This window comes from Planomonospora sp. ID91781 (genome assembly GCF_015711595.1).
Lineage (GTDB): Bacteria > Actinomycetota > Actinomycetes > Streptosporangiales > Streptosporangiaceae > Planomonospora > Planomonospora parontospora.
In genome coordinates this window covers 170,217-279,733 of sequence record NZ_JABTEY010000001.1, presented here as the reverse complement: position 1 = coordinate 279,733, position 109,517 = coordinate 170,217, and the positions used below count along the sequence as shown (strand labels likewise).

Below are 109,517 nucleotides of genomic sequence, written 5' to 3'. Positions count from 1 at the left end.
TTCCTGATCGGCCTGGCTAAGTGCCTTGATGATGGCTTCACCCATGGCCCTAGCCACTGGTGGCGGGAAGGCGTTGCCGACTTGTCGGTAGGCCGCGGTCTTTCTTCCTGCGAACTCCCAGTGCTCTGGGAAGCCTTGGATAATGGCGGCCTGCCTGACGGTCAGCTTGATACCGCGCGGGCCGAACAGGTCGCGGTCCTTATTCACGACTTCGTCGTCGGCAACACCGTGGGCATCGATACCTAGAGCTTCCCACGCCTGCTTCGCCCGGGAGGGGCCGAGGTCCGCGCCGCCATGCTTCTTGGAGCCGCCGACGAGTGTCGGGGCAACCCCTCCCCGCGCAACGCGTTCACGCCACCACTCGAGGCGTTCTTTGCCTTCAGGCCCGAACGGATCGAGCCGCTCCTGCATCGATTTGTCGAGCGCAGCGGCTACTGTATTGAACTTTGCGGGGTCTCCGTCCCCGTGCGGGATTCTCCCGGGGAAATACGGCCTGTACTTTCGCTGCAGAGCGATGAGGATAGCCCGGGGGCGAAGTTGTGGAACGCCGAAGTTGCGGGCTTCGACGAGATCCCATTCGACAGTCTCGTATTCCAGTTCTTTCAGTCGTTTGATGATAGACAGCCGGTAGTCGAAGAACTTTTCACTGAGCAGCCCGCGAACGTTCTCGATCATGACGGCTCTCGGCTTGATGGCTTCGACCATGTCGAGCATCACCGGGAAGAGATCGCGTTCGTCGTCCTGTCCGAGCTGCTTGCCCGCCAGAGAGAAGGGCGGGCAGGGCACCCCGCCGGCGAGCAGGTCGATCTGCTCGCCGTCTATCCCGAGACTTGAGAGATTGAACTGGTCTGGCTGCCGCTCGCTGCTCTGGGTGAACTTCTTCAGATCTTCCTTGAAGACCTTGCATTCACCGCGCCCGCGAAGCTCGTTGAGATTCTGCTCGAGGGTCATGCAGGCGTGCGTGTCAACTTCGATGAGTGCCCTGTGACGGAACCCGGCCTGGTGGAGGCCGAGGGCTTGGCCTCCTGCGCCGGCGCAGATCTCGACCGATGTGTATTCCCGGTCCTGCCCCGGCATCCAGGCCTCCTCTGTCATGCCTGGCAGTACGGCCAGGCACCGCAGCGGCACGGTCGCGTCCCCCGAGCCGATCGAACAAGTGAACGGTCACTATACCGACGACTCTAGGGGGTTTCACCCGGAAAGTCTTGGTTCCCAGGGAGCCCTCAGTGTCGTGAGTGACACAGTACAGATCGTCTGCTGCGAGGATCGCGACTCGGGGAATCTGTGTTCGCGGAGTCCGGGACCTGCGGCCGACCGCGTGGAGGTGCCGGTGCCGCATGGTTCTCTCTTCACCAGGGTGCGGCACCGGCGAGGAGCGGTCAGCCTACGGGAATGCTGCCGCCGAGGTGCCCTAGCAGGGCCTGGATGTCAGCCATATCCATCCCTCCTGCGATCGAAGGCTCCTCTTCGAGGTCAGCCAGCTGCTGGACATCAGGGTCGTCCAGGATCCGGCCCATGAACTGGAGCTTCTCCTCCAGCCTGAGAGCCACCACCTCGTCGAGGGTGCGGCGTGTGGCCAGGACCGTGACCCGGGTCTCGGTCTCCGGGGGAAGGCCGAGGCGATGGATCCGGTCGAGGCTCTGCAGGAAACGGCCGGCCATGAAGTCCCGGTCGATGTAGACCGCGTCATGGCAGACCTGGTGGAGGCTGATGCCCTCGCCGAGGGTGGCCGGGTTGGAGAGCAGGACCATGCAGTCCGGATCCTCTCGGAACCGGTGGATCTGCTCTTCCCGGTCCGGGGTGCCGCCGTGCACGGTTGCTGGCCGGTACGGCGCGAGCATCCGCTCCATGGTCGTGAGACTGCGTACGAAGGTCGACCAGACCAGGGTCTTGCGGCCCGCCGCCGCGTTCTCGGCGACGATGCCCAGCGCCTCCTGGTACTTCGGCGACATCTCGTAGCTCGGCAGGTTCCGGAACAGGTCGTATAGCGAGTCCTCCGGCGTCATCTCCAGAGGCGGCACCTGGTAGACCAGAGGCTCGTAGCGGCTGCTGCCCTCCACCAGCAGGGCCGGACTGATCGCTGCCATCAGCATCCGGAGCATGGCCCGGCCGAGGCCGTCGAGGTCGTCGCGTGATGCTTCAGCCCGTGCCGAGTAGTTGCCCTTGAGGGCCTCGTAGATCTCCTCGTGCACGGGTGGCAGGTCCACATACCGGATCCGGGGCTCGAACGGAGGAAGCCCCAGCTCCTGCTTGGTGGTGCGGGTGAACAGCGGACGCAGTACAGCGCTGGCGTGGGCGAGGTTCCCCCCGCCCACGGCCTCTGTCACGACACGGCGCCCGTGGCCGGGCCATACGAAAGAGAGGAGGTTCTCCAGGTCGCGTGCTCCGTTCGGAGCCGGCGTCCCGGTCAGGATCAGCCGACGCTTGGCGAGCGGCCCCAGCGCCAGGCACGCGGAACCGTAGATGCCCCGGGCTCCCAGCTTCATCCGGTGGGCTTCATCCAAGATGATCATTGAAGGAGCTGCCCTGAGCCAGGAGGCAAGTCCTGCAAGAGACCGATCCAGCCGCTCGTAGTTGACGATCAGCAGCTCGACACCCTGTGCCGGCGTCTTCTTCATAACCTGTGCCCGGAGCGGTTCCTTAAAGCACACGGCGTTCTCGTACTGCCAGGACTCGTAAGCCGATTTGGGACTCACCACGAGCACACGCTGCACTTCGCCGCGCTCACGCATAGCAGCGAACACAGCTAGGGCCACTCGGGTCTTCCCAGCTCCGGGCACGCTGAAGTTCGCACCGTGCTGCAGGGAGAGAAGCCGCGCGATGTCCCGGCGCTGGAAAGAGGTCAGATCTGCAGTCCAATCTGTGCCGAGGAGGGAGACGACTTCGCCCGGCTGGACTGCCTGTATCCCGGAGGCTTCGCGATCATGGATGCGCTGCTCGGCAACCTCGGAGTCGTCCAGGACACCGCGGACGAGCTCAGCGAGCGTTTCCTCCCATTCCACGCTGTCCTGTACCGGCCACGTGCTGAGTTCCCCGATACCGACTAGGAAGTCATCCAGATCGATCTCAGCAGCGAGGAGTCCGAGCTGGCGGCCCGCAGGGAAGCGGGTCGCCAGCCGAGCCAAAGCAGCCTGGTACTCAGGCAGCGTCCGCAGGACAGCCTTGGTCCGCGTTACGTCGAATTCGATAGTCAGAGACGACTGCCCCGCACTCATTACGCCTCCAGCCCGACAGCGTCGAGCAGCCAGGACACGCCGTCCCCGCGGACCTTGATACTGCGCGCCGATTCCACCGCCAGCCTGCTGAGTGTCTCTCGAAGTTTGATTACAGCCTCGTCGAACGCTTCTTCATCCAAGCTGCTGGAGGCCCGGGCCATCACCACGTCGATGACGCACTGCTCGAGGTCTTCGCATGCGTTGTTGATCCGATCGGGAGCCGCCTGCTTGCGCTTGCGCAACCGTCCGTCATTGCCCGCAGGCTTCAATGCTTCATCGAATGCTTTTTTCGCTGCAGCGATTGTCTGGCGAGCTTCCTTGGAAGCAGAGTTGGAGAAGTTATCCCTGGACGTCTCTACAGCTTTTGCTCTCAGGAGCAGGTCGGTGAGCGCACGGGCTTCCGCTACCTGTGAGCTGCCCGGCTTGACGCTCCGGTTCAGCCCAGGGATCACCGTCGATGCGGGAGCTGTGGAGACCTGAGGATTCAGTGCATCCGGTAGGCGAGAGGTGAGGTATCGGGAACGGAACTCCGGCTCGATGTAGCGGACGTCGGTCTTGGAGAACCCCAAGACGATCGCGGCTAGTCGGCTCTCCTTCAGAAGGTCCGCGTTCTCCTTGCTGGCTGCACTCTCCTTGACATACCGACGGTGCAGCTCGCGGAGCTTTTCCTGGTGCTCCTCGAAGTCCATAAGCCGCAGACGCACCTCCCCTTTGCTGCTGCGGGTGATCAGGTCGCGCAAAGTGTTGAGGATCCAGATGTCCTGATCGCAGGTCGCCGTTCTGACTCGGAACTCACGAGCGATCTCAGCGACAGGGCGCCCCATAGCCAGCTGCTCTTCGATCGCCAGGAGGCGGTTGATGTAGGAATATTCACGCCGGTGATCCCTGCGAAGCTGCAGGGCCAGCTCCACGGCGTTCACATCATCCCAGGTGCATGATTCGGGGAGAACGCCTACGCGGATGTGCCCGACGCCGAGCTCCTTGAGTGCTGCGCGTCTCGTGTTGGCGTTGACGAGAACGCCTTCGCGGGTGATGAGGCCGGGTTCGTTCTGCTTGAACTCCCGCAGACTCTCCTTGAGGGCGTCGAAGTCGGGATCGCGCTTGGAAGGGTCGGCCGGCAGGTGCTTCAGCAGGTAGTCGAGGTAGTCCTGACTGATGTCACTCCACGGGGCCTCGTTCAGTATCCGGTCGCGGTCCGGGTCGAAGCTGCGCTGGGCGCGGATCCGGTGCGTGCCGGGGTTGTAATAGGTCGAGTCGACCGGCATGTCGATGACTTCGACGTTCAAGGGCTGGCCGCGCCACTCGATCGTCAGTGTCTCGCGGACGCCGACGGCCTCCTGGGCTTCCTTGAGCCGCTGCTCGATGAGTGTCCTGTTCTCTTCCGCGCGAGGGGGAAGGCCGAAGTCCACCCGCATGATGTCTCCTCAGAATTGTGTGGATGTGCTGGAATCAGGGCTTCTCGGTCTATGGGCATACATGCGGCGCTTGGCCGGCCAGGCCGAACGGGGGGCTGCCGGTCTGGCCGACCAAGCGCCGCAGAGGATTCAGCCAAGAGCCTCCTGGACCGCGGTACGCGACTCCGAAGGCAGAGTGCGATAAACCGCCCACAGGGTTTCCACCTCGCTGAACGGTCGCTTGTCCGTACCGACCCAGTCCTTCAGGATCTGGCGCTCGAAGGCGGGAAGGCGCCGGACCCGGTTCAAGATCTCGCCGAGGTCCACGGAGAGTTCCCGGCCGCCGACGCGGCAGCGGTTGCACTCGGTTACCCACTGGACGACGACCTCGCCGTCAGGCCGGCGGACCTTGCGGCGTGCGACTTCGAGCTGAGCAACCTCGTAGGTGCCTTCGAAAGGTTGTCCGGCGGCGATGCCGCACGATCGGCACATGTAGTCGTCCCTGGCCAGCAGCTCACGGCGCTGCGCTGCCGTGATAGAGGCCGAGGCCTTCTTCGTGGCCTTGCCGGGCTCCCAGACCGGCTCGCCCATGGCCACGAAGCGCTGCTCGTTCGCCTCAAGGGTCAGGTCTTCGCGGCTAGTGTTGATCTTCCAGCCGAAGTCTCGCAGGTCACGGGTGCGGCGGTCGATCTGGGTCACACCGGGGAACGCCTCTCTGAGCTGCTCTTTCGTAAAGCTGTTCCCCACCCCGATGACTTGGACCAGCCACAGGGCCGCTCGCTTCATCGTCCCCAGGCGGGGGTCCTCCCACGACGGAAGCTGCATGTGAACACGATTCCTCTCTGAACGCGTGGTCTCCGCATGCCACGACTGAAGCCTGATGGAGCTTGATGGGCGACCGGCGAGGCAAGGTGCACCCAATTAAACCCCAAACGGTCCTTTGGTGAAGAAGGAGCCGGTCTTTGCAATAGGTGCAAATATTTGCACGAGTGCAAAGATCTATCGTTTCAATGGCTCCTTGCCGATTTGTAGCTATAGTTACGCTTCACCCGTTCTGCGGGCTATCGGGTGCGGCACTACCTTGTCTCTTGGTGTCTGCTTTGTGTCTTTATGTCTACTGTGGTAGGAGATCAACATTGGGCGCACGAGCACGGGAACCAAGGCGGCTTGTCTCCGGCAAGACCCCTGAGCAGTACCGACTGGCGGGGATGCTGGACGAACTGTGCGCATTGCTCATGCCGATGACTGGCGCGAGGATCGCAGGGCGGATAGGCGTGAAGCCGCCCAGTCTTACCTGCTACCTCACAGCCCGTCGTGTACCCAGCGAACTGAAGGTCCTAGTGGATCTCTACGGACTCGCACGAGGCGGAGGGAAAGGCGGTGATGCGCCCATGCCTTTCAGCTGGGAAGAGCTTGCGACTGCATATCGGGAGGCCAAGGGCGAGAGGGTCCGCACATGCCCGATATGCGGCTCCCCCGTCCCTCCGGAAGGAGGAGTGAACGGAGGATCGGGGCAGCCGACTCCTCAGAAGCCGGCTGCCTCGGATGCGCCGCATGTGGATCAGGAGGAGCCGAAAGGAAAAGCTGTAGCGGGGCCGGATTCCCCTGCCGTTGACGCTGGAATGCAAACCGGGGTGCCGGTCCCCTCTGGGGAGGGGGACCGGCACCCCGGCTCGGAAGCCGAGTCGGCCGTCGCCGATGTCCTTGCCCGTCACCTCCAGGGAGAGCGGATTGCCGACGCGCATGTGATCATTCGTCACGCCGGCCGTACGTCGAAGGTCGAGGAGGTGGCAGTGATCATCGACTCCTGCAGGGCTGTCGGCCTCGATGAGGCCGCCGAGGCCGTTCTCCACCATGCTGGAATGCGCCCGCTAAGAGACGTGATAGGCCTTGTGCGCCTGCTGGTCGAGACCGGGCGGTATGTCGACGCTAATGCAGTGCTTCGGGCCGCTGCCGCTGATTGATGGAAGCTCTCCGTTCCTAGGCCTCGAGCAACAGCAAGTTCCTAGGCCTCGGGCAACAGCAAGCTAATGCAACCTTCAATCGTCCGAGTTTGGCGTGATTATGTGGGCAGTTGTCCGGAATTCATTAATGATCAGGCGCAGCAGGTCGGCTTCGTCCTGCGGGCGGACATCCGTCAGTTTCCGCAGGTAGCGGGCGAGCCGCTGATGCTCGTCGGGTGGTTGCCGGGCGCTGTCGTTCCCCGTTCATGCCGTGGCTCCTTCGGACCATGGTCGGTGGTGCCCTCCTCGTCACGGGAGCCGGTCGGCGCCGTCTGCTACCGGACCCGGTTGCGTGCTTACGCGGTTCACGGCTGCGAGGCGAGGGTACGGCGGTGCTTCCAGGCGAGTTCGAGGACGGCCGCGCCGGCCGCCTGCATCGGCTCGTGGTGGACGTACCGGCTTACTGAGTCGTCGTCGAACGGGATGCCCTTCGCGCCGATGACGCGTCCCTCCTCGTTCGACGCGGTGACGTCGCCGAAGACCGTGTCGAAGGTCTCCGCCTCGATCACGGTCACCGCGAGGAGGTGAAGGTGAGGGGGCCCACACCCATCCCGAGCACCAGCGCCGCAGCCGGCCGTCCTCGCGCGCCTCCGTCAGCTCCTGGTAGAGCGGCCAGGCCCCGTAGTCGAAGGCGTCGCCGTACACCTCCGGTCGGCCGAGGAACTCCTCGGCGTACTCCCGGACCACGCACTTCCACAGGTCGAAGTCGGCCGCCTCCTCGGCGGGCTGGAACACTCCCACGGGCATGACCTGGTAGAGCCCTCCTCCGTGCGCGACCCGGGCCGGGTCGCGCCAGTGGAGCACGAAGGTCATCGCGCCGGTACAGCTGTCGCGCCGCAACGTCAGCATGGAGATCGCCGGGAGTGCGACCCGGGGGCGCAGGTCGGTGGGGTCGGCGACGAGCCGGCGGAGGGGAAGGTCCGCCTCTGCGAGCAGCCTGGCCGCCGCGAACTCGTGGGCGGCGGCCTCGCCGACGTCGACCCCGTCGAAGTAGCGGCCACGGGCGAAGCCCAGCTCCGGCCAGTCCACGTCGAGCAGCCGGTAGCACGTACGGTCCTCGAACAGCCGGGGCTTGTCGAGGGCCTCCATCGCCTGGGAGTAGGACGGCAGGCCCGGCGGGAGCGTGGATCCGGCTTCCGCCTCGCGACCGGTCACCGCCGGAGCGGGCGGCCGGTCGTCCCAGCGCAGGGCGATCCGGTGGAGGTCGACGGGCCGGGTCGGCGTCCACGTCTCCCTGGTGAGCAGGTGCGTCGATCCGACCCTGGGCAGGTCCGGGTAGAGCCGGTCGGCGGCCCGCGCAAGCTCGTGGCGGTGCTCGTTGAGATGGCGGCGCACCTCGCGCCAGGTCGCGTGGGATCCGTGCGGCCGCGCTCCCGCGCCCATCGACACCTCCGGAGTCGAAGCGTGAGGTTTTCGTCTGAACCCTACGATGAGGACGCCTGAACGCTACGACGAGAGCAGAGCGCCCCGGTGCCTCCGCGGACGGTGTCGTACTACGGGCGGAAGCTGCCGACGGGGCTCCCCGGGCGGCGCGGAGGCCGTGGTGGCGGAGTCCGGCGGGCATCATGGACTCCACACCGGACAGCCCGTCGGCGCAGGATCCCCCGGCAGGAAGCGGCGCTCCCGGCCAGGCGAACGGTGCTCCGGCAGCCGAGGAAGACACTTCGTGACCGACATCGTCCAGCTGCGCAGGAACGTGCGCTTTCAGCTGCTCTGGCTCGGCAGCGCCGTCTCCCATCTGGGGTCGGAGCTCACCCGGCTCGCCATGCCGCTGCTGGTGCTGGCGCTCACCGGTTCGCCGGGGCTGGCGGGCGTCGTCGCCGGGGCCCGCACCGTCGCCTTCGTCCTGGTCCAGATGCCCGCCGGCGTCTGGGTGGACCGGTGGGACCGCCGCCGCACGCTGGTCACCGCTCAGGGGCTCCAAGCGGTCGTCTCGGCGCTGCTGGCGGCGCTGATCCTCACCGGCCGGGCGCAGGCCTGGCACTTCGTCGCGCTGGCGGTGCTCGACGGGCTGTGCGCCGCGTTCATCGGTCCCGTCCAGGACACGGCGATCCGCGGGATCGTCCCGCCGGGCCAGCTGCACGCCGCCTACGCGCAGGAGGAGGCCCGCACCCACGCCGCCGGGCTGATCGGCCCCCCGCTCGGCGGCCTGCTGTACGGCCTCGGGCGGGCGGTGCCCTTCGTCGTCGACGCCGTCACCTTCCTCGCCGCCACGCTCTGCTACGTCCTGGCGAAGGTGCCGCGCCGCCCGGCGGACCGGCCGGGCGCATCCTCCCGGCCGGACGGCGGGGTACGGCCGGAGGCCGGGGAATGGCCGGACGGCGAGGCACGTGAGGACGGCGGAGGGCGGCGGCCGGCCCGGCGGGGCATGCGCCGGGAGGCGGGTGAGGCCGTCGCCTGGCTGTGGCGCCGGAAGGGCCTGCGGGAGGTCACCGCGGCGGTGATGGTCCTCAACCTGCTGGGCGGGGCGTTCCTGATCCCGTTGATCGTGCTCGTCGGCGAGCGCGGCGGCGACGCGTTCACCACCGGCGCGGTCCTGGCCGGTCTCGGCGTCGGCGGCCTGGTCGGGTCGCTGCTGTCGGGCCGGATCAGCAGGCTCCTGCCGCCCGGCAGACTGCTGCCGGCCGTCGTGGCGGTCTTCGGCGCCGCGCTGGCGGCCACGGCGCTGCCGTGGGGGGCGTGGTGGCCGATGGTCCCGCTGGTGTTCGTCACCCTGTCGACGCCCTCGCTCAACGTGGTGATGAACGTGGCGGTCGCGCGGATGGTGCCCGAGGAGATGCTCGGCCGGATGGGCGCCGTCCTGAGCACGGGCGGGATGGCGCTCAAGCCGCTCGGGCCGGTCCTCGGCGGGGCGCTGGCGGCGGCGCTGGGCGGCGCGGCGGCGCTCGTCGTGCTGGGCGGGCTGCTCGGGCTGACGGCCGCCGCGGCCGTGCTCAGCCCGGAGCTGCGCGGCTTCACCGGGGAGGCCCCCGACGGGTGAGGGCGGCACCGCACCGGCCGGGGTCAGGCGGTGGTGGTGAGGTAGGTGCTGACGCGGCGGAGCCAGGCGGTGTAGCCCGCGGTGACCAGCCTGTCGGGGAGCAGCCGCATCAGGGCCGGCGGCCGGTATCTGTCGGTCTGCTCGGTAGCCGCCAGATCGGCGGCCCGGGCGGCGTGGCGGGAGCGGATCCGCTCGTAGCGGCGCAGCCGTTCGGTCACCGGGCCGGCGCCGTCCAGCTCGCGGGCCAGCGTCCAGCCGTCCTCCAGGGCCTGGTTCGCGCCCTGGGCCATCGTCGGGGGCATGGAGTGCGCGGCGTCCCCGGCGAGCGTCGCGCGGCCGCGGCCCCAGACCTTCGGCACGCGGTGGCGGTGGTGGGTGAAGCGGTCGATCCCGTCGATCGCGGAGAGCACCTCGGGGACGGGCGCGGCCCAGCTCCCGAAGCGCTCGGCCAGCGCCTCGGCGGGGGAGGCGGGCGGCGGCTCGCGGTGGTCGACCCGGTGGTCGAACCACCACAGCAGCAGCCCCTCGCCCGCCGGGATCAGGCCGCAGAGCCCCTCCCGGCCGACGATCATGATGGCCCGGTGGGACGAGACGAGGTCGAGCGGGCGCCTGATGAAGCCCTGCCAGGTGACCCACTCGGTGAGCCGGGCGGGGTCGGCGCCCCACAGGTGGTCGCGCACCGCCGAGGAGCGCCCGTCCGCGCCGACGACGACGTCGCCGCGCGCCGTACCACCGTCGGCGAGGACGAGCCCGCCCCGCTCGGGGTCCACCCGCGTGCAGGCGGAGCCGAAGCGCAGCGTGCCCTCGGGCAGGCCGTCGGCGAGGCGCTCGACCAGCCGCTGCCGGGGCAGGTGCACGTTCGGCGTGCCGTAGCGGCGGGCCACCGCGGCGATGTCGACGGTGACCAGCGGCCGCCCGCCGGACGACCACGACTCCATCGTGTCGATGCGCCGCCCGACACCGGTCAGGTCGACCCCGAGGTCGCGCAGGATCCCGGTGCTCCCGCTCCAGAGCGTCACCGACCCGCCCACCGTGCGCAGCGCGGGCGCCCGCTCGTGCACCTCGACCTCGTGTCCCGCCCTGACCAGGCCGCGCGCGGCGGCGAGTCCGGCGACGCCCGCACCGGCTACCAGTACTCTCATCACGCCACCTCAATCTTGATACTCAAAGTATCTGATATCGAAAGTATCATATATGTCGACATCCCCGTCCCCCCGAGGCCGCCGGCCGGACCCGGCCGTCGACGCGAAGATCCGCGCCGCCGTACTGGAACTGCTGCTCCAGCGCGGACTGGAGATGACGATGGACGAGGTGGCCGCGCACGCCGGGGTGGGCCGCGCCAGCGTGTTCCGCCGTTACCCGACCAAGCGCGACCTGCTGCTGGACGCGCTGACCCAGGTGCTCGACGTGCAGGTCGCCATCCCCGACACCGGTTCGCTCGCCGGTGACCTGCGGCAGGTGGTCGCCGACACGCTGGCCGTCTGGCGGGACGACCGGCTCGCCGCGCTGAGCCGCCAGGTCCTGGGTGAGACCGGCCGCGACCCGGTGGTGGCCGACCTGGTCCGCACGAGCATGCGCGACCGGATGGCCCGGTCCTGGGTGGTCTACGAGCGGGCGATCGAGCGCGGCGAACTCCGCCCCGACGGCGACCTGTGGCTGCTGACCGACCTGTTCGCCGGGCTCGTCGCCTACCGGGGCCTGCTCGGCCTCGACCTCCCCGACCCCGACGAGGTGGTCCGGTCCCTGCTGCACGGCTTCGCGACGACGGGCTGAAGCCGCCGCCGTACGGCACGCGGCCGGTCGGGCCGCCGTTCCCCGCCGGCGGTGACAGCGCGGACGTTCTGGGCGATAGTGGCTCTGGTGAAGGCACCGAGGCAGGCGGCAGTGCTCGTGCCGCTCACGCTGCTCGTTCTGCTCGCGCCGACCGTGACGGCCTGCGACGCTCCGCCGCCGCGGGATCCGGCCGCTCCACCGGCTCCGTCTCCGTCGGCCTCGGCGTCCCCGGCGGCGTTGACGCCCCGGCCGCTCCGGATCCCGCGCATCCCGGCGGGGGGCGGATGCCCTGTCACCGTCCCGCGCCCGTGGTCCGGCCCCGGCGTGGCGACGGCGGTGCTCGGCGACGGGCCGGTGTACCCGGTCGCCGACTACTTCAGGGACGGCACCGTCCTGGAACTGCGTCCCGAGGACCGCGGGCCTGACGGCTCCTACGTGAAGAAGGTCCGCTGGATCAGCGCGGGATACATCGGGCCGGTCCTCGTCCGGGCTGCCCGGATCGACGGGAAGGGCACCGCGAGCAGCAGGTTCTCCTACACCGGTGAGGAGCGCCACGGCGGCCACCATGCCGAGCTCACCTCTCCGACGAGCGATCTGCCGGGGACGACGACGGTCGGCGGGCCCGGTTGCTACGTGCTGCAGGTCGACGGCACGACGTTCACCACGACCGTCGTGTTCCGCGCCGCCTGAGCCTCCGGGACGTCCTCAGCGTCCTCACAGCCGCGCTCAGCGTCCTCACAGCGAAGCCCGGCGATGATCGGCCCACGCCGCGGAGGGACGGGCCGCGGATGTCGTCGAGACGGTCCCGGCCCCGCTCGCGGGAGAGGGCCGTGGCGCGGAGAGGAGGAACCGTGCGGATTCCGCATGCGCCGGATGGAGCGGCGACCGGTGAGGCAGGGCCGCGGTGGACGAGGACGCGGAGCGTCGCGGCGTACGGCGCGGCCCTTGCGATGCTGCCGTACTTCGTCATCAAGGTCTTCTGGACGGTGGACGGCCTGCGCGGCGGGGGTCTCCAGGACGGTGCCTGGAGCACGCTGGACTGGGCGGCGGTCAACGCCATGACCGTCGGCATGGCGGGTGCGGCGATCCTGCTGGGCCTGGCGCTGGGCCAGCGGTGGGGCATGCGGATCCCCGCGTGGCTGCTGCTGTCGCCCGCGTGGATCGGCATGGGCTTCCTGGTCTCGATGATCCCCCTGCTTCCCGTCATGCTGCTGCTGGCGAGGGAGGACTGGGACGCGGCGGGGAGCGCGTCACTGCCGTCGTGGGAGCTGCCCCTGATCGGCCTGTCCTTCGCCGGGTTCGCACTCGGGCTGGCGGTCGCGGCCCCCCTCTACGCCGGGCAGAGGTGGCCCGAGGCGTTCGCCGGACGGGTGGACGCGGAGGGGACCCCGGCGGGTGCGAGCGGACCGCTGCAGGTGACGGCGGCCCGGATCGCGATGGCCGTCTGCGCCGTGATCGGCCTGCCGCAGCTCTACTGGGGCGCGGGCGGCACCCTCGGTCTCGAGCGGCCCGGCACCGGGGACCTCCGGTGGCACCTCCTCACCGCGAACGACGGCCTGTGGGCCCTGATCGCCGCCTGGGGGGTGTGGACGCTGACCCGCCGGCGCAGCGGCATGCGGTTCCGGGTCCCCGTGCTGCTGACCTGGGTGGCCTCCGGGTCCCTGTTCGCCTGGGGCTCGTGGCGGGCGCTCTTCATGTTCGCGGCCACGTCCGCGTATCCGTCCCCCGAGCCCCGCTGGGCGCTGACGCTGGAGCACCACTTCGGCGCGCTCGCCGGGCTGCTGATCCTCCTGGTGCTCCTGCTGCTGATCGGCGACCGCGGGCACGCGTCACGCGGTGAGCCCTCCCGTCCTCGGTGATTCCGGGTGGTGTGCGTGGTGCGGGCGGTGGTGCCGGGCGGTGACGCGGGATCGGGACCGGTGGGCGGAGGCCCGGTCCGAGGCGGCCGGGAACGGCATCGGTGAGATCATCGGTGAAACGCCGCGACCCTCCCGAAGGCGGACCATTGATCATCTCCCGGCGCGTCCTCAACCGCACCCTCCTCGACCGGCAGTTCCTGCTGGGCCGTACCTCCCGCGCGCCCCTGGACGTGCTCCGGCACCTGGTCGCCGTCCAGGGGCAGGAACCCAACTGGCCGTACGTCGGGCTGTGGACGCGCGTCGACAGCTTCCGGCACGAGCAGCTGGAGGTGCTGATCCACGACCGCGCCGTGGTGCGCTCGACGGCGATCCGCAGGACCGTGCACCTGGTGTGCGCCCACGACTTCGCCTGGCTGCGGCCCGCGGTCGAGCCCGTCATCGGCGCCGCCCTGCGGCACTCCTACTACGCGCAGGAGATCGAGGGAGTCGATCTCGACGAGCTGGCGCGGGCCGGCCGGGAGGTCCTCGGCGGCCGGACGCTGACGCGGGGCGAACTGGGCCGGTCGCTCGGCGAGCGGTTCCCCGGACGCCACGCGCGCCGGCTCGCCGACGCGGTGGAGCTGCTGGAGCCGCTCGTCCACGGCCCGTCGGCCGGTGTCTGGGGAGCGTGGCGGAACCGCTCCTCGATCGAGGTGACCCGCGCGGAGGAGTGGACGGGCGTCCCCATGGCCCCGGAGCGGCGGCTCGAGACGATGGTCGTGCGCTATCTGACGGCGTTCGGGCCGGCGAGCGTCATGGACGTGCAGGCCTGGTCCGGGGTGACCCGCCTGCGCGAGGTGGTGGAGGGGCTCAGGCCGCGCCTGCGCGTCCACCGGGCCGAGGACGGCGGAGAGCTGTTCGACGTGCCGGAGGCGACGCTCGCGGACGCCGACCTGCCGGCCCCGGTACGGTTCCTGCCCGCGTTCGACAACGTCCTGCTCGGGCACCGGGACCGCACGCGGGTGATCAGTGAGGAGGACCGCAGGCGCATTGCTCCGGCGGCCTCGGGCGGCGTCCCGACGTTCCTCGTGGACGGCTTCGTCGAAGGCACGTGGACGCTGGAGGACGGGGCCGTGCTCGTCTCGCCGTTCCGGCCGCTCGCCGACCCCGGAGCGGTGCTCGCGGAGGCGGAACGCCTGCTGCCCTTCATCGGGGCGCGCACCGCCCGGATCGTGTGAACTCCTCCGTCCTCCCGGCTCGGGGCGTGGGATCGCCGGTGCCGCGCCGCGGGGACGCCGGCGCGGACGTTCCCGGCCGCCGGCCGACAGGCCGTCCCGGAGCTCCGACCTTTGCTCGACCGGCCGTTCCGGAGCTCCGGCCGTCGCCCGACCGGCCGTCCCGGAGCCACCCCGAGGCCGGGTTCCGGCGCCGCTCGGGTAGCGTCGATGCCGATCTTCGAAGGCGACCAGGAGGCCGTTCCAGCATGAACCCGCCCGCCCGCACCCCGGAGCAGCGCAAGCAGGACACCCTCGACCGGCTCGAACGCGACGTCGACGCTTGGGTGGCCACGGCGGACGGGGAGAGCGGAAGCCCCTGCATGGTGCCGCTCTCCTTCCTTTGGGACGGCGAGACCCTGCTGCTGTCCACGTCGAGCTCCACCCCGACCGGCCGGAACCTGCTGACCGGCGGCACGGTCCGCCTCGGCATCGGGCAGACCCGGGACGTCGTCCTGATCGAGGGGACCGTGCAGGTGCTGGAGATCTCCGAGATCCCGGACGAGGTGGGCGACGCCTTCTCCGTCAAGACCGGCTTCGACCCGAGGAAGAGCGGCGACGCCTACCGCTACTTCCGCGTCCGCCCCCGGTGGATCCAGGCCTGGCGCGAGGTGAACGAGCTCGAAGGACGCGACCTCATGCGCGACGGGCGGTGGCTCGTCCCCTGACCGGGGCGGCCGGGGGCGGCGGGACCGTCAGCGGGCGGCGAGTTCGGCGAGCAGGTCCATGCCGACGCGGTCGGGCGACCGCGCGTCGGCGCCGAGCACGACGACCGCGGCCCGGCGCTCGGGGGAGACCGCCAGCAGGGAGCGGTAGCCGCCGGTGCCGCCGTTGTGGAACAGGGTCCGGTGCTCGCCCCGGCCGGGAGGCTGCCGCAGCTCGATCCAGCCGGGGCGGACCGTCGCGCCGCCGGTGATGCGGTGGCCGGTGGCGTGGGTGAGGGCCACGGCCTCGGCGAGCCCGTCCGGCGCGTCACCGAACTGGGTGCGCGCCAGCCGGAGCAGGTCGGGCACGGTGGAGTGCAGGCCGCCCGCTCCGGCGAGCGCGGCCAGGTTCCAGCGGGGGCGGGGCCTGCCCAGGCGGGAGTGGCCGGGTGCCAGCCGGGCGGTGCGGTCTGCGTCGAGGGCCACCCCGGTGTCGGCCATGCCGAGCGGCCGGCAGATCTCCGCCTGGACGAGCTCGTCGTAGTCGGTGCCGGAGCCCGTACCGCCGGCGGCGCGGCGGGCCAGGGCCAGGCCGAGCAGGCCGGCGCCGAGGTTGGAGTAGCGGAAGCGGCGCCCCGGCGCCGAGCGCAGCCGGGTACGGCCCAGCCCCTCCAGCAGCATCCCGGGCGTGCAGCCGGCGTAGGGGTCGGAGCTGAACAGCCCGCGCGGCAGCAGCCCTCTGGGCAGTTTGGGCAGTCCCGAGGTGTGGCAGGCCAGGTGGACCAGCTCGATCTCCCCGCCGTCGCGGCGCGGTACGGCGGTGCCCTCGGGCAGCAGGTCGCGCAGCGGCTGGTCGAGGGCGGCCTCGCCGCGTACGACCAGCCGGGCCAGGGCCAGGGAGGTGAAGGTCTTGCTGATCGAGCCGATCTCGAACAGGGTGCCCGGGTCGGCGCCGTGCATCGCGGTCTCCTCGCCGAGGATTGCGCCGACTGCGACGGCGCCGCGCCGCTTGGCGGCGAGCCGGTCCGCGGCCCGGCGCACGAGGCCGTCCAGGGAGGTCGTGGTGGTCATAACGGTTGTTCCTCCGTGGGTCCGGCCGGTCCGGGGGCGGACGAGTGGTCGATTCCGGCCATGGCGTCAATGCTGGTTGACGCGGATCGTTTGTGTCAACTGAGGTTGACCGCAGAAGCGGATACTGAGGCAGACCACAGGGTCCGCCGGGCTCCGCCGCACGCGTCCCGCTCGCCTGCGCGTCCCGTTCACCCGTTCGGCTCGCCCTGCCTCTCCGCCCCGTCCGGCCGGTGTCCGCCGGGAACGCCGAGCCGCCCGGTCCGGCCCGCGTGCATTGAGTACACCGGTCATCGCTGGGCAGGGGATCACCGTAAGGGCGGTGGCACGGGCCGTCGCCTTTCCACCCGACTGCCGAGGGACATGCCGTATGACGTTCACCACGCCCCCTTCTTCAGCCGCCCGGCATCTCACGCCGGTCCCGTCCACGGCCCCGGTGCCCACGACCGCAGGGCCCGCGGCCGCAGAGTCCACGGTGGCGGAGGGGCACCGCACGACGCGTGCCGGTGATGTGCGGGCGTTCGTGGGCGCCGCCGTGCAGCGGCCCTCCACCATCGGCGCCATGGCGCCCACCGGCGCGCGCGTGGCCCGCCTGCTGGCCACGATCGCGCCCAGCACGCGCGAGGCCGTCGTGGTCGAGCTCGGCGCCGGGACGGGCCCGGTCAGCGACGCCGTCCAGGACCGGCTCCGGCCCGGGAGCCGCCATCTCGCCGTCGAACTCGACCGGGACCTGGCCGAGCACCTGCGGGCCACCCGGCCCCGGATCGACGTCGTCCAGGGCGACGCGGCCGACCTGCGGAGGCTGCTCGACGCGGCGGGCGTCGGCGCCGGGGAGGTGGACGCGGTGGTCAGCGCGCTGCCGTGGACCCTGTTCGACGGGTCCCAGCAGGAGCGGATCCTGGACCAGATCTGCGCCGTGATGCGGCCGGAGGCGGCGTTCGCCACCATCTCCGCGCATCCGTCGAGCTTCTTCCCGGCGGCCAGGGAGTTCCGTCACCGCCTGCACGAGCGGTTCGACGAGATCGTCGTGAGCCGTACGGTGTGGCGGAACGTGCCGCCCGCCCGCGTGCTGGTCTGCCGCCGCCCCCGGCTCCGGGTCCTGCCCTGAACGATCCTCCCGAGCCGGGCGGGACGGCCGGGGGATCAGGCGGGTCCCTGATCCGGACCCGGACCCGGCCCCGGGAGGGCGAGCCTGCGGAGGCGGTCCTCCGCGCCCAGGATCCGCAGCGCCCGGACGAGGGGCTCGCGGTGGATCTCCTTCTCCGCCCTGTCGTACATCAGCGTGAGCGCGTCACGCAGCTTGGCGGCCTCCGCCGCCAGCGCCTGCGCGGCGGTGACCCCGGCGTAGGTGTACTCGGCGGAGGCCGGGTTGATCCGGCCCAGGAGTTCGAGGATCCGCAGGTAGTGATCGAGGAAGTCCTGCTCGGCCCGGGTCAGGGCCGGAAGCGGGCGATCGGGCTGCATCGTCGTCACTCGGAGCCGCGGTCGTGGCGCCAGGTGAGCAGGGAGACGGTGCCGTCGCCGCGGTCCCGGACGACGGGCTCGTCGTCGGTGAGGCGGAAACCCGCGGAGCGCGCGACCGCGGCGCTGGCCTCGTTGTCCGGGGCGATGCGCAGCAGCACGCGGTCCGTCGCCAGGGTGTCGTAGGCGTAGCCGGTCATCAGCCGGACCGCCCGGGTCGCCAGGCCCCGCCGCCGGTGCGCGGCGCCGATCGCGTAGCCGAGCTCCGCGTCGCGCTCGTCCGGGGAGGCGCGGAAGAGCAGCACCTCGCCCAGCGGGGCCCCGCCGTCCTCGGTGACCGCCAGCTGGAGGCGGAGACCGGCGGCACGGCCCTCCCGGGCCCGCGCGAGGTAGGCCCGCGCGGTCTCCAGGGTGAACGGCGAGCGGAGCGGGGTCCACCGGTCCACCTGCGGCTCGTCGAAGAGCGCGGCCATCGCCGGCAGGTCCTCGTCGGTCCAGTCGCGTAGCCGGAGACCGAGCCCCGAGACGCTGACGGAGGGGGCGAACGCGGCGTGGGGGAGGTCGGAGGTCGTCATCTGCCTGATTCTGCTACCGCGGGCCGACCGTGTCAGCACGCCGACGATCACCGCTCCTCCCCTCGGGAGCCGGGGGAACCGATGACCGGGGCAGGGTGAGGTGGACGCACACGCCCTCGTGCAGCTCTTTCTCCATCCGGGCGGTGCCGCCGTGCATCTCCATGATCTTCTCGACGATGGACAGGCCGATCCCGGTGCCCTCGGCGGCCTCCTCCTCGGCCTGCGGGGTGCGGTAGAACTCCTCGAAGACGCGCCGCAGGTCGTCCGACTCCACCCCGATGCCGGTGTCGTGGACCTCCACCCCGGGCGCGGGGTCGGAGACGACGACCACGTCGACGGCGCCACCGTGGTGGGTGAACTTGATCGCGTTGTCCAGGACCTGCAGCAGCGCGCTGCACAGCTGCTCGACGTCGGCCCAGACCTCCACCCGCTCGGGGGCGTGCAGGTTCAGCGCCAGGTGCTTGAACTCGGCGGCCGGGGCGGACCGCCCGACCGCCTGACGGGCCAGCTCGGAGAGGTCGACGCGGGCCGGGCTGAAGGTGGCGGTCTGCGCCTTCAGGCTGGCCATCAGGAGCAATGTGTTGACCAGGTGCAGCATGCGGTCGCTGTTGCGTTCGACGCCCCGCAGGAAGCGCCGCCCGGTCGCTTCGTCCAGGCCGCCTTCCTGGACCAGTTCCAGGTAGCTGCGGATCGCGGTGAGCGGGGTGCGCAGCTCGTGGTTGATACTGCTCAGGAACTGGTTCTTCAGCTGCTCCAGGGCGTGCAGCCGCCGGACGACCTCGTCGGCGTGGTGGGCCCGGCCGTGCAGCTCGATCAGGGTGACGGCGTGGGTGGCCAGGGTGTGCAGGGTCTGGCGCTGGGCGTCGTCCAGCCGGTCCGGGCGGCGGTCCATCACGCAGACCGTGCCCAGGGCGTTGCCCTGGCGGCTGATCATCGGGGCGCCCGCGTAGAAGCGCACCCGCGGAGGGTCGGTCACGATCGGGTCGTCGCGGAAACGCGGGTCGGCGTGGGCGTCGGGGATCTCCAGCAGCTCCCGTCCGGCGATGGTGTGATCGCAGAAGGGGACCGGCGGGTTCACGCCGGTCAGATCGGTGCCGGCGCGGCCCTTGACGTACTGGCGGTTCTCGGCGACCAGATTGACCAGTGCGATCGGCGCCCGGCAGACGTGCGCGGCGGAGATGGCGATGGCCTGGAAGTCCGGCTCCAGCAGACTCTCCAGCGCGTTCAGCTCGTCGAGCTCCCGCACGCGCCCGGTCTCGTCGGCCGCCACCGGTTTCCTGGTCATCTCCGATCTCCCCGCCCGTCCGCCCGTCGTCGGGTCCCCACCGGTAAGCCCTACCCGGTTCCGGCCGCCGGGTGCGCGCCGCACCCCGGCGGGCCGGTAAAGACCGGGTCAGATCGGTCCATGCGGGTGGAAGGCGGCACGTACCGCGACCGCCGTGACCGGGCTCGCCGGCACGGCCGGGAGGCGACCCTGGTCCGGCCGCGTTTCCTGCCCGGCCGCGTTTCCCGCCCGCTCGCGCTCAGCCGCGCGCCGGGGCGAGCGGGGCGAGCGTGTCGCGCAGGGCCCGTACGGCGGCGCGGACCGCCGGGATCTGGTCGGCCTCGCGGGGGTGGACCAGGTGCAGGGTCCGGGGGAGCAGCCCGGCGGCCGGGCGGACGGCGACGCCGGGGGCGGTGAAGGCCTCCAGGGCGAGCCGGGGCAGCAGCCCGATGCCCAGACCGCGGGCGATCAGCGCCTGGGTGACCACGTAGTCGTCGGTGCCGTGCCGTACGTCGGGGGTGAACCCGGCCTCCCGGCAGGTCCGCAGCAGACTCGCCGCGCACCGCTCGCAGCCCGCGATCCACTTCTCCGCCGCCAGGGTCCGCAGGTCCACCGGCTCGTCGCCGCCCGCGGCGTGCGGGTGGGAGCGCGGCAGGACCAGCCGGACCGGGTCCTCGCCGACGGCCGTCCGGACCAGGCCGGGCTGCTCGTCCGGCTCCTGCCCGGCGTGCGCGAACGTCACGGCCAGGTCGGCCTCCCCGGCGGCGAGCAGGGCGAGCGCCTCCGGGGGCTCGGCCTCGCGGAGCCGTACGTCCACCCCGGGGTGGCGGCGGCCCAGCAGGCTCATCGCGGCCGGGACGACCGTGGCGCTCGCCGAGGGGAAGGCGGCCAGCCGTACGGTGCCCTCCCGCAGCTGGACCAGGGCGGCGAGGTCGTCGGCGGCGGCGTGCAGCCGGACGGCGATGGCGTCGGCGTGGCGGAGCAGAACCTCGCCCGCCTCGGTGAGCCGCACGCCGCGCGGACGGCGCAGCACCAGGGCGGTCCCGGCCTGCCGCTCCAGGTGGCGCAGGTGCTGGCTGACGGCGGGCTGGGTCCAGCCGAGGGCGCGGGCCGCACCCGCGACGGACCCGGCGCGGGCGATCTCCCGGAAGACGAGGAGGCGGTGGACGTCCATTCCCTGGGCCATACGTATAAGTATTCCTTTGGGCTCGGCCAACGAGGACACGTCTACCTATGGGGTCGCGCTCCGGTCAGGATGGCGTGCATGACGGAGACCATGAGAACGATCGGCCTGATCGGCGGCATGAGCTGGGAGTCCTCGGCGGAGTACTACCGCCTGCTCAACGAGGAGGTCCGCCGCCGCCTGGGCGGCCACCACTGCGCCCGGAGCCTGCTGCTGACGGTGGACTTCGCCGAGGTCGAGGCGATGCAGCGGGCGGGCGACTGGGAGGCGGCCGGGCGGCTGCTCGCCGGAGCGGCCGCGACCCTGCAGGACGGCGGGGCCGAGCTGGTCCTGCTCTGCACCAACACCATGCACCGGGTCGCGGCGGAGGTGGAGGCCGCGCTCACCGTGCCGTTCGTGCACCTCGTCGACGCGACGGCCGAGCGGATCACCGCCGCCGGGCTCACCACCGTGGGCCTGCTCGGCACCCGGTTCACCATGGAGATGGCGTTCTACCGCGACCGGATGCGCGGGCACGGGATCGAGGTCCTGGTCCCGGACGAGCCCGGCCGTACGGTGGTGCACGACGTCATCTATGGGGAGCTCACCCGGGGGCGGGTGGAGGACGCCTCCCGCGAGGCCTACCGGCGGGTCATCGCGGACCTGGCCGCCCGCGGGGCCGAGGGGGTCATCCTCGGCTGCACCGAGATCACCCTGCTCATCGGCCGGCGGGACAGCCCGGTGCCGGTGTTCGACTCCACCCGCATCCACGTCGAGCGCGCCGTGGACCTGGCCCTGGCCGCGCCGGTCCCGGAGTCCGCCGGACCGCGCCGGTGAGACCGGTCTCGGCGGTGCGGGGCGGCGGGACCGGGTGGCCTGTGGGCGGGGATCAGTGGGTGGGGTCGATGACGCAGAAGCGGTTGCCCTCGGGGTCGGCGAGGACGACGAAGTCGGGGTCCTCGGGGTAGAGGTCCCAGTCGACCCGCTCGGCTCCCAGGGAGACCAGCCGCTCGACCTCGGCGGCCTGGTCGGCGGTGTCGCGGGCGTAGAGGTCGAGGTGCACGCGCGGGTGCTCCTGCACGGGCGTCGCGCTGACGTCGAGCGCCACCGCGACCCCGTGGCCGCCGCCGGCCGGGACGAGCACCGTCCAGTCGTCGCGCGCCTCGCCCTCGCGGGGCACGTAGCCCAGCGCCCGGGTCCAGAACTCCACCGCGCGCCGCATGTCGCCGACGCCCATCACGACCGTACGGATCTCCAGCATGCCGCCGATTCTGGCAGAACCGTCCGAGGCTGTGCGGCCCTGCGGGGCGGTCAACGTCTGCGTACCGTCTCGGGCGGATGGATGGAGTAGTCGCACTCGCTGAGGTAGAGCACTGCTGTCTCCGTGTCGTTGCGGATCGCCGCCCGGAGCTGGCTCTGCATGAACTTCTTGCGGCCCGGCTTCAGGGCGTCTCGCCAGGTGTCGTCATGGGGGACAGCCAGGCCTTCACTGACCAGGAACTCGATGACGTCTTCGAGGATCCAGCGGAACCTTCTGTGACCCGCCGGAAGATGCAGGCGGTGAAGACCGCGATCCGCAAAACGGTCGCCCCAGGTCGCCAGGGCAGTGGACTCGCCGTACACCTGGACATGCGCCTCGGGATAGCCATCGGCTTTGTCGCGTTCGTAGTCGAAATGACACAGGGGAGTGCGTGCCTCGTCGGCGGCGTAGACGCCGACGAAAGCGTTCACGACCATGAGGTATTTGCCCGCACCGTCGATACTGCAGAGGTATTCGACCTTGAGCCATCCCGTGGGCTTGCCGCGTGCGCAGATCGGCACGAGTTCGCCGCGGAGGGAGGCCGCAGTCAGCCGGTTGCCGATGGCGATGACACTCGGGTCGGTGATGTCCCGCTGTGCGTTGATGCTCGCGTTGTTGCAGATGGTGGCATTCAGGACATGCTGGATGTCCGAGGCGAAGTCACGCGCCAGACTGAAGATCTTCCTGAGGTCGGACCGGTTTGATGCGGAGCCAGAGGCTGTGGGCGTCAGGTGAGGAGAAATCCCGCCTCCGGGCCTGCTCGGCGAGCTGCTCATAGCTGAGCCCCAGCTCGTCGAGTGCCTGCTGGCGTGCCCGGACGTACTCCTCGTGAGTCAGGTCGATGATCACAAAGTCGTCTTCCCGGTCCTCCGTGTGCAGGACTGCCATGATGACCTCCTCCGGGCTTCCCGATGCGGTGTTCGATTCGCTCGCTTCTCGTCAAGATAACCTCGGTGTCCGACGGTTAACAGTGAAACGCTGGGTTATACCGTGCTCACCCAGCGCTATTATCCTCGGATCTACCGCCGTATGAACATAAGACGAGACATCGGGCCGATCAGTTGACACTCCCCGGCGACGATCGAGCCGGAGCCGTCGGACGGCGGACCAGCTGAACGCTCGGTCCTGCGTGTCCCGGCTGAACGACGGACCCTTCGGGAATCCGCCCGAGTCGTGAAGCGACCGGGCAGATTCCCGTCCCGGTCCCGATTCGGTTACCGGGCGTGCCAGGCGGTGAGGATCTCGGCCTCGCGGGCCGGGGTGACGGTGGTCTCCACGGAGAAGTCCGCCTCGGAGGCGCGGATCTCGCGCACCGACCGCCCGAAGGGGCGCGGGTCCAGCCCGGCGGCGCGGGCGGCGGACGGGTCGGCGGTGTTGATCGAGGTGTCCTCACCCTCGCCCCAGAGCGGGAGCGAGCGGCCGTCCTGACCGGCGGCGTGCAGGAAGTCCGTGTCCACCCAGGTCAGCGTGGTGCCGGGCGGGGCGACCTCGGCCGCGATCCGCTCCAGCATGTCGCCGAAGGTGAACGGCGGGGGCGGGCTGACCGCGTGGAAGGTGCCGCCGTCGCCGCGTCCGGCCATGGCGACGATCCAGGCGGCCATGTCACGCCCGTCGATCACCTGGATGGGGGCCGACGGGTCGCCGGGGGCCAGGACCTCGCCGCCGCGGGCGAGGCGGTTGACCCAGTAGGTGAAGCGGCCGGTGTAGTCGTACGGGCCGATCACGTAGGTGGGGCGGACGACGAGCGTGCCGGGGCCGAACCGCTCGATCGCGGTCCGCTCGCACAGGACCTTCAGCGGGCCGTACGTCTCGCCCGTCACGGTGTCCGGGACCGGGCCGCCGCCGTCGAGCTCGGCGAGCGGGGAGTCCTCGGTGAAGCCCGGCTTCTGGCCGCGCGCGTAGACGGCCGTGGTGGAGACGAAGACGTACCGGCCGGTGGAGACGGAGCCGGCCAGGTTCTCGATCTGGGACGGCAGGTAGGCGCTGACGTCGATCGTCGCGTCCCACTCGCGGCCGTCCAGGACGGCGAGGCCGGTGTCGCGGTCGGCGAGCAGGTGCTCCGCCTCGGGGAAGAGACCGGGGCCGGTCCGGCCGCGGTGCAGGAGGGAGACGTCGTGCCCGGCCGCCAGCGCGGCCTCGGTGATGTGCCGGCCGACGAACCGGGTGCCGCCGATGATCAGAATGCGCATGTAAGGCATCCTTCCCCACCCCGGGCGGACCTGGGAGCGCGGCCACGGGATCGGACGGGACCGCCCCTGGCCGGGGTCCCTTTCCGCGGGCGGGACCGCCCCCTGGTCAGGGCATCTTTCCCCGGGAAGGGCCGGGTCGCCTTTTCCCATCGGGCGGGGGAACGGGTACGTTGAGGCAGTCGGTTGTCTATTTTCGGGGTGGTCCGTTTGACAATCCAGCCCAGGGCCAATCCGGACGGCCCGCCCCGCCTCTCCCTGCCCGATCCGCCGGTCTCCCCCGTCCGGCAGTCCTCTCCACCGGGTCTCGTGATCAACCTGATCGAGCCCCTCTCCGGCCTCGAAGTGATCGGCGAGATCGACCGCACGACCAGGACGGCATGGCAGGAGGCGCTGGCCGCGGTGGCCTCCAGGGGTGAGGACGTCCACCTCTATCTGGCGGAGCTCGGATTCATCGACGTCCGGGGGACATGGTTGATCACCGATACGGCGGGAACCCTTCCTGCCGGTAAACGGATGTTCCTGCATCACCCGCCCCGCATACTGAAAACCGTACTGACCCTGATCGGATCGGGCAGCCTTCCGGTCGTGGTGGAGAGCCCATGAACGTCACACCGTCCGCAACCGTCGAGCCCTTCGAGCATCCGGCGCTCTTCTACCGGGACGCCGACGAATACCTCGCGGGGACCGTGCCCTTCCTCCTGGAGGGACTGGCCGCGGGAGAGCCGGTCGCGGTGGCGGTGCCGGGCAGGAACCTGGAGCTGATCCGCGGGGCGCTGGGCGCGGCGGCGGCGGAGGTGCGGCTGATCGACATGGGCGAGGCCGGACGCAACCCCGGGCGCATCATCCCGGGAGTCCTGCGGGCCTTCACCGACCTGCACCCGGGCCGGCGCGTCCGCATCATCGGCGAACCGATCTGGCCGGGCCGGTCGGCGACCGAATACCCGGCGTGCCTCCAGCACGAGGCGCTGATCAACCTCGCGTTCTCCGGCCGGGACGTCACCATCCTGTGCCCCTACGACCTCCGCGGGCTGCCTCACGAGGTCATCGAGGACGCGCGGATGACCCACCCCGTCCTCGTGGACGGCTCCGTCGCGTCGGCGAGCGCCCACTACGCGCTGGAGCGCGTCCTGCGCGACTGCAACCGGCCGCTGCCCGCCCCGGAGGACGCCGCGGTGATGCGCTACGGCCAGGGCTTCGGCGACGATCCGCTGGGCCGGGTCCGCGCCTTCGCCACCGAGCACGCGGCCAGGATCGGCCTGACCGGCGAGCGCCTGGAGGACCTGCGGCTGATCGCCAGTGAACTGGCGGCCAACAGCCTCGACTACGGCGGCGGTTCGGGGACCCTGCGCGTCTGGCAGGAGGGTGACCGGGTGGTGTTCGACGTCAGCGACGGCGGCCACATCACCGACCCGCTCGCCGGACGGTGCCCGACCCCGATCCACCAGCTCGGCTCGCGCGGGCTGCTCGTGACGAACCTCCTCAGCGACCTGGTCCGCATCCACACGGGCCAGGGCGGCACCACGATCCGCGTCTACTTCGACGTGGACGGGGCCGACCCCCTGGAGCACCTCAGGAGCATCGAGGACGCCGGGTTCACCGGGAGCCCCGAGGGCCTGGCGAACGCCTGACGGACCGCGGCGGTCGCGCCGCGGCTCAGGGGGTGTCGTCGAGCCAGGTGTCCGTCGTGCGGGCCCCGCCGGTGTCGGTGCGGGGCAGGAGGGTGGCCCGCGTCTCCGTCACGGTGAAGCCGGTGACCACGTGGCGGTTGTGCAGCAGGAACCCCACCACCCCCGCGACGGCCTGCACGCTGTCGGGGGCGGACGTCCGGCCGGTCAGCAGGTAGACGAGCGGGGTGGAGGGCTGGTCGATGGCGAAGCTGCGGCCGTGCCGGTGGACGTCCTGCAGGGTCCTGATGGGGATCGGCCGGGGGGCGGTGAACCACGCGGCGACCTCCCAGGAGGGCGTCCCGGGGGCGGCCTCCGACGCCTCCTCGTAGCAGGTCACGCAACCGCGGCGGGCATCCTGCCCGTGGGGGCAGACCCAGGACGCCGCGTCGTTCGGCATGCTGCGCTCAGACATGTGCAGACCGTACCCCGTCGGGAGAGGACGGTCAGGCGCGGCCGGAGGCCTTCTGGCTGCGCCGGGAGAGCGAGTCGATCACCACCGCGGCCAGCAGCACCGCTCCGGTGACCATGAACTGGATCGAGTTGCTCACGCCCTGCAGCGCCATCCCGGAGGAGATCGACTGGATGACCAGCATGCCCAGCAGGGCCGAGTAGGCCGTCCCGCGCCCGCCGAACAGGCTGGTGCCGCCGATCACCGCCGCCGCGATGGCCATCATCAGCACGTTGCTCTGACCGGTCGCCTGGCTGGCCGAGGCGATGCGGGAGGCCGCGAAGACGCCGCCGACGGCCGCCATCGCACCGGAGATCATGAACACCGAGACGCGGATCGCGGCCACGTTGATCCCCGCGCGCCGGGCCGCCTCGATGTTGCCGCCGACGGCGAAGACCTTCCGCCCGTAGCGGGTACGGCGCTGCACGAAGTCGGCGGCGACCACCACCACGAGGAAGATCAGCAGGGCCAGCGGCAGCCCCTTGTACTGGTTGAGCACGTGGGCCACGCCGAACACGACGAACGCCAGGACCAGGGTGCGCAGGATGACGTCGGCCATCGTCCGGGAGGGGATGCCCGCGGCGCGGCGGCGGGCGTTGCCGAGGACCGAGGCGGCGAAGAACCCGGCCGTGACGAGGCCCGCCAGGCCGTACGCGGCGATGAGCTGAGTGAAGTAGGTGCTGGTGAGGCCGGCGACCAGGCCCTCGTAGGGCAGGTTGATCGTGCCGCTGGGCCCCAGCACCCAGAGCTGGAACCCGGTCCAGGCGAGCATCCCGGCCAGCGTGACCACGAACGACGGCACGCCGAGTTTGGCGAAGAACACGCCGTGGACGAGCCCGAGCAGCACGGCGACCGCCACGGCCGCGGCGATCGCCGCCAGCGGGTGCCAGCCGTTGTTCACCTGCAGTACGGCCAGCACCGCCGCGCTCGCCCCGCTGACCGCGCCCGCCGACAGGTCGATCTCCCCCAGCAGCAGCACGAAGACGATGCCGACCGAGATGAGGCCGGTCGCCACGATGTCGATGCTGAGGTTGGACAGGTTCTGCGGGGACAGGAACTGGCTGTTCAGGCTCTGGAAGACGATCCAGATGACGGCCAGGCCGACGATGACGGGCAGCGAGCCGAGCTCGCCGCCCCTGACCCGGCGCTTGAACTCCTCGACGTATCCGGCCGCGCCCTTCTCCCGGACGAGCAGCCGGGGGTCGAACTGGGCCTCGGCGGCCGGTCCGGCCGGGCCCGCGGGCTCGTCCGCCCGGTGCTTTCCCCTGTCAGCCATCGGGAGCCTCCTCGGCCCGGCCGGTACGGGCCCGGCGGCGCATGACCACGTTGTCGGTCGCCCCGGTGATCGCGGCGATGATCTCCTCCTGGGTGGTCCGCCCGGTGTCGAAGAAACCGTTGTTGCGGCCCAGGCGCAGGACGGCGACGCGGTCGGCGACCGCCATCACGTCGACCATGTTGTGACTGATCAGGATCACCCCGAGTCCCTGGCCGCGGAGCCGTTCCACCAGGTCGAGGACCTGGGCGGTCTGCTCGACGCCGAGGGCCGCGGTCGGCTCGTCCAGGATCACGATCCTGGGCTCGCCCAGCAGCGACCGGGAGATCGCCACGGTCTGCCGCTGGCCTCCGGACAGGGACGCCACCGGGATGCGGACGCTGGGGATCCTGATGGAGAGCGTGTGCAGCAGGTCGCGGGAGCGCTTCTCCATCGCGACCTCGTCCAGCACGCCGAGGCGGCCCAGCTCCCGGCCGAGGAACAGGTTGCCGACCACGTCGAGGTTGTCGCAGAGGGCGAGGTCCTGGTAGACGGTCGCGATGCCGAGCGACTGCGCCGCGCCGGGGCTGGTGATCGTGACGGGCCGGCCCTCCCAGCGGATCTCGCCGCTGTCGGCCGGGCCCACGCCCGCGATCACCTTGATGATGGTGGACTTGCCCGCGCCGTTGTCGCCGACCAGGGCGACCACCTCGCCCGCGTGGACGTCGAGGTCGACGTCCGACAGGGCCTGCACCGCGCCGAAGCGCTTGGAGATCCCCTCGACGGCGAGGACCGGCTCCCCGCTCACGGCGGTCATGACAGCCCGGCGGCCTTGCACGCGGCCTGGACGTCGGCGGTGCAGATCTCCTCGACCGTCCAGAAGCCGTCCTTGACCACCGTGTCCTTGATGTTGTCCCTGGTGACCACGATCGGCTGGATGATCAGGGCGAGGATCGGGGAGCCGCTCCCGTTGTCCACGGTCGTGGCGCCCTGCACGGCCTTGCCGGAGCCGAGGTCGTAGGCGAGCCGGGCGGCGTTCTCGGCCTCGGGCTTGATCGGCTTGTAGATGGTCATCGTCTGGGTGCCGAGCAGGATGCGCTGGATGCCGGCGAGTTCGGCGTCCTGGCCGGTCAGCGGGGTCCCCTTGGGCACCCCGGCGTTCTGCATGGCGCGCGCGATGCCGCCCGCCATGCCGTCGTTGGCGGAGTAGATCCCGATGACCTTGTCCGCGCCGAGCGCGGTGAACGCCCCGGCCGCCTGGGTGTTGGCCTGGTCGGGGCTCCAGTCCGGGGTGTCGTACTCCTTGCCGATGGTCACCTGCCCGTCGAGGACGGAGTGGGCGCCCTTCTTGAAGTCGGCCGCGTTGGGGTCGGTGGGCGAGCCGTTGACCATCACGATCGGGCCGCGCTTGGGGTCGCCGCCCTCCTTGAGGGCGTTGAGCAGCGCCTCGCCCTGCATCTTGCCGACCTGGACGTTGTCGAAGGAGGTGTAGGCGTCGACGGGGCCGCCGGCGAGCCGGTCGTAGGCGACCACCTTGACGCCCTGCTGCTTGGCCTTCGCCACCGAGGAGGCGATCGCCTTGGCGTCCACCGCGTCGAGGATGAGCACCTTGACGTTGTTGGTGAGCATCGAGTCGACCTGCTGCTGCTGCTGGTTCGGGTCCTGGTTGGCGTTGGCGTAGACGACCTCGCAGGCCGGGCAGAGCGTCGCCACCCCCTGCGTGATGTACGGGCGGTCGAACTTCTCGTAGCGCGCGGTCTTCGACTCCGGCAGCAGCAGGCCGATCTTGAAGCTCGACGCCCCGGTGCCGCCCGTGGCGCCGGGGGACGTGCCGGCCGGGGTCATGGTGCCGCCGCCGCCCGCCTCCTTCGCGCTCCCGCAGGCCGCCATCCCGAACGCCAGGACGAGCGCGGCGCCGCCCACCGCCCATCGAACCGTCTTCACTGGATCCCCCGATCACGCACCGGAACCGATGCCGTCCGTACTCCGCTGGCCGTACCCGGGGGCGAAATCGGGATTCTCACTGGAAACCGACCTTGACGATGACTTGGAGAGGAAGCTGCACGTCAGCCGGGGTCTTGGGCGAATCGGGGAGTGCGAGGTGAATAAGAAGAATCAGGAAGGTGAGTGAGGTTTGAAATTGTTTCGGGGGGTTTGTGTATGGCGGATGGGTACCTGGGCAGAGGCCGCGGCAACCGAGGATGCACGACCTTTGGAGGCATCGGTGAACGAGTACCCAACCAGGGCGGGGGAGCGCCCGGCAGAGGGCGGGGAGCTCCGCGAGACGGCCAGAGAGGCCGCGCAGCAGACCAGGTCGGCTGTCGGGGAGGTGGCCGGCACCGCCAAGGAGCAGACGAGAGCGGTGGCCGGAGAGGCCAGGGAGCAGGCCCGCCGCGTGGCGGACCAGCTGCGTGAGCGCGCGAACGAGCAGGCGCGGCAGCAGGGCAGGCGCGCCGCCCAGGGGATCCGGCAGTGGGCCGACGAGCTGGCCTCGGTCGGCGACGCGGTCAAGCCCGACTCCCCGGTCTCCGGAGTGGTGCAGCAGGTCGCCGACGGAGGACGGCGAGCGGCCGACTACCTGGACGAGCACGGCCTGGCCGGCGTGGTGCAGGAGGTCCAGAACTTCGCGCGCCGCCGTCCTGGAGCGTTCCTCGCCGGTGCGCTGGCCGCGGGATTCCTGGTCGGCCGGATCGCCAAGGCCGCGTCGGACACCGGAAGCCAGACGGGTACCGGAACCGGTACGGCGGGCGCGTGGAGCGGCGCGGACGACCCGGGCCCGGCCACAGCGGGCGGCACGGCGGGCACCTGGGGCACCACGGGCGGTACGGCGGGCACCTGGGGCGCCGCGGGCACCGGCGTGTCCGGCTCGCCGACGACCCCGATCCCGCCGGTCCCGCCCGCACCGGTCACGCCCCCCGTCCCGCCCGCGACCCCGGGCCGGACGGCCGGAACCGAGCCGGCGTTCGGGGAGGAGCGCTTCCCCGGGACGCCCGTCACCCCTCCGCCGACGGGCTGGGACGGTGAGCCGCGATGAGCTCGCCCCTCGAACCCGAGCCGCCCACACTGGGGCAGCTGGTAGGTGAGATCGGGGAGGACCTGTCGAAGCTGTTCCGCCAGGAGGTGGAGCTGGCCAAGGCCGAGATCCGCCAGGAGGCCGCCAAGGCCGGCAAGGCCGCGGGCCTGCTCGGCGGAGCCGGGTTCGCCGGCTACATGGTCGCGCTGCTGGTGACGCTGGCGGTCATGTTCGGCCTCGGCAACGTCATGGACCTGGGCTGGGCCGCGCTCATCGTCGCGGCCCTGTGGGCGGGGGCCGGCGCGGCCCTGTTCGTGACCGGCAAGGCCCGGTTGCGGCAGGTGTCGCCCAAGCCCGAGCAGACGATCGAAACGCTCAAGGAGGATGCGCGATGGGCGCGGAACCTGACCAGATAAGGGCCGAGATCGCGGCCACCCGGGCGGAGCTGGCGGCGGACGTGGACCGGCTCGCGGACAAGACCAGCCCGGCGCGGATCGTGCAGCGCCGTACCGGCCGGATGCGCCGACGGATGCAGATGGTCCGGGAGCGGGTGATGGGCACCCCGGTGCACGCCGCCCACCAGGTGCGGCAGCAGGCCGGGCAGGCCGCCCACAGCGTCCGGGAGACGGCGGCGGGCGCCGCCGGGACCGTCCGGGACACGGCCGCCGACGCCGCCGGAACCGTTCGCGACACGGCGGCCGACGCCGCCGGGACCATCAAGGAGACCGCCGTGGAGGCCGCCGGAACCGTCAAGCAGGGTGCGCAGCAGGCCGCGGAGGCCGTCAGGGGGGCGCCGGAGCAGGCCATGCGGGGGGCCCAGGGCAACCCGCTGGCCGCCGGGCTGATCGCCTTCGGCGCGGGACTGCTCGCGGCCACCCTCATCCCGAAGACCGAGGCCGAGCAGCGGGCCGCCGAGCAGCTCCGCGACCAGGCCGGCGAGATGGTCGCGCCGGTCAAGGACGCGGTGCTGGAATCGGCCCAGCGCCTCGGCGAGGAGGCCAAGGAGGCCGCGCAGGAGGCCGGCCGCCAGGTCAAGGAGACGGCCGCCGAGGCGGCCAAGGCCACCGGCGACCACGCCCGGGAGCAGGCCCAGCAGGTGGCCGGCCAGACCCGCTCCACGTTCGGCTCCTGATCGCGGGCCGGAACGCTCTCCGAGCGGTCCGAGCGGCCCGTCCCCGGTACGACCTCCGGGGGCGGGCCGTACGGGCTCAGGCCGCGGTCCCAGTGGCCGTTCCGGCCGGTTCCGGGCCCGGCCCGGCCGTCTCGACCCGGTCGCGTCCTCCGCGCTTGGCGGCGTAGAGCGCTCCGCCATCGGCACGGCCGCCGCGCGGCGTAGGGAAACACACGGGTCCGCTGGCGGCGCTTGTCGTAAAGTAAATGCTTACTTACGATGGTCGCATGAGCGACGGACTGTTCGAGGACGACGACCTGGTCAGGGTGATCGGCCGCGAGGCCGTGCTGCTCGTCGCCGGAGGCGCGGCCTCGCTGCTGCAGACCGCCCACCCGAAGGTGGCCCAGGGCGTCCACGACCACAGCTACACCGCCGAGGACCCGCTCGGCCGGCTCAGGGGCACCATGCAGTGGGTCTACGCCGTCTCCTGGGGCACCCGCGAGGAGGCCGAGCGGCTGAGCGCGGCCGTGACGCGGATGCACGACAGGGTGACCGGCCCCGGCTACCGGGCCGGTGATCCCGAGCTGCAGGTCTGGGTGGCCGCCACCCTCTTCGCCACGGCCGTGCACGTCTACGAGGCGGTCTTCCGGCGGTTGTCCGGTGACGAGCTCGCCGCCTACTACGAGCAGTCGAAGGTCTTCGCCACCATCCTCGGCTGCCCGCCGGACCTGATGCCGCGGACCTACGCCGACTTCCGCGCCTACTACGCGGACATGCTGGCGAACCTCAGGATCAGCGACGCCTCGCGGGCCGTCGCCGAGCAGGTCCTCCACCCCGACGTGCCGTGGTTCGCGCGCGCCGGCCTGCCGGTGATCAGGCTCGTCACCGCGGGGCTGATGCCCGCGCCGATCCGCGAGCAGTACGGCTGGAGCTGGACCCCCGCCCGGAGGGCGCGCTTCCGCCTGCTCATGCGGCTCCTGGCCGTCGTCTATCCGAGGCTGCCGCTGCGGGTCCGCACGCTGCCCCGGGACCGCTATCTGGGCGACCTGCGCAGACGGCCGGCCGGGCGGCGCCCCGCCATGTCATGACCTGAGGGGAAAGGCGCACCCCGCGGCGGACCCGGACCCGGCGCGATGGCCCCCGCTACTGGAATTCGGTGACCCATCGCATTACTGTGACTACTCTACGTGGTTACCTCTTCTTGACCAGCGAGGACATGTCATGTGGCGACGGTGCGCCATCTATGGGCCGCTGACGACCTGGGCCGTCGTCACGTGCATGCTCACCGGGTGTCAGTCCGCGCCCGCCGAGTCCGTCTCCGTCCTGGAGCCGACCGCCCTTCCCTCGGCCACTCCGCCGCCGGACCCGCGGGCGGCGGCGGAGGAGGCCGTGCTCGCCTCCTACCGCGGCATGTGGCGCGAGTTCGTCTCGGCGGCGGCGACGGCGGACTGGAAGGCCCGGGGCCTCGGCCGGCACGCGACCGGAGACGCGCTGACCATCCTGCGCCACGGCCTCTGGCTCGCCCGGCAGCGGGAGCAGGTGATCGGAGGTGAGCCGGTGCTGAGTCCGGAGGTCGCCTCGCTGAGACCCGGGGCCGGGCCCACCAGGGCCAAGGTCATCGACTGCGTGGACGACACCGGGTTCCTGGTCCGCACGCGGAGCGGAGAACGGGTGAGCGGGGGCGCCCCCACCGGCAGGCACCGGACCACCGCGGGTCTCGTCCTGCGCGGAGGCTCCTGGTACGTCAGGAGCTTCGTGCTCAAGGAGGCCGGGACATGCTGAGACACGCCGCCGCGATCACCACCCTCTGCTGCACGGCCCTCACCGTGGTCTCCGGCTCCGGGACCGCCGTCCCCGCCGCCGAGGCGGCCGTCCGCACCGGGACCACCGGATCCACCGGGACCACGGGATCCGCCGGGAGCGGAGGAATCCCCGGGTCCACCGGGAGCAGGGAGATCATCAGGGCCGCCGGGAGCGGAGGAGCCGCCGGGGTCGCCGCTCCCGCCGCCCCCGGCGCCGAGGGTGCGGTCGAGGCGACGGGGGGTGTGGCCGAGCTCATCGGGTGCGGCTCCGAAGGCGGGCCGGGGTGCGCCGCGCGGGCCAGGCGCTGGTGGAAGCGGCTGGCCGCGGCCGGGAGGCTCCCGGCGGGCGGCGGAGGCGGCGGCGACTCGCGCGCGGACCGCTCCGAGGGCGCCGGCCGCTCCGGGCTCCGGGGCCGGCCGGGCCTGCCGTACACCCCGGACCCCCGCGGCCCACTGGACCCGCGGGACGGTTCCCGGAGCCCGCTGGACCACCCGCTGGACCTCCTGGACCCGCTTGATCCCCTGGACCCCCTGAAGCCCCTGAAACCGCGCCCGCAGGCGGGCGGGGGGCGGGCCGCCGGGACCCCCGTCCCCCCGGCCGCCGTCCTGGAGGCGGTGGACCGCCTCGTCCTGCCCGAGCCGGAGATCGGTTCCTCGCCGGGCCCCGAGGACCTGCAACTGGTCCGGCTGCCGATCTGGCTCACGATCTCGCGGGCGTCCTGGCGTCCCCGTACGGCCACCGGCACGGCGGGCGGGACCACCGCGACCGTCCTCGCCCGGCCGGCCCGGGTGAACTGGGACATGGGCGACGGCACCACGGTGGTCTGCCGGGGTCCGGGCACGGCCTACCGCGAGGGCCGGGACGACCCGCGCCGCCCCTCGCCCACCTGCGGCCACACCTACCTCGACTCGAGCATGGACGCCCCTAACGGGGAATACCGGGTGACCGCCACCGTCGTCTGGGAGGTCACCTGGACGGCCGGCGGGCGGAGCGGTCCGCTCCCGTCCCTGACCACCACGGCGAGCGAGGAGTTCCGCGTCGCCGAGTCGCAGTCGGTCGTCACCGCATGACGACGGCGATCGCCACAGCCTGAAGACCATCGCAGTCTGCAGATCGTCACAGTCCGAAGAGGGGGAAGCAGTGGCCACGACGGCGGTCAGACCGGCGCGACCGACGACCGGTGCGCCGAGGAGGCGCCGGAGCGCGGGCAGGATGCTGCTCGGAGGCGTCCTCGTGGCGGCGTGCGCGCTCACCTCGGCCGCGATCACCCTGCGGGCCGGGACCCCGGCGGGGGCGGTGGCCGTACGGTCCGACCTCCCGGCCGGGCACGTCCTCGACGCCGGCGACCTGCGCCCGGTGACCGGGGCCGTGGACGCTGGCCTCATCCCGGCGAGCCGTGCCGGGAGCCTGGTCGGCCGGAAGCTCACGGTCCCGGTGGTGGCCGGGGCCCTGCTCACCGAGAAGAACGTCGGCGAGAGCGCCGCCCACCCCCGGCCGGACCAGGCGCTGATCGGGGCGGCGGTGCGGCCCGGGCAGTACGCTCCGGGCCTGGCGCCCGGAGACCGGGTCGCCGTCACCGAGATCCCCGGCGACGCCGTCACCGCGAGCGCCGGCGGGACCCGCACGAGGCCGCAGTCCGTGGTCGCCGTGGTCACCGAGGTCCGCAGGCCCGACCAGCCGCAGAGCCCCGCCGTGGTCACGCTGCTGCTGCCGCGGAGCGACGCGGAGAAGATCGCCGCTCCGGTCGCGCAGGGCATGTTCACACTGGTGCAGGTCTCGCAGGGGGCGCGGTGACCGTCATCGGCGTCGCCTCGATGAAGAACTCGCCGGGTGCGACCACCTTCGCCCTCGCCCTAGCGGCCACCTGGCCCGGAACGGACGTGGTCCTGGCCGAACTGGACGCCTCCGGCGGAGAGCTCGCCGGATACTTCCGGCTCGAACCCTCCCCGGGAACCGTCTCGCTGGCCGCCGAGACCCGCAGCGAGCGCGACGCGGAGGTGCTGCGGCGCCACACGCAGACCCTGCCCGGCGGCCTGCCGGTGATCGCCGGCCCCGCCCGGCCGGACCGGGCGCACGCCGCGCTCATGACGCTCAGCGCCACGCTGCCGGAGGTGTTCGGCAAACTCCCGGCGGGCGCGGCCGTGGTCGCCGACCTGGGGCGGCTGGCGGGCCCGGCCGCGGAGCTCGCCGTGAGCATGGACCGCGTCCTCGTCCTGGCGCGTCCCCGGCTGGCGGATCTGGCGCACCTGGAAGGACTGGCGGAGGCCCTGCCCCACGCCGAGCTGGTCCTGGTCGGCCGGGGCTCCTACCCGCCCCGGGAGGTGACCGACGCGATCGGCGTGCGGATCCGCGCGCACATCGCCCACGACCCGGCCGCCCAGGCGTTCCTGGAGGGGCGGCGGCAGCGGACCCGCCTGGTCCGGGCCGCCCGCCGGATCTCCGGCGCGCTCGCCTCGGTCGCGCCGCTGGAAGGAGTGGCGTGACCGTTCAGGTGCTGCTGGCGGTGCTGGCCGGGGCGGGCGCCGGTGCGGGGCTCCTCCTGCTCGTCTCGGGACTGCGCCGGCAGGAGGCGGGTCAGGAGCACCAGGGGCATCGGGGCCCCCGGGGGTTCCGGGGAGCCGGGAGGTACGGCCCGCGCGCCGACCGCCGGACACCGGTGCGGATCACCGCCGCGGTCCTCGCGGCCGGAGCCGTCGGCGCGCTCACCCACTGGCCCGTCGGCACGGTCCTGGCCGGGCTGGCCGGCTGGTTCCTGCCGGGGACGCTCGGCCCGGACCACGAGCACGCGCGGGCCGTGGAGCGGATCGAGGCCATCGCGGGCTGGGCGGAGATGCTCCGCGACGTCCTCGTCGCCCCGACGAGGCTGCAGCAGGTCGTCACCGCGACCGCGCCGATCGCACCGGCGGCGATCCGGCCCCGGATCGTCTGGCTGGCCGCCCGTGTCGGCCGGGGCGAGCCGCTCCCCGCGGCGCTCCGGCAACTCGCCGACGAGCTCGCCGATCCGACCGGCGACCTGGTGTGCGCCGCGCTGATCCTGGCCGCCGGGCGGCGGGCCGACCGGCTCGGCGTCCTGCTCGGCGCGGTGGCCGAGGCCGCCCGGGCGCACGCCTCCGTGCGGCTGCGCGTCGCGTCCGCGCGCGCCAGGGCCAGGTCGTCGGCCCGGGTGGTCGTCGCCGCCACGGCGGTGGCGGCGGGCGGGCTGGTGCTGTTCAACCGCGAGTTCCTCGCTCCCTACGACACCTCGGCCGGGCAGCTCGTCCTGCTGGCGGCGGGGCTCGTCTCCGCGGTCTCGTTCCTCCTGCTCCACCGGCTCGGCCGCGTCCCCGAACCGCCGCGCCTGCCGCTCCGGCCGGACGGGGGCGATGCCTGATGGCGCTCACGTTGCCGCTCCGCCCGGCCGGCGGCGCTCGCACTGCCGCTCCACCTGGTTGGGAGCGATGCCTGATAGCACTCGCACTGCCGCTCCACCTGGTTGGGGGCGATGCCTGATGGCGCTCGCACTGCTGCTCGGAGCGGGCACCGGTCTGGGGATCGTCTCCCTCCTGTTCGGACTCTGGCCCGCCCGCCCCACGCTCGCCCAGGAGCTCCACCGGCTCCGCCACGGCACCCCGGTACGCCCCGCCGACCCCGGCGCGGGCCTCCTCGCGCGCCTCGGCCGCCCGCTGGCCGGACCGCTGGCCGCCTGGGGGCTGCCCGGCGTCGCGGCCCGCCGCGACCTGGCCGTCTGCGGGGGCAGCACGAACGGCCTGCTCGGGGAGAAGGCCGTCGTCGGGATCGCGGGCGCGCTGCTGGGCCCCGCCGCCTGCGCGGCCGCGGCGTTCGCCGACGCCCCCACGCCCTGGCAGGTCTCCGCCGGGACGTCCGCACTCCTGGGGACGGCGGGATTCCTCGCCCCCGACCGGGTGCTGCGCTCGCGTGCGGCCCGGCGGCGGGACGAGCTCCGCCACGCGCTCTCCGCCTTCCTGGACCTGGCCGTCATCGCCCTCGCGGAGGACCGCGACATCGACGGCGCGCTGACCGAGGCGGCGCGGGCCGGCGACGGGTGGGCGTTCGAGCGGCTCGGTGCCGCGGTCCGGGCCGCGCTGACCTCCGGCCGTCCTCCCTGGGCGGCCCTCGGGCGGATGGGGGAGGAGTACGGCGTGCACGAACTGGCCGGCCTCGCCGTCGCGGGCGGGCTCGCCGGGGCCGACGCCACCCGGTTGCGCGCCTCGCTCACCGCCAGGGCGGCGGAGCTCCGGTCTCGGCGGCTCGCCGAGACCGAGATCGCGGCCCGGGCCGCGACGGAGCGCATGGACCTGCCCGTCACGGGGCTGCTCCTCGGTTTCCTGATCTTCACCGGCTACCCGGCCGTCGCCTCGGTCCTGGCCGGACTCTGAGCGGCTGGAGGAGCCCTGAACCACTGGAGGAACATCCGGAACGCCCAGGGAAACGGCGGAGACGGCCGAAGGGCCGGTCAGAGCGACGGGAGCGGCCAGGGAGGCCGGGGGAACGGCCGTAGAGACGGCTGCAGGGACGGCTGCAGGGACGCCGCCCGTGCACGGTCCCGCCAGTTCGTACCGGACCGGGGGGCGGCGGCGGTCCAGGCGGCGGTGGCGTTCCCCGCCGCGCTGGCGCTCGTCCTGCTCGTCGTGCAGTTCGGGGTGTGGCGGCACGCCGTACACGTCGCGGAGGTGACGGCGGCCGAGGCGCTGGCGTCCGCCCGGGTCCACGGGGCCGGGGCGGAGGTCGGCCGGGCGAAGGCGTCGCTGCTGCTGTCCCAGCTCGGGCGACCGGTGCTGCGCGACGCGCGGGCCTCGGTGTCCCGTACGGCGGACAGCGCCCGCGCCGAGGTCAGCGGGGTCGCCCAGGCGGTCGTGCCGTTCCTGGATCTCCCGGTGCGGGTGGTCGTGCACGGCCCGGTGGAGAGACCGGGAGACATGGGAGACGGCCGGTGAGGCCCTTGCCGGGTGGGGTGGTCCGGAGCGGTAAACCCTTGCCGGGCGAGGCGGCCCGGAGTGGCACGTCGCTGTTCGGTGGGGTGGTCCGGAGCGGCGGGTCCCTGCCGGGTGGGGTGGTCCGGGGGGAGCGGGGGGTCGCGGCGGTGGGGCTGGTCCTGCTCGTTGCGCTGCTGCTCGTGCTGATCCTGACCGCGGTCGTGGCGGGCGGCCTGGTCAGCGCGCGGCTGGAGGTCGACGGCGCCGCCCGCCAGGCCGCCCGGGCCGCGGCCGCCGCCCGCGATCCGGCCGGGGCCGTCTCGGCGGCGCGGGCCGCGGCCGAGGCGGTGCTCGCCTCCGGCCGGAGCGGTTGCGGCGGCCCGGCGGTCGCGGGCCCGGACGTGGGCGTCGGCCTCTTCCGGCCGGGCGGCGCCGTCACCGTGACCGTCACCTGCCGGGTACGGCTGGCGGACGTAGCGATGGCGCACCTTCCGGGCGGAGCGGACCTCACCTCGGCCTTCACCGCGCCGATCCCCTCCTGGAGGTCGCGGTGAACGGGTTCGCGGCGGGAGTCGTCGGAGCGCTGCTCCTGCTCGCCGGGATCGTCGTGGACGGGGGCCTGGTGCTCGCGGCCCGGGTGCGGGCGGTCAACGAGGCGTACGAGGCCGCGCGGTCGGGCGCCCGGCAGCTCGACTTCGGCGCCTACCGCCGCGACGGGGAGGTGCGGCTCGACCCGGGCCGAGCCCGGACCGCCGCGCTGGCCTACGCCTCGGCGGCCTCCGGCAGCGCCACGGTGGAGGTCTCCGGCGACACGGTGACGGTCGTCGTACGGGTGGTCCAGCCGCCCCGGATCCTCGGTCTCGCCGGGGTGGGCGCCTTCGAGGTCTCCGGCCGCGCGTCGGTGACGGCACAGCGCCGGACGGCGGGGACGCCGCGATGAGAAGGGCCCCGGGGGCCGCCGCTCCTGCGGAGGCGGATACGGGCGCGGGCGCGGGCACGGGGGCGTGTTCGGCGGGGCGGCCGGACGCGCGGGCCACCGGGTGGAAGGCCGCGCGGGCGGAGCTGCGGAGGGCGGGACGGCGGACAGGGCGGGTGCTCGGGCGCGCGGCGCGCCTTCTCGGGGTGATCGGGCTGCTCTCGGTGGTCGAGGCGGGCGTCCCGATGCTGCTGGTCCGCCTGGACGGTCCACCGGTCCCGCGGTTCCCACGGGAGGTCCCGTCCTGGGAGGAGGCCCGGCGGATGCTCACGGGCCCGATCCCGGACGGCCTGCCGTACGGGATCCTGACCGGTGCGCTCTGGCTGCTGTGGGCGGCGTTCACGGTGGCGCTGCTCGCCGAGATCGCCGTCGCGGCCCGGGGAGTGGAGATCCACCTACCGCTGCTCGGGCCGCCGAGGGCCGTCATGGAGCGGTTGATCGGCGCGCTCACCACCGCGGTCCCGCCGCCCGGCCCGCAGCCGACCGTCCGCCGGGAGCCCTCGACGATCGTGGTGGCCGCCGCCGGTGACTCGTGGCCCACGGCCCCGATGAGAAGGATCACCCTGGAGAAGGACGCGACCGATCCCGGCGGTCTGCCACCGGCATCCGGCATCCGGATCCCGCAGGTCCCGGTTCCCGAGGCCTCGCGCTCTCCGCTCTCCGAGGCCTCGCGTTCTCTGTTCCCCGAGGTCGCGGCTTCTCCGTTCTCCGGGGTTCCGCCGGTGGTACGGCCCGCGGTCCCACCGGCCCCGGTCGCCGTGCCGGAGTCCGTGTCTCCCGGAGCGCTCGTCGTGGAGACCCCGTCGGGTGGAGCGGTCTCCCCGATGTTCGCCGCCGGCATCAGCGCCGCTTACGCCACCGTCCGTTTCCACCGCCATCGCCGTCGGAGGATCTCCCCACAGGCCCCGGCCGGAGCCGGGGCGGAGACCGGAAGCGGAGCCGGACCGGAGACCAGGGCCGGGGCGGGGACCGAGAGTGGAATCGGGACGGGGACCGGGAGCGGAACCGGGGCCGGGACCGGGAGCGGAGCCAGGGCGGGCGCGGGCAGCGGTCCTGAGGAGGACCCGGAGCCCGCTCCCGTCGTCGGCGCGTTGCGCCGGGCCCATCTGCGGACCTACGCGGACAGGGGCGAGGAGCTGCCGGGCGACGCCGATCTGGTGCGGGAGTCGTTCTCCCTCGACGTGCCGGAACGGCTGCTCGTCGGCCACCGCGGCGATCGGAGCGGCGTCGAGGCCGGACTCGCCGGGCTGAGCCTGGGGCTCACGGGACCGGGGGCCGTCCGGTCCGCCCGCGCGATCGTCCTGGACCTGCTGCGGCAGGCCGGGCGGTTCCGCGCCGAGGTCGTCGTCCGTGCGGCGGACGCGCGGGAACTGTTCGACCCCGCCGGGGATGGGTGGGAGGCCCGGGCGGGCGCCGTACCGGGGCTGGCGGTCGTCGAGTCGGCCGACGCGGCGGTCGACCGGTTCACCGAGGCGCACTTCACCCGGCGCCGCATGCTGATCGAACGCGGTGCCGCGGACGTCGCGGAGCTCCGGGAGCGCGATCCCGGTGAGGTGCTGCCCGCCGTCCTGCTCGTCGCGTCGGTGACCGAGGAGATCTTCGACTGGGACGTGGCCGCGCTGCTGGCCTCCTCCGCGCGGACCGGCACCGGGGCGCTGCTGCTGGGCGACTGGCCGCCGGGGACCACCTGCGAGGTCGGGGAGGACGGCCGGATCGGCGAGGCGAGGGGGCCGAAGGCCGAGGAACTGCTCGGCGCGCGGCTCTTCGGGCTCTCCGCCGGTGACGGGGGCGACTGCCTGCGCCTGCTCGCCGAGGCGGCCGCCGGAGACGGTGACGGCCGCGCCGGGAACGGTCTCGACGAGGAGGGCGAGGAGGAGGGCGACGGGGACCGTGGCGGGGCCGATACGGGCGGTGTCCCCGGTTCCTCCGGCGGGCGCGGTGCCCGCGGCTCCGCCGGGGAACGGGCGGACGCGGACGGGCTGCCCGTCTGGGAGGGCCCGGAGCCCGTACGCCTCTCGATCCTCGGGCGGCCGGTCGTCCAGGCGAAGGGCCGCCCCGGGGCGGTGCCCGTGGACGGTCCCCGGCTGCTCCTGCTCGTCCTGCTCGCCCTCCACCCGCAGGGGCTGCGGGCGGGGGAGATCCGTGCCGCCCTGTGGCCGGGCACGGAGGTGGACGCGTGCGTCCACGACGCCCTGCGGAGCCTGCGCGACGCGCTGCGGGCCGCGACCGACGGGGCGGACCGGGGCCGCCGGGACTCCCCGTTCATCACCGGGGACGGCGGGACCTACCGCATCGATCCGGCCATGGTCGCGGTGGACCTGTGGGACTTCGAGGCCGTGGTCGGGGAGGCGGGCACGGCCGCCGACGACAGGTCGCGGATCGACGCCCTGGACTGCGCCGCCCGGCTCTGCCGCGGGGCGCTGGCCGAAGGGCTCGCCCGCGAGTGGCTCGACGACCGGCGCAGCGGGCAACGGCGGGTCCAGACCGACGTGCTCGTCCGGCTCGCCGAGCTCCGGGCGCCCGCAGACCCGCAGGCCGCGCTCGACGTCCTGGAGCGGGCCGTCGCCCTGGACCCGGACCCGGAGGAGGCCTGGCGCCGCCTCATCCGCCTCCAGCTGGAGCTCGGCCACCGGGACCGGGCGGGTGAGGCGGCGACGCTCCTGCGCAGGCGCCTGTGCGCGATGGGGGTACGGCCCACCCGCGAGACGGAGCGCCTGCTGTCCGAGCTGTGAGCGGCGGTGAGCGGCGTGGGCGGCGGTGGGCGGCGGTGGGCGCAGCCTCCGCTCACGCCCCCGCGCGCTCGGCGGGCAGACCCGTCTCGACGGGGAGGCCCGCCTCGACCCAGTCCTGGATGCCCTCCCGGTACTTGCGCACGTCGGTGTAACCGAGAGCGGACAGGCGCCGGGCGACCGCCTCGCTGTTGCCGCAGGCGGGGTTGGAGCAGTAGGTGACGATGGCGGCGTCCCGGTCGGGCAGCAGCTCTGCGGCGCGGGCGGTGACCTCGCCCTCCACCAGGGCGATCGCCCCGGGCAGGTGCTGCTGCTCGTAGTAGGCGCCCCCGAGGGCGTCCACGACGGTGACGGTCCCCGCCTCGATCGCGGCCTTCAGTTCGTCGCGGCTGATCAGTGCGGTCATGTCGACCTCCGAAGTCAAGTGGACTATAGTCCGTTTGTGTGAACGACCCGAAAATTACCGGACCGCAGTCCGTTTCGTCAAGCGAGCCGCTGCGGATGCTGCTGGGAGAAGTACCGAAGGAACGGGCGGACGCCGCGCGCAACCGGTTGAAGGTGCTGTCGGCGGCGGCGAGGCTGTTCCGTGAGAGGGGGGTGAACGGCGTCTCGATGGACGCGGTCGCCGCCGAGGCCGGGGTCGGGAAGGGCACGCTGTTCCGCCGGTTCGGCGACAAGTCGGGACTGGCCGCGGCCCTGCTCGACGAGCGTGAGCGCGAGCTGCAGGAGGCCCTCCTGTCCGGACCGCCTCCGCTGGGCCCCGGAGCCCCGGCCGCCGAGCGGCTCTCCGCCTTCGTGGACGCCTACCTCGACTACCTGCTGGACCATCTCGACCTGGTCCGCCTGTCCGAGACCGCCAGCCCCGGCGCGCGCTACCGGATCGGCGCCTACCGGTTCTGGCGTCTGCACGCGGCGATCCTGCTCGCCGAGATCCGTCCGGGATGCGACGCCGACCCGCTCGCGCACGCGCTGCTCGCCCCGCTGGCGGCCGAGCACATGACGGCCCTGGCCGGGGAGTACGGCGAGGCGCGGGCAAGGGAGGCCGTCCGGGCTCTCGTGCTCGGCGGGGTGGGGTGAGGAGCCGCCTCGGACCGGTCGCCGCGGGATTCCGCCGGGCCCGGCGGGCAGGACGGGCGGGAGGGCGAGGAGACACCCGGGCCCGGCGGGCGGGAGGGCGAGGAGACACCCGGGCCCGGCGGGCGGGACGGTGAGGAGACACCCGGGCCCGGCGGGCGGGACGGTGAGGAGACACCGGTCGGAGCCGTGGGCGGGACGTCTCCCGGCTCCCCTTCCCCTTGGTCCGTTCACTCCGTATGGATTTGGCTCTTACATCCGGCCGACGCCGTTTCTAAGGTGCTCGTCACGGGCTTCGGGAGAGGCCGGGGCTCGTCTGCCGAGGTCTCCGGCGTCCGCCGCGGGCAGGAGCGTCCGCAAGCCCGGGAAGCCGAATTCCGAACCGGGGAGTGTGAGCCTGTGAGCCGACGCGGCTGGGGCCTGTTCGCCATGATGAGCGTCATCTGGGGGATCCCGTACCTGCTGATCAAGGTGGCGGTGGACGAGGTGTCCGTTCCCGTCCTCGTGTTCGCGCGGACCGCGGTGGGTGCCGCGGTCCTGCTGCCGCTGGCACTGTACGGGGGCCGGTTGCGGGGGATCCTCCGGCACCGGCGCCCGCTGGCCGCCTTCGCGGTGATCGAGATCATCGTGCCGTGGTGGCTGCTGTCCGACGCCGAACGCCATCTGACCAGTTCGATGACCGGCCTGCTCATCGCGGCCTCGCCCATCATCGCGGTGATCGTGGAACGGCTGACCGGAGGCACCGAACGGCTCAGCCCTCTCCGGTGGGCGGGCCTGGCCACGGGGTTCGCCGGGGTGGCCGTGCTGGCCGGGCCGGAGCTGAGCGGCGGGAGCGTGTGGGCCACCGCCGAGGTGCTGCTGGCCGCGGCCTGCTACGCCGTGGCCCCGATCATCGCCGCCCGGCGGCTGCGGGACGTCCCGTCCCTGCCCATGACGGCCGTGTGCCTGGGCCTGGCGGTGCTCGTGTACACGCCGCCCGCGATCGCGACCTGGCCGGACGCACTGCCCTCGGGCCGGGCGCTGGCCGCGCTCGCCGGGCTGGCCCTCGTCTGCACCGCGCTGGCGTTCATCGTGTTCTTCGCGCTCATCCGGGAGGTCGGCGCCTCCAGGGCGCTGGTCTTCACCTACGTCAATCCCGCGGTCGCCGTCACCGCGGGCGTCGTCCTGCTCGGAGAGCCCCTCACCGCGCCGACCGTCATGGCGTTCGCGCTGATCCTCGGCGGTTCCGTGCTGGCGACCGCGAGCCGCTCCACGGGTGGGAGCGCGGCCGCGCCGGCCCCTGCGGAAGGCTCCGCCGACCTCTCCGACCTCCCTGGACGGTCCCGGTAGGAGGGCGCCCGGGACCGCCGGGCGGAAGCAGGGGCCTTCAGAGGGCCTTCAGAGGGCCTTCAGAGAACCGGAACCGGGCCGTCAGGGGCCGGAACCGGGCCGTCAGGCGGGACCGGCGTGGGCGGCCAGGACGCGCCAGCCGTACCCGTCGTCGTGGACCCAGGTCCGGGTGTAGCGCATCCGCCCGGCGAACGGCTCGCCCGCGAACGTGCCCGCCAGCCTGCCCAGGAAGCAGGTCACCCCGGTCCGCCCCTCGACGAGCACGGTGAGGTCCTCCTGGACGACCTCGGTCATGACCTGCGTCCGCGAGCGGTGGTTGTGCAGGTCGAGTCGCTTGGCGTCGGTGACGCAGGCGCCGTCCGGCGGGCCGGTGAAGACGAGCCGCTCGTGGAGCAGCCGGTCCAGCTCCTCGACGTCTCCGGCGAGCTGAGCCGCCTGCAGGCGCCGCTCGGCCTCGTGCAGTTCGTCCGTGAGCGTCTGGCCGGACATGGGAAACCCTTCTCTCCGCCGTCTCCGCTGCGCGCGGCCACCGACGTGGACATGATGCCTCCCGGTGCGGACACGCGGGAAGGAACCGTCCGGCGACACCGCCCGCTAGAGTCGCCCGGCGTGACACGACGATCTCGGATGCTGTGGGCCGCCGCCCTGCTGTGGGCGGCGGTTCCGGCCGCCTACCTGGGCTGGCTGGAGATGCAGGCACTGCTGACTCCGCCGACTCCACCGGTTCCGCCGGAGGAGTACGACGGGAACATCTACGGGATGGTCCAGCTCTTCTCCGGCGGCCGCCTCCTGAAAATCCTCATACTGATCCGCTACGTGCAGTTCACCGGGATCCTCGGTGTCGCGCCGTACGTGCTGCTCGGGCTCGGGATGTGCCTGCTCGGCGCCCGGCTGGGTCGGCCGCGGACCGGCCGGGTCGCCGCCGGACTCCTCGCGGCCGTCCTGGTCCCGATGTACAGCCTGCATCTCGTGCTCTTCCTGGTGGAGGGGTCGGCGGAGTCCATGGACAAGGGCCCGCAGTGGCCCGTCTTCTCCGCGGTCGGCGGGGACCTCTACCAACTCGCCGCGGTGGCCCTGATGGTGCTCGCGCTCCGTTCCGACCGTCCCAGGCGGGGGGAAGCCCTGCACCCGGCGAAGACGTCCTGATCACGGACTCGGTCACGTCCCTGCGGCGCGCCCTGACCGGGGCGGTGCGATCGTCTGCGCGGCGGCCGTCCCGAAGGGCTGGAACCGCGCGGTCAGGGGCCGGTGAGGCGGCGGTCGCCGCGGGTGGTGACCACGAACACCTGCCAGTTGTAGTAGGTGTAGTAGTTCCGGATGTCGCGCTTGATCTGGCGCGCGTGCAGCCGCACCGCGTCGACGTACGCCCAGGAGTGGTTGTAGGCGTACAGCGCGCGCCGGTAGTCGCGCGGCGCGCCCGAGGCGCGCAGGTAGTTGGCCGCGGCGAGCAGGGCGTCCCGGGTGTCGTGGACGTCGCCGCCCATCCCGTAGGCGGCCCAGGTCCCCGGCATGAACTGCATGGGCCCCTTGGCGCCCGTGTGGCTGGGCGAGCGCACGCGGCCGAACTTCGTCTCGACGAACATCACCGCCGCCAGCACCTCCCAGTCGACGCCGAACCGGCGCTCGGCGTGCCGGAAGTGCTTGAGCAGGACGTCGGCGGGCTCGGGCTCCCGGACGCGGAACCTGGCCGGCCTGCTGACGGGGTGGACCAGGGAGAGCAGGTTCCGGCCGGCCGTCACGTTGGCCTCCGCCTCCCCGGCCAGGGCCTTCGACAACCCGGGGTAGGTGCGGGAGGCGGTCTTCGGGTTGCGGGCGAGGTGGCGGTAGATGCGCTGCTGGTGCAGGGCCAGCAGCACCACCGGCTCGGGAGCCCTCCCCTCGGCGGGGTCGCCGTCGCGGATCCAGTCGTCGATCGCCCGACGGAGCCGTGCGGTGGTGTCGGTCAGGGCACGGGCCAGCCGGGCCGGGTCCTTGGGGATCGCCGCACCGGGGGCGGGCAGATCGGCGGCGGCCTCACGCGCGGGCTGCGTCGCCGGTGCCGTCGCCGGTGCCGCGGATCGCTCCGGAGCCGTCCGCTCCGCCGTACGGCCGGCCGGGGCGGCGGTGGAGGCCGATCCCTGCGAGGCGGCGCAGCCGGAGACGGCGACGGCCAGGGCGAGGAGCGAGGCGGCCACCGGCCCGCCGCGCCGCCGGGTGCGCGCGGCCACCGGCTCGCCGTGTCGCCAGGGGTGCACGTCCGCCGATCCGTCGTGCCGCCGGGCGCGCGCGGCCACCGGCTCGCCGTCCGGAGAGCCCGCCCGCGCCGGCCCCGCCCACCGGCCGGCTCTTCCGATCTTCGTCTGCTGCTGCTCCACCGGCCCCAACGTACCCGAGCGGCGGCCTCTCAGGCCGGTTCCCCGCTCGGCCGGTGAGCCGTCCGGGCGAGGGCGGAGCGGGCCGGGCCGGCTACCAGCCGAACGGGAAGGGGACGTGACCGGGGGTGACGTAGGAGTAGTCCCGGGACTCGACGACCAGGCCCCGGGCGTCGAAGCGGAGCATCGTGCACCCCGAGATGGTCAGCGGTCCGCTGTCGTAGCGGCACAGCGCCCAGTACTCTGCGGCGGCCTGCTCCCCCTGGACCAGCGGCGCGGCGAAGCGGGCCCGCGTCGGCTCGACCTCCGACGCGAACGCGTCCTGGAGATATTTCCTGAGCCCGGCGCGTCCCCGGTGGGGAGAGCCGAAGGGCGTCGACCAGTGGACGCCGTCCTCGGCCTGGAGCTCGACGATGGCCTCGGCGTCCTGCTGGGCCCATCCTGTCGTCCACACCTGTGTCCAGCGCAACGCGGCCTCGTGAACGTGCACGGCGATCCTCTGCGGTTGATGACCGGTTCCCGTCGCCGCGAACACTACGACCTGCCCGGCCGGTGTGCCAGGTCGGGAGGATCACCGGCCGAGGATCCCGGCCGCCCTCCGGATCTTCGCCCCGCCGTACTCGCCGCGGTCGACGCATACCGGGCGCGTCCCGGCCAACGGGATTTCTCCCCTGCGGGAGCGAGTTGTCGGTGCCGTCTGGTTCGGTGGTCGGGACAGATCGCAGGGGCGGTCATGAGAGGCGGCGGACATGAGAGAGCAGCGGCTCCCGGTGGGGGACGAGGAACGGTTCTGGGGGCTGGTGGAGGCGGCCTGGGCGCCGCTGGGGGCGGAGGTCGAGCGGGCGCGACGGGCGCTGACGCACCGGGCGGCCGGTCCCGGCGGAGACTCCCGCGACGCGTCGGTCGCCGTGGTCGAAGCCGCTCTGCCGAAGTTCCTGGGCAACCTCCGCTCCGCAGGCGAGGGGCTGTCGGCGCAGGAGCTGACCGATCTCGACCGGGTGGTCGAGCGCAAGCTCTACGACATCGACCGCGCCGACGTCCAGGCGGTCACCGACGGCTCCGACGACGGCTTCCTGTACGCGCGCGGCTTCATCGTGGCGATGGGCCGCGACTTCTACACGGCGGTGGCCGAGGATCCGGAGACGGCGGTGCCGGACGCCGAGTGCGAGCGGATGTGCTACTTCTTCGCGCACCTGCACCATGAGCGCCACGGGGCCTTCCCGGACACCGGTTCGGGGATCTCCCGCGAGTCGTGCTCGAACCCGGCCGGCTGGCCCCGCTGACCCGCCTCCCGCGGTGCCCGTCCGCTCCCGCCGCACGGCGGCGGTCCGGACGGGCCGTCGTCCGCTCTCCGGGGCGGACCTCCGACACGGCCCCCTGACCGGTCCCGCTCGTCGGAAGGGCCGCCCGAATGCGGCTCACCGACGTGTGCGGAGGGCCTGGACGGCGGTGGTGATCGCCTTCCTGCGATAGCCGTTGACGGGCATGGTGGCACCGTGGGCGTGGCGGACGACGCCCTGGGAATCGATGAGGACGCTGCCCGACTGCTGCACCGCGCCGAAGACCTTCCTGCTCAGGCCGATCATCTCGTGCGGGCTGCCGAGGCGGCCGGTGAGGACGGGGAACGGGATCCGGCGCTCGGTCTTCCACGCGGCCGCCGTCCGACGGTCTTCGGGAACCGCGACGAACACCAGGATGTCCTCGGCGGCGAACTCGTCGCGGCGCCGGATGAGGTCTCGGACGTGCCGGTTGCAGACCGGGCACGACGTCGACCGCATGAAGTAGATGAGCACGGCGTGACCGCCCCGGTGGTCGCGCAGGCGGAAGGTCCGGCCGTCGGTGTCCTCCAGTACGACGTCGGGTGCGGGCGATCCGGTTTCGAGCATGGGCGGGCTCCCCTTCGACTCGGGTGGTGGGAATGGCTCGGGTGGTGGGGATACGGTCCGCGCAGGCCGGGCGCGGGTGGTTCAGGCCTGGTGCGGGCGGTCGGCGGTGTCGTTCCTTCCGTCCAGGCTGTGCCGCAACCTGCTACGGGCCCGGTGCAGCTGGGACTTCATCGCGGCGTTGCTCAGCCCGAGCCTCTCCGCGACCACCGGCCCCGGGTGACCCAGCACATCCCGCATGATCAGTACTCTGCGCTGCACGTCCGGCAGCTCCCTGATCGCCTGTGCGACGAGATCGGCCTCCAGCCGCCGGATGACCTCCTCCTCGGCCGACGTCGCCAGACCGGCGTCGGCCTCGTCATAGCGGTCGAACAGCAGCCGGACCCGGCGCAGGCACTCGTTCTGGACGATCCGGAACATCCACGACGCCAGCGCCCCGGTGGCGCGCAGCGAACCGATCTTCCGGTAGAGGATGATCAGCGCTTCCTGGGCGGCGTCCTCGGCATCCTGCGGGGAGGCGCAGAGATGCTCCGCGAAGCGCCGCACATGGGAGTGGGCACCGTGGACCACCGCGGCGATCGACTCTCGATCACCGGCCTGTGCGGCCTCGATGAGTTGTGCGCTCGCCCAGCCGCGGTCAGCCACGTCCGCGCCCCTGCCACCGGAACGGGGCCGTGAAAAGCGCCCGCCGGACAGCCGGCACCACGACGTCACTCATCCGAATCTCCTTCCCAGCGTGACCGTCACCCCATAAGAGGCCCCCGCACCGCGAAAGGATTCACCGTCTCAGGGCCGACTTCGCCGGGAGCACCGCGACCGGTACGCCGGCACGCGGTCCGTCGCGGCGCGGGACGGCCCGCCGGCCGCTCACGGCCCGGCCGGCGGGTGCGCCCCGGTGGACGATCGGGGCGGTGCGTCTCAGGACGACGCCCCGTAGCGGGTGACGGTCGCGGCGGTGCGTCTCAGGACGACGCCCCGTAGCGGGTGACGATCGCGGCGGCGCGGTCGCACAGGGAGTCGCGCAACCACTGCGGGGCCAGGGCCTCGGCGTTCGTGGTGAGCTGCCACAGCGCCCATTCGGCGTGCCTCGGATCCTGGAAGGTCACCTCCATCCGCAGCCAGCCGTCCGGGTCGGCCGCCTCGGCGAGGACGGCCAGCGCGGTGCCCACCAGGTCCTCCCGCCGCGCCGGATCCACCCGTACCAGCACGGCGACCTGGTCGCCGCCGGTCCGGAACCGCGTGCTGCGTTCCTGCCAGGCCCGGTCCAGGTCGACCCGGTCCGGTCGCTGCGCGGGTTCGGCGAGCTCTTCGGCGGCCAGGATCCGGGACAGCCGGTAGGTGCGGTCCGCGCCGGACCTCGTGGCCAGCAGATAGCCCCGGTCGCGTACGGTGACCAGGCCGACCGGATCCACCGTGCGCCACTGCGGGGTCTGGTCCGCGGCCGCGTAGTGGATGCGCAGCCTGTGCCCGGCGACCACCGCGCGCAGCACCTCGGCCACCACGGCGTCGGGCACCTCCTCGGTGGCCAGCCGGCGTGAGAGGAGGTCGGTCTCCGGGTCGATGAGCAGTCGCTCGGCCGCGCCGGCCGCGGTGTCCCGATAGCTCTCGGGCAGCGCGTCGACCACCTTGAGCATCGCCGAGGCGAGCGCCGAGCCGAGGCCGAACGCCTGCGCGCCGCGCCGCGATCCGGCGACCAGCAGGGCGAGGGCCTCGTCGTGGTTCAGTCCGGTGAGCTCGGTCCGGAAACCGGGCAGCAACGCGAAACCGCCGTGCCGGCCGCGTTCGGCGTAGACCGGGACGCCGGCTGCGGACAGCGCCTCGATGTCGCGCAGCACGGTGCGGGTGGACACCTCCAGCTCGCGGGCCAGCGCGGCCGCGGAGAGCCGACCGTGCCGCCGCAGCAGGAGCACCAGCGAGACCAGCCGGTCGGCGCGCATGCGAAAACTTTATCGGAATACGCGACAAAAGATGTCGTGATTTGCCGGGAGGCTGATCGGCGTCACGAAAGAGGCGGCGGCCACCGCGCCGACAGGCGTGCGTGATGTCGACGAACCGGATGGAGCTGATACGGCAATGGAACGAACGGCGGTCAACCCGTGGGCGTGGTCGGTGGAGCTGGGGTACAACCAGGGCGAGATCGTCTCGGGGCACACCCGGACCCTGTACTGCGCCGGGCAGACCGCGATGAGCGGCGACGGCAAGCCCCAGCACGCCGATGACATGGCGGCGCAGCTGGCGCTGAGCCTGGACAACCTGGAGGCCGTGCTCGGCGAGGCCGGGATGTCCCTCACCGACCTGGTCCGGCTCAACGTCTACACCACCGACGTGGACCGGCTCTTCGAGCACTACGGCGTGCTGGCGGCGCGGCTGGGCGCCGCCGGGGCGGCACCGCCCACCACGATGCTCGGGGTGACACGGCTGGCGATCCCCGGCCTGATGGTCGAACTCGAGGGGACCGCCGTCGCGTGATGCGGCCTCGCCGCCTCCGGCAGGACCGTCGGAGGCGGCACGGGTGGGCCTGACCCGCCGATCGGGTTCAAGTGCCCTCAGGTTCAAGTGCCCTCAGGTTCAAGTGCCCTCAGGCTCAAGCGCCCTCAGGCTCAAGCGCTCCCGGCCTTGGGCGCCCTCGGGTTCAAGCGCTCTCAGGCTTGATCACCCCCGAGGAAGGCGCGCACCTCGTCGGTCTCGGGGACGCCGAGCTCCTCGTAGAGCCCCAGGGCCGAGCGCCCGTGCTCACGCGCCCGGTCGTCCTGTCCGAGGCCGAGGTGGGCCCTGGCCAGGCCGTCGTGTGCCCGGGCCTGCTCGGGCCGGTTGCGGGCCGCGCCGGCGAGCGCGAGCGCCGCCGTGTGCTCGTCGATCGCCCGCGCCGGGTCGCCCAGCGCCAGGGCGGCCTCGCCCAGACCGTTGAGGGCCGAGGCCTCGTCGCTGCCGTTGCCCATGGCGCGGTAGAGCTCCCCGGCCCGGCGGTGGCGGGCCATCGCCTCCTCGGCCCTGCCCTGGTTCCGGAGGGCCGAGCCGAGATGGTTGAGCACCCGGGCCTCGCCGAGCCGGTCGCCTTCCTTCCGGTGCAGGGCCAGCGCCAGGTCGAGATGGCGCCGGGCCTCCTCGTGGCGGCCCGTCTGGACCAGGATCATGCCGAGGTCGGCGAGGACGAACCCCTCCCGGGCCCGGTCGCCGGCGATCCGGGTGAGGTCGAGCGCCTCCTTGAGGTGCTTCTCGGCCTCGGCGCTCTCCCGGCGGCGCCAGGCCACGTTGCCCAGGGCGTTGAGCGCGAGCGACCGCTCATGCGGGTCCTCGCAGGCGGCGAGCGCCTGGCGGGCGAAGTCCTCGGCCTGCTCGTAGTCGCCGCGCCGCCAGTGGGTCCAGGACAGGTCGGCGAGCGCGCGGCCCGGCGGCATGGCGTGCTCCCCGAGCGCGCGGCTGCGCTGCAGTGCGATGCCGTGCAGGGTCAGGGCGTCGTCGTGGTGGGCCCGGCGGTCGAGGTAGGGGCTCAGGGCCACGGCGAGGTGGCTGATGCACACCTCGGGCCCGTGGACCACGGTCGCGATGATGTTGGCACGCTCGGCGTCGAGCCAGCCGATGGCCTCCGCCGCGCCGCCGATGGGCTCCACCGGCGTGATCTGGGGCGGCATGTTCGGCCGGTCGGGGACGCTGTGCGGGAACAGCAGCCGGACCGCCGAACGGGACCGGTGCAGGTAGTGCAGGAGCAGGCGCATGAGCGCGCCGCCGCCCGGGCCGCCGTCCGCATCACCGCCCGGGCCGCCGCCCGGGCGCTCGGCTTCGTTCAGGGAGCGGGCGTGCTCGCGCAGCAGGTCGTGGAGGGTGTACCGGCCCGGCTCGCGCTGCAGGAGCATGTGCGCGTCCAGGAGACCCTCCAGCAGTCCCTCGGCCTCGAACACCGGGACGTCGGCGAGGGCCGCCGCGGCGTGCGGCTCGATGTCCTGGCCGGGAGCCAGCCCGAGCAGCCGGAACATCCGCTGCTCCGCCGTACCGAGCTGCTCGTAGGAGACCGTGAACGCCGCCGCGACGCTCCGCTCGGACGTCGCGAGCTCGGCGAGCCGCCGCCGCTCGTCGTGCAGGCGGCCGGCCAGGTAGGAGACCGTCCAGCGGGGCCGGTGCTGCAGGCGCGCCGCGGAGATCCGGATGGCGAGCGGGAGGTATCCGCACGCCTCCAGCACCTCGTGTACGGCCTCCGGCTCGTCGGCGGCCCGCTCGCCCACGATGCTCTCGAAGAGCGCGACGGCGTCGCGGGACGGCAGCACCTCCACGGACAGCGCGTGCGCGCCGTCCAGACCGGTCAGCCGCCGGCGGCTGGTGATCAGCAGCAGGCTGTCGGAGACGCCGGGGAGCAGCGGACGCACGTGCTCGTCGTCCGCCGCGTTGTCGAGGACGGCGATGACGCGGCGCCGCGCCAGCTCGGCACGCCACAGGGCGCTCCGCTCGCTCTCCGCCGTCGGGATGTCGGTCAGGCCGAGCTGCCGCAGCAGGGCCTCGAGCGCGGCGGAGGCCGGGAGCGGGTCCTGGCCCGCGGTGTGCGCCCGCAGATCGATGAAGAGCTGACCGTCCGGGAAGCGATCGGCCAGGCGGTGGGCGGCGCGGACGGCGAGCGTGGTCTTGCCGATGCCGGCCATGCCGTCGATCGTCACGATCGCGTTCCGTCGCCCCGAGACGAGCCGGTCCAGCTCGGCGGTACGGCCTGCGAAGTCGGGGATGTCATAGGGCAGGAAGTTCGACCGGATCCTGTCCCCGGCCTTGCCCTGGTCCTGGTCCTGTTCCTGGTCCTGGTCCCGGTTCTGTTCCTGGTCCCGGTTCTGGTCCTCGGCCGCGACCTCGGCCGTGATCCTGAGCGCGGGGGCGTCGGTCAGGACCGCCTGCTCCAGTTCGGCGAAGGCGCGGCCGGGATCGAGGCCCTGCTCCTCGGCGAGAGCCGTACGGTACGACCGGGCCGCGGCGAGGGCATCGGCCTGCCGTCCGGAGCGGTGCAGAGCCAGGACGAGCTGGCCGACGAGCCGTTCCCGCAGCGGCTGGGCCGCCACGTGGCCGGCCAGCTCGTCGAGCACCCGGCTGTGGCGCCCCGCGTCGAGTTCGGCCTGCATGAGACGCTCGACCGCGGTCAGCCGCCGGTCGTCCAGCAGCGCACGGGCGCCCTGCGCATAGGCGGCCTGCACGTCGGCCAGGGCGTCGCCGTTCCACAGTCCCAGCGCGTCCCGGAACCGGCCCGCCGCGACCAGCTCGGTGAAATCCTGCACGTCGAGCCAGCCCGGAGCGGGGAGCGCGACGTAGCCGCCCGGCCGCGTGCCGAGAATGTGGTCGGCTCCGACACCGCGGAGCGCCCTGCGCAGGGCGGTGATCGCGGCGTGGACCTGCGACCGGGCGGTGTCGGGCCGGTCGTGTCCCCACACGGCGTCGATCAGCTTCTCCATGCTGATCACCCGACCGGCGTTGAGCAGCAGGTAGGCGAGGACCGCGCGATGCCGCGGTGCGATGCCCCCCACCACGTCGCCGTCGGCGAGCACCTGCACCGGACCCAGCAGTGTGAAGCGGATCTGCACGTATCGCCCTTCCATCGCCGACGCATCGGGAATCTATCAATCCGGACATCCATCCTCGTAGCTGTCAGGAAGACAGCACGTCGGAGGAGCGAGAACGATGCAGGCACGGATGAAGAACCCGGTGACGATCATCCCGGCCGCGATGCAGCCGATCCAGGCCCTGGCCAAGGCCGCCCACTCGCAGGGCGTCCCCGAGGAGCTCCTGGAGATGGTGCACCTGCGGGTCAGCCAGATCAACGGCTGCAGCTTCTGCGTGGACGCCGGCCTGAAGAATCTCAGGAAGCTGGGCGAGGGCGACGAGCGGATCGGCCTGGTGTCCGCCTGGCGCGAGGCGCCGCACTACACCGACGCCGAGCGCGCCGCCCTGGAACTCGCCGAGGCCGCCACCCGGCTGGCCGACCGCGCCGACGCGGTCTCCGACGCCGTCTGGGACGCGGCCGCCGACCACTTCGACGAGCGGCAGCTCGCCTCGATCCTCCTGCTGATCGCCGTGACCAACCTGTTCAACCGCCTCAACGCCCCCATCCGGCAGATCGCCGGCACCTGGTGAAGGAGTCCTCCGTGTCCGTCGTCCGGTCCCACACCTACTCCGTCGACCCCGCCGACCTCGAGGAGTTCCTGGCCCGCCGGGCCTCGCTGATCGGCACCGTCCGCGAGACGCATCCGGGGCTGACGGCCGCCCTGCTGGTCGAGCTGGAGGACGGCACGTACAGCGACACCTGGCACTGGGAGAGCGACGCGCAGATGGGCGCCGCGCTCGCCGCCATCTCCACCTTCCCGGAGGCCCCGCTGACCATGGCGCTCACCAGGGACGCGGCGGCCCTGAACGGCCGGGTCGTCGACGAGCGCTGAGTCTCCGCCGGCATGCCGCGGTCGTCCGTCGAGTCTCCGCCGGGACGCCGCGGTCGTCGCCCCGGCTGCGGTCGTCATCCCGGCCGCGGTGGCGGCTCCCATCGCCCGGCGGCGCGAGGTGCCGCCGGGCGCCGCGGATCCGGCCCGCCGCGAGGTGGGCGGGCCGGATCCGGAACCCATGCGCCATCCTGGACGGAAAGGATCACACGTGCATCCCCGCCTTCGCAGGAGTCGCCGATGTCCGCCCGCCGGATCGTCCCCAACATCCAGTCCGAAGCCCTGGAGGAGAACGCGGAGTTCTACGGCCTCCTGGGTCTGGAGGAGGTCATGAACCACGGTTGGATCGTGACCCTCGCCTCCCCGTCCGCTCCCGGGGCGCAGGTCAGCATCATGACCCGTGACAGGACGGCACCCGTCGCCCCGGACATGAGCATCGAGGTGGACGACGTGGACACCGCCTACGCGGCCATGCTCGGCAGCGGCGCCGAGATCGTGCACCCGCTGCAGGACGAGGAGTGGGGTGTCCGCCGGTTCTTCGTCCGGGCCCCGGACGGCCGCGTGGTCAACGTCCTGGGGCACCGCTGATCGTGCGGTGGTCAGGGGACGATGTGGGAGTCGCCTCATCAAATGCTCATGCGATGTGCCGGTGCCGGCTCTCACTTCTGAGGGCCGGCCGAGGGGAAAAGAGAACCCTGACGTGTCTGGCGGTACCGGGCGGCTGCGTCGCGGCGTCCTCAGGATCAGTCACCGCTCCATGGCGATCAGTTCGGGTAGGTCAATGGGCGCGTCCGGCGCGCCGGTCTTCGGCCTTTCGCGTAAGCGCCGCGCCGACCAGATCACGGCGTTGAGCGCCGTCCATGCCACGCCGTCGAGAACAGCAGCGCCCGCCTCGAACGCCACCGCGGCGTCGCCACCCGCTACGACAAGCCGACCGTCCGCTTCCAGGCCGTCCTGACCATCGTCATCATCTGGGAGTGGCTCTGACCGGCTTATGAAACACGCCTTAGGTCGGCCGTGCGCTCGGCGGCCTCGGCCTGCCCCAGCGTGCCGGGCGGGACCTCCACGTCCGTACGGCCAGCCAGCCCAGCCAGCCCGGCGGGCAGAGAGCGCCGCAACGCCTCCTCCGCGCCGACCCGCCCCCGCCGGATGAACTGGTGTCGCATCCGATACGGTTGCTCCAGGTAGGGGATGAGTTCCCCGTGCCACGCTGCGGCGAAGGCGTCGACTGCGAGCGTGGCGTACAGGTAGCCCTGCGGGTCGTGTACGAGCACGGTGTCGTCACTCACCTCCAGCACCACCAGGTAGTGGTCGGCACCGAGCGCCTTTCCTGCCCCGGGTTGGTACGACCGCGGACCGAGCTCGAGCGGCCCAGCCAGCACGGGGGCGTCCTGGCAGGCCCAGCGCAGCCGATCGAGCGCTGCGGCGGCCGTCCCTCCATCCACGCGATCGCACTCTCAGCCGACCAGGCCGATCGCTGCGTCCAGCCCGACCACGGGGTCCAGCCGAACGAGTTGAACAACGGCAGCCGGCCGCCGATGAGCTGCATCCCGTAAGGGGAGCCCGTCAGAACCTCGATCACGGCCGGGGGCGGCACCTAGCCGCTGAGGACCATCGCGAGGGAGTTGGCATAGCAGTACGGCCCGAAGCCGACATAGGTGACGGACGTGCCCCGCACGATGCCGCCTGACACGGTGTCAGAGTCGAGCCCGTCCACGGCTGGCCCGTAGCCGTCCCTCCGCGCAGGGGCGCTGGCGACGAACCAGTGTCGGCGTGGCGGCATCACGGTTCCCGGGGGGTGAGGTCGAGCCGGGCCAGCCGGTCGGGGTCGGACAAGATATCGATTGCGGCGATCTTGCCGTCGGAGATGGTGAAGCTCATCACGGAGAGCATCTGGTCGTCGATGGTGTTGACGAGGCCGGCGGCACCGTTGACCAGGGCAGGATACGTGGTGGCGGCAGTAGCCATGCGCTGGAATGTGGCGAGCTGTCCGGCCACGGCCGCGATGCCCCGGATGACCTTCAGACCACCGGCGAGCACACCGCCGTCGGCGCGCAGCACCACGTCGGGGGCGAGGATGGACACCAGCGCCTCGAAGTCGCCGTCGCGCGCGGCGGCCAGGAACGCGTCCACCACCCGGCGCTGATCAGCCAGGTCGGGGTCGGGGTTCGGGGCCGCGCCACGCACCCGCTGGCGGGCGCGGCTGGCGAGCTTCTTGGCCGCCGCAGGGGTGCGGCCCACGATGGGCGCGATCTGGTCGAACGGCAGGCCGAACATGTCGTGCAGCACGAACGCCAGCCGTTCGGCCGGGTTCAGGGATTCCAGCACGACCAGCATCGCCAGCCCCACCGCGTCGGCCAGCAGCACTTCCTGTTCCGGATCGGTGACGTCCTCGCGGCTGATCACCGGGTCCGGCAGGCGGTCCTCCAGTGCCTCCTCGCGCCGGGCCTTGCGGGCGCGGAGCATGTCCAGGCAGACCCGCCCGACCACGGTGGTCAGCCAGCCACCGAGGTTGTCGATGTCGCCGGAGTCCGAGCGCGCCAGTCGCAGCCATGCCTCCTGGACCGCGTCCTCGGCTTCGGTGAGTGAGCCGAGCATGCGGTAGGCGACCGCCCTCAGGTGGGGGCGGTGGCCCTCGAACTGGTTGGCCAGGAATTCGTGGGGTGTCACGGTCGCAATCCTCTCCTTCGACTACGTCACACTGCTGACGCAGCAAACCAGGCAAAGGTGACCGCGAGCCCACCGGTCACCTTTCATCCGCCGCATCCGTCATGCCGGCGACCACACACTCACGAAAGGCGCTGACGATGGGCAGGACGGATGTTCACGGAACGGTGGCGGACGGTTTCGAGCAGGTGCGCGAGGAGTTCGCCGTGGTGGTGGCCGAGCAGGACGGCCAGGCGGGCGCGCAACTGACCGCTTACGTGCACGGCCGACGGGTGGTGGACCTGTGGGCGGGGGACGAGGTGAGCGGTGACACGCTGACCGGCGTCTACTCCTCCACCAAGGGCGCCGCGACGCTGGTGACGGCGTTGCTGGTCCAGGAGGGGGACCTCGATCTGGAAGAGCCGGTGGCCCGGTGCTGGCCGGAGTTCGCCGCCGCCGGCAAGGACGCGGTCACGCTGCGGGACGTCCTCAGCCACCGCTCGGGCGTCATCGGCGTCGACGGCGGGCTGGCGGCGGCCGAGCTCGCCGACGACCGGGTGATCGCGCGCCGTCTGGCCGGGCAGCGGCCGTACTGGCGGCCCGGATCGGCCTACGGCTACGGCGGGTTCGTCTCGTTCGCCCTGGTGAACGAGGTGATCCGAAGGGTGACCGGCCGGTCGCTGCAGCAAGTCTACGACGAGCGCATCCGGACCCCGTACGGGCTGGACCTGTACCTGGGGCTGCCCGAAGCCGAGGAGCAGCGGTTCCGGCCGATCCAGTGGTGGACGGCCACCCCGGAGCAGGAGGCCGCGTTCTGGGCGAACGTGCCCGGGCCGCACAGCATTCTCGGCGTCGGATACGGGCTCAACAGCACACCGCCGCTGGACCAGGTGGCCTTCGTCAACACCCGGGCAGTGCGCGCGAACGGCCAGGCATCGGCCGGCGGCGTGGGCAGTGCGCGCGGCCTGGCCGGTCTGTACGCGGCGGCCGTCTGGGGCATCAACGGGCAGCCTCCACTGCTCAAGCCGGACACCGTCGCGGAGTTCACCCAGTTGCACTCCGTCGGCGGCGACCTGGTACGCGGCGATCAGGGCAACTACGCGCTCGGTTTCCAGGCCAAGGGCCTGCGATATGCGTTCCTCAGCGCGAACGCGTTCGGCCACGACGGCTCAGCGGGCTCGGAAGCCTTCGCCGACCCCCGCAGCGGCATCGCCTTCGGCTATACGCGCCGCCGCTTCGGCTTCGGCTGGTCCTACCCCGAACACGACCGGCTCACCGCCGCCGTCCACCGCGCCGCCACCTGCTGAGGACGTTCCATGAGCACACCCACCGCCCCCCGTCCTGAGAAAGGCGGCCTCGCCCTGCTGGTGATCGCCGCGGCGCAACTACTGATGGTGATGGACGGCACCATCGTGACCGTGGGCCTGCCCGTCATCGGGACCGGCCTGCGGATCGCCGAGGCAGACCTGGACTGGGTCCTCACCTCCTATGCCCTGGCCTTCGGCGGCCTGCTGCTGGCCGGCGGCCGCGCCGGAGACCTGTTCGGCCGGCGCAGGCTGTTGCGCGCCGGCCTGGTCGTCTTCCTGGCCGCCTCCCTGCTGGGCGGTCTGGCCGGCAACGGAACCGTGCTGATCGCCGCCCGCGTCCTGCAGGGCATCGGCGCCGCGATCGTCACCCCGGCCGCGCTGTCCCTGCTCGCCGACACCTTCCCCGCCGGACCGGAGCGCAACAAGGCGCTCGGTGTGTACGGCGCCATGGGCGGCCTGGGCTCGGTCGCCGGCCTGCTGCTGGGCGGCGCGCTCACCGAGTACCTCGGCTGGCGATGGATCATGTTCGTCAACATCCCCATCGCGCTGCTGGTCCTGGCCGGCACCTCCGCCCTGCTGCCTGGCACCCGCGAGCGCGGCGGCCTCGACCTGCCCGGCGCGGGCACCGTGACCTTCACCCTCGGCTCGCTGGTGTTCGCGATCAACCGGGCCGGATCCCACGGCGTCGGTGACGGGCTCACCCTGACCTTCGGCGCGGCCGCCGTCGCCCTGCTCATGGCGTTCCTGCTTATCCAACGCAGCGCGCGCAGCCCGATGCTGCCCTCAGGCGTGCTGGCCGACCGCGGTCGGCTCGGTGCCAACCTGGTCATGCTGCTCATGGGCGCCGGGCAGCTGGCCACCTTCTACTTCCTCACCCTCTACATGCAGACGATCAAGCAGTACTCGCCCATGATCACCGGGCTGGCCTATCTGCCGTTCGCGATCGGCATCGGTCTCGGCTCCGGCGTCCTCGGCCCCCGGCTGCAGGCCCGCGCCTCCACCCGGAGCGTGACGGCGATCGGCATGGCGGTGGCCGCCGCGGCGATGGGCTGGTTTAGCCTGCTGACCCCGGACCAAAACCCCCTGCTCGTGCTGCTGCCCGCGCAGCTCGCCGGCGGCATCGGCCTGGGCATCGGCTTCGTCACCGCCACCATCGGCGGCGTCCAAGGCGTCGCACCACGCGACTCGGGCATCGCCTCCGGCCTCGTCAACACCAGCCAGCAGATCGGCGGCGCACTCGGCCTGGCCGCCCTGGCCGGTATGGCCGTCACCGCCACCGCGAGCAGGCCGCAGGGCACCCCTCTGCACGACGCGCTCACCAGCGGCTATACCGCCGGCATGCTCGGCGCGGGCGCCTTCTACCTGGCCGCCATCCTCACCGCCGTCCTCCTCCTGCGGCCGCGCCCCACGCGCCGCAGCGCAGAGCCCCTCGGCGGCACCGCTGGGTGAAAATCCGTCACCTCACCGGTCACCTTCGCCTCGTGCGACCCGTCAGAACAGCGAGACACCGTTCAGAAAGGAACCTCACCACCATGACCGCCACCGAGCAGCACAACCGCCAGTCGCGCCTGCCCAACCCCGCCGTGCTCGTCCCCGAGCTCAAGGACATCGGCGGCGCCCTGTACAAGGCGACCGGGAACGGCACGATCCCGCAGACCACCATCAGCTTGGTCCAGTTGCGCGCCGGGCAGATCGCCGGCAGCACGTACCTGACGGTCCTGCACACCGGCAACCTCCGCAAGGCCGGGGAAACAGAGGAGCGCATCACCGCCGTGGTCTCCTGGCGGGACGCGCCCTACTTCACCGACGCCGAACGCATCGCGCTGGAACTGGTCGAATCCGTCCTGACCCCGAGCCCGTCGGGCGAGCGCGTTCCCGACGAGCTGTACGCCCGGGCAGCGCAGCACTACGACGACAAGGCGCTCGCCACGCTCATCATGGCGATCGGCCAGGTCTGCTTCTTCCTCCCGCTGGCTCTCATCGGCAAGCCGCTGCCCGGTGTGTCACCGGCAGAGCAGTGGAGGGAGTAGCCCTCAGGGGACCTCGCTCAGGGTGAGGACACTGCGCCAGTGCCTCACCCCGAGCGCACCCGCCCGAAGGTCACGCGTCCGAGCATCCGCCGCGAGGCGAACGGTAAGGAGGGTGACATGGTGGATTCAACCGGTCGTCGCAACACCAGCTTCCTGTACCGCTAGTAGGTGCTCGCCGAGGACCTCAGCAGGCGTCTACCACCCGGCTGACAGCCGCTGATCAGCTGTGCCGCGGCGGCCGACGGCACGGCCGTTTCCCTCTGCGGCCTGGTCTATCGGGAACTCGGACAGCCGCTGCTGACCGCTGTGTCCGTCTGCTCGGCCGTGCCCGGATGCCGCCCGATTCGGCACCTGCCTGATCCCGGCTCCGGTTCACGGCGGCCCACGCCTGAGCGCGATCACACATCGCGATCATGCAACACCGGAATACGCTGGACGTGAATGTTTACACCTATGGTGATGTAGACCCGGAAGGTTTTCCACGCAGAGCGTCTTCGGAGGTCCTGTCGGGAAAGACTCGACGCCGGAAAGGGAGCAGAGGCGAGAGAGCTGGGAGCACGCGCCTCACAGGAACCTCCAGCGGTTGTTGCTCGAGCCGTTGTCGTCGGCGAGCACGACCTGCGCGCCCTGGGACGTACCGCCGAGGCCGAGGACCCGGCCGCCGTTGGCGCACTGGATCCGGAAGACGGCACCCGACCCGTAGCGCAGCCGCCAGCGATGGTCGGCGGTGCCGTTGTCGGCCCACTGCACAACGCGCGCCCCGGCAGCGGTGCCCATGTTCTCCACGCCCAGTACCTTCTGGCTGTTGGAATTGCGCAGCCGCAGGTAGCCGCCGCTGTCGACGATCGCCGTCCACAGATGATCGGCGGTGCCGGAATCGCCCCACTGGACGACGAGCGCGCCGTCGGCCGTGGACATGCCGGTGACGCCGAGCACCATCCCGGTGCCCACGTTCTGGATACGCCGTGCGCCATTCGGCACGAACCGCCACTGGTTGTCCGCGCTGCCGTTGTCGGAGTCTTGGACCACCTGAGCGCCGGTAGCGGTCGAGCCGTTCTGGATGCCGAGCAACTTGGAGCTGTTGACGTTGCGGATCTTGACGGAGCCGTCGCCGACATCGGTGATCGTCCAGCGGTGGTCGGCGGTTCCGGTGTCACCCCACTGCAGCACCCGGGCATTGTCGGCGGTGGACATGTTCTCGACGCCGAGCACCTTGCCGCTGTGCACGTTGCGGAACCGCAGCGCATCGCCGTCGACGACCGGGACCCAGTCGTGGTCGGCGGTGCCGTTGTCGGTCCACTGGAGGGCCAGGCCGCCGTCGGCGGTGGACATGTTCTGGATGCCGAGGGCCAGCCCGCTGGCCGCGTTGAGCAGCCGGAAGCTCGCCGTGTCGGTACCGCCCTGGCCGCCGGTGTTCCAGTAGACGACGTAGTTGTGGTCATGCGCGTCGTAGAACGGCCCCAGCTGCACCGATCCCCCGTTCGCGATGGCCGTGAAGGCCAGGGACGAGGTGCTGGTCCGGGTGATCGATGAGGAGGTCAGGGCCGGGGCCGACGACAGGCTGGTGCCGCCGTAGTCGCCCGACAACACGACCGGGCCGTAGGTGACGGCCTGCACGCCGGGGTTGTCGTTGGCGGTCTTCATGACCACCCGCATGGGCAGCCGCACGGTCACGGTGTCGCCCGATGTCCACGACCGGGTGAGGCTGGCGTAGGAGCCCGGAGCGGCGGCGACGTCTTGCCGGACTCCGTTGACGCTGATCGTCGCGCCCTGGGTCCAGGCAGGGACGCGGATGCGCATCGTCCACGACCCGCTCACGTTGCCGGTGACCTGCAGCGACGTGGTGTCGCTGACCGGGTAGGAGGTTGTCTGGGTGACCGTGATGCCGCGCTGGCTCCAGTTGAGCGTGGAGGGCGCGAACAGGTTCACGAACAGAGTGGTGCCGTTGTGGAAGTAGATCGAGTCCATCAGCTTGGTGTTGGACTCGAGGCCGGTGCCCTGGCAGCACCAGAAGGAGTTGTAGTCCGTGCTCCAGGTGCCGCCGCCCCAGGCCGGGCCGACGCCACGGCGTCCGCCGGGGTTGAGCGGGGTGAAGTAGGTGACGTGCCCGCGTGCGTCGCTGGGGTGCTGCTGCCCGATCAGATGGTTGAGCAGGGCGTTTTCGTAGTAGTCGAAATAGTCGGCCCGGGTCGGCGACAGCATCCACAGCTCCCGGGTCAGCTTGAGCATGTTGTAGGTGTTGCACGCCTCGCCGGTGTCCCTGGCCAGGTAGGCGGCGATCGCATTGGGGGCGCGGAAATGCTCGGCCTGACTGTTGGAGCCGTTCACGTACGTGTGCGCGCCGACAGTGATGGACCAGGCGTTGACGGCGATGTCGCGGTAGCGGGTCGCGCCCGTCGCCTTGTACTCGCGGGCCGCCCCGGTCCACTTGGGAACCTGGGTGTTGGCATGCAACCCGTTCAGCTGGTCCTGGCCTGCGGCCAGCGGGTTGAACACGGCCGCGTGGTCGAACCGCTGGGCCGTGGCCAGCCAGCGGGAGTCGCCGGTTATCTGGTACAAGTCCGTCAGCACGGCGTTCATGCCGCCGAACTCGGTGCCGAGCATGGCCTGCATCTGGCTCGAACTGAGCCGCGACGTGCGGGTGTCCACCCACCCTGCCAGGGCCAGCAGCACGGTCCTGGCCTGGGTGTCGCCGATCAGCCGCCACACGTCCAGCAGTCCCGCCAGGGTCTTGTGTATGCAGTAGTACGGCACGTTGCCGTTGGTCAGCGTGCGGTTCTCCACTGCCGTGATGTCCGACTCGGGGAAACCGGACAGGTAGCCGCCGGTGAACCCGGCGGCGCCGTTGTTGGCCTGGCATCTGGCCAGTTCGGCGACCATGTATCTGGCCTTGTCCCGGCAGGTGGTGTCGCCCAGTACGGCGTAGGCCTGCGCCCACGCCGTCAGGAAATGGCCCTGCACATGGGACCGGAACGGGAAGCCTGGCGCGTCCCAGCCTCCGTTGGCCGCCGCGCCGTTGGTGGGCAGGCGGTGATTGACCCGGAAGACGTACAGCAGCCGGTCGACGTCGACGAAACGTAGATAGTTCAGGGTGCGGTTCTGGTTGTCCAGCCAGCGGCCGGAGGTCAGCCGGACCTGGCCGAGATCGAATTCGTAGGCCGAGACGCCGATGTCGGCTCTGGCCCAGGGGATGGCGGCCAGAGCGGGGGATGTGCCGGCTAGCTGGCCGACGACCGTGAGCGCGGCGCTCGCGCCTGTGGCTTGGAAGAGCTGACGACGACTCAAGGACATGCGGAGCTCCTTGGAGATGGGGGGCGGTGACCGGCTGCCGGTCACGGTTCAGCGGGTCAGCCTCTGGGAGAGGACGCCCATGGTTGTCGGCGCGGAGACGCTGCTCCCGGACAATATGTTAGCGTTAACATTCGGTCCTGCAGAGAGCGGCATGACCTACTCCGTTGAGCGCGTTGTCGCGGAGTGCATCCGACGGTCCGGTCCGGCGTCAACGAGGAACTGCCTCCCACGCGAAGGCGGAGCCGCGGATGCGGAGTGACCTGGGCGTGTGGTGTCACCCAGGCTGGACGACCTTGTGCATCCCATGGGCGGGGATTCATGTTAACGTTAACATTTCTCGGTGTGACCCTCCTTCAACACCTGACGTCTTTAGTGGTGATGGCGGCGAGTAAATACACCAGACCCGGATGTCGTCAAGGGGCGGGGTCCTTGGGCGCGATCGGACCGGGGAGGTGTCACCCGTCTGTACAGCCGATTCTCCGTTTCCGCAACTTACGAACGCCGTGTGAAATTTTCATCGCTGATATCGGCGGCTTTCTGCTGCCTCGTTCCACATGCGGTCTCTTAACGGCTCCAGGGCGCCGACCGCCGAGTAGCGATCCCAAACGGATCACGCCGAAATCTTCGTCCAGGGCCTGTTTCAGAAGTCAGCTGAGGACTGGTCCCGCCCGAGAGCTCTATGCGCCCGGGCGGTCTCAGCGGTCCAGCAGGTCACATCACGGGCGATGCGATCCGGCTCGCGTTCGACGCCCAGATGGTGTCGCTCGCGGACGGCATCGCGATACTCGACCTCGTAGGTACCGTCCTCCAGGCGGGAGACCGAGGCGAACCAGACCGGATCATCGTCGTCGGGCTCAACGATCACGAAGGTGTTGTCCGGCGAGGACAACCCGATGATCATCTCGTGGAGCGCGTCTTCGGACGGCTCGACGACGAGCTCGCCCCCCTCGGTCTCCGCCTTCAACCGGAGGTACTCGCCTGCCATCACCTGGCCCCTTTTCCGCCGTGTGCCGAAAGGCCAGGATCTCAGCCTCGGCGCGGGACGGTGATCACAGCCACTCGCCGATCACCGCGATCTGGACGGTCGCCTCGTAGCGGACGGCGAGCTTGTCATAGCGGGTGGCCACCGCCCGGTGGCGCTTGAGTCGGTTGATACCGCACTCGACCGCGTGCCGGGCCTTGTAGTCCTCGACGTCGAAGACCGGTGGCCGGCCACCGGCCGATCCCCGCTTTGCGCGATGGCGGATCTGATCGGCAGGCTGCGGAATCGTGGCGCGGACACCGCGTCGGCGCAGGTAGGCGCGGATGGCGCGTGAGGAGTAGGCCTTGTCGGCCCGTACCCGGTCCGGCCGGGTGCGAGGACGGCCGGGACCGGAGCGGGGCACCCGGATGCCCTCCAGCACGGCGTGAAACTGCGGCGCGTCCCCGCGTTGTCCCGCGGTGATCACCACGGCCAGCGGTTTCTGTCCCTGCTCGCAGGCCAGATGCAGCTTGGTGGTCCATCCGCCCCGGGAGCGGCCCAGGGCGTGGTCGTCCGGCTCACCGGTCAGCCCGCCGGGCGGCTCGAGTTGCGTCGAGCCGTCGCGGCGGGCCCCGGCCGCGTGCTGGTGGGCTCGGCAGATCGTGGAGTCCACGCTCACCTCCCAGGTGATCAGCCCGGTGGCATCGGCGCGGGTCTGCAGGGCGGTGACGATGCGCGCCCATACCCCGGCCCGCTGCCGGCGCCGGAACAGGCCGTAGACCGTCTGCCAGGGCCCGTAGCGCTCCGGCATGTCCCGCCACGGCGCCCCGGTCCGAACCCGCCAGCGGATGCCGTCGATCAACTGGCGCTTGGACCACACCGCTGGCCGGCCGGACTTCACTCCCTCCGGCAGCAGTGGTTCCAGCACCGCCCACTGCGCGCCAGACAGCTCACCACGAGCCACCCATAGATCATCTAGCGGCAGGGCGGCAACTTGATCGACTTCTGAAACAGGCCCTAGGCGGCGTCTCCCGCCGGACCTTCTACCGCTGGCGTGAACTCGGCCGTGCGCCTGCGTGCGTCCAGCTCCCCGATGACGAGCTTCGCGTCTGGGGGAGCGACCTCCTGACCTGGCTCGACTCTCTCCGGGAGGCCGTGTGAACACCACTTATGACGTGAAGTTCTGGGAGATCCAGCGGCGCAAGGACCGAAAGACGTTGTCCTTCCTCGTGCGCTGGACGGTGGACCGTAAGGCCAAGTCCAAAAGCTTCCGGACCAAGGGACTCGCCGAGAGCTTCCTGTCCGACCTGCGGCAGGCAGCCAAGGCGGGGGAGGCGTCCGACGTCACCGCCGGATTGCCGCTGTCGATGCTGGCCGCTGAACAACCGGCGGGGCCGACGTTCCTGGAGTTCGCGCAGACCTATGTCCTCAGCCGGTGGCGCACCTCGGCGGCCCGGACCCGGGAGACCGACGTCTACGGCCTGCTGTCGCTGGTGGCCGACCTGCCGAATCGGCCGGCGGACGGCGACATGCGGGAGCTGCTGCGTAGTCATGCCCTGCTGCCTGTGGACCGGCGCCCTGAGCTGCCCCACGCCCTGGTGTCGGTACTGGCCTGGCTGCAGAAGGCATCGCTGCCGCTGGCCGATCTGCAAGACCCTCGCGTGGTGCGCGCTGCCCTCGATGCCATCTCGGTGACCTTCACCGGCAAGGACGCCGCCGCGAACACGGTACGGCGCAAGCGTGAGGTCCTTCACCACCTGCTCGAACTCGCCGTGGAACAGAAGGAGCTCTCCGCCAATCCGCTGCAGGCGGTCAAGTGGACTCCGCCCAAGGCCGCGGCCACCATCGACCCCCGTACGGTCGTCAACCCCGAACAGGCTCGTGCGCTCTTGGCGGCCGTCCCCACGGTCGGCCGGACCCGTGGCGGACGGCTCCACGGCATGTTCGCCTGCATGTACTACGCCGCGCTCCGGCCGGAAGAGGCGGCGGGCCTGCGTCGCCAGAACTGCGACATTCCCGAAGAGGGCTGGGGCCTGCTCACCGTCGAGAAGGAGCGTCCCCAGGCGAACAAACGGTGGACGAACTCGGGGGAGACCCACGACTCCCGGGGTCTCAAGCATCGGGCGAAGGACGACACGCGGGAGATCCCGATCCCGCCCGTCCTGGTGGCCGTCCTGCGGGCGCACATCGATCGGTACGGCGTGGCCGGCGACGGGGGCCTGTTCCGGACCTCCAAGGGGCGCCCGTTCTCCTCCTCGGCCTACTCAGCGGTCTGGCAAGAATCCCGGCGGCGGGCCCTCACCGCCGAACAGGTCGCCTCGCCGCTCGCTGCCCGGCCGTACGACCTACGGCATGCCGCAGTGTCCCTGTGGCTGAATGCCGGGGTCCCGGCAACCGAAGTGGCCAAGCGAGCGGGGCACAGCGTCGACGTGCTCCTGAGGGTCTACGCCAAGTGCATCGAGGGGCAGCGGACCCGTGCCAACAGAAAGATCTCCGAAGCGCTGGAGGAATGATCTCGTTCGCGTGCTCAATCAGGCCCCGGCTATCCCGGGGCCTTCACTATTTGTGGAAACGACGCTTATTACACTCCAGTAATGATCGCGATGACGCCGGTTCTCGAACGATGGTCTGATGACTGCCCGTTCTGGACCGCCGAACAAGGTGAGTTCTTCCTGACGGTTCCCCGCTTCCCGACACCGGAGAAGGTCGGAGCCATCATGTGGGCGTTGATCTGGAGAAGCGTCACCGATGATGATCTTTCGATCACCGCGGCGAACGCGCCTGAAGCGATCGAGACGTATCTGACGTCCGCCGACGAAGAGGCCTACGCACCGGGCGGACTCCGCGTCATCTCTGGTGATGTCGTCATCAATCCTGGGTGTTGCGTAGGTCTCGACGAATGGCGCGATTGGTTGGGTGCTCTGAATGGGCAGCCGGTCGATCTCGGTCACGACCCTGACACGTGGCTAGAGAGCATGGGGCCGGTGCTGCGTCTTCGACAGGACAGAGACCACCTGCCTCCGGGAGAACTCCCGGGTTCGTCTGAGCAGTACCTCGACATCCCTCGCGATGCTCTGCCTGGCCTTCTCCGAAGCGTTCACCAAGACCTCGTAGGCTTCCTCGCCGCGCTACGTCAGTGGGCGCAGGACATCGCCCCTGGCCTGGCCGATCAGCTCGTCTCGGCTGTGGATCGGCGCTTACAGATCAGCGATCCCCTCGACGTCTGATAGGGCAAGGCGCCCTACTCCTTAAGGGGGCGACCTGGGGAAACGCATTCAAGATCGTCCCCCATATGTCCCCCGACCGCTGTCCTACGGCTGCACACGACGGCATTCGGCTGCATGTAATCGCCGGGAGAGGCCACGCCAAGCCCCTGGTCAGGGGCCTAACGGCTGGTGGAGATGGTGCCCCCGGCATGATTCGAACATGCGACACCCGCTTTAGGAGAGCGGTGCTCTATCCCCTGAGCTACGGAGGCAAGGGCTGTCTGTAAGAGTAGCGAAGATACCGGGCCTGTGCCCAGTCGGGGAGAGATCGAGATGGCGGCGGCGGGTCATCGCTTGCCTGCGGTGGGCCAAAGGGATGGCAAGCGGGTGAGCCGTCGGGGTGTCGGCATGGCTACTGTCACGCTCTGTGATCAGAATGCGGCGGAAGCGGATTCCCGGTCGTCGAGCATCGCGGCCGATGGTGCTGGGCGTGGCGATGCTGGTGCCGGCCCTGCTGGCGGGAGGCCTCATGATGGCCGAGGTCGCCGGATACGACCTGGCGGTGAGCGGCGGGGCCTCCGCGGAGCCGGAGCGGCGGAAGGCGTTCGGTGACGGTGTGCCGGTCGCGGCCGCGCCGCCCAGTGCCTCCGGAGCCCCCGTCGCGATCGGAGCGGCCCAGGGCGACCCGGCGGGCGCGCCGTCCGGAAGCGCGATGACCGGAGACACGGTGATCCGGGGAACGGTGACGGACAGTGAGCCGGTCGGGAACCGGGCGACGGAGCCGAGGCTGGTGCCCCCGCCGCTGCGCCCCTACCGGGTGTACGACGGCTGGATGCCGCCGGACCTGATCGGCCTGTCCTACTCCCGGCCGATGCATCGCTCCGGGGAGGCCGGGGAGGCCGGGGAGGCGGCGGAGACCGCCGACAGGAGGCGGAAGCGGCGGGTCTCCGGCGGGGGCGGGAAGGAGACGCCGCGCACGGTGCACGGGCCGGGTACGGCGCACACGCAGGAGCCCGTGGGGTCCTCGGGTCAGGAGACGCCGGACCGGTCGCCCACGCCGTCCCCCACGCCCTCGCCGGTGCCGCCGGCCGAGGAGGCGGCGGCGGGCACGGAGGCGGAGTGCTCGCAGGAGTGGCGGGACACCTGGCTCTGGGAGATCTGCCTGGACGGCAACCGGCAGAAGGTCTGACATCTCCGGGATCGGCGGAGGGCCGGAGACCGCCTGCGATCTGCCCGGGTGGAACCGGCGGGAAGCCTGGGGCGGAGCTTGCGGAATGGGGCGTTCGGCGCATAGCGGCTGCGAGGAGTCTGGCTCGGGCATCCGGTGAGCTGTAGTAACGTGCGTGCCTGACCCGGGTCACGAGTTCGCAAACGGAGGGGTCGAACGTGCTACCTCGTCGATCAGCGGGTCTGATCGTCGTTGTCGCGACGATGACTTCCCTCGTACCGGGGGTCGCCACCGCGCAGCAGGCGCCGCTGAAGGCCGGGGCCGCCGTGCGGCAGGAGCACGCGAAATCCCAGGCCGGTGCGCGGCAGGGCATGCCGGCCGAGGTCCGGGCCGCCGCCCGGCGCGATCCGGTGAATCTCACCGAACTCCGCCGGGACGCCGAGAAGGCGGCGAAGGACCTGGAAGCCGCCACCAAGGCGCTGGAGCAGCGGCGCGCCAAGATCCGCGAGGCGCAGAAGGCGCTGACCGCCAAGCTGCGCGAGCTGCAGACCGCCGAACGGGCCTTCGCCCAGGTGCGGCAGCCGCTGTCCGACCTCGTCGGACTGCTCTACCAGCAGCCGGTCGGAGGGGACGTGGCGGGCCTGCTGTCCGGGGACTCCAGCGGTGACACGCTGCGTGCGATGACGGGTGTCACCCAGCTCGTCGCCGAGCGGAACCAGGTGCTGGAGGAGAGCAGCCGACTGCAGGCCGAGCGTGAGCGGCTGGCGGCCGAGGCGCAGGAGCTGCGGGCCGGTACGCTCCTGGCGGAGGCCCAGATGGGGGCCGAGATCAAGACGCTCCAGGCGCGTTCGGACAAGCTGGTGAAGACGCTCACCAAGGCGCTCGTGAAACTGGGCATCAAGATCGACAAGGTCGGCCGGGCGGCGCTCGGATGTGATCCGACGAAGGTGAACTCGGCGGGCGAGTTCCCCAACGGCCTGATCCCGAAGGCCTACCTGTGCCCGCTCCAGCAGCCCGGCCACCAGCTCCGGGCCGACGCGGCGATCGCGTTCATCAGCATGAACGAGGCCTACCGCAAGAGGTTCGGCAAGCCCATGTGCGTGACGGACGCCTACCGGAGCCTGGCCGAGCAGCAGTCGGTCTACTACCGGCGACCCGGCCTGGCCGCCGTTCCGGGCCGCAGCAACCACGGCCTGGGGCTCGCCGTCGACCTGTGCGGGGGCGTGCAGAACTTCCGCTCGGCGGAGTTCAACTGGGTGGAGGCCAACGGCAAGAAATTCGGGTGGTTCCACCCCCAGTGGGCCTACTCCAGCCCTTTCGAGCCGTGGCACTGGGAGTACGACCCGAAGCTCGGCTCGCTCCTCTGAGCGCCCGCCGGCCTCCCGTCGGGCTCTCCCCGGCCGATCCCTCCCTCGGGTCCGGTCACGTCATCGGGGAGACCTGGGCGGTGCAGTGGCGGCAGCGGACGGCGGCCTTGGGGATCTCCGAGAGGCACTCGGGGCACTCCCGCAGCTTCGTCTCCTCCGGCGTGGTGAACCGGGCGGTGATCCTCTCGTAGGGGGTGATGACCAGGAAGTAGATGACCGCCGCGATCAGCAGGAACGAGATCACCGCGTTGAGGAAGTCGCCGTACGTGAGCGTGCCGGAGCCGATGTTCAGCTTCAGGTGGCTGAAGTCGGGCTTGCCGACGATGGCGGCGATGAGCGGGTTGATGAGGTCTTTGACGAAGGAGTTCACGATGGCGGTGAAGGCGGCGCCGACCACCACCGCGACGGCGAGGTCGAGCACGTTGCCGCGCATCAGGAACTTCTTGAATCCACTCAGCATGACCACTCCTTGCCCGGGGCCTCCAGGCCTCCGGGGTCGTTCGCCTTCGGGGGTGCGGGCGCTATTACCCTGTCACGGCCGGATCATCACCGGGGAGGGGCGATCGTGATCGACAGCCGGCCGCCGGACTGGGCGGAGGCCAGCTCGACCGCCTGATCCGAGGTCGTGGCGAGCATGAGGAGCGCGTCCCGGTCGCTCCCGCTCGCGGGGACGGTGAGGACGGGGACGCCCTCGGCCACGATCCGGGCCGGGGCGGCGGAGCCGTCCCAGCCGGTCGGCGCGGCGAGCACGTTCACCACGTCTCCGGGGGACAGCAGGCGGGCGCTCTCGGGGTCGGCGACGCGGACCGGCGCGGCGACCGTGCCGGGTGGATGGGCGGCCAGCAGGCTCGGGCCGAGCAGGCGGACGTCGGTGAGGGGCTCCCCGCGCCGCGCGGGGCCCGCCAGGACCCGCCCGGCGACCGGCGTGCCCGGTCTCAGGGCGCCTTCGGGGGCCGTACCGGGCCGCAGGGCGACCGTTTTCACGTCGGCGGCGGACAGGACGCCGCCGGGCAGGTCGCGGGCCGCCGCGAGCACGGTCACCGACGAGGTCTCGGGGCGCAGGCCGGTCGCGGCGCACGCCGCGGCCAGGGCGGCGAGGACGGTGGCGAGGAGGCGGTGGCGGCGGCCGAGGAGACGGTGAAAGGGAAGGCGCCGGCCCTGCGGGCGCAGGCCGGGAAGGAGGCTGGCGACGGGCATGGCTGACTCCACGGATGGTCACCGGGCGGGGTCGAGGGGCATCGGGCGGGGTCGAAGGCACCGGATGGGACGGAAGGTCACCGGGGCAGGTCGAAGGGGAGCTGCAGGCCGTCCAGGGCCTTGGCGCAGTGGCAGGCGCGGTCCCTGGGGAGGGCTCCGACGACGTCGGTGACCAGGGCGCGCATGCGGGTGACGTTGGCGGCGAAGAAGGCGAGGACCTCCTCGTGGGTGACCCCCTCGCCGGTCTCGACGCCCGCGTCGTGGTCGGTGACCAGGGACAGCGAGGTGTAGCACATGGCGAGCTCGCGGGCGAGGACGGACTCCGGGAAGCCCGTCATGCCGACGATCGTCCAGCCGTTGGCGGTGAACCAGCGGGACTCGGCCCGGGTGGAGAAGCGGGGACCCTCGATGACGACCAGCGTGCCGCCGTCGACCGTCTCCCAGTCGGCGGCCCGGCCCGCGGCGACGGCCGCGGCGCGGCCCACCGGGCAGTAGGGGTCGGCGAAGGGGACGTGGACCACGCCGCCGGCGTCGTAGTAGGTCTGGGCGCGGCCGGAGGTGCGGTCGACGAGCTGGTCGGGGACCACGAGGGCGCCCGGACCGATCTCGGGGCGGAGCGAGCCGACCGCGCTGGGCGCGAGCACCTGGCGCACGCCGAGGGAGCGCAGGGCCCACAGGTTGGCCCGGTAGGGGATGCGGTGCGGCGGGAAGCGGTGGTCCCGCCCGTGGCGGGGGATGAAGGCCACCTCCCGCGAGCCGACGCGGCCGATGCTGACGACGTCGCTCGGCGGGCCGTACGGCGTGCTGACCGTGACCTCCGTGACGTCGTCGAGCAGCGAATAGAACCCTGAACCGCCGATGACCCCGACGTCCGCGCGATTGACCATGGCGCAGACACTAGCGTCACGGCCGCCCCGCGAGAGGGCGGAGAGCGGAGCCTGTGGACGACTCCGGTAACCGATGTGACCGTGTGGACACATGGGGTATGACCTGCCCCATGGTCGATCGGGGGAACGAGACGAGTGCACGGCGGACCCGTCGGACGGCGTCCGGAGAGGCGGAGCGGAGACCCGGGAGGGGGCTGGGGCTCATCATCGGGGCGCTCATGCTCGCCATGCTGCTCGCGGCGCTCGACCAGACGATCGTCGCCACCGCGCTCCCGACCATCGTCGGAGACCTGGGCGGCCTGAACCACCTCGCCTGGGTGGTGACCGCCTACATGCTCGCCTCGACGGTCTCCACGCCCCTGTGGGGCAAGCTCGGCGACCAGTACGGCCGCAAGGCCCTCTTCCAGGCCGCGATCGTGATCTTCCTGGTGGGCTCGGCCCTGTGCGGCCTGTCGCAGGACATGGGGCAGCTGATCGGGTTCCGGGCGCTGCAGGGGCTCGGCGGCGGAGGTCTCATGGTGCTCGCCCAGGCGATCGTCGCGGACGTCGTGCCCGCCCGCGAGCGGGGGAGGTATCAGGGGTTCTTCGGCGCCGTCTTCGCCGTCTCCAGCGTCGCGGGCCCGCTGCTCGGCGGACTGTTCGTGGACCACCTGTCCTGGCACTGGGTCTTCTACGTCAACCTGCCGATCGGCCTGCTCGCGCTGGCCGTGGTGGCCTGGGCGCTGCCGGCCGGCGTGCGCTCCACCGGGCACGTCATCGACTACGGCGGCATCGTCTTCCTCGGCGGCGCCACCGCCTGCCTGGTGCTGATGACCACGTGGGGCGGGAGCACCTACCCGTGGGGCGACCCGGTCATCATCGGGCTGGGCGTCGCCGCGGCGGTGCTGGGGGTGCTCTGGTGGCTGGCCGAGAAGCGGGCTCCGGAGCCGGTGCTCCCGCTGCACCTGTTCAAGCTGCGGGTCTTCAACGTGGCGTCGCTGATCGGCTTCATCGTGGGCCTGGCGATGTTCGGCTCCCTCACCTACATGCCGCTCTTCCTCCAGGTCGTGCAGGGGGTCTCGCCCACGATGTCGGGCCTGCACCTGCTGCCGATGATGGGCGGCCTGCTCGTCGCCTCGATCGTCAGCGGCCAGGTCATCACGAGCACCGGGCGGTACAAGGTCTTCCCGATCGCGGGCACCGCGACCGCGGCGCTCGGCCTGTTCCTGCTCTCCCGCATCCACCCCGGCATCGGCGCCCTGGAGTTGAGCGCCTACCTGCTCGTCCTGGGCGTCGGGATCGGCATGGTCATGCAGGTCCTGGTGATCGTGGTGCAGAACGCCGTGGGCTTCGAGGACCTGGGGACGGCGACTTCGGGCGCCACGTTCTTCCGCGCGATCGGCGGTTCGTTCGGCGTCGCGCTGGCCGGGGCGATCTTCACCGCGCGGCTCGCCGACGACCTGGCCGCGCTCTCCCGGACGGTACGGCTCCCGCCGGGCATCGAGAGCGCGGTCCAGCAGGACCCGACGGTCATCCGGCGGCTGCCCCCGGAGGTCGCCGGAGCCTTCCTGGAGGCGTACTCCGACGCGATCGCCAGGGTCTTCCTGTTCGGAGCCCCGGTGGCGCTGCTGGCCTTCGCGGTGGCCTGGCTCCTGCCCGAGCTCCCGCTGCGGGAGACCACCAAGGCGACCGACCCGGGCGAGGGCTACGGCGCCGTGCCGACCGGCCGGTCGTCGCTCGACGAGGTGGAGAGGGGGCTGTGGCGGCTGGCGGACGAGGCCATGCGCCGTGACTACTACCGGCGGCTCGGCGACCTGGCGGGCCTGCGCGACCTGCCGTCCGGCTCGGTCTGGCTGATCGCCCGCCTGGGCACCCGGGGCAGGCAGGCGGGCGCGGACCTCGCGGAGCGGGCGGGCGTGACCATCGACAGGGGACGGCCGTACGTCGCCCACCTGGTGGAGCGCGATCTGGTCCGCCGGGCGGCGGACGGACTCGGCCTGGAGCTGACCCCGGAGGGGGAGCGGGTGGCCGACCGCCTGGTCTCGGAGGCCAGGGAGGGGCTCGCCCGGGTGATCCAGGACTGGAATCCGGAGGAGCACCCCGGGCTGCGCGAACTGCTGGACCGGCTGCCCGGGGAGATGCTCGGCGCGATGACCGACCGCCCCGCGCCGCGTTGAGACCGGTCGCCGCGGGACCGGGCCGGCGGGTGGGGCCGGCCGCGCACCGGGCCGGTCACCCGTGGGGCCGCCGGAGGGGGCGGCCGGTGCGCGGAGCGGGTCGCGCGGTGAGCCGGCGGGTGGGACCGGCCGCGCGCCCGTTCGTCAGGAGGCCGCGGCCGCGGGCGCGGCGGCGGGCTTGGACTCCGCCGACCCCGAGGAGGACGTGGAGGATGCGGAGGACGACGACGAGTTCGAGGAGCTCGACGTGGTGGAGCTCACCGTGCTCGAACCGGACGACCTGCTGTCCGTCCGGTAGAAACCGGATCCCTTGAAGACGATGCCGACCGCAGAGAACACCTTGCGCAGCTCACCCTGGCAGCTCGGGCACACGGTGAGCGCGTCGTCCGAGAACTTCTGGACGATCTCGAACTGGTTGTCACAGGCGGTGCAGGCGTACTGGTAAGTGGGCACGCTCTCCTCCTCATTCGGTCCGCGCCGATTGGCACTCGACTGGCGCGACTGCTAATGGTACGGCGTCGACAAGCATAAACGCGAGCGGAGGATGTCACATTCCGGCGTGCGCCTTCCGGCCGGGGCCCCGCAACCGTCCCGCAACCGGGCCCGAGGGAGTCCTCCGAACCGGTCCGGGCAGGTCCTCCGGTGCGCCCGCGGGAGTTCTCCGGTCCGGCCTGCGAGAGTTCTCCGGCCTGGTCTGTGGGAGTCCTCCGGCCCGGCCCACGGGAACCCCCGGGCCGGCCCGCCGGAGGTCAGGAGCCGTGCTCGCCGAACCAGCCGGCCAGCTTGCCCCGGCGGCTGATCGCGCGGATCCGCTTCTCGACGACCTCCCGGCAGGCGGCGGTGGCCACCACGAGGAGCTGGTCGTCGGCCCTGATCCGGGTGGACTCCGACGGCACGAACGACTTGCCGTCCCTGACGACGAGCGTGACCTGGGCGTCGGACGGCAGCCTGAGCTCGAACACCTCCACGCCGTGCAGCTTGGACGCCGGCGGGACCCTGATCTGCAGGAGGTCGGCGTTGAGCTCCTCCAGCGGGGCCGACTCCACCGCCAGGTCGCGGGCCTCCTCCGGCGCGGTGACCCCGAGCCTGCGCGCCACCCACGGCAGGGTGGGCCCCTGGAGCAGGGTGTAGACGACCACGATGACGAAGACCTCGTTGAACACGAGCTTGGCGGTGGCGTCGTCGATCGACGTGGCGGCCCAGGGGATGGTGGCCAGCACGATGGGCACCGCGCCCCGGAGCCCGGCCCACGACAGGAACGCCTGCTCCCGCCAGTTCAGCCGGTCGACCCCCGTGATCCGCAGCAGGAGGGCGGAGACCACGATGGACAGCGGCCGGGCGACCGCGACCAGGATCAGCCCCGCGACCAGCCCGGGGACGAGCGCGGTCGACATCTCCGAAGGGCTCGCCAGTAGACCGAGCATGACGAACAGGCCGATCTGGGCCAGCCAGGCGACGCCCTCGGCGAATCCCCGGCTGGCCGCCCGGTGCGGCATCCGGGAGTTGCCCATGACCAGCGCCGCCAGGTAGACCGCCAGGAAGCCGCTGCCGTGCAGGGACGCGGCGCCGGCGTAGGCGGCGAAGGCCAGCGCGAGCACCGCGATCGGGTACAGGCCGGCGGCCGGCAGCGCGACGCGGCGCAGCGCGTAGACGCCGACCGGGCCGATCGCCAGCCCTGCGGCCGCGCCCACCACGAGCTCGAAGACCACCTCCAGCAGGGCGACCCCGAGGCTGGGCGAGGCGTTGGTGCTCAGCAGCACCACCGCGATGACGACGGGGGCGTCGTTGAACCCGGACTCGGCCTCCAGGATGCCCGACAGGCGCGGTGGCAGGGGCAGGCGGCGCAGGACGGAGAAGACCGCCGCGGCGTCGGTCGAGGCGAGGACCGCGCCGAGCAGGAGCGCGGTCCGCCAGTCCATGCCGAGCAGGAAGCGCACCGGGAGCGCGACGGCGGCGATGCTCACCGCGACGCCCGCGGTGGCCAGCACCACGGCGGTGGGGATGGAGCCCCGGACGTGGCTCCAGGTGGTCGTCAGACCTCCCTCGGCCAGGATGATCGCCAGCGCGATCAGGCCCATCTGCTGGGCGAGTCCCGTGTCCTCGAACTGCAGGCCGAAGCCGGACTCGCCGATGACCAGGCCGAACCCGAGGAAGATGAGGAGGCTGGGGAGGCCGCTGCGGTGGGCGACGCGCACCGCGACGATGGAGGCGATGACGATCCCCGCGCCGAGCAGCAGCCAGACGTTCATGTCCATCGGATGTCCATCGGCTGTCCGTCAGGATCCGGTGAGACGGTCGGCGCGTTCGTGCAACGGAGGGTTCGCTCCCTTGGCGGAGGGCCCCCGCGCAGAACCGCCGGGGCGTGCAGGCCGCCCGTCCCGGACGGGAAGAGCGGGAAACCGCTCCCTCTCCGGGAGCGAAGAGTCACCTGTCCCCTCCTCTCGCTTCGGGGACCATTCTGTCCTATTCGGCGGGCCGGCCCTCCCCCAGGCGGACGATGCCGCCGGGCAGCGCGGCGTAGCGGACCGGCCGGTCGTGCGGTTCGGCGGGGACGCCGTCGAGCAGTTCGCCGTCGTGGAGCAGCGCGACCGTCGGCACGTTGGGCCCCACCCGCGCCAGGGCCCGGTCGTAGGAACCGCCGCCCCGGCCGAGCCGTACGCCGGTGGAGCGGTCGGCCGCCAGCGCCGGGACGATCACCAGGGCCGCGGTCCTGACCGCGTCGACGCCGCGCCGTACGTCCACCGGCTCCATGATCCCGAAGCGGCCGGGGGCGAGGGTGTCGGGCCCGTCGTACACCGCCCAGTCGAGGTCCAGGTCGTCGCGGAGCACCGGGAGCATCACCGTCGCGCCGTGCTTCCACAGCGCGAAGACCAGCCCGTGCGTCGCCGGCTCGGCCCCGGTCGACCAGTAGCACGCGACCAGCCCGGCCATCTGCACCCACGGCTGGTCCAGCAGCGCCTCCCGGATCTGGACAGAGGCCGCATAACGCTCGTCCTCCGGGATAGAGGCACGCCGCTGCCGGATCGACGCGCGCAGCTTCAGCTTGTCCACAGGTCCCTCCACTAAGGTTTTGATATGGCCGACTTCGATCCCGTGACGAAAGCCGTCGTGCCGGCGGCGGGTCTGGGCACCCGCTTCCTGCCCGCGACCAAGGCGACGCCCAAGGAGATGCTGCCGATCGTCGACAAACCCGCGATCCAGTATGTCGTCGAGGAGGCCGTCTCCGCCGGGCTGCTCGACCTGCTCATGGTGACCGGCAAGAACAAGCGCTCGATCGAGGACCACTTCGACCGGGCCGTCGAGCTGGAGGAGGTCCTCGAGGCCAAGGGCGACGACGAGCGCCTCTCCCAGGTCCGCGAGCCCGCCGACCTGGCGACCCTGCACTACGTACGGCAGGGCGAGCCCAAGGGACTCGGTCACGCGGTGCTCTGCGCCAAGCAGCACGTGGGCGACAGCCCGTTCGCCTGCCTGCTCGGCGACGACCTGATCGACCCCCGCGACGAGCTGCTCAAGCGCATGATCGACGTCCGCAACACCTACGGCGGCAGCGTCATCGCGCTGATGGAGGTCCCCGAGGACCACGTCTCCCTGTACGGCTGCGCGGCCATCGAGGCCACCGCCGAGGACGACGTGGTCAGGGTGACCGACCTGGTGGAGAAGCCCCCGGTCGAGGAGGCGCCGTCCAACTGGGCCATCATCGGCCGCTACGTGATCGACCCGGCCGTCTTCGAGGTCCTGGAGAACACGCCGCCGGGCCGGGGCGGCGAGATCCAGCTCACCGACGCCCTGCGCACCCTGGCCGGACGCGGCGGCGAGGGCGGCGGACCGGTCCACGGCGTGCTGTTCCGCGGCCGCCGCTACGACACCGGAAACAAGCTCGACTACCTGCGCACGGTCGTGCAGTTCGCCGCGGACCGCCCCGACCTCGCGCCGGAGTTCATGCCCTGGCTCAAGGAGTTCCTGGCCTCGCGATGACCCTTCCGACGAGCCCGCAGGCGGCCCACATGAGCCCGATGAGATCGGTCGACGAGCACCTCGGCGACATCCTGCGCACCGTGCGGGCGCTCGCCCCGCTGGAGCTGGAGCTCGAACGGGCGCTGGGCACGACCCTGGCCGAGGAGGTCACCTCCCCGGTCCCGCTGCCGCCCTTCGACAACTCGGCGATGGACGGCTACGCCGTACGGGCCGAGGACGTCGCCGACGTCCCGGCGACGCTGCCGGTGGTCGACGACGTCGCCGCCGGGGACGGCCGCCTGCACGCGCTCGGGCCGGGGATGGCCCTGCGGATCATGACCGGCGCGCCGCTGCCGGCCGGGGCCAACGCGGTGGTCCCGGTGGAGTGGACCGACGGCGGCACCGCCCGGGTCACGATCGACCGGCCCGTCCAGAAGGGCAACGCGATCCGGCTGGCCGGCGAGGACGTGCGCGCGGGGGAGGTGGTGCTGACCGCGGGCACCCGGATCGGTCCCGCCCAGCTCGGCATCCTGGCCGGAGTCGGCCGCCGGCGGGTGCTGGTACGGCCCCGCCCGCGGGTCGTGGTGATCTCCACCGGGGCGGAGCTGGCCGAACCCGGCACGACCCTGGCCCCCGGCCAGATCTGGGAGTCCAACAGCTACACCCTGATCGCCGCGGTCCGGGAGGCCGGCGGGGAGGGTTACCGCGCCGGGATCGTCGGCGACGACGCGGCGGGGTTCGCCGAGCAGCTCGACGCCCAGCTGGTCAGGGCCGACGTGGTGATCACCAGCGGCGGGGTCTCGATGGGCGCGTACGAACCGGTCAAGGAGGCCCTCGGGCCGCTGGGCACCGTACGCTTCGAGCGCGTCGCCATGCAGCCGGGCATGCCCCAGGGGTTCGGCGTGGTGGGCGACGACCAGGTGCCCATCTTCGCGCTGCCCGGCAACCCGGTCTCCTCCTTCGTGTCGTTCATGCTGTTCGTCCGCCCGGCGCTGCGGAAGATGCAGGGCCTGCCCGCGGGTCCCGCGGAGACCGCGACGGCTGTGACCGCGGCGCCGCTCCGCTCACCCGCGGGCAAGCGCTCCTATCTGCGTGGGAAACTCGGTCCGCAGGGCGCCGTGACCCCGGTGCGGCGGCAGGGCTCCCACCAGCTCGCCGCCCTGGCCGAGGCCGACGCGCTGATCGTGGTCCCCGAGGACGTCACCGAACTCCCCGAGGGCACGACCGTGGAGATCATTCCCCTGTGAACGGGGACGGCGGACCGCATCGGACAGGAGACAGGGCAGGCGGATGAGCGGTTTCTCACATCTCGACGAGACCGGCGCGGCGCGCATGGTGGACGTCTCGGCCAAGGACGTCTCCGCGCGCGCGGCCGTCGCGACCGGCAAGGTGCTGCTGTCCGCCGAGGCGGTGGCCCTGCTGAGGTCGGGCGAGATCCCCAAGGGGGACGCGCTCGGCACCGCGAGGATCGCGGGCATCATGGGCGCCAAGCGCACCCCCGACCTGATCCCGCTCTGCCACCCGATCGCGCTGCACGGCGTGAAGGTCGAGCTGACCGTGGTCGACGACGGAGTGGAGATCTCCGCCAGGGTGAGGACGGCCGACCGGACCGGCGTCGAGATGGAGGCGCTGACCTCGGTCGCCGTCGCCGCGCTGGCGCTGATCGACATGGTGAAGGCGGTCGACCCGGCGGCGGTCATCACGGACGTCAGGGTCGAGGAGAAGACCGGTGGCAAGACCGGCGTCTGGACGAGGTCCTGACCGCGGGCCGGAACGCCCGCCGGGGTGCCGACGGAGCGGCGAGCCCTGACCGCGGGCCGGAACGCCCGCCGGGGTCCCGGCGGAGTGGCGACGAGGAAGGCGGGCCGCGCATGCGGGCTCTGGTGATCACGGCGTCCGACCGGGCCGCCGCCGGGGTGTACGAGGACTCGTCGGGCAGGCTCCTGGCCGGGCTGCTCGCGGAGGCCGGATGCGAGGTGGACGGCCCGGTGGTGGTCCCCGACGGCGAGCCGGTCGAGGAGGCGCTCCGCGCCGGGGTGGCAGGTGGCTACGACGTGATCGTCACCACCGGCGGCACCGGCCTGACCCCGGCCGACCTGACCCCCGAGATGACCGCGCGGGTGCTCGACCGGGAGATCCCCGGCATCGCCGAGGCGATCCGGCAGGCGAACAGGGAGAAGGTGCCGGCCTCCGTCCTGTCCCGCGGGCTGGCGGGCCAGGCGGGCTCCACCCTGGTCGTGAACCTCCCCGGTTCCTCCGGCGGGGTCCGCGACGGCATGGCCGTACTGGCGCCCGTGCTGCGGCACGCCGTGGACCAGATCCGCGGGGGAGACCATCCCCGGTGACCTCCCGCGGCCTCTCCGCGGTCTCTCCGTGGCACGCCGGCGCGGCTTGGGGGGATGATGAAGGGGTGGATCGACTTCGTGGCTGGCCGGTGACCCTGACGGAGGGCCCGGTGGGACTCCGGCCGCTGCGCCTGCGGGACGTGCGGGTCTGGCGGGACTCGCGGTTGCGCAACGCCGACTGGCTCCGGCCGTGGGAGCCGAGCAACCCGGAGACGCCCCTGTTCCGGACCGGGCTGGGCCCGTACATCTCGATGGCCGGGACGCTGCGCAGGGAGGGCAGGCAGGGGCTGGCGCTGCCGTGGGTCGTCACGTACGACGGAGCCTTCGCGGGCCAGCTCACCGTGGGCGCGATCGTCTGGGGGTCGGCCAGGTCCGCCCAGATCGGCTACTGGGTGGACGGCGCGCTGGCCGGCCGGGGGATCATCCCGACCGCCGTGGCCCTGGCGGTGGACCACTGCTTCTTCACCACCGGGCTGCACCGGATCGAGGCCAACATCCGGCCGGAGAACCAGGCCAGCCGCAGGGTGGTTGAGAAGCTCGGCTTCCGGGAAGAAGGCATCCGGCGCCGGCATCTGCACATCGACGGGGCCTGGCGCGACCACATCTGCTACGCCCTCACGGTCGAGGACGCGCCCAGGGGCCTGCTCGCGCGGTGGCGACACGCCCGGGAGGCCACGGCCTCCGGCGGTCCCTCGCACGAAGAGGTGTGACGATCTGGCGACACACCGAATTGAATACTCGTCAAATAGTGACACGCGGTCTTACGGTGCGTGACGTGAGCACAGTGAGGACGCCCCGTGGTCAGGCGTGCCTTCGTGCTGCCCGGAGGCGACCGTGAGCAGCGTCCTCCTCTACCTCGCCATCGTCGTCATGTGGTTGTGCGTGCTCGTGCCCATGTGGCTGCGGCGCGACCGGACCACGCTCGTCGAGGTCGACGAGCGGGACGAGGCCACCGGGGCGTACGACCTCGCCGGCTCGCCGGCCGGGGACCCGGGCCAGGAGGAGGGCCCGTCCGGACCCCTTACGGGGATCGCAGGATCCGCCGTGGGATCCGCGGCGCCGTCCGGCGCCGCCGCGACCGCCTCCGCGCCAGGTGCCGCCTCCCGGATGTCGGCAGGTGCTGTTCCGGGGGCCGCGACCGGTGCCGTGCAGCCGGAGGGGGAAGGCGTTCAGGGGCACCGGAGGGCGGAGCTCCGCCGCGCCGCGCAGCGCCGCCGGGCGGCGCTCGTGGCCAAGCGGCGACGGCTGACGCTCTGGTGCGCGCTGCTGCTCCTGGCCTCGGTGGTGACCGCGGCGGTCCAGGTGATCCCCTGGTGGGGCGTGGCGCCCTCGGTGGTCCTCCTGGGCGTCCACCTGGCGGTCCTGCGGGTCGCGGTGCAGGTCGACGCCGAGCGGCGCAGAGCCGCCGCCCAGGCCCGCGCGGAACGTGCCAGGCGCACCCGGCGCCGGGCCGCGGAGGCTGCGGCGCGGCGGGCGGCGGCCCCGCAGGCGGAGATCATCGACCTCTCCGAGCACCGCGACGAGCTCTTCGACCAGTACGCAGAGCCGTCCCGCCGCGCGGTCGGAGACTGATCGGTGCCCGGATGGCGCGAGCGCCCTCGGATGTTTGCTAATCTAGTCCACGTCTTGGGGATGTAGCGCAGTCCGGTAGCGCACTTCGTTCGCATCGAAGGGGTCAGGGGTTCGAATCCCCTCATCTCCACCAGGACGGAAGGCCCGGTTCCAGATCATGGAGCCGGGCCTTTTCGCTGTTCAGGGGCTATGTGATCGGTTTATCTCTGGAGGAGAGGCGTACGGCCTCCGCAGGGCTCCCGAAGGCCGGAGTCAGCGAAAAGTCAGCGAACGCTGCCGAGCGCTTCGGTCTCCCCTGAGAAGCCGGCTATGCCGATGGAAGGTGGGACCGTTTGATCGGGAGCCATGACGTCAGGAGCGGCACCAGCGTGGCGGTCAGGTCTGCGCCGAAGACACAGAGGGTCTGCTCCCAGGGATGGCCGAAGGTGCCGTTCGCCATGTCCTCGGACATGAAGATGTAGTAGTCCCCATCGGGGAAGATCTCGACGGGCCAGTGGGGGGTATCGGTGAGGGCCTGACGGTGAGGCCAAAAGCCCCAGCTTGGATGCTGCCAGTCGAGCACGAGCAGTCGTTGTGACACGGTGAAGGTGCGGGTCATGGCCAGCAGACCGAGGATGTTGACGGCGTCCTGTGCCGCAGCGAACTGAGCGGACCCGCTGGTGGCGAAGATGGGGGACAGATCGATGGTCACTGACGGGGTCGGTTCGTTGATCGCAGGCTCGTCGTACAGCTCATGGCTGGGCTTGTACTGGGGCCGGAAGTTGAACCGGGCATCGAAGGCCGCCCAGAAATCTTCGTAGCGTTCCGACTCGATCTGTTGCCAAGCGGGAGCGGTCACGGGCTGACCATAAGGCAGGCCGGGCTGGCAAAGCGTGAAGGCCCGACTCCATTTGTGGAATCGAGCCTTCTGCTTGCTCAGGAACTATGGAGTTGGTTCTTCATCGGTGGTCGGCTCGGCCGTCGCCGGTTTCTCCACGGTCGGGTGGAGGGATAAGTCGGCGAACACCGCCCGGGCACGGCCGTTGCGGTCGCGGGAGGCGTGCGTGTAGCGGTTGAGCGTGGTCGAGATCTGCTCATGACCGATGAGCCCGGCGACGTCGTTGACGGGGACGCCGCTGGAGACGAGCCAGGTCGCGTAGCAGTGCCTCAGGTCGTGGAAGCGCAGGCCCTCTCCGGCGTGCTGGGCGAGGTAGAGGACGGCTTCCTCCTTGGTCGTGAAGCGCTTATGCCGTTCGCCGCCGCTCTTGTCGGTCCAGGTGCCGAGGAAGCCTTCACCGAGGTCCGAGACCGAGCCGAGCAGCCCGGCCCGGACGAGGGACGGCCGCCAGACGCGGGCGCGGAAGGTGTGGCGGCTCATCAGGCTGCCGCTACGCACCGTGAAGACCTCGCCGAGCGGCCCGGGAGGGAAAGCGGCCCGGTGCGCGGTGAGGAGCTCCACCACGAACCCGGGGAGCGGGACCTCACGGCGTCCGGCCTTGGACTTCGGATAGGGCTTGATGGTGACGTGCCCGTTGATCTCCACGGCGACCCGGAGCACCCGGACGGTTCCGGCGTCGAGGTCGACGGCGTCCCACCGCAGTCCTGCGCACTCGCCCCACCGAAGGCCGGCCCCGGCCGCCAGGGCGACCACCGCGCGGTACCGGTCGGGGATGTGGGGGAGGAGGGCGGTGAACTCCTCCCGACTGATGATCCGGTCATCGTCGTCCTGGCGGCGACGCCGGGGCAGCCGTACGCCCTCGCACGGGTTGACGCCGATGATCCGGTCTCGCACCGCCGAGCGCAGCACACCCGAGAGCAGGCGGTTGCACTCGATCACACTGGCCGGAGAGAGCCGCTTGCCCAACTCGGTTATCCACGCCTGTACGGCCGAATGGTCGATCTTGCCGAGCGGAACGTCCTGCCAGCGGGCCAGGACGTGGTTCCGCATGATCGACTCATCACGCGCGGCTGTGGCCAGCTCGTGGTTCCGGGACTTCAGCCAGGCCTCCGCGTAGGGACCGAACTTGGTCTTGCCCGCGTGCGGGTCGACGTAGGTCCCTCGGTTGAGCGAACTGTTGATCTCGGCGAGGAATGCCGTCGCCTCCCGCTTGGTGGCGAAGGTCTTCGAGCGCTGCCGGTCGGTGTGGTCCCGCCAGTTGGCGCGGTAGGTGCCGGCCTTGGTCTTGATGATGTGGCCCATGTCAGTGCTCTCCGCCTTCCGCCAGTCCGTCGAGCCAGGTGTGGAAACGCCGCTTGGGGATCACCCACCGGCCGCCGACCCTGATGGCCGGAATCGTGCCGTCACGGACGGAGGCGTAGGCGCTGCCCCGGGAGAGCGACAGGAGGCGGGCGACCTCGGCGACGGTGTAGACGGCCCTGCCGTCGCAGGACCTGCCCGTTGCGGTGTCCGGATCCGGGGCGGACGGCCCGGTCTGCCGGGGAACGAGCTGGATCACACTGTGGCGCATCGGTTACCTCCTGTCTGGTGGTCGGTGAACTGGGCGGCGAGGGCTGATTCCCCCGCCGTGTAGCCCTGGCCCGCGTACCTCCAGCTCGCGAGGGTGAGCGTGGCGGCCGGGTCGTACGGCAGGCGCGCGAGGTCACGGGCCTGGCGGTACTCCAGCCGGACGCGGCGCAGCGCGGTCATGGTGGTGGAGTAGGCCCGGCTCTTGGTCGAGAAGTGGCCGCGGAAGCCGAGCATGTGCGCCCACTGCCGGAGCCGGAGCGGCGCGAGGTCGGGATGGGCCGTGGTGTCGCCGAGTTCCCAGGCGGTGCGGATCAGCCGGGCGGCGTGCTCGGTGACGCCGCGCTGTTCGAGCCGGGGAAGGTCGGAGCGCTTGACCCGCCGGTCCAGGGTGCCGGAGGTCTCGGCGGCCTTGGTGGCGTACTTGGCGACGTAGCCGGCCACCGCCGCCTCGGAGAGCGCGGCCCCGTCCGGGCCGGTCGTCTCGATCCGCCGCACGTCGACGGCGCCCCAGCGCAGAGCCCGCGAGGCGTCGCCGTACGGGTCGGACACGTCGAGGTGCACGGCCTCGGCCGCCGACTCGATGGCCCCGGTGAGCAGATCCGCCGTGGCCCAGGACGGAGGCGGGTCGATCCCGCCGTCCGGGGTGCGGCCGTCGAGGCGGATCACGGCGTGGAAGTGGACGATCCCGCGTGCCTGGTATTCGGCGACCTTGGCGAAGGAGAGCCGGACCCGCCGGTCGAACTCGGCGCGGGTGAGCCCGGCCGACGCGCTCAGGTGCCGCCGCAGGTAGACCCCGAAGCGGTGCCAGAGCGCGCCCGCGTGGGCGTTCCACAGGACGTGTCCCGCGTAGTCGTAGGTGCCGGGGTCGAGCGGCTGGCCGATGCGCCGGTCGTTGGAGCCGTGCCGTTCGAAGCAGGCCGGGCCGTTGCGGCGGGGGTGGCAGACGTCGGCCCGACCGTGCTTGTCCGGGCTGCGGTGGACCGGGCCGAAGCTCGGGGCCGTGAGGGTGGCCAGGACACGCGGATGCGTGCTCACGGTGGCGGGGACGCCCTTGTCCCCGCCGAGCAGGCCCGCGCGGATCAGGTGGAAAGTGTCGGCCCGGTAGGTCTCGGCGCAGGCCGGGCAGCGGGAGGCCCGCCGGTTGCCGCAGCGGACGAGCAGCTGCCCGTGCGGCTCGCCGCTGGTGGAGTAGTGGTGCAGGACCTCCCCGGTGGCCGGGTCGACGGTGGAGACGTCACCGACCAGGCGGACGGGGGCGGAGCATCCGCGCAACCGGTCGACCTGCTGGAGCCAGCGGTTCAGGTCCCGGCCGGAGTGGCGGGCCAGGTCCCGGATGGCCGGGCCGACCAGATCACCGATGGGTGCGGGTTCGGCCATTCCTCCTCCTTTCCGTGCTCTCGCCGCCGGAGCGGCCGGTGATGGGCGATCGGGTGTCTCGTTGGGCGGGGCGGACGCGGGCGGAGTCGCCGGGATCCGCAGGTGGCGGGTGGCGCATACTGGTGGTTCCTTTGCGAGTGAGCGGAGGAGACGCCCCGCGGAGCGGCGGGCTGCCAGGCTTGAGCCGCCCCGTGGTGGCGTCGCTGATCAGATGTCGAGGCCGGTCCCGCCGCAGTCGGGGCAGGTGGCCGCGACCTGGTAGGGGCTGCTGTCGCTGTCGTCGTTGACCAGGCCGGTGCCGTTGCAGGTGGCGCAGCCGCAAGTGCGGATCATGTGGTGTCTCCTCCTTCCTCGGATCGGGGGCAGGGGCAGGGCGTGTCGTCGGCGGGGTCGAGGCGGTCGCAGTCGGCCGGGTCTCCGTCGAGTTCGCAGCCGTAACGGGCGCAGCATCGGCAGAACGGGCAGCTCAGCCGGGTCATGACGTGCCGTCCACGGAGGCCCAGGCGGATCGGTCTCCGTTGGCGTGCCGGATGGCGGCCAGGACGTAGGCGAGGTTGGCCCGGTCCAGGCGGGCGACGGCCGGGCCGAGGTCGACGGGGTGGCCCTCGGCGAGGCTGAGCGCGATCCGCAGGATGGCGGCCTCGGAGTTGGAGCAGGGCAGCAGGCCGTTGAACAGCGCCGAGTGGAGGGTGTCCCAGGAGATGACGGTGTACGGGGCGCGGCTGTAGACGGCCGGGACGTACTCCACGGCCATGCGCAGGAAGTCGCTGCGGTGCAGCCAGGTTCCGTGACGGACCAGCAGCTCCACCGCGGCTTCCACGGCGTACGAGCCGCGCGCCCAGGTGCGGGGGGCCTCCACCAGGTACGGCAGGTCGGGAAGGGACATGACGGGTCGGCTCCTTTCGGTCAGGTGGGATCGGCGGAGATCTGCCGCAGCAGGTCGGCGGCGAGGTCACCGGAGATGCCCATACGGGTGCGGAGAAGGTCGGCCGTGACGGGACGGCCGTGCTTGGCGCTGTGCTCGTCGGCCAGCCGCCGGGCGAAGGTGAGCAGGGCCGGGGACGGACCGGGCTGGTGGCCCGGAGGCTCCTCGGCCACGTCGGGCATGGGGGACAGGACGACCGGCGGGGGAGCGGTGCCGGTCTCGGGAGCGGCCGTGGCCACTGGGACGGCGATCTCGGCCGGAGCCGCAGGCCGGTGCGAGGCGCGGCGTTCCAGCATGGAGATCGCCACGAGGAAGGCCACCGCAGGCATCGCGGCGCAGATCCAGCCCCAGACCGACGGTTCGGCGCGGGCGAGGTTGGCCGCCAGCGTGAGCACGATCCCGCCGGCCAGCACCAGGGCGGGCCAGGAGACCGGCCCCCGCCGGGGACGGCCGGTGCGCTTGTCCCGCTGGAGTTCCCGGGTGGCCATGACGCACATCAGATCGATGCACACCGCGACCGCCCAGGACTTCCAGCCGCGCTGGCCGTGCTCGGCGGCCAGTTCGGAGATGTGGGTGAAGGAACCCACCGCCGCGATGACGGCCAGGACCACGACCGGCGCGGAGTCCAGCAGCACGGCACGGACGCGGCCGGGCTGGTGACGGGTCATCGCGGTCCACCTCCTTCCGGATTCGGGCATGGGACGGGTAGGGAGCTGGCGTGATCAGGGCTCACGCCGAGCCGCGAGGAGATGAGGTCAGGCCGTACGCAGGTCGAGTTCGGCGATGCCAGTGCGGGAGGCCATGACGTCGGCCCAGGACGGGGTCAGGTGGGCATAGGCGTGAGCGGCGTGCTCAGCGGCGGCCTCGGAGACGTAGAAGGAGCGGGCGCGGTACCACTGGCCGTCCTGTGAGGCGACGATGGCGACGCCGGGTGTCTCGGCGGGGATGGCGCGGGCGGAGACCAGGGCGGCCGGGTCGAGGTCGCCGAGGGTCATGGTCGCGGTTTCGGGGTCGTTGACCCGGTGGCAGATGCGGCCCGAGCACTGGGCGCGGAGCGCGGTGACGCCGGGTCCGAGGTCGGAGCCGATGCGCTGGCCGCAGCAGAACAGGTAGATGCCGAAGGCCCGGCCGAGCTGAGCCACACGCAGCAGGGCCGTGGAGGTGCGGGCGATCTCGTCTTTCTCGCTCTTGTCGGCCATCAGGTACAGCTCGGCCAGCTCGTCGACCAGGACGACGACCGGGACCGGGCGGATCGCCGGCGGAAGCTGCCAGATGTTGCGGGCGCCCGCCTGACGGCAGATGCCCATGCGGTCGGTCATAAGCGCCACGAGGTCATCCAGCAGGCCGACCGACTCGGCGCGGCAGGTGGCCAGGGCCGACAGCCGGGGTGCGTACGGGGTGAACTCCACGCCGCCCTTGAGGTCGAAGCCGACCAGGGCGACCGGCTGTGGAGCCAGGCCGACGATGAGCGCGTTGGCGAGGTTCGACTTTCCGGACTGGGTGGCCCCGGCGTTGAGCCAGTGCGGGACCGTACGGAAGTCGATCTCCCACAGGCGGCCGGTCTCCAGCCGCCCCACGGTGACCTTGAGCAGGTCGGGCGAGGGCGGCAATTTGTCGACCCGCACGAGGGGATCGCGGATGGTCACGTACAGGACCACCCGGCCCGGCCGGGGAGAGGAGACCCGTACGGCGTGCACCCGCCAGGAGTGCGCGAGCCGTTCGGCCGCCGCGCTGTAGTCCTCGGGGACCTGGCCCTCCAGGGTGTGGAGGGTGACCCGCCAGCCGTGCCGGGTCGGCAGCGGCAGCCACATCCACGGCTTGGTGTCCACCGCCACCCGCTGGAACTTGCGCTTGACTCGTACGGCGCCGGTGGAGGCGACCAGGCCGGGGACGGTGGTGAACCAGAACCGCTGCCGCTTCTTGGTCAGGCCGCAGCCGAGGGCGACCTTGCGCCAGGTGGCGCGGACCGTGATCGCGGTGAGCGGATACCCGACCGCGTACCAGAACGACTGCCGGTGCCACCTGCGCCAGCCCAGGAGCAGGGCGACGAGCGCGGGCAGTACCAGGACCGGCCAGGGCAGATGCTCGAACATAATGGGAGTCCTCCTTTCGTTGAAGGCGAGAGGGAGGCCCCGGAGCGGGCGGTGCTGCCAGGCGAGCCCGCTCCAGGGGCGTCACGTCCGGCCGATCAGGCGGCCTTGAGGTTGGCCGGCCGGATCGCCTCGGCACGGAAGCCGAGGCCCGAGCGGCCGTTCATCGACCAGAAGAACGCGGACAGTCCGACCGGGGTGACCAGCACACCCTCGGGGATCTGCGGGAACGTCTCGCTGGGGAACGTCACCACGATCACTGGGTTGCGCCGGTCGTCGTTCGGCTTGGGGAGCAGCGGGATCGTGTAGAGGTCCCGGCCCTCCGCGTCTCGCTTCACCTCGCCCGTGGCGCGGTCCGCGATCTTGGGCTCGGGCTCGCCCGCGACGATGAACGCCAGGGCCGAGATGTCGACGGGGATGTTGCGCATTTCGATCACTCCTTGAGTTGCCTAACTTGCCTAGCCAGGTTGGCCGTGACTTCATGTTGTCCAGCATGGCTAGACATGTCAAGCCTCTCGGAACAACTGGCCTAGGCGACCTAGGAGAACTAGACTGATTTGCGTGATGAGTCTCGACCCCGACGACCCCCGTCCGCCCTACCAGCAGGTGGCGAACGCCCTGCGTGCGGCGATCCTTACGAAGAAGTTCGAGCCCGGGGAGAAGCTGCCCTCGGGGACCGAACTCGCCAAGCAGTACGGCGTGGCGCGCATGACCGTGCAGCAGGCGATCCGCCTGCTCCGGGACGAAGGGCTGATCGTGTCGCGTCAGGGGAGCGGCGTGTTCGTCCGGGAGCGCACCGAGCGCCCGGTGGAGCTCCGGCCGCACATCGAGCACGCCTTCGAGGCGGCCAACGTCTCCATCGACTTCGCCGGCTTCTCCGGGGAGACCCTTCAGGGCATGCTCCAAGAGCCCTTGGACAAGATCCGCCTCGGACGGCTCACGCCCGAGACCATCGGCATCCGCATCCTGGTCCCGGACATGGGGCACCCGATGTCCCTGCCGTGCCGGGCGGAAGACCTCAGCGATGACCCGGTGATCCGGGCACGCGCCCACCGCATCCAGCAGCGCAGCACCCAGGCCATCGCGGACGCCGTCCACGAGCTGGCAGACCTCGGACTGGTGAAGTCCGCCTCCGTCGAGGTCCGCGTCCACCAGACCACCCCGGCGTTCAAGTTCTACGTGATCAACCGGGAACAGGTGTTCTTCGGCTTCTACCCGGTGGTCAAACACACGGTCCGGATCAAGGGCGAGCCGCACGAGATGTACGACGTGATGGGCAAGGACGCGGTGCTGTTCCACTACCAGGTCACCGAGGACGCCTCCTCGATGCAGTCGCAGTACGTCGCCCAGGTCCGGACGTGGTTCGAGAGCATGTGGTCCACGATCAGCCGAGAGGTCGAGTTGTGAGCGAGAGGCTGACGGAGATCCTCCGTCAGTCCCGTGCCGTGCTGCTCGACTTCGACGGCCCCGTGTGCAGCGTCTTCGCCGGTCTGCCGGCCCCCGTGGTCGCGGCCCGGCTCAAGCAGCTGCTCCAGGACCAGGGCGCCGAGCTTCCGCAGGACGTCGCGGAGCTGGACGACCCGCTCAAGGTGCTGCGCCGTACGGCGGTCTTCGCGCCCGAGCTGGTCGACAAGGTGGAGACCTCGTTCATGGCCTACGAGGTCGAAGCCGCGGGCTGCGCCGAGATCACGCCGGGAGTCCGGGAACTGCTCAACGCCTGCGCCGAGACGGGCCGACCGGTCGTGATCGTGAGCAACAACTCCGAGCCCGCGATCGAGACGTTCCTCGGATCGGCCGGATTGAGGGAGAAGGTCGCCGGAGTCGTCGGCCGCCCGATCGGTAACCCCGCCGAGATGAAGCCGCATCCCCGGTCGCTGCTCCGAGCCTGCGAGATGGTCGGCGTGCCGCCGGGCGAGGCCGTACTGATCGGAGACTCGGACTTTGACATGCAGGCAGCGGCCAACGCCGGGAGCCGGAGCATCGCCTACGCCGACGCACCCGGTAAGGACGTGAGGCTCGCCCAGGCCGGAGCGCATGCGGTGACCACGAGCATGAGGGATCTCGCCGAAGCCATCAGGATGAGCCGGTAACCGCGCCGTACAGACGAGCCGAACGGGCGTGGTTCAAACTTTCCCTACGTCATCAAGCCGCCGCCCGCTGGGCGGCGGGCGGCTGGCGGCCGCGGACCGGGCGTGCGGCCTCTTCGGGCCGGTCCCGGCCGCGCCGCCGCCGCACATCGGACGCCGGGCAGAGCGACGCGGGGAGACGACCCGCAGACCGGACGGAGTACGGCGAGCAGGAGCCGTACGGCGAGGCGGACAGCGGAGGTCAGGGCATGCCTCCGGCGGGGGCGCTCCGGCCCCGAGGTGATCGCCGAGCGCGAGCCGGGGTTTCGGGGTGGCCGGGGCTGATCACCGCGCACGCCATCGACCCAGGCAAGCCCAGCAGCCCGGTTCCTACGGGGCAAGCCCGGCCGTGCGGGATGGCATCCGATGACCGAGGAACGGCGGCCGGCTGATGTACACGCGAGGCCGGGCTTGCCCCTCCGTCCCCGGCCCGCTGCCGCTCCGCGGTGGGTCGACGGCGTACGAGGTGATCAGCTAGGCACGTTCATGTCTGACTAATTCGTGAATTAGCCGCAGGCCAAAATGAATGGTGTTACACCATTGTCGAACTGGCGTTCACTTTTTTGAGGGGCGCTTGTCAAACGTTCCAAATGCATGTAATTCTTCAAGTGCCAGTAAGACCTCCTGCTCTCACTTAGGTGGTGGCCGTGACGGCGAACGATGACTTCTTCCGGAAGCGTCGAGCTGCTGCTGTCTTCAAGCACGGGATACTGAAGCGTTACCCTGTAGTGTTCGCTTCAAAGGCGGGCTCTCTCGTGCCGGACCGTCGTGTAGTTTTCGTTGATGGCTACGCTGGTTGCGGAGAGTACGCAGACGGCTCTCCGGGATCCCCGCTGCTGCTTGCTCAGAGTGCACAGTCAGTTAGTGCATTCCGAAACGTAGAAGGGATCTTCGTCGAGCGTGATGCAAGCAATTACGAGAACCTGCAGCGTACTCTTGATAGGTATAGCGGCCATGGGATGCCTTACAAGGTTCGCAAGGGGGATCTCGGCGCGCATATACCGGAGATCTTGAGTGAGGCTCGGGGCAGTGCCCTTCTAGCCTTTCTTGATCCATTTGGAACGGCACTGGATAGTGAGCGATTGAAGATGATCCTCAATCGGCCAGATTCGCTTCCTACAGAAGTCCTGCTCCATTTTAGCGTTAGTGCAGTATCCCGCCTCGGGCCTGCGGTCCGAGAAAGCAGGTTGAATGATAAGGGCCCATCTGAGGAGGATCTCAAGAAAATCGATCGCTTAAACCGGTTCCTTGGTGGAGCTTGGTGGCAGCCGCATTTCGCTGATCTAGAAAAAGGTGATCTGGGAGCTGCAACCCATGCAGCCATGAAGGTTGCAAATATCTACAGAGAGCGTGTAAGAGCTGCTACTGGCTTTCAGTCAGTTAGTATCCAGGTTCGAATGAAGCCTGAACATCTTCCTAAGTATGTTCTTGTACTGTTCACTCGACATCCCGAAGGGATCTGGCAGTTCGCAGACGCTCTAGGCAAAGCCGGCCTTGAGTGGCATGAGGCATGGCGGAGAGATTCGGTCAGCAAGGAGCTGGACAGAGCTGCGGCGATGGGGATGGACTCCCTGTTCGGGGATGACGAAGTTTTAAACGCCTTCGATTCAGATCTGTATGTTAAGCATGAAGCACCCAGATGGATATCTGAGATCCAGGGCAACATTCGCAACTTGTTGGATCGCTATGGAAGCTTCCGGATAGTTGAGCACGTTGACCGGGTTTATGGAAAAACCTTAGGGTCTGCCTGGATCCCTCACGTCAGGAAAGCGGTTAAAGAGCTTTACCGGCTGAAGGAAATAGACAACCCGGGTGTCGGTGAATCTTTTCATAAGAGTGTTATCCGGCGTGTACTTTAGATCGCTCTATTGTGATCTCGTGACTGCGAGGCGCGGGAATCTCATCCCAGGTGCGTCCATCGAGGGATCGTCCACCTGCCTTGGGGGTTCGGCCGCCCCATTGCTTGAAAAAGAACGCTACTTCTTGGCGTAGACACTGGTCTCTTAGATCTCTGACCCAGCCGGGATCGAGTGGACGCGCTTGAGTACCACTCTCACCCCCAGCAATTAGCCAGTCGATATCGCTCAAGTCTATGTCGTGCAATGGACCAATAAGAGGTTCGGCCGATATGAAGCGCCTTGCTGCGGGAACCTTGCGGAGAGAATCGATTCTCCATAGTGTGCTGCTGTCTTCAACGCTTACGCCCATCCAGACGTTTTCTGGCCACGGTAGAAGATGGGCTATTCGGGCAAGGCGACTTGCTCTCTTGGTGAGGATCTGATACGTGTGCTGAGGGGTTTCTTCCATCACCTCAAATACGCGACGCACGAAGTTGAATGGCACTTTTGCGTGGAACAGATCGCTCATTGAGTTAACGAATACGAGTCTAGGGGTGCGCCATCGCAGTGGAGCGGTAAGTGTGTTTTCGTGAATCGTTACGCCGAACCCCGGTCCGCTGGTTCGCGGATCTCCGTCTTTCTGATACTTTTCCGCTCCCATGGCCTTTAAGCGCTTAGCCAGCGTCAGGGCATAGCAGTTATCGCAGCCAGCGGATATCCGGTCACATCCTGTTGTCGGATTCCAGGTGGTTTCGGTCCATTCGATGCGCGACCGGTGACTCATGGGAATATCCTTCCCGCGCTGGGTAAGAGTTATCCTCAGACTACTAACAAGAAACATGTTAGTAGAGGAGAGTCTGCTGCACATAGAGATTGAGCAAGTGGGTCGTCTTCTTTTTTAGGTGTACGACATGCTTGCGGACAGCCATCTGGGTGTTGAGCCTCGATAGAGGGCGCTTCTATCAGTCTGAGCTCCTCGTACGTGCGGCCCCTCCACAGTGATCAGGCGGGAACTGTCGCGTCTTGTTGACCTGGGTGTGCTGGTCGGAGCACAGATTGAAGAGGAGAGCCCGGTCTGCTACATCCGGACGGACAGTCCGCCGTGGAGGGCCACTGAGGTGGTTCGCCGGGTGGTCTTGGATGGCGAGCCTCATGCCAAGGGTCGAGGCCTCTACGCCCAGCTCAAAGCACTCGCCCTGTCAGTAGTAGGAGCCAAACTTCTTCGGCGCGCTTGCTGAGCCAGCGCTCTGTCTCGTGGACGATGATCCGGCCTGCCCTCTTGGTGGTGCGGCGGATGAACATCAGGCCGCCGGAGGCGCAAAGTTCGTAGACCTGGTCTCTGCACATGCAGGTGTGCTGCCGGATGCGCACGCGGTCGGTTCGGGGAAGCGGGGCCCGCCAGGTGAGCTTCTCGTGGCTGGCCAAGGGCGGCGCGACGTGGATGCTGTGGTAGGCCCAGGTCATGAGCTGACCTTACGTCTGTCTTGTCTACCTCGTCTACGACGTTGCCCATATGAGCACCATAGGCAACGTGCCTAACGTCCCCTTCGTGGAAGTGGACAGGTTCGATCCGACGCCGATCTATCAGCAGGTGGCGGCGATCATCCGAGAGCAGATCAAGACCGGTGCGCTACAGCCGCGCGACCGGATCCCCTCCGAGTCGCAGATGGTCAAGGATCACGGGGTGGCCCGTGACACGGCCCGCCAGGCCGTGGCCATGCTCCGCGACGAGGGATGGGTCATCACCTTGCCGCAGCGCGGGAGCTTCGTGGCCGACAAGGGGGACTGGCCGGCTCAGTGATGCGACGGCGTGGCTAGGAATTCCCCATAAAGTTTGCCTGTTGTGCGGCGTGCGAGGAGAAGCCAGCAGCTGATGTGGGTCGTGCTGGACGGATTGTGGGAGCTAGTCGAAGCGTTCTGCTCCGCTTAATGCGGATCGGTCGGAACCATCCTCAGTGCTTATCATCTTCTGAATGAGACGACCGGCAGCTTCGATGAAGGCATCGAGATCGAGGTCGATGTCGGGCGTGTAGCATTCGGTGTATCCGCCGCGGGTGAAGTCTTTGTTGGCTGGAATGTAGGACCAGCGACTCACCGATTTCCTGATCAGTTCCTCGGCTGCAACGACGGTTAGGAGATCCGCGTGCCTCACGTCAATCAAGGACCCGCCGTTTCTCTGGTGAGTACGCAGGCGGCCTTCGCCGCGCACCTCGATTCGGCCTACGCCGTACTTGCGGAACACGGTTCCATCGGAGTCGGAGAACTCGAAGATGTAGAGAAAGGAGGGTTGGTTGGCGAGAAAAGGGGCGCGAATCAATTTTTTTGAGTTGTAGATATTCCGCGGCATGCAGAACCAGCAGCCGTTGCCGAGGATGAGGATGTCGGATGCTCTTCTCGTTCGTTCCCGTCCGCAGGTGAGGCAGCGAACCCTGATCTTGTTCCTGATGGTAGTGAATCCGCTCAGATACTCCGATCCTGCGGCAGCGCATCGTTCTTTCACCTCCTTGAGTGGAAGCGTCCTGGCTGAGAGGTAGCAGCGCCTGCACCCGTAAGCAGTCTCTCCGTTGTTCAGCTTGGCCCGAATCTTCCCCACCTTGACCTTTACGAGGTCGCCGCATCGCTGGCATCTTCCCTCCACTAGGTTGGTGGCGTTCTCATACAGGCCGCGCAGTTCGATGCCGATGAGCGCAAGGGACTCTCTGGCCTCTTGTTCGGTGAGTCTCCTTAGCCTGTTCCGTCGGGCTGCTTCGTCCTTTGCGCATTCAATACATCCGGAACCTTTTTTTACGTTCATCAGACAAGGAGTCGACCGGCGTCCACATGTTAGGCATTCGCATGCGATACCAGCCATCCTGTTGACAAATTTACCGAGCATGCGGAAGCCGGCATCGAAGAAGATGCTCTCGATGCACGGTAGGCACCAGGAGACCCCCTGTGCGGTTTCAGCGTTTCCGCAGAGCCTGCAAGGATTAACGGTTTCTGGGTCTCCGTATTTCATATACCGCTGATAGTGCTTGACGCAGTAGCCGTGCCCGACCGCCGTTGCCTCGCAGTTAGCGACGGCACAGATGGTTCTTCCAGTGGCTCGCCGATCTTCATGGGTGTTTCCATATTTGCGGATCCGGTGGTAGTGCTTCGTGCAGTATCCACACCCACCATTAGCTGGACGCTCGCAGTCATCGGCCAGGCAGATCTGCATCTCACGCGTCACTCTGGAGGGCAACTCTGTGGACCCCAGACGCATGAACCTCCCGTAATGTTTCGAGCAGAGCCCTCGCCCCACCGCCTTGCCGGAACATCCCTCCTCCGAGCAGACCTTCGCGGGCTTCCGCCGCATGTCGACGGTTGGATCGCCATGCTTGAGCCATCTCTGGTAGTGGGTGGCGCACCAACCGCGCGCGATCGTTGGCCTCTCGCATCCAGGTTCCCCGCACGGGGCCGCACGCAGGGCCTGATCTTCTCTGTAATGGACCATGCAGAGGCCGAATCCCGCCTTGGGACTACGCGGGTTCGCGCAGCCTTGCCGTGCGCATGAGTCATCCACCGTCAGACCTACCAGTTTCTCCCGCCAGAGTGGCATGACCCGAACGGGCGCCGACGAACGCAGCGATGCTATGCCACCCCTCTGACAAAACCGTGTTCGGTGTCTGCCTCCACCGGTGACAGATGCAAGGAAGCCCGAGACCTCGATGATCTCTTCGCCGCGGTCGTCCTAAAAATCCTGGCTGGCCCGGAGAACACGCATGTGGTAGCCCGGACCGCTGGACCGGTTCCCCGCCCGTGCGTGCTCTTGCAGGAAAGGGAGGGAGAGCAGATCCTCGATGATGGCGCATTGATCTTCGGTGGCCATGCCGTGAGCATAGTGAGCCGGCCTGCGCAGGTGAGCCCGCACCGAGCGTCTCCGGTTGAGTGACCAACTGGGTGACAACGGCTGCGGACGAGGCCGGACGATCACGGACGATGGGGGACCGCCCCCGCAGGTCAGGCAGCGCGTAGGCCAAGGACTCGGACCCGGTGAAATAGCTTCGCATCGAAGGGGTCAGGGGTTCGAATCCCCTCATCTCCACCCAGGTCAGAGGACCCGGTTCCACATCATGGAGCCGGGTCCTTTTGCTGCGTCGCTGTCAGGTCCACCAGTCTCGTTCGGGAAGCTTGAGCCACCTGTCGGAGCCGATGATTGGCCCGGCGTCGTTCAGGTGCAGACCTGCGCCGGCGCAGCAGAACGCCACAGGGTGATTGCTGTAAAGGTAGGCGGCGAGAATCTCCTCGGCAGGAGCGTCAACGGGGACGGTGTAGGCGCTGTACGGTTCCCAGGCCGTGATGACGGTGCCGTCCCGGGCGATGTCTCCGCTACTGCCGCCCTTGGGATTGGCATACATGCTGTAGCAGACCGTGCCCGGTGAGACGCATTCGAGGAGGCCGCGTGTGGACGGGGTGTATCCCCAGGGTTGGATGATGACGCAACCGCCGGGCACGTCTGTGACGCCGACGATCAGTTCGGCGTCCGGCTTGTTCCACGAGTCCTCGTAAAGTTCGTCGATGTCCACGCCGTCGGCAGGTACGGCTTCCAGCCGTGCTGTCGCCTCGGCTGCGCTGAGCTCGGCCACGCAGGCCAGACCCAGGCCGTCATAGTAGAAATCTCCCAGGGCGGGGATCAGACGTTCGGCTTCCGCCACGGCAGCGGCCTCGGCCGCGGACAGGCCGGCCTCCGGTGAGGGGGAGAAGAGATCGGGAGCGGGGCCTACCAAGCTGAGGCGGCCGGGGGACCAGCCCGCCATCATGGGACGCCACGGGTCTGCCCCGGCGGAGACGAGGGCTCGGGCGTTGTCGGCGCGGCCTTCGAAGACCGCCATCCACAGCGCGGTACGGCCCTCACGTTCCGCGTCGACGTCATCGACGAGCCTGGCGAGCTCAGCGACCACTTCAGGCGAGCCGCGATCAGCCGCGGCGTGCAGCGGCTTTTCGAAGATGAACGCGCCGTAGTTCGGATCGGCGCCCGCGGCGAGCTCGGCGCGGACCAGGTCGAGATCCGTCCAGTCGTTGACGCCCCACCATCTGACATCGTCGGTGGCAGCCATCGCGCTCCTTGAGGGGACGTAGACGTATAGGACGTATGAATGCCGATCATGGCGTGCGAGGCCGACAGATTCGGACTGATATCGCAGACGGTCTACAGGAGGATGTCCTCCGGGGGCATGGCCGTACCGGCTTGTGGACGGCGATCACGTCCATAGACGCAACCCATCCGTGAGGCCACCGCCCTGCTCGCGCATCTACGCGAACGGGTCCATGTAGGGGCGGTCTTTCACCCGGTCGTAGATGCGGCGCAACCACGGCTGCCGAACCGCCGCCAGCCGCTCCAGCGTGCCGAGGAACACTCGCCCGTCGGGACGGAAGGGGCTGGACGGTAGCAGCGGGGGCGGATCATCACGGCGAACGACGGCAGGCATCCCGTACGCCGCCGGCACGAGCCGCCGGTCATCGTTGAACGCCAAGTATGTCCACACGCCCGCGGACAGGGGCACCACCGCTCCCGCGTCGCAGGGCCATACCTCACCGGTCTGCGGATGCCGCGGCACCAAGGCGATGTCCGTGATCGCGGCAGACAGGCCGGGCCCGGCCAGGACGAGATGGCGTTCTGGTGGCTCCGGAGGGAGCAGACTGTCGATCGCCCGACGAAACACCTGTGCGACAGGTCCCTCAGGGACGGATACCCGCTTACCGCCCGATACTGCCAGTAGGTGGGCCAGTGCTACCGCCGCCGCGGCCTCCCATAGAGGGCTCCAGAAACCACGCGGATCAACGGGCGGGATGCTCTGCAGTTCCGCCCAGTCGATCACCCGTTGGACGGGGCCGCCGACGGCGACAGGACGCACGGCTTCCGGCTCCAGCCACACCACCTGCCAGAACCCGCAGTCGTCGACGCGAGTCGCCACCGGACAGCCGCACCTCGCGCATGCCAGGTTGGGGCCGTACTGGCCGTCCCAGCCGCAGCAGCAGCCGCCTAACCGCTCCGGGATGAAGACGGTTCCGCGGACGTCACCCGGCGCGATTCCGATCCTGTTCGGAGCGCCCGAGATGCAGTACGTCAGCAGTCGGACGCCTTGCGCTTCCGGCTCGGGCTTCAATGGTGGTTGCGTCCACGGAAGTGGTGTAAGAGTTTCCCCAGCACACAGGCGTGCCGCCGGACATGAAGACGGCCATCGCGTGATCCTTCGGGTTGCGAAACCAAGATCGAAGGAAGAAAGCGATGGCCGTGAACAACAGTGTGGACCCGATGGCGTGGCTGGCGGAGCAGATTCAGACCAGCGACCCGGATCTGTTGCGCTCCATGGTGAAGACCATGGCCGAGGCGTTGATGTCGGCTGAGGCCGACAGCCTGTGCGGCGCCGCCTACGGCGAGCGCAGCGATCAGCGCGCCAACCGCCGCAACGGCTACCGGAAGCGGGACTGGGACACCCGCGCCGGCACCGTCGAGCTCGCCATCCCCAAGCTGCGTTCGGGCACCTACTTCCCGGACTGGCTGCTGCAGCGCCGCCGCCGGGCCGAACAGGCCCTCATCAGCGTGGTGGCCACCAGCTACCTGCTGGGCGTCTCCACCCGCCGCGTCGACAAGCTGATCGAGCAGCTCGGGGTGCAGCACATCTCGAAAAGCCAGGTCTCGGAGATGGCCAAGATGCTCGACGGGCAGGTGGAGGCCTTCCGCACCCGCCCGCTGGACGGCGGCCCGTATGCGTTCCTGTGGCTGGACGCGCTGACGCAGAAGGTCCGTGAGGACGGGCGGACGGTGAACGTGCACGTGCTGGTCGCCACGGCCGTGAACGCCGACGGCCGCCGGGAGATCCTGGGGCTGGAGGTGACCTCGGCCGAGGACGGCGCGGGCTGGCTGGGCTTCCTGCGGGGCCTGGTGGCGCGGGGCCTGTCGGGGGTGCAGCTGGTGGTCTCCGATGCCCACCGGGGCTTGGTGGAGGCGGTCGGCGCGGTGCTGGCGGGCGCGGCCTGGCAGCGCTGTCGAACGCACTACCTGCGGAATTTGCTGACCACCGTGCCCAAGTCGGCGCAGCCGTGGGTGGCGACCCTGGTGCGCACGATCTTCGACCAGCCGACCGCCGAGGCCGTGCGCTCCCAGCATGCCTGGGTCATCGACGCCCTGGAGGCGAAGTATCCGGCCGCGGCGGCGCATCTGGACGCGGCCCGGGAGGAGTTGCTGGCCTTTGCTGCGTTCCCTCGGGAGGTCTGGCGGCAGGTGTGGTCGAACAATCCGCAGGAGCGGTTGAACAAGGAGATCCGCCGCCGCACCGACGTGGTCGGTATCTTCCCCGACCGGAGTTCGGTCGTGCGCCTGGTGGGTGCGGTGCTGGCCGAGCAGACCGACGAGTGGACCGAGGCCCGCCGCTACATGGGGCTGGACGTGCTGGCCAAGGTCCGGCTGCGGCTGATCTGCGGCGACACACCGGGGCAGAACCCGCTGCCGCAGACACTTACCGCTTAACCTGCAGAAACGGGATCACGCGAAGGCCGACTCATACACCACTTCGCTGGACGTGACCTCAATGGTTCCCAGGACTGGCCGTCTCCAGGATCCACCGCGTACGTCCCTGGCTCCAGAAGGCTGGGGAGCAGACCATGCCCGTACTTCTGGCCAGAGTGGTCGGGAAGTGCCACCCGGGCCACCTTCGTGGTCATCGCGGCGCCGCACTCTGCACAGGCGAAAACGACCAATCAGCCTCCTCCGTCGGAACGACGCACCATGGTGGCACAACGTCCCGCCTTGGGCGGAAGTATTCAGAATCACTGTGTCGCACGGCCGTCCGAGAACGAAGAGACTTCAGTGATCATGAAGTGTTGGTCGAGGGCGGAGGTGAGCTGGCCGGCCAGCCCTGGCGTAGTGGTCGCCGCCCATCGCCGGGCGAGGTTGAGGAAGCCGGAGAAGTACTGTTGAGCTGTGGTGAGCAGGCCGGAGAGCTCGCCGCGAGTGATCTCGATGGGCGAGGCGTCCTCATCGTGTTGTCGGAGCTGGATGATGTGACCCGCATGTGTGATGTGTGGCGTGGGGTCGTGGCCGAGCCAAGATTCTTGCCCGCAGGCCACGTCCCACCAGTCCCGCCAGTTCTCTAAGCCGAAGCAGCAACCGGGCGAGACGCTGACGTCGGTGGTGGTGTCGTGGAAGCGCAGCCCGCCGGGGGCGATCAGGCATTCCGCTTCGGCGAGATGCTGCTCCAGATGCGCCTCGGTCAGGTCGGCGGCGTGAGTGACGGGAATGCCGTTGTAGCTGAAGATGACGGCCATGGCCGTCCCGACCTCGGCGGGAGACATCTGGCCGGAGAGGGCGAGAAGACGGTCGCGCGACGGCTCCGCGATCGGCCAGGCCGTGAAGTCCACCGCATCGTAGGTCTCTAGGACGACTTCGACGATGACCATAGCCGCAAGTATCCAGGCACTGTGCGGTTGCTGAGGATGCGAGGAGGGATCACCGGCGAGTCGGAAGGTCGGGGAGTCAGCGAAAAGTCAGCAGACCCGCTGACACGGGAGCGTAGCCGAGACGAATGGACGTCACCTTCGGGGTACATGACAGCACCGGATGACATCCATCGATCGGAGGCGATACACCCCACCGGGGTTCGCATCGAAGGGGTCAGGGGTTCGAATCCCCTCATCTCCACCAGGTCAGAGGCCGCTTCCGAGAGATCGGGAGCGGCCTTCTGCGTTGCTGAGCGACCAACTGAGTGACTACGGTCCATCCATCAGAGCCGTGCCCCTCCGGGTTTCGCAGAGTTCAGTGGTGAGGTGTCCCAGCGGTGAGCGGTTCCGGTCCCGTGACCGTGTGGGTCTTCCTGGGTGAGGGCGCGCAGTGGCCGTCAGGCGTGTTCCGGACGCGGGAGCGCGCAGAGTCGTGGATCAGGACCGGCAAGCTGACGGGGATGCTCACGGAGTACCCCCTCGACACGGGCGTCCACGACTGGGCGATCGAGCACGGCCACTTCCAGCCCCGGGCCGCCCACCAGCAGACTCCCTCGTTCGTCGGGCGCTTCACGATCGCGCAGCAGGAGCACTTCCACTACACCGCTGGGAACCCGGACTGAGGCGTCTGCACCAGAGATCTTGTGACAAGATCGCGAAATGCTGCGACTCACCGATTTCATCATCGACTGCCCGGACACGATGAAGCTGGCGGCCTTCTACTCTGAGGTGACGGGCCGTCCGATCAAGGAAGGCAGCCACGAGAACTGGGCCGGCATCCGGTTCGGTGAGATCGAGCTGGCCTTCATCCGGGTGGACGACTACCGCGCTCCGCAGTGGCCCGACAGCGAGCACCCCAAGCAGTTCCACCTCGACTTCGAAGTCGACGACATCGAGTCCGAGCAGCGCCGCGTCCTCGACCTCGGCGCGACGCTGCGGCAGGACTTCATCGGCCCCGACGGCTACGGCTGGCGGATCTACACCGACCCGATCGGCCACCCCTTCTGCCTGTGCCGCAACGAGGGCGTCGTCTGGACCGACCAGGGTCCGACCTGGCCCGAGCGCGGCTAGGAGCCGTCCGGCATTCGGATCATGTGGCTGGGGTGATGAGCTTCGGTCACATGACCGAACGGTGCGTCACCCGCTGCCGTCAACAGCCCGGCGGGGAACTCCCGGCCGGCTCGGCCGGCCGCGAGTGCGACCCACCGGTGTGCTTCCGGCCGTCGCCGGACGGCGGGATCGGGCCTTCATCCTGATCGGGAACTGTGCGGCCGGTTCCTCAGCGGCGAACGTTCGGCTGCCGTAGCAGTTCGCGCAGCGCGGCGGGGGACTGGACGCCGGGGACCGGCCGGGCACCGTCGATCACCAGGGAGGGGACTCCGGTGACACCGCACTCGATCGCGCGGCGCCGATCGGCTCGTACGGCATCGGCGTAGCCGTCACCGGTGAGGACGGCGCGCACCTCGTCATCCGCCAGACCGGTCTCGCCGCCCAGCCGCCGCAGGACCTGCGGCTCGGCCACGTTCAGACCTTCGGTGTGATACGCGCGCAACAGGCGCTCCATCATCTGGTCTCCCCGACCGTGATCGGCCGCCAGATGGCACAGCCGGTGCGCGTCGAAGGTGTTCACCGGCCGGGCCAGGTGCAGGTTGAGCTCCAGCCCTTCGGCGGCGCCCGACGAGCGGATCCGCGCGACACGGGCCGCGGCCTGATCACCCCACCACCCGGCCATGGCTTCGGCGGCCGTCGGCCCGGGAGTCCGGCCTCCGTCCGGCGCGAGCTCGTAGCTGCGCCACACGAGCTCCACCCCGGCGCGGTCGGTGATCGTCTCCAGCGCCGCCGCCAAGCGTCTTTTGCCGATGTAGCACCATGGGCACAGCACGTCGGCGTAGATCTCGACCTTCATGAACGTCCTTCCCCCGATCGGCCGCCGTCGGCGGTGGCACTTCACCGATCGAACAGAACCCGGGACCGGGGCTCACCTGATGCTTCTCGTGATCGGTTGCGGGACCCAGGGCCCGCTGGTCCATCCTGCAACCTAGACCATGGTTGAGATCAAGAAGCTTTCCTCCGCCCTGGACGGCGCCCGGCATCCGTGGATCGGAAACGGCGCGTTCCACCGGGGTTCGCCGAAGGGGCCGGAGATGGTGCTCGGGCGGCGGCTTCGCCGAGCGCGCGGTGGCCGTTCACGAACCACCGGGCGATGCCGGCCGCATGGCCCACATCGTCCACACCAGCGAGGAGCACGGCATCGACGCGGACCTGGTGCGCGCCGCCGGGGCCTGCCGTTCCAGCATCGTGGCCCCGTCGTTGAGTCCGGCTAAACGTCCCTTCGCTGATCGCGCGTTGATTCGGGCCGCTGCTGCACGAGATCGTTCACTCATGGAAATGTAAGGGGGAGGCATCGCGCGCCGGCGACGCGAATCGACGGCGGCGACGAGCGACCGGAGCGGGACCGGTCGTCGGGACCCGCTCATGCAGAATCGAGTGGGTCACTGCGGCCCGACGGCCCGCGACGAACGGAGAGACACATGTCGTTCCAGGCGTACTTGGACAACATCGAGGACAAGACCGGCCTCACCCCGCGTGAGTTCATCGCGCTGGCGAAGGAGCGCGGTCTCGACGGCCCGTCCGTGAAAGCGGGCGCGATCATCGAGTGGCTGAAGCAGGACTACGACCTCGGACGCGGGCATGCGATGGCGCTGGTGCATGTGATCAAGAAGGGGCCGAAGATCGACGCCAAGCACGTCGGCGGTTCCGGTTCCCACCGCGACGAGTCGGACACGCTCTGGCTGGACGGGAAGAAGAACCGGCCCTGACGCGGTGGCCGGCCGCCGTGACCGGAGCCGGTGAGGCGCCGGTGAGGGTGACCGTGCGGATGCGGGACCCGGGTGCTTCCGCGCGTCGTCAGGCGATGTGCCCCAGCACCAGGGCGGCGATCACCGGCCCCATGTACAGCAGGGGGAACACGGCGGTCGAGTACGAGCGCGCCCGGAGCACGGTGAACACGGCTCCGGCGAAATACAGCACGAGGCCGATCCCGGCCAGGACGCCTACGACCGGTACGAACAGCCCGACCAGCAGGCCCGCGGACCCCGCGGCCTTGGCCGCGCCGAGCCAGGTCCACCACGAGCGGGGGACGCCGTAGTCGGTCAGGGGCTTCACGACCCACTCGGCGCGGCGGAGGAGGGAGAAGGCGGAGAAACCCACCCAGAGGGCGGTCAGGACGGTGACGACGGCGGCGGTGGTGGACATGGGGACACTCCCTGGTCGGTGCTCTCTTCTGGCACCGATCCTGCGGGCCCCGGTTGATGGATCCGCGATGCGTTCACGATGCGCGGCCTCCCGCCCGGCTGCGAACCGGCTGCGAACCGGCTGCGAACCGGCGGCGGGCCGTTCCGCGGCAGGCGGGCGGCGGAGGTGGGCGGGCGGGCGGCGGAAGCGTGGGGACCGCTGCCCGCTGCCCGCTGCCCGCCGTCAGCCGGTGCGGTCGAGGCGGCCGCGGTCGTCGTACGACTCGCGGGCGTCGAGCAGTTCGTCCCAGTGCTCCCGCGCCCAGGCGCAGGCGACCGCCATCGGTCCGAGCATGCTGCGGCCGAGGGGGGTCAACTCGTATTCGACGTGCGGAGCGGCGGCGGGGTGGACGGTGCGCTCCACCAGACCGTCCCGTTCGAGGGAGCGCAGTGACCGGGTGAGGACCTTGGGGGTGACGCGGCTCAGCGGCACGCGGAGCTCGGAGAACCGGCGCGGCCCGTGCTCGAGGCAGCGGATGACGAGCGCCGCCCACTTGTCACCGAATCGGATCGGATTGAGTGAGGACGGGCACAGCTCGTCGAACATGTCGGCGGGCAGGGGTTCCCTCATGGCCTCACCATAACCGGTATCCCAGAGGTAACCGCATCCTCCGATAGCGTCCGCGAAGCGGCCGGGCGGAAGGGCCCCGGCCCTGGTGAGAGGCGGTTCGCCATGAACATCGTGGTCTTCGGCGCGGGCGGCAGGGCCGGGCGGCAGGCCATCGCCGAGGCGCGCCGGCGTGGTCACCGGGTCACCGCCGTGGTGCGCGACCCGGCACGCCACGGTGATCTGGCCGGTGTGCGGGTGGTGGCGGGCGACGTCACGGACGAGGCGGGCATAGAGAGGGTGGCGGCGGGGCACGACGCCGCCGTCAGCGCCGCGGCGGACCTGTCCGCGCCGCCGCACGACTTCTTCACCGCGTCGGCTCGGGCCCTGACCGCCGGTCTGACGAAGGCGGGCGTGCGCCGGCTGGTGGTGGTCGGCCTCGCCTCGATCATGCCCGGGGCATCAGGGGTCCCCCTGATGGACGAGCCCGGTTATCCCGGCGAGTACCGCGACTTCTACCTCGGCCATGCGGCGGGGCTCGCCGTCCTCCGGGACGCCGCCGGCCTCGACTGGGCGTACGTCGCACCGGCAGGCGACTTCGACCACGGCGGCGCGCGCACCGGCCGCTACCGGATCGCCGAGCACGCGGACCCGGCCGGCAGGATCACCTACGCGGACTTCGCGATCGCGCTGCTCGACGAGATCGAGGCTCCCCGCCACCACCGCGCCGCCGCCGTCGTCCGGGAGGCGTGATGGGCGAGGTCCACGGCAACCCGGGCTTCAGCGGGGTCCACGACAGCCCGGGCTCCGGCGGGGTCCACGGCAACCCGGGCTCCGGCGGGGTCCACGGCAACCCGGGCTCCGGCGAGGTGCGCGACAGCCCGGATCCCTGGGTGGCCGAGCACATCCGGCGTTTCCAGGAGACCGGCGGCCGGCCGCGCCCGGGGACGAACGACCTGCTGCTGACGACCCGGGGCCGGAGGACCGGTGAGCTGCGCCGTACCGCGCTGGTCTACGGACGTGACGGCGACCGCTATGTCCTGGTGGCCTCCAACCGCGGCGCGGACCGCCATCCGGCCTGGTACCTGAACCTGCTGGCCGATCCGCGCGTCACCGTGCAGGTCGGTACGGAGGTCTTCACCGCGCGGGCGCGTCCCGCCACCGCGGCGGAACGACCGGGCCTGTGGCGCCTGATGGCGTCGGCCAGGCCGGAGTACGCGGCCTACCGGGAGCGGACCACCCGTGAGATCCCCGTGGTCCTGCTGGAGCGCCTGCCCGGCCGATGACCGCGGAGGCCTCGGTCCGGACCGGACGGCCGGGCACGTCCGGCGCCGCGACGGCCGGCGGCGTGGCCGGCCGTGCCGGGGTGACCTCGGCTCCGCGGTCGCCGGGTGATCCCCCCGGCGTTCCCCGGGTGATCCCCTGCGGCGTTCGCCGGTCCGCCCCCCTTCCGGCCTTCCGCGACGCCGACCCTTTGTGCCAGCCTGTCGGCATGATCGGAGTTCGGCGGGTGTGGCTGGTCCGGCACGGGCAGAGCGAATCGAACGCCGGGCTGCCGACGGACGGGCCGGGCACGGCCCCGCTCACGGCGCTCGGACGGGAGCAGGCGGCGCGGACGGCCGAGGCCTTCACCGCTCCGCCGGACCTCGTCGTCAGCTCGCCGTTCGCCCGCGCGAGGCAGACCGCCGGGGCGACCGTCGCGCGGTTCCCCGGGGTGCCGTACGAGGAGTGGCCGGTCGAGGAGTTCACCTACCTGGGCGGGCTGCACGGGCCGCAGACGACGAAGGACCAGCGGAGGCCCTTCGCCGACGCCTACTGGGAGCGTGCCGACCCCGCCTACGTCAACGGCGGCGGCGGGGAGTCCTTCAGGATGCTCATCACCCGTGCCCGCGCTTTCCTGGACCGGCTGGCCGACCGCCCGGAGGAGGGCCTGATCGCGGTGTTCACCCACGGCCTCTTCATGAAGGCCGTGACCTGGTCGCTGTTCACCGGAACCACAGAGCCCGACGCCGAGGCGATGCGGGGCTTCCGCCGGTTCAACGGGGCGTGCGACGTCCCCAACTGCGTCATCACCGAGCTGTGGCGCCCGAGCGGGCCGTACGGGTTCCGCGTCGTCGGCGGCGGGACGGCCCATCTGGGCGAGTTGTCCGGCACCGAGGACTCTCCCGTGGTCCTGGACTAGCCGGCGGACCGCTGACGGTCCCTCTTTCCCTGTCTTCCGCCCCCGCAGCCTCTGCCGGCGTCCGGGGAGGCCGACGACCGGGCACTCCGGCCGGGTGCCCGGCGACCGGGAGGCCGGGAACACCTCCGCGGTGCCGGTGGGATCTCGGACCGAGGCCATATTGGATAGCGTTACTATCCTCTATTGGGTAGTATTGATATCCAAAGGAGGGTGAGTTCCGTGACCGTGATCGTCCTTGTCGTCTCCGCCCTGGTCTTCCGTCTCTCGGGTGCGCTGCTCGGCGTGGCCCGCTTCGGCACCTGGCGGGTGAGCGCCGCGCACGGCCTGGCCGTCATGCTCGTGATGACGGCCGGTGCCCACTTCGCCCCGCCGGGCGTGACCTTCATGCCGAACCACGCCGACATGGTGGCGATGGTCCCGCCGTTCGTCCCGTTCCCCGCCCTCGTGGTCTACCTGACCGGCGTCCTGGAGCTGGCCGGCGCGGTGGGACTCGTGCTCCCCGCCACCCGCCGGACGGCCGGGATCTGCCTGGCCCTGCTGTTCGTGCTCATGCTCCCCGCCAACGTCCACGCCGCGCTGGCCGGGGTGACCCTGGCGGGCGAGGCGGCGACACCGCTGTGGCAGCGCATCCCCGAGCAGATCCTCTACATCGGCGTGGCGCTCTGGGCGGCGGAGGTCGTGGGGGGACGCTCCGCGGGCCGTACGGTCTCCGCGAGCGGTGCGTCCCTCGTACGGTGAGCGCGGCGGGAATGGGCGCTGTTGGACCGTATCAATGCTTCTATAGGGTTTGACGCCATGCGTACCCCTCGAATCGCCCTGCTGGCCGGGGCCCTGGTCAGTCTGCTGCTCACCGGCACCGCCCACGCCGGCACCGCCCGCGCCGACTCCGGTGCCGCCGGCGCGCCGGTTCCCACCGGCGCCAAGGCGCTGACCCACAACCCGCTGTACCGCACCGGCAAGCTGACGGTGCCCTGCGGCCGCCACCCGGACGACTTCGCCAGCGTCGGCGCCGCCAAGAAGCACCTGACTGCGATGATGGACTGCATGAACGCCTCG

118 protein-coding genes and 2 tRNA genes (2 of these 120 cut by a window edge) are annotated in these 109,517 nt (G+C 71.0%); 61 read left to right on the top strand and 59 right to left on the bottom strand.

Going from position 1 to position 109,517, the window contains the following annotated elements; genetic code table 11:
* The 4 genes from HS048_RS01325 to HS048_RS01310 all read right to left on the bottom strand — a co-directional run.
* Nucleotides 1-1,095 carry the 5' portion of a DNA cytosine methyltransferase gene (locus HS048_RS01325; protein WP_230880682.1) on the bottom strand. It extends 108 nt beyond the left edge of the window, so 1,095 of the gene's 1,203 nt are visible here — the first part of the coding sequence; it begins with the start codon at nt 1,093-1,095; its stop codon lies off the left edge, out of view.
* Nucleotides 1,096-1,379: 284 nt separating this feature from the next.
* Nucleotides 1,380-3,215 (bottom strand): DEAD/DEAH box helicase, encoded by a 1,836-nt coding sequence (locus tag HS048_RS01320; RefSeq protein ID WP_196465897.1) that lies wholly within the window; start codon nt 3,213-3,215, stop codon nt 1,380-1,382.
* Nucleotides 3,215-4,630 (bottom strand): transcriptional regulator, encoded by a 1,416-nt coding sequence (locus HS048_RS01315; protein WP_230880681.1) that lies wholly within the window; start codon nt 4,628-4,630, stop codon nt 3,215-3,217. The genes HS048_RS01320 and HS048_RS01315 overlap by 1 nt, the downstream gene beginning before the upstream one ends.
* 129 nt (nt 4,631-4,759) lie before the next feature.
* On the bottom strand, nt 4,760-5,434 hold the full coding sequence (locus tag HS048_RS01310) for a hypothetical protein (protein WP_196465896.1): 675 nt from the start codon (nt 5,432-5,434) through the stop codon (nt 4,760-4,762).
* 383 nt (nt 5,435-5,817) lie between these two features.
* Between HS048_RS01310 and HS048_RS01305 the strand changes: the two genes are divergently transcribed.
* Nucleotides 5,818-6,573 carry a hypothetical protein gene (locus tag HS048_RS01305; protein ID WP_196465895.1) on the top strand — a complete coding sequence of 252 codons (756 nt, stop codon included), beginning with the start codon at nt 5,818-5,820 and terminating at the stop codon, nt 6,571-6,573.
* A 288-nt stretch (nt 6,574-6,861) separates the two neighbouring features.
* On the opposite strand, the gene HS048_RS01300 is transcribed toward HS048_RS01305, so the two are convergent.
* A complete protein-coding gene (locus HS048_RS01300) occupies nt 6,862-7,995 on the bottom strand; it encodes a hypothetical protein (RefSeq protein WP_196465894.1) in 1,134 nt (377 codons plus the stop codon).
* 283 nt (nt 7,996-8,278) lie between these two features.
* On the opposite strand from HS048_RS01300, the gene HS048_RS01295 reads away from it, so the two are divergent.
* Nucleotides 8,279-9,592: an MFS transporter gene (locus HS048_RS01295; RefSeq protein ID WP_196465893.1), complete on the top strand. Its 1,314-nt coding sequence runs from the start codon at nt 8,279-8,281 to the stop codon at nt 9,590-9,592.
* 23 nt (nt 9,593-9,615) lie between these two features.
* On the opposite strand, the gene HS048_RS01290 is transcribed toward HS048_RS01295, so the two are convergent.
* Nucleotides 9,616-10,734: an NAD(P)/FAD-dependent oxidoreductase gene (locus HS048_RS01290; protein ID WP_196465892.1), complete on the bottom strand. Its 1,119-nt coding sequence runs from the start codon at nt 10,732-10,734 to the stop codon at nt 9,616-9,618.
* Between the two features lie 52 nt (nt 10,735-10,786).
* Between HS048_RS01290 and HS048_RS01285 the strand changes: the two genes are divergently transcribed.
* From HS048_RS01285 to HS048_RS01265, 5 genes are all read left to right on the top strand, one after another.
* A complete protein-coding gene (locus HS048_RS01285; RefSeq protein ID WP_189237976.1) occupies nt 10,787-11,365 on the top strand; it encodes a TetR/AcrR family transcriptional regulator in 579 nt (192 codons plus the stop codon).
* An 87-nt stretch (nt 11,366-11,452) separates the two neighbouring features.
* On the top strand, nt 11,453-12,055 hold the full coding sequence (locus HS048_RS01280) for a hypothetical protein (RefSeq protein ID WP_196465891.1): 603 nt from the start codon (nt 11,453-11,455) through the stop codon (nt 12,053-12,055).
* A 161-nt stretch (nt 12,056-12,216) separates the two neighbouring features.
* On the top strand, nt 12,217-13,224 hold the full coding sequence (locus tag HS048_RS01275) for a hypothetical protein (protein ID WP_196465890.1): 1,008 nt from the start codon (nt 12,217-12,219) through the stop codon (nt 13,222-13,224).
* A gap of 146 nt (nt 13,225-13,370) precedes the next feature.
* On the top strand, nt 13,371-14,441 hold the full coding sequence (locus tag HS048_RS01270; RefSeq protein WP_196465889.1) for a winged helix DNA-binding domain-containing protein: 1,071 nt from the start codon (nt 13,371-13,373) through the stop codon (nt 14,439-14,441).
* 245 nt (nt 14,442-14,686) lie between these two features.
* Nucleotides 14,687-15,145 carry a pyridoxamine 5'-phosphate oxidase family protein gene (locus tag HS048_RS01265; RefSeq protein ID WP_196465888.1) on the top strand — a complete coding sequence of 153 codons (459 nt, stop codon included), beginning with the start codon at nt 14,687-14,689 and terminating at the stop codon, nt 15,143-15,145.
* A gap of 27 nt (nt 15,146-15,172) precedes the next feature.
* On the opposite strand, the gene HS048_RS01260 is transcribed toward HS048_RS01265, so the two are convergent.
* On the bottom strand, nt 15,173-16,192 hold the full coding sequence (locus tag HS048_RS01260) for a serine hydrolase (protein WP_196465887.1): 1,020 nt from the start codon (nt 16,190-16,192) through the stop codon (nt 15,173-15,175).
* A gap of 433 nt (nt 16,193-16,625) precedes the next feature.
* Here HS048_RS01260 and HS048_RS01255 point away from each other — a divergent pair, with 433 nt between their 5' ends.
* Entirely contained in the window at nt 16,626-17,297 is a 672-nt protein-coding gene (locus HS048_RS01255) for a methyltransferase domain-containing protein (protein ID WP_196465886.1), read from the top strand.
* 35 nt (nt 17,298-17,332) lie between these two features.
* On the opposite strand, the gene HS048_RS01250 is transcribed toward HS048_RS01255, so the two are convergent.
* The 4 genes from HS048_RS01250 to HS048_RS01235 form a co-directional block, all read right to left on the bottom strand.
* Nucleotides 17,333-17,653, bottom strand: coding sequence for a hypothetical protein (locus HS048_RS01250; protein ID WP_196465885.1), 321 nt, complete (start codon nt 17,651-17,653; stop codon nt 17,333-17,335).
* Between the two features lie 5 nt (nt 17,654-17,658).
* Complete coding sequence (locus HS048_RS01245) at nt 17,659-18,225, bottom strand: GNAT family N-acetyltransferase (RefSeq protein WP_196465884.1); 567 nt, start codon at nt 18,223-18,225, stop codon at nt 17,659-17,661.
* A 13-nt stretch (nt 18,226-18,238) separates the two neighbouring features.
* Nucleotides 18,239-19,510 (bottom strand): GAF domain-containing sensor histidine kinase, encoded by a 1,272-nt coding sequence (locus tag HS048_RS01240; protein ID WP_196465883.1) that lies wholly within the window; start codon nt 19,508-19,510, stop codon nt 18,239-18,241.
* 238 nt (nt 19,511-19,748) lie between these two features.
* The gene (locus HS048_RS01235) at nt 19,749-20,675 is read right to left on the bottom strand and encodes a LysR substrate-binding domain-containing protein (RefSeq protein WP_196465882.1); all 927 of its coding nucleotides are present in this window, start codon (nt 20,673-20,675) and stop codon (nt 19,749-19,751) included.
* Between the two features lie 78 nt (nt 20,676-20,753).
* Here HS048_RS01235 and HS048_RS01230 point away from each other — a divergent pair, with 78 nt between their 5' ends.
* Nucleotides 20,754-21,488 (top strand): aspartate/glutamate racemase family protein, encoded by a 735-nt coding sequence (locus HS048_RS01230; protein ID WP_230880680.1) that lies wholly within the window; start codon nt 20,754-20,756, stop codon nt 21,486-21,488.
* Nucleotides 21,489-21,540: 52 nt separating this feature from the next.
* Here HS048_RS01230 and HS048_RS01225 read toward each other — a convergent pair whose 3' ends face one another.
* The 3 genes from HS048_RS01225 to HS048_RS01215 form a co-directional block, all read right to left on the bottom strand.
* Nucleotides 21,541-21,912, bottom strand: coding sequence for a VOC family protein (locus HS048_RS01225; protein WP_068902225.1), 372 nt, complete (start codon nt 21,910-21,912; stop codon nt 21,541-21,543).
* A gap of 50 nt (nt 21,913-21,962) precedes the next feature.
* Nucleotides 21,963-22,727 (bottom strand): hypothetical protein, encoded by a 765-nt coding sequence (locus tag HS048_RS01220; protein WP_196465881.1) that lies wholly within the window; start codon nt 22,725-22,727, stop codon nt 21,963-21,965.
* A 438-nt stretch (nt 22,728-23,165) separates the two neighbouring features.
* Nucleotides 23,166-24,140, bottom strand: coding sequence for an NAD-dependent epimerase/dehydratase family protein (locus tag HS048_RS01215; protein WP_196465880.1), 975 nt, complete (start codon nt 24,138-24,140; stop codon nt 23,166-23,168).
* Between the two features lie 306 nt (nt 24,141-24,446).
* Here HS048_RS01215 and HS048_RS01210 point away from each other — a divergent pair, with 306 nt between their 5' ends.
* Nucleotides 24,447-24,743 (top strand): STAS domain-containing protein, encoded by a 297-nt coding sequence (locus tag HS048_RS01210; protein ID WP_196465879.1) that lies wholly within the window; start codon nt 24,447-24,449, stop codon nt 24,741-24,743.
* Nucleotides 24,740-25,768 (top strand): sensor histidine kinase, encoded by a 1,029-nt coding sequence (locus HS048_RS01205; protein ID WP_196465878.1) that lies wholly within the window; start codon nt 24,740-24,742, stop codon nt 25,766-25,768. The genes HS048_RS01210 and HS048_RS01205 overlap by 4 nt, the downstream gene beginning before the upstream one ends.
* 25 nt (nt 25,769-25,793) lie before the next feature.
* On the opposite strand, the gene HS048_RS01200 is transcribed toward HS048_RS01205, so the two are convergent.
* Genes HS048_RS01200 through HS048_RS01185 form a run of 4 tightly spaced genes read right to left on the bottom strand, consistent with a single transcriptional unit; the run spans nt 25,794 to nt 29,451 of the window.
* Nucleotides 25,794-26,219: a hypothetical protein gene (locus tag HS048_RS01200; RefSeq protein ID WP_153054562.1), complete on the bottom strand. Its 426-nt coding sequence runs from the start codon at nt 26,217-26,219 to the stop codon at nt 25,794-25,796.
* Between the two features lie 31 nt (nt 26,220-26,250).
* The gene (locus HS048_RS01195; RefSeq protein WP_196465877.1) at nt 26,251-27,531 is read right to left on the bottom strand and encodes a sugar ABC transporter permease; all 1,281 of its coding nucleotides are present in this window, start codon (nt 27,529-27,531) and stop codon (nt 26,251-26,253) included.
* Entirely contained in the window at nt 27,524-28,315 is a 792-nt protein-coding gene (locus tag HS048_RS01190; RefSeq protein WP_231647580.1) for an ATP-binding cassette domain-containing protein, read from the bottom strand. Before HS048_RS01190 ends, HS048_RS01195 begins: the two co-directional genes overlap by 8 nt.
* A 5-nt stretch (nt 28,316-28,320) precedes the next feature.
* Entirely contained in the window at nt 28,321-29,451 is a 1,131-nt protein-coding gene (locus HS048_RS01185) for a substrate-binding domain-containing protein (protein ID WP_307832330.1), read from the bottom strand.
* 280 nt (nt 29,452-29,731) lie between these two features.
* Between HS048_RS01185 and HS048_RS01180 the strand changes: the two genes are divergently transcribed.
* The 14 genes from HS048_RS01180 (at nt 29,732) to HS048_RS38655 (ending at nt 42,055) form a co-directional block, all read left to right on the top strand.
* Nucleotides 29,732-30,541 carry a hypothetical protein gene (locus HS048_RS01180; protein WP_196465876.1) on the top strand — a complete coding sequence of 270 codons (810 nt, stop codon included), beginning with the start codon at nt 29,732-29,734 and terminating at the stop codon, nt 30,539-30,541.
* On the top strand, nt 30,538-30,936 hold the full coding sequence (locus tag HS048_RS01175) for a phage holin family protein (protein WP_068902240.1): 399 nt from the start codon (nt 30,538-30,540) through the stop codon (nt 30,934-30,936). The genes HS048_RS01180 and HS048_RS01175 overlap by 4 nt, the downstream gene beginning before the upstream one ends.
* Nucleotides 30,912-31,652 (top strand): DUF3618 domain-containing protein, encoded by a 741-nt coding sequence (locus HS048_RS01170; RefSeq protein ID WP_068902242.1) that lies wholly within the window; start codon nt 30,912-30,914, stop codon nt 31,650-31,652. The genes HS048_RS01175 and HS048_RS01170 overlap by 25 nt, the downstream gene beginning before the upstream one ends.
* A 266-nt stretch (nt 31,653-31,918) precedes the next feature.
* On the top strand, nt 31,919-32,719 hold the full coding sequence (locus tag HS048_RS01165) for an oxygenase MpaB family protein (RefSeq protein ID WP_196465875.1): 801 nt from the start codon (nt 31,919-31,921) through the stop codon (nt 32,717-32,719).
* 133 nt (nt 32,720-32,852) lie between these two features.
* On the top strand, nt 32,853-33,413 hold the full coding sequence (locus tag HS048_RS01160) for a hypothetical protein (RefSeq protein ID WP_084008895.1): 561 nt from the start codon (nt 32,853-32,855) through the stop codon (nt 33,411-33,413).
* On the top strand, nt 33,407-34,504 hold the full coding sequence (locus HS048_RS01155) for a hypothetical protein (protein WP_196465874.1): 1,098 nt from the start codon (nt 33,407-33,409) through the stop codon (nt 34,502-34,504). Before HS048_RS01160 ends, HS048_RS01155 begins: the two co-directional genes overlap by 7 nt.
* A 142-nt stretch (nt 34,505-34,646) precedes the next feature.
* Nucleotides 34,647-35,228 carry an SAF domain-containing protein gene (locus HS048_RS01150; protein WP_196465873.1) on the top strand — a complete coding sequence of 194 codons (582 nt, stop codon included), beginning with the start codon at nt 34,647-34,649 and terminating at the stop codon, nt 35,226-35,228.
* Complete coding sequence (locus tag HS048_RS01145; protein ID WP_196465872.1) at nt 35,225-35,917, top strand: hypothetical protein; 693 nt, start codon at nt 35,225-35,227, stop codon at nt 35,915-35,917. Before HS048_RS01150 ends, HS048_RS01145 begins: the two co-directional genes overlap by 4 nt.
* Complete coding sequence (locus tag HS048_RS01140; protein WP_196465871.1) at nt 35,914-36,804, top strand: type II secretion system F family protein; 891 nt, start codon at nt 35,914-35,916, stop codon at nt 36,802-36,804. The genes HS048_RS01145 and HS048_RS01140 overlap by 4 nt, the downstream gene beginning before the upstream one ends.
* 118 nt (nt 36,805-36,922) lie before the next feature.
* Nucleotides 36,923-37,810, top strand: a complete 888-nt coding sequence (locus tag HS048_RS01135) for a type II secretion system F family protein (protein WP_196465870.1) — start codon at nt 36,923-36,925, stop codon at nt 37,808-37,810.
* Nucleotides 37,811-38,023: 213 nt separating this feature from the next.
* Entirely contained in the window at nt 38,024-38,368 is a 345-nt protein-coding gene (locus HS048_RS01130; RefSeq protein ID WP_196465869.1) for a hypothetical protein, read from the top strand.
* 38 nt (nt 38,369-38,406) lie between these two features.
* The gene (locus HS048_RS01125) at nt 38,407-38,901 is read left to right on the top strand and encodes a pilus assembly protein (RefSeq protein WP_196465868.1); all 495 of its coding nucleotides are present in this window, start codon (nt 38,407-38,409) and stop codon (nt 38,899-38,901) included.
* Nucleotides 38,898-39,287 (top strand): hypothetical protein, encoded by a 390-nt coding sequence (locus HS048_RS01120; RefSeq protein WP_068902254.1) that lies wholly within the window; start codon nt 38,898-38,900, stop codon nt 39,285-39,287. The genes HS048_RS01125 and HS048_RS01120 overlap by 4 nt, the downstream gene beginning before the upstream one ends.
* A gap of 152 nt (nt 39,288-39,439) precedes the next feature.
* Nucleotides 39,440-42,055, top strand: coding sequence for a bacterial transcriptional activator domain-containing protein (locus tag HS048_RS38655; protein ID WP_196465867.1), 2,616 nt, complete (start codon nt 39,440-39,442; stop codon nt 42,053-42,055).
* A gap of 52 nt (nt 42,056-42,107) precedes the next feature.
* On the opposite strand, the gene HS048_RS01110 is transcribed toward HS048_RS38655, so the two are convergent.
* Entirely contained in the window at nt 42,108-42,458 is a 351-nt protein-coding gene (locus HS048_RS01110; protein ID WP_196465866.1) for a rhodanese-like domain-containing protein, read from the bottom strand.
* 95 nt (nt 42,459-42,553) lie between these two features.
* On the opposite strand from HS048_RS01110, the gene HS048_RS01105 reads away from it, so the two are divergent.
* Together HS048_RS01105 and HS048_RS01100 are read left to right on the top strand one after the other, a co-directional pair.
* Nucleotides 42,554-43,129 (top strand): TetR/AcrR family transcriptional regulator, encoded by a 576-nt coding sequence (locus tag HS048_RS01105; protein WP_196465865.1) that lies wholly within the window; start codon nt 42,554-42,556, stop codon nt 43,127-43,129.
* A 396-nt stretch (nt 43,130-43,525) separates the two neighbouring features.
* On the top strand, nt 43,526-44,455 hold the full coding sequence (locus HS048_RS01100; RefSeq protein WP_196465864.1) for a DMT family transporter: 930 nt from the start codon (nt 43,526-43,528) through the stop codon (nt 44,453-44,455).
* A gap of 102 nt (nt 44,456-44,557) precedes the next feature.
* On the opposite strand, the gene HS048_RS01095 is transcribed toward HS048_RS01100, so the two are convergent.
* Nucleotides 44,558-44,944, bottom strand: a complete 387-nt coding sequence (locus tag HS048_RS01095; RefSeq protein WP_196465863.1) for a nuclear transport factor 2 family protein — start codon at nt 44,942-44,944, stop codon at nt 44,558-44,560.
* Between the two features lie 120 nt (nt 44,945-45,064).
* Here HS048_RS01095 and HS048_RS01090 point away from each other — a divergent pair, with 120 nt between their 5' ends.
* Nucleotides 45,065-45,601, top strand: a complete 537-nt coding sequence (locus tag HS048_RS01090) for a hypothetical protein (RefSeq protein WP_196465862.1) — start codon at nt 45,065-45,067, stop codon at nt 45,599-45,601.
* A 92-nt stretch (nt 45,602-45,693) separates the two neighbouring features.
* On the opposite strand, the gene HS048_RS38650 is transcribed toward HS048_RS01090, so the two are convergent.
* Nucleotides 45,694-46,809 (bottom strand): lytic transglycosylase domain-containing protein, encoded by a 1,116-nt coding sequence (locus HS048_RS38650; protein WP_196465861.1) that lies wholly within the window; start codon nt 46,807-46,809, stop codon nt 45,694-45,696.
* Nucleotides 46,810-46,900: 91 nt separating this feature from the next.
* The gene (locus tag HS048_RS01080; protein ID WP_068902273.1) at nt 46,901-47,296 is read right to left on the bottom strand and encodes a nuclear transport factor 2 family protein; all 396 of its coding nucleotides are present in this window, start codon (nt 47,294-47,296) and stop codon (nt 46,901-46,903) included.
* A gap of 259 nt (nt 47,297-47,555) precedes the next feature.
* On the opposite strand from HS048_RS01080, the gene HS048_RS01075 reads away from it, so the two are divergent.
* Complete coding sequence (locus tag HS048_RS01075; protein WP_196465860.1) at nt 47,556-48,089, top strand: DUF4240 domain-containing protein; 534 nt, start codon at nt 47,556-47,558, stop codon at nt 48,087-48,089.
* Between the two features lie 135 nt (nt 48,090-48,224).
* Here the strand turns inward: HS048_RS01075 and HS048_RS01070 are convergent, their stop codons facing one another.
* The 3 genes from HS048_RS01070 to HS048_RS01060 all read right to left on the bottom strand — a co-directional run bounded on the left by HS048_RS01070 (nt 48,225) and on the right by HS048_RS01060 (nt 50,626).
* Complete coding sequence (locus tag HS048_RS01070; protein ID WP_068902276.1) at nt 48,225-48,692, bottom strand: peroxiredoxin; 468 nt, start codon at nt 48,690-48,692, stop codon at nt 48,225-48,227.
* Nucleotides 48,693-48,773: 81 nt separating this feature from the next.
* Nucleotides 48,774-49,334 carry an RNA polymerase sigma factor gene (locus HS048_RS01065; RefSeq protein WP_068902284.1) on the bottom strand — a complete coding sequence of 187 codons (561 nt, stop codon included), beginning with the start codon at nt 49,332-49,334 and terminating at the stop codon, nt 48,774-48,776.
* Nucleotides 49,335-49,651: 317 nt separating this feature from the next.
* Nucleotides 49,652-50,626, bottom strand: a complete 975-nt coding sequence (locus HS048_RS01060; RefSeq protein WP_068902286.1) for a YafY family protein — start codon at nt 50,624-50,626, stop codon at nt 49,652-49,654.
* A 136-nt stretch (nt 50,627-50,762) separates the two neighbouring features.
* Here HS048_RS01060 and HS048_RS01055 point away from each other — a divergent pair, with 136 nt between their 5' ends.
* Nucleotides 50,763-51,158, top strand: a complete 396-nt coding sequence (locus HS048_RS01055) for a RidA family protein (RefSeq protein ID WP_196465859.1) — start codon at nt 50,763-50,765, stop codon at nt 51,156-51,158.
* 173 nt (nt 51,159-51,331) lie between these two features.
* Here the strand turns inward: HS048_RS01055 and HS048_RS01050 are convergent, their stop codons facing one another.
* Nucleotides 51,332-54,256: an AfsR/SARP family transcriptional regulator gene (locus tag HS048_RS01050; protein WP_196465858.1), complete on the bottom strand. Its 2,925-nt coding sequence runs from the start codon at nt 54,254-54,256 to the stop codon at nt 51,332-51,334.
* An 82-nt stretch (nt 54,257-54,338) separates the two neighbouring features.
* Here HS048_RS01050 and HS048_RS01045 point away from each other — a divergent pair, with 82 nt between their 5' ends.
* From HS048_RS01045 to HS048_RS01035, 3 genes are all read left to right on the top strand, one after another.
* The gene (locus tag HS048_RS01045; RefSeq protein WP_196465857.1) at nt 54,339-54,791 is read left to right on the top strand and encodes a carboxymuconolactone decarboxylase family protein; all 453 of its coding nucleotides are present in this window, start codon (nt 54,339-54,341) and stop codon (nt 54,789-54,791) included.
* An 11-nt stretch (nt 54,792-54,802) separates the two neighbouring features.
* Entirely contained in the window at nt 54,803-55,093 is a 291-nt protein-coding gene (locus HS048_RS01040; RefSeq protein WP_068902291.1) for a hypothetical protein, read from the top strand.
* A gap of 237 nt (nt 55,094-55,330) precedes the next feature.
* Complete coding sequence (locus HS048_RS01035; protein WP_196465856.1) at nt 55,331-55,678, top strand: VOC family protein; 348 nt, start codon at nt 55,331-55,333, stop codon at nt 55,676-55,678.
* Nucleotides 55,679-55,837: 159 nt separating this feature from the next.
* Here the strand turns inward: HS048_RS01035 and HS048_RS01030 are convergent, their stop codons facing one another.
* The 3 genes from HS048_RS01030 to sigJ all read right to left on the bottom strand — a co-directional run bounded on the left by HS048_RS01030 (nt 55,838) and on the right by sigJ (nt 57,760).
* The gene (locus HS048_RS01030; protein WP_196465855.1) at nt 55,838-55,993 is read right to left on the bottom strand and encodes a hypothetical protein; all 156 of its coding nucleotides are present in this window, start codon (nt 55,991-55,993) and stop codon (nt 55,838-55,840) included.
* A gap of 89 nt (nt 55,994-56,082) precedes the next feature.
* A complete protein-coding gene (locus HS048_RS01025) occupies nt 56,083-56,535 on the bottom strand; it encodes a hypothetical protein (RefSeq protein WP_196465854.1) in 453 nt (150 codons plus the stop codon).
* Nucleotides 56,536-56,872: 337 nt separating this feature from the next.
* Nucleotides 56,873-57,760, bottom strand: coding sequence for an RNA polymerase sigma factor SigJ (sigJ, locus tag HS048_RS01020; protein WP_196465853.1), 888 nt, complete (start codon nt 57,758-57,760; stop codon nt 56,873-56,875).
* 137 nt (nt 57,761-57,897) lie between these two features.
* Between sigJ and HS048_RS01015 the strand changes: the two genes are divergently transcribed.
* From HS048_RS01015 to HS048_RS01005, 3 genes are all read left to right on the top strand, one after another.
* Nucleotides 57,898-59,043, top strand: a complete 1,146-nt coding sequence (locus HS048_RS01015; RefSeq protein WP_196465852.1) for a serine hydrolase domain-containing protein — start codon at nt 57,898-57,900, stop codon at nt 59,041-59,043.
* Nucleotides 59,044-59,052: 9 nt separating this feature from the next.
* The gene (locus HS048_RS01010; RefSeq protein ID WP_196465851.1) at nt 59,053-60,492 is read left to right on the top strand and encodes an MFS transporter; all 1,440 of its coding nucleotides are present in this window, start codon (nt 59,053-59,055) and stop codon (nt 60,490-60,492) included.
* Between the two features lie 83 nt (nt 60,493-60,575).
* Entirely contained in the window at nt 60,576-61,073 is a 498-nt protein-coding gene (locus HS048_RS01005) for a carboxymuconolactone decarboxylase family protein (protein ID WP_196465850.1), read from the top strand.
* Between the two features lie 564 nt (nt 61,074-61,637).
* On the opposite strand, the gene HS048_RS01000 is transcribed toward HS048_RS01005, so the two are convergent.
* The 3 genes from HS048_RS01000 to HS048_RS00990 all read right to left on the bottom strand — a co-directional run bounded on the left by HS048_RS01000 (nt 61,638) and on the right by HS048_RS00990 (nt 66,289).
* Nucleotides 61,638-64,364, bottom strand: a complete 2,727-nt coding sequence (locus HS048_RS01000) for a beta-L-arabinofuranosidase domain-containing protein (protein WP_196465849.1) — start codon at nt 64,362-64,364, stop codon at nt 61,638-61,640.
* Nucleotides 64,365-65,004: 640 nt separating this feature from the next.
* A complete protein-coding gene (locus HS048_RS00995; protein WP_196465848.1) occupies nt 65,005-65,349 on the bottom strand; it encodes a hypothetical protein in 345 nt (114 codons plus the stop codon).
* Nucleotides 65,350-65,413: 64 nt separating this feature from the next.
* Entirely contained in the window at nt 65,414-66,289 is an 876-nt protein-coding gene (locus tag HS048_RS00990) for an IS5 family transposase (protein WP_196465847.1), read from the bottom strand.
* A gap of 193 nt (nt 66,290-66,482) precedes the next feature.
* Here HS048_RS00990 and HS048_RS00985 point away from each other — a divergent pair, with 193 nt between their 5' ends.
* Together HS048_RS00985 and HS048_RS00980 are read left to right on the top strand one after the other, a co-directional pair.
* A complete protein-coding gene (locus tag HS048_RS00985) occupies nt 66,483-67,838 on the top strand; it encodes a tyrosine-type recombinase/integrase (protein ID WP_196465846.1) in 1,356 nt (451 codons plus the stop codon).
* An 81-nt stretch (nt 67,839-67,919) separates the two neighbouring features.
* On the top strand, nt 67,920-68,552 hold the full coding sequence (locus HS048_RS00980) for a hypothetical protein (RefSeq protein ID WP_196465845.1): 633 nt from the start codon (nt 67,920-67,922) through the stop codon (nt 68,550-68,552).
* 175 nt (nt 68,553-68,727) lie between these two features.
* On the opposite strand, the gene HS048_RS00975 is transcribed toward HS048_RS00980, so the two are convergent.
* Nucleotides 68,728-68,803 (bottom strand) — tRNA-Arg (locus HS048_RS00975).
* A gap of 206 nt (nt 68,804-69,009) precedes the next feature.
* Between HS048_RS00975 and HS048_RS00970 the strand changes: the two genes are divergently transcribed.
* Together HS048_RS00970 and HS048_RS00965 are read left to right on the top strand one after the other, a co-directional pair.
* Entirely contained in the window at nt 69,010-69,720 is a 711-nt protein-coding gene (locus HS048_RS00970) for a hypothetical protein (protein ID WP_196465844.1), read from the top strand.
* A 242-nt stretch (nt 69,721-69,962) separates the two neighbouring features.
* Complete coding sequence (locus HS048_RS00965; protein WP_230880679.1) at nt 69,963-71,066, top strand: M15 family metallopeptidase; 1,104 nt, start codon at nt 69,963-69,965, stop codon at nt 71,064-71,066.
* Between the two features lie 55 nt (nt 71,067-71,121).
* Here HS048_RS00965 and mscL read toward each other — a convergent pair whose 3' ends face one another.
* The 3 genes from mscL to HS048_RS00950 all read right to left on the bottom strand — a co-directional run bounded on the left by mscL (nt 71,122) and on the right by HS048_RS00950 (nt 73,150).
* The gene (gene mscL / locus HS048_RS00960) at nt 71,122-71,526 is read right to left on the bottom strand and encodes a large conductance mechanosensitive channel protein MscL (protein ID WP_196465843.1); all 405 of its coding nucleotides are present in this window, start codon (nt 71,524-71,526) and stop codon (nt 71,122-71,124) included.
* Nucleotides 71,527-71,612: 86 nt separating this feature from the next.
* Entirely contained in the window at nt 71,613-72,263 is a 651-nt protein-coding gene (locus HS048_RS00955) for an RcpC/CpaB family pilus assembly protein (RefSeq protein WP_068902345.1), read from the bottom strand.
* A 77-nt stretch (nt 72,264-72,340) separates the two neighbouring features.
* A complete protein-coding gene (locus tag HS048_RS00950) occupies nt 72,341-73,150 on the bottom strand; it encodes an S-methyl-5'-thioadenosine phosphorylase (RefSeq protein WP_068902347.1) in 810 nt (269 codons plus the stop codon).
* A gap of 110 nt (nt 73,151-73,260) precedes the next feature.
* Here HS048_RS00950 and HS048_RS00945 point away from each other — a divergent pair, with 110 nt between their 5' ends.
* Complete coding sequence (locus HS048_RS00945; protein ID WP_196465842.1) at nt 73,261-75,306, top strand: MFS transporter; 2,046 nt, start codon at nt 73,261-73,263, stop codon at nt 75,304-75,306.
* 144 nt (nt 75,307-75,450) lie between these two features.
* Here HS048_RS00945 and HS048_RS00940 read toward each other — a convergent pair whose 3' ends face one another.
* From HS048_RS00940 to HS048_RS00930, 3 genes are all read right to left on the bottom strand, one after another.
* Entirely contained in the window at nt 75,451-75,759 is a 309-nt protein-coding gene (locus HS048_RS00940) for an FmdB family zinc ribbon protein (RefSeq protein ID WP_084008903.1), read from the bottom strand.
* A gap of 296 nt (nt 75,760-76,055) precedes the next feature.
* Nucleotides 76,056-77,561, bottom strand: coding sequence for a potassium/proton antiporter (locus tag HS048_RS00935; RefSeq protein ID WP_068902352.1), 1,506 nt, complete (start codon nt 77,559-77,561; stop codon nt 76,056-76,058).
* Between the two features lie 208 nt (nt 77,562-77,769).
* Nucleotides 77,770-78,357, bottom strand: a complete 588-nt coding sequence (locus HS048_RS00930; RefSeq protein WP_196465841.1) for a 5-formyltetrahydrofolate cyclo-ligase — start codon at nt 78,355-78,357, stop codon at nt 77,770-77,772.
* 24 nt (nt 78,358-78,381) lie between these two features.
* Between HS048_RS00930 and galU the strand changes: the two genes are divergently transcribed.
* The 7 genes from galU (at nt 78,382) to HS048_RS00895 (ending at nt 83,310) form a co-directional block, all read left to right on the top strand.
* A complete protein-coding gene (galU, locus tag HS048_RS00925) occupies nt 78,382-79,281 on the top strand; it encodes a UTP--glucose-1-phosphate uridylyltransferase GalU (RefSeq protein ID WP_196465840.1) in 900 nt (299 codons plus the stop codon).
* Between the two features lie 38 nt (nt 79,282-79,319).
* Nucleotides 79,320-80,507, top strand: coding sequence for a gephyrin-like molybdotransferase Glp (gene glp / locus HS048_RS00920; protein WP_068902358.1), 1,188 nt, complete (start codon nt 79,320-79,322; stop codon nt 80,505-80,507).
* A 43-nt stretch (nt 80,508-80,550) separates the two neighbouring features.
* The gene (moaC, locus tag HS048_RS00915; protein ID WP_068902360.1) at nt 80,551-81,021 is read left to right on the top strand and encodes a cyclic pyranopterin monophosphate synthase MoaC; all 471 of its coding nucleotides are present in this window, start codon (nt 80,551-80,553) and stop codon (nt 81,019-81,021) included.
* 110 nt (nt 81,022-81,131) lie between these two features.
* A complete protein-coding gene (locus tag HS048_RS00910) occupies nt 81,132-81,605 on the top strand; it encodes a molybdenum cofactor biosynthesis protein B (RefSeq protein WP_068902361.1) in 474 nt (157 codons plus the stop codon).
* 65 nt (nt 81,606-81,670) lie between these two features.
* Nucleotides 81,671-82,315, top strand: a complete 645-nt coding sequence (locus HS048_RS00905; protein WP_068902363.1) for a GNAT family N-acetyltransferase — start codon at nt 81,671-81,673, stop codon at nt 82,313-82,315.
* 124 nt (nt 82,316-82,439) lie between these two features.
* Complete coding sequence (locus HS048_RS00900) at nt 82,440-83,177, top strand: hypothetical protein (RefSeq protein WP_196465839.1); 738 nt, start codon at nt 82,440-82,442, stop codon at nt 83,175-83,177.
* Between the two features lie 56 nt (nt 83,178-83,233).
* Nucleotides 83,234-83,310, top strand: a tRNA-Ala gene (locus HS048_RS00895).
* A gap of 174 nt (nt 83,311-83,484) precedes the next feature.
* Here HS048_RS00895 and HS048_RS00890 read toward each other — a convergent pair.
* The 9 genes from HS048_RS00890 to HS048_RS00855 form a co-directional block, all read right to left on the bottom strand.
* Nucleotides 83,485-84,015 carry a DUF2716 domain-containing protein gene (locus HS048_RS00890; protein ID WP_196465838.1) on the bottom strand — a complete coding sequence of 177 codons (531 nt, stop codon included), beginning with the start codon at nt 84,013-84,015 and terminating at the stop codon, nt 83,485-83,487.
* An 84-nt stretch (nt 84,016-84,099) separates the two neighbouring features.
* On the bottom strand, nt 84,100-85,356 hold the full coding sequence (locus tag HS048_RS00885; RefSeq protein ID WP_196465837.1) for a site-specific integrase: 1,257 nt from the start codon (nt 85,354-85,356) through the stop codon (nt 84,100-84,102).
* 1 nt (nt 85,357) lies between these two features.
* Nucleotides 85,358-85,624 carry a helix-turn-helix domain-containing protein gene (locus HS048_RS00880; protein WP_196465836.1) on the bottom strand — a complete coding sequence of 89 codons (267 nt, stop codon included), beginning with the start codon at nt 85,622-85,624 and terminating at the stop codon, nt 85,358-85,360.
* Nucleotides 85,609-87,000 (bottom strand): replication initiator, encoded by a 1,392-nt coding sequence (locus HS048_RS00875; protein ID WP_196465835.1) that lies wholly within the window; start codon nt 86,998-87,000, stop codon nt 85,609-85,611. Before HS048_RS00875 ends, HS048_RS00880 begins: the two co-directional genes overlap by 16 nt.
* Before the next feature lie 207 nt (nt 87,001-87,207).
* Nucleotides 87,208-87,333 (bottom strand): hypothetical protein, encoded by a 126-nt coding sequence (locus HS048_RS37970; protein ID WP_255529560.1) that lies wholly within the window; start codon nt 87,331-87,333, stop codon nt 87,208-87,210.
* A gap of 142 nt (nt 87,334-87,475) precedes the next feature.
* Nucleotides 87,476-87,886, bottom strand: a complete 411-nt coding sequence (locus HS048_RS00870) for a hypothetical protein (RefSeq protein ID WP_196465834.1) — start codon at nt 87,884-87,886, stop codon at nt 87,476-87,478.
* Between the two features lie 20 nt (nt 87,887-87,906).
* On the bottom strand, nt 87,907-88,593 hold the full coding sequence (locus HS048_RS00865) for a DUF2637 domain-containing protein (RefSeq protein WP_196465833.1): 687 nt from the start codon (nt 88,591-88,593) through the stop codon (nt 87,907-87,909).
* A gap of 87 nt (nt 88,594-88,680) precedes the next feature.
* Nucleotides 88,681-90,018: an FtsK/SpoIIIE domain-containing protein gene (locus HS048_RS00860; protein ID WP_196465832.1), complete on the bottom strand. Its 1,338-nt coding sequence runs from the start codon at nt 90,016-90,018 to the stop codon at nt 88,681-88,683.
* Nucleotides 90,019-90,113: 95 nt separating this feature from the next.
* Nucleotides 90,114-90,443: a hypothetical protein gene (locus HS048_RS00855; RefSeq protein ID WP_196465831.1), complete on the bottom strand. Its 330-nt coding sequence runs from the start codon at nt 90,441-90,443 to the stop codon at nt 90,114-90,116.
* Between the two features lie 136 nt (nt 90,444-90,579).
* On the opposite strand from HS048_RS00855, the gene HS048_RS00850 reads away from it, so the two are divergent.
* The 3 genes from HS048_RS00850 (at nt 90,580) to tcmP (ending at nt 94,000) form a co-directional block, all read left to right on the top strand.
* Nucleotides 90,580-91,422: a GntR family transcriptional regulator gene (locus HS048_RS00850; RefSeq protein ID WP_196467732.1), complete on the top strand. Its 843-nt coding sequence runs from the start codon at nt 90,580-90,582 to the stop codon at nt 91,420-91,422.
* Nucleotides 91,419-92,105: an HAD family hydrolase gene (locus tag HS048_RS00845; protein WP_196465830.1), complete on the top strand. Its 687-nt coding sequence runs from the start codon at nt 91,419-91,421 to the stop codon at nt 92,103-92,105. Before HS048_RS00850 ends, HS048_RS00845 begins: the two co-directional genes overlap by 4 nt.
* 683 nt (nt 92,106-92,788) lie before the next feature.
* Nucleotides 92,789-94,000 carry a three-Cys-motif partner protein TcmP gene (gene tcmP, locus HS048_RS00840; protein ID WP_196465829.1) on the top strand — a complete coding sequence of 404 codons (1,212 nt, stop codon included), beginning with the start codon at nt 92,789-92,791 and terminating at the stop codon, nt 93,998-94,000.
* Here the strand turns inward: tcmP and HS048_RS00835 are convergent.
* Both HS048_RS00835 and HS048_RS00830 read right to left on the bottom strand, forming a co-directional pair.
* A complete protein-coding gene (locus tag HS048_RS00835) occupies nt 93,981-94,763 on the bottom strand; it encodes a DUF5131 family protein (RefSeq protein WP_196465828.1) in 783 nt (260 codons plus the stop codon). The genes tcmP and HS048_RS00835 overlap by 20 nt on opposite strands.
* Nucleotides 94,764-95,161: 398 nt before the next feature.
* Nucleotides 95,162-95,443, bottom strand: a complete 282-nt coding sequence (locus HS048_RS00830; protein ID WP_196465827.1) for a hypothetical protein — start codon at nt 95,441-95,443, stop codon at nt 95,162-95,164.
* Nucleotides 95,444-95,528: 85 nt separating this feature from the next.
* Here HS048_RS00830 and HS048_RS00825 point away from each other — a divergent pair, with 85 nt between their 5' ends.
* Entirely contained in the window at nt 95,529-95,780 is a 252-nt protein-coding gene (locus tag HS048_RS00825; RefSeq protein WP_196465826.1) for a winged helix-turn-helix domain-containing protein, read from the top strand.
* A gap of 102 nt (nt 95,781-95,882) precedes the next feature.
* Here HS048_RS00825 and HS048_RS00820 read toward each other — a convergent pair whose 3' ends face one another.
* From HS048_RS00820 to HS048_RS00805, 4 genes are all read right to left on the bottom strand, one after another.
* Complete coding sequence (locus HS048_RS00820) at nt 95,883-96,977, bottom strand: hypothetical protein (protein WP_196465825.1); 1,095 nt, start codon at nt 96,975-96,977, stop codon at nt 95,883-95,885.
* Between the two features lie 714 nt (nt 96,978-97,691).
* A complete protein-coding gene (locus tag HS048_RS00815; RefSeq protein ID WP_196465824.1) occupies nt 97,692-97,829 on the bottom strand; it encodes a hypothetical protein in 138 nt (45 codons plus the stop codon).
* Between the two features lie 274 nt (nt 97,830-98,103).
* Nucleotides 98,104-99,057 carry an ankyrin repeat domain-containing protein gene (locus tag HS048_RS00810; RefSeq protein ID WP_196465823.1) on the bottom strand — a complete coding sequence of 318 codons (954 nt, stop codon included), beginning with the start codon at nt 99,055-99,057 and terminating at the stop codon, nt 98,104-98,106.
* 195 nt (nt 99,058-99,252) lie between these two features.
* The gene (locus HS048_RS00805) at nt 99,253-99,915 is read right to left on the bottom strand and encodes a hypothetical protein (RefSeq protein WP_196465822.1); all 663 of its coding nucleotides are present in this window, start codon (nt 99,913-99,915) and stop codon (nt 99,253-99,255) included.
* A gap of 314 nt (nt 99,916-100,229) precedes the next feature.
* On the opposite strand from HS048_RS00805, the gene HS048_RS00800 reads away from it, so the two are divergent.
* Entirely contained in the window at nt 100,230-101,471 is a 1,242-nt protein-coding gene (locus HS048_RS00800) for an IS256 family transposase (RefSeq protein WP_196465821.1), read from the top strand.
* A 299-nt stretch (nt 101,472-101,770) separates the two neighbouring features.
* On the opposite strand, the gene HS048_RS00795 is transcribed toward HS048_RS00800, so the two are convergent.
* Entirely contained in the window at nt 101,771-102,400 is a 630-nt protein-coding gene (locus HS048_RS00795; protein WP_196465820.1) for a hypothetical protein, read from the bottom strand.
* 377 nt (nt 102,401-102,777) lie between these two features.
* On the opposite strand from HS048_RS00795, the gene HS048_RS00790 reads away from it, so the two are divergent.
* Together HS048_RS00790 and HS048_RS00785 are read left to right on the top strand one after the other, a co-directional pair.
* Nucleotides 102,778-103,062, top strand: a complete 285-nt coding sequence (locus HS048_RS00790) for a hypothetical protein (protein ID WP_196465819.1) — start codon at nt 102,778-102,780, stop codon at nt 103,060-103,062.
* 37 nt (nt 103,063-103,099) lie between these two features.
* Nucleotides 103,100-103,510 carry a VOC family protein gene (locus tag HS048_RS00785; protein ID WP_068902380.1) on the top strand — a complete coding sequence of 137 codons (411 nt, stop codon included), beginning with the start codon at nt 103,100-103,102 and terminating at the stop codon, nt 103,508-103,510.
* 208 nt (nt 103,511-103,718) lie between these two features.
* Here HS048_RS00785 and HS048_RS00780 read toward each other — a convergent pair whose 3' ends face one another.
* Entirely contained in the window at nt 103,719-104,345 is a 627-nt protein-coding gene (locus HS048_RS00780; RefSeq protein WP_068902382.1) for a DsbA family oxidoreductase, read from the bottom strand.
* A 308-nt stretch (nt 104,346-104,653) separates the two neighbouring features.
* On the opposite strand from HS048_RS00780, the gene HS048_RS00775 reads away from it, so the two are divergent.
* Nucleotides 104,654-104,833: a hypothetical protein gene (locus HS048_RS00775; RefSeq protein ID WP_196465818.1), complete on the top strand. Its 180-nt coding sequence runs from the start codon at nt 104,654-104,656 to the stop codon at nt 104,831-104,833.
* A 137-nt stretch (nt 104,834-104,970) separates the two neighbouring features.
* Complete coding sequence (locus HS048_RS00770; RefSeq protein ID WP_068902383.1) at nt 104,971-105,258, top strand: DUF4287 domain-containing protein; 288 nt, start codon at nt 104,971-104,973, stop codon at nt 105,256-105,258.
* Nucleotides 105,259-105,346: 88 nt separating this feature from the next.
* On the opposite strand, the gene HS048_RS00765 is transcribed toward HS048_RS00770, so the two are convergent.
* Both HS048_RS00765 and HS048_RS00760 read right to left on the bottom strand, forming a co-directional pair.
* Nucleotides 105,347-105,694: a DoxX family protein gene (locus tag HS048_RS00765; RefSeq protein WP_068902386.1), complete on the bottom strand. Its 348-nt coding sequence runs from the start codon at nt 105,692-105,694 to the stop codon at nt 105,347-105,349.
* A gap of 222 nt (nt 105,695-105,916) precedes the next feature.
* Entirely contained in the window at nt 105,917-106,303 is a 387-nt protein-coding gene (locus HS048_RS00760; protein WP_068902388.1) for a helix-turn-helix domain-containing protein, read from the bottom strand.
* Between the two features lie 102 nt (nt 106,304-106,405).
* Here HS048_RS00760 and HS048_RS00755 point away from each other — a divergent pair, with 102 nt between their 5' ends.
* The 3 genes from HS048_RS00755 (at nt 106,406) to HS048_RS00745 (ending at nt 108,461) form a co-directional block, all read left to right on the top strand.
* Entirely contained in the window at nt 106,406-107,032 is a 627-nt protein-coding gene (locus HS048_RS00755; protein ID WP_196465817.1) for an NAD(P)-dependent oxidoreductase, read from the top strand.
* Nucleotides 107,032-107,565: a nitroreductase family deazaflavin-dependent oxidoreductase gene (locus HS048_RS00750; RefSeq protein ID WP_196465816.1), complete on the top strand. Its 534-nt coding sequence runs from the start codon at nt 107,032-107,034 to the stop codon at nt 107,563-107,565. The genes HS048_RS00755 and HS048_RS00750 overlap by 1 nt, the downstream gene beginning before the upstream one ends.
* 206 nt (nt 107,566-107,771) lie before the next feature.
* Nucleotides 107,772-108,461 carry a histidine phosphatase family protein gene (locus HS048_RS00745; RefSeq protein ID WP_196465815.1) on the top strand — a complete coding sequence of 230 codons (690 nt, stop codon included), beginning with the start codon at nt 107,772-107,774 and terminating at the stop codon, nt 108,459-108,461.
* 449 nt (nt 108,462-108,910) lie between these two features.
* On the opposite strand, the gene HS048_RS39065 is transcribed toward HS048_RS00745, so the two are convergent.
* Nucleotides 108,911-109,090: a hypothetical protein gene (locus HS048_RS39065; protein WP_369690540.1), complete on the bottom strand. Its 180-nt coding sequence runs from the start codon at nt 109,088-109,090 to the stop codon at nt 108,911-108,913.
* Nucleotides 109,091-109,256: 166 nt separating this feature from the next.
* Here HS048_RS39065 and HS048_RS00735 point away from each other — a divergent pair, with 166 nt between their 5' ends.
* Nucleotides 109,257-109,517 carry the 5' portion of a neutral zinc metallopeptidase gene (locus tag HS048_RS00735; protein WP_068902393.1) on the top strand. It continues 555 nt past the right edge of the window, so 261 of the gene's 816 nt are visible here — the first part of the coding sequence; the start codon lies at nt 109,257-109,259; its stop codon lies off the right edge, out of view.

Bases quoted from the DNA above. Each gene is read 5' to 3' on its own strand.
- HS048_RS01315 (WP_230880681.1), bottom strand. From the start codon at position 4,630: ATGCGGGTGGACTTCGGCCTTCCCCCTCGCGCGGAAGAGAACAGGACA.
- HS048_RS00995 (WP_196465848.1), bottom strand. From the start codon at position 65,349: ATGGCAGGCGAGTACCTCCGGTTGAAGGCGGAGACCGAGGGGGGCGAG.
- HS048_RS01310 (WP_196465896.1), bottom strand. From the start codon at position 5,434: ATGCAGCTTCCGTCGTGGGAGGACCCCCGCCTGGGGACGATGAAGCGA.
- HS048_RS00785 (WP_068902380.1), top strand. From the start codon at position 103,100: ATGCTGCGACTCACCGATTTCATCATCGACTGCCCGGACACGATGAAG.
- HS048_RS00885 (WP_196465837.1), bottom strand. From the start codon at position 85,356: ATGGGCCACATCATCAAGACCAAGGCCGGCACCTACCGCGCCAACTGG.
- HS048_RS01195 (WP_196465877.1), bottom strand. From the start codon at position 27,531: ATGGCTGACAGGGGAAAGCACCGGGCGGACGAGCCCGCGGGCCCGGCC.
- HS048_RS00965 (WP_230880679.1), top strand. From the start codon at position 69,963: ATGACTTCCCTCGTACCGGGGGTCGCCACCGCGCAGCAGGCGCCGCTG.
- HS048_RS01205 (WP_196465878.1), top strand. From the start codon at position 24,740: ATGAACGTCACACCGTCCGCAACCGTCGAGCCCTTCGAGCATCCGGCG.
- HS048_RS01070 (WP_068902276.1), bottom strand. From the start codon at position 48,692: ATGCTCGAAACCGGATCGCCCGCACCCGACGTCGTACTGGAGGACACC.
- HS048_RS01265 (WP_196465888.1), top strand. From the start codon at position 14,687: ATGAACCCGCCCGCCCGCACCCCGGAGCAGCGCAAGCAGGACACCCTC.
- HS048_RS01225 (WP_068902225.1), bottom strand. From the start codon at position 21,912: ATGCTGGAGATCCGTACGGTCGTGATGGGCGTCGGCGACATGCGGCGC.
- HS048_RS00745 (WP_196465815.1), top strand. From the start codon at position 107,772: ATGATCGGAGTTCGGCGGGTGTGGCTGGTCCGGCACGGGCAGAGCGAA.
- HS048_RS00755 (WP_196465817.1), top strand. From the start codon at position 106,406: ATGAACATCGTGGTCTTCGGCGCGGGCGGCAGGGCCGGGCGGCAGGCC.
- galU (WP_196465840.1), top strand. From the start codon at position 78,382: ATGGCCGACTTCGATCCCGTGACGAAAGCCGTCGTGCCGGCGGCGGGT.
- HS048_RS00775 (WP_196465818.1), top strand. From the start codon at position 104,654: ATGGCCCACATCGTCCACACCAGCGAGGAGCACGGCATCGACGCGGAC.
- HS048_RS00850 (WP_196467732.1), top strand. From the start codon at position 90,580: ATGAGTCTCGACCCCGACGACCCCCGTCCGCCCTACCAGCAGGTGGCG.
- HS048_RS01060 (WP_068902286.1), bottom strand. From the start codon at position 50,626: ATGCGCGCCGACCGGCTGGTCTCGCTGGTGCTCCTGCTGCGGCGGCAC.
- HS048_RS01150 (WP_196465873.1), top strand. From the start codon at position 34,647: ATGCTGCTCGGAGGCGTCCTCGTGGCGGCGTGCGCGCTCACCTCGGCC.
- HS048_RS00855 (WP_196465831.1), bottom strand. From the start codon at position 90,443: ATGCGCAACATCCCCGTCGACATCTCGGCCCTGGCGTTCATCGTCGCG.
- HS048_RS01175 (WP_068902240.1), top strand. From the start codon at position 30,538: ATGAGCTCGCCCCTCGAACCCGAGCCGCCCACACTGGGGCAGCTGGTA.
- HS048_RS01160 (WP_084008895.1), top strand. From the start codon at position 32,853: ATGTGGCGACGGTGCGCCATCTATGGGCCGCTGACGACCTGGGCCGTC.
- HS048_RS01320 (WP_196465897.1), bottom strand. From the start codon at position 3,215: ATGAGTGCGGGGCAGTCGTCTCTGACTATCGAATTCGACGTAACGCGG.
- HS048_RS01010 (WP_196465851.1), top strand. From the start codon at position 59,053: ATGAGCACACCCACCGCCCCCCGTCCTGAGAAAGGCGGCCTCGCCCTG.
- HS048_RS00935 (WP_068902352.1), bottom strand. From the start codon at position 77,561: ATGGACATGAACGTCTGGCTGCTGCTCGGCGCGGGGATCGTCATCGCC.
- HS048_RS01035 (WP_196465856.1), top strand. From the start codon at position 55,331: ATGTCCGCCCGCCGGATCGTCCCCAACATCCAGTCCGAAGCCCTGGAG.
- HS048_RS01305 (WP_196465895.1), top strand. From the start codon at position 5,818: ATGCTGGACGAACTGTGCGCATTGCTCATGCCGATGACTGGCGCGAGG.
- HS048_RS01110 (WP_196465866.1), bottom strand. From the start codon at position 42,458: ATGACCGCACTGATCAGCCGCGACGAACTGAAGGCCGCGATCGAGGCG.
- HS048_RS01240 (WP_196465883.1), bottom strand. From the start codon at position 19,510: ATGACCAGGAAACCGGTGGCGGCCGACGAGACCGGGCGCGTGCGGGAG.
- glp (WP_068902358.1), top strand. From the start codon at position 79,320: ATGAGATCGGTCGACGAGCACCTCGGCGACATCCTGCGCACCGTGCGG.
- HS048_RS01165 (WP_196465875.1), top strand. From the start codon at position 31,919: ATGAGCGACGGACTGTTCGAGGACGACGACCTGGTCAGGGTGATCGGC.
- HS048_RS01075 (WP_196465860.1), top strand. From the start codon at position 47,556: ATGAGAGAGCAGCGGCTCCCGGTGGGGGACGAGGAACGGTTCTGGGGG.
- mscL (WP_196465843.1), bottom strand. From the start codon at position 71,526: ATGCTGAGTGGATTCAAGAAGTTCCTGATGCGCGGCAACGTGCTCGAC.
- HS048_RS00815 (WP_196465824.1), bottom strand. From the start codon at position 97,829: ATGGCCACCGAAGATCAATGCGCCATCATCGAGGATCTGCTCTCCCTC.
- HS048_RS01200 (WP_153054562.1), bottom strand. From the start codon at position 26,219: ATGTCTGAGCGCAGCATGCCGAACGACGCGGCGTCCTGGGTCTGCCCC.
- HS048_RS01050 (WP_196465858.1), bottom strand. From the start codon at position 54,256: ATGGAAGGGCGATACGTGCAGATCCGCTTCACACTGCTGGGTCCGGTG.
- HS048_RS37970 (WP_255529560.1), bottom strand. From the start codon at position 87,333: ATGATCCGCACTTGCGGCTGCGCCACCTGCAACGGCACCGGCCTGGTC.
- HS048_RS01135 (WP_196465870.1), top strand. From the start codon at position 36,923: ATGGCGCTCGCACTGCTGCTCGGAGCGGGCACCGGTCTGGGGATCGTC.
- HS048_RS01290 (WP_196465892.1), bottom strand. From the start codon at position 10,734: ATGAGAGTACTGGTAGCCGGTGCGGGCGTCGCCGGACTCGCCGCCGCG.
- HS048_RS00865 (WP_196465833.1), bottom strand. From the start codon at position 88,593: ATGACCCGTCACCAGCCCGGCCGCGTCCGTGCCGTGCTGCTGGACTCC.
- HS048_RS01000 (WP_196465849.1), bottom strand. From the start codon at position 64,364: ATGTCCTTGAGTCGTCGTCAGCTCTTCCAAGCCACAGGCGCGAGCGCC.
- HS048_RS01300 (WP_196465894.1), bottom strand. From the start codon at position 7,995: ATGGGCGCGGGAGCGCGGCCGCACGGATCCCACGCGACCTGGCGCGAG.
- HS048_RS01260 (WP_196465887.1), bottom strand. From the start codon at position 16,192: ATGACCACCACGACCTCCCTGGACGGCCTCGTGCGCCGGGCCGCGGAC.
- HS048_RS01155 (WP_196465874.1), top strand. From the start codon at position 33,407: ATGCTGAGACACGCCGCCGCGATCACCACCCTCTGCTGCACGGCCCTC.
- HS048_RS00980 (WP_196465845.1), top strand. From the start codon at position 67,920: ATGATCGCGATGACGCCGGTTCTCGAACGATGGTCTGATGACTGCCCG.
- HS048_RS00810 (WP_196465823.1), bottom strand. From the start codon at position 99,057: ATGGCTGCCACCGACGATGTCAGATGGTGGGGCGTCAACGACTGGACG.
- HS048_RS00800 (WP_196465821.1), top strand. From the start codon at position 100,230: ATGGCCGTGAACAACAGTGTGGACCCGATGGCGTGGCTGGCGGAGCAG.
- HS048_RS01230 (WP_230880680.1), top strand. From the start codon at position 20,754: ATGACGGAGACCATGAGAACGATCGGCCTGATCGGCGGCATGAGCTGG.
- HS048_RS39065 (WP_369690540.1), bottom strand. From the start codon at position 109,090: ATGCGCTGCCACAGCGGTGTCGCCGCCTCGCCCGCCAGGGTCACCCCG.
- HS048_RS01235 (WP_196465882.1), bottom strand. From the start codon at position 20,675: ATGGCCCAGGGAATGGACGTCCACCGCCTCCTCGTCTTCCGGGAGATC.
- HS048_RS00945 (WP_196465842.1), top strand. From the start codon at position 73,261: ATGGTCGATCGGGGGAACGAGACGAGTGCACGGCGGACCCGTCGGACG.
- HS048_RS01045 (WP_196465857.1), top strand. From the start codon at position 54,339: ATGCAGGCACGGATGAAGAACCCGGTGACGATCATCCCGGCCGCGATG.
- HS048_RS00765 (WP_068902386.1), bottom strand. From the start codon at position 105,694: ATGTCCACCACCGCCGCCGTCGTCACCGTCCTGACCGCCCTCTGGGTG.
- HS048_RS00835 (WP_196465828.1), bottom strand. From the start codon at position 94,763: ATGAGTCACCGGTCGCGCATCGAATGGACCGAAACCACCTGGAATCCG.
- HS048_RS00795 (WP_196465820.1), bottom strand. From the start codon at position 102,400: ATGGTCATCGTCGAAGTCGTCCTAGAGACCTACGATGCGGTGGACTTC.
- HS048_RS00830 (WP_196465827.1), bottom strand. From the start codon at position 95,443: ATGACCTGGGCCTACCACAGCATCCACGTCGCGCCGCCCTTGGCCAGC.
- HS048_RS00950 (WP_068902347.1), bottom strand. From the start codon at position 73,150: ATGGTCAATCGCGCGGACGTCGGGGTCATCGGCGGTTCAGGGTTCTAT.
- HS048_RS00910 (WP_068902361.1), top strand. From the start codon at position 81,132: ATGCGGGCTCTGGTGATCACGGCGTCCGACCGGGCCGCCGCCGGGGTG.
- HS048_RS00875 (WP_196465835.1), bottom strand. From the start codon at position 87,000: ATGGCCGAACCCGCACCCATCGGTGATCTGGTCGGCCCGGCCATCCGG.
- HS048_RS01055 (WP_196465859.1), top strand. From the start codon at position 50,763: ATGGAACGAACGGCGGTCAACCCGTGGGCGTGGTCGGTGGAGCTGGGG.
- HS048_RS00955 (WP_068902345.1), bottom strand. From the start codon at position 72,263: ATGCCCGTCGCCAGCCTCCTTCCCGGCCTGCGCCCGCAGGGCCGGCGC.
- HS048_RS00770 (WP_068902383.1), top strand. From the start codon at position 104,971: ATGTCGTTCCAGGCGTACTTGGACAACATCGAGGACAAGACCGGCCTC.
- HS048_RS00870 (WP_196465834.1), bottom strand. From the start codon at position 87,886: ATGTCCCTTCCCGACCTGCCGTACCTGGTGGAGGCCCCCCGCACCTGG.
- HS048_RS01220 (WP_196465881.1), bottom strand. From the start codon at position 22,727: ATGAGCAGCTCGCCGAGCAGGCCCGGAGGCGGGATTTCTCCTCACCTG.
- HS048_RS01170 (WP_068902242.1), top strand. From the start codon at position 30,912: ATGGGCGCGGAACCTGACCAGATAAGGGCCGAGATCGCGGCCACCCGG.
- HS048_RS01245 (WP_196465884.1), bottom strand. From the start codon at position 18,225: ATGACGACCTCCGACCTCCCCCACGCCGCGTTCGCCCCCTCCGTCAGC.
- HS048_RS00860 (WP_196465832.1), bottom strand. From the start codon at position 90,018: ATGTTCGAGCATCTGCCCTGGCCGGTCCTGGTACTGCCCGCGCTCGTC.
- HS048_RS01005 (WP_196465850.1), top strand. From the start codon at position 60,576: ATGACCGCCACCGAGCAGCACAACCGCCAGTCGCGCCTGCCCAACCCC.
- HS048_RS00880 (WP_196465836.1), bottom strand. From the start codon at position 85,624: ATGCGCCACAGTGTGATCCAGCTCGTTCCCCGGCAGACCGGGCCGTCC.
- HS048_RS00970 (WP_196465844.1), top strand. From the start codon at position 69,010: ATGGTGCTGGGCGTGGCGATGCTGGTGCCGGCCCTGCTGGCGGGAGGC.
- HS048_RS01215 (WP_196465880.1), bottom strand. From the start codon at position 24,140: ATGCGCATTCTGATCATCGGCGGCACCCGGTTCGTCGGCCGGCACATC.
- HS048_RS00780 (WP_068902382.1), bottom strand. From the start codon at position 104,345: ATGAAGGTCGAGATCTACGCCGACGTGCTGTGCCCATGGTGCTACATC.
- HS048_RS01105 (WP_196465865.1), top strand. From the start codon at position 42,554: ATGCTGCTGGGAGAAGTACCGAAGGAACGGGCGGACGCCGCGCGCAAC.
- HS048_RS00750 (WP_196465816.1), top strand. From the start codon at position 107,032: ATGGGCGAGGTCCACGGCAACCCGGGCTTCAGCGGGGTCCACGACAGC.
- HS048_RS01095 (WP_196465863.1), bottom strand. From the start codon at position 44,944: ATGTCCGGCCAGACGCTCACGGACGAACTGCACGAGGCCGAGCGGCGC.
- HS048_RS01250 (WP_196465885.1), bottom strand. From the start codon at position 17,653: ATGCAGCCCGATCGCCCGCTTCCGGCCCTGACCCGGGCCGAGCAGGAC.
- HS048_RS01015 (WP_196465852.1), top strand. From the start codon at position 57,898: ATGGGCAGGACGGATGTTCACGGAACGGTGGCGGACGGTTTCGAGCAG.
- HS048_RS00820 (WP_196465825.1), bottom strand. From the start codon at position 96,977: ATGAAATACGGAGACCCAGAAACCGTTAATCCTTGCAGGCTCTGCGGA.
- HS048_RS00760 (WP_068902388.1), bottom strand. From the start codon at position 106,303: ATGAGGGAACCCCTGCCCGCCGACATGTTCGACGAGCTGTGCCCGTCC.
- HS048_RS01285 (WP_189237976.1), top strand. From the start codon at position 10,787: ATGTCGACATCCCCGTCCCCCCGAGGCCGCCGGCCGGACCCGGCCGTC.
- moaC (WP_068902360.1), top strand. From the start codon at position 80,551: ATGAGCGGTTTCTCACATCTCGACGAGACCGGCGCGGCGCGCATGGTG.